109 protein-coding genes, 1 tRNA gene and 2 riboswitches (1 of these 112 cut by a window edge) are annotated in these 112,238 nt (G+C 65.0%); of the genes, 52 read left to right on the forward strand and 58 right to left on the reverse strand.

The window, feature by feature from the left end:
• Positions 1-17: 17 nt before the first annotated feature.
• From Q0L25_RS06300 to Q0L25_RS06330, 7 genes are all read right to left on the reverse strand, one after another.
• Positions 18-485: a dihydrofolate reductase gene (locus Q0L25_RS06300; protein WP_296612882.1), complete on the reverse strand. Its 468-nt coding sequence runs from the start codon at positions 483-485 to the stop codon at positions 18-20.
• Positions 482-1,276: a thymidylate synthase gene (locus Q0L25_RS06305; protein ID WP_296612576.1), complete on the reverse strand. Its 795-nt coding sequence runs from the start codon at positions 1,274-1,276 to the stop codon at positions 482-484. The genes Q0L25_RS06300 and Q0L25_RS06305 overlap by 4 nt, the downstream gene beginning before the upstream one ends.
• 68 nt (positions 1,277-1,344) lie before the next feature.
• Positions 1,345-2,091 (reverse strand): class I SAM-dependent methyltransferase, encoded by a 747-nt coding sequence (locus Q0L25_RS06310; RefSeq protein WP_296612884.1) that lies wholly within the window; start codon positions 2,089-2,091, stop codon positions 1,345-1,347.
• Entirely contained in the window at positions 2,091-3,218 is a 1,128-nt protein-coding gene (gene prfB, locus Q0L25_RS06315) for a peptide chain release factor 2 (protein WP_296612577.1), read from the reverse strand. The genes Q0L25_RS06310 and prfB overlap by 1 nt, the downstream gene beginning before the upstream one ends.
• Positions 3,219-3,336: 118 nt before the next feature.
• Complete coding sequence (locus tag Q0L25_RS06320) at positions 3,337-5,850, reverse strand: transglycosylase domain-containing protein (protein ID WP_296612579.1); 2,514 nt, start codon at positions 5,848-5,850, stop codon at positions 3,337-3,339.
• A gap of 51 nt (positions 5,851-5,901) precedes the next feature.
• Complete coding sequence (locus Q0L25_RS06325; protein ID WP_296612580.1) at positions 5,902-7,152, reverse strand: N-acetylmuramoyl-L-alanine amidase; 1,251 nt, start codon at positions 7,150-7,152, stop codon at positions 5,902-5,904.
• Between the two features lie 54 nt (positions 7,153-7,206).
• On the reverse strand, positions 7,207-7,419 hold the full coding sequence (locus Q0L25_RS06330) for a hypothetical protein (protein ID WP_296612582.1): 213 nt from the start codon (positions 7,417-7,419) through the stop codon (positions 7,207-7,209).
• Positions 7,420-7,630: 211 nt separating this feature from the next.
• Here Q0L25_RS06330 and Q0L25_RS06335 point away from each other — a divergent pair, with 211 nt between their 5' ends.
• The 6 genes from Q0L25_RS06335 to Q0L25_RS06360 all read left to right on the forward strand — a co-directional run bounded on the left by Q0L25_RS06335 (position 7,631) and on the right by Q0L25_RS06360 (position 15,282).
• A complete protein-coding gene (locus tag Q0L25_RS06335) occupies positions 7,631-10,330 on the forward strand; it encodes a ribonuclease E/G (protein WP_296612583.1) in 2,700 nt (899 codons plus the stop codon).
• A gap of 99 nt (positions 10,331-10,429) precedes the next feature.
• Positions 10,430-11,773, forward strand: a complete 1,344-nt coding sequence (locus Q0L25_RS06340; RefSeq protein ID WP_296612584.1) for a M48 family metalloprotease — start codon at positions 10,430-10,432, stop codon at positions 11,771-11,773.
• Positions 11,770-12,504, forward strand: a complete 735-nt coding sequence (locus Q0L25_RS06345) for a DsbA family protein (RefSeq protein ID WP_296612586.1) — start codon at positions 11,770-11,772, stop codon at positions 12,502-12,504. The genes Q0L25_RS06340 and Q0L25_RS06345 overlap by 4 nt, the downstream gene beginning before the upstream one ends.
• A 64-nt stretch (positions 12,505-12,568) precedes the next feature.
• Positions 12,569-13,501 carry an ABC transporter ATP-binding protein gene (locus tag Q0L25_RS06350; protein ID WP_296612587.1) on the forward strand — a complete coding sequence of 311 codons (933 nt, stop codon included), beginning with the start codon at positions 12,569-12,571 and terminating at the stop codon, positions 13,499-13,501.
• A 154-nt stretch (positions 13,502-13,655) separates the two neighbouring features.
• Complete coding sequence (locus Q0L25_RS06355) at positions 13,656-14,417, forward strand: ABC transporter permease (protein ID WP_066591881.1); 762 nt, start codon at positions 13,656-13,658, stop codon at positions 14,415-14,417.
• Positions 14,418-14,517: 100 nt separating this feature from the next.
• Positions 14,518-15,282 (forward strand): nuclear transport factor 2 family protein, encoded by a 765-nt coding sequence (locus Q0L25_RS06360; protein WP_296612590.1) that lies wholly within the window; start codon positions 14,518-14,520, stop codon positions 15,280-15,282.
• A 24-nt stretch (positions 15,283-15,306) separates the two neighbouring features.
• On the opposite strand, the gene Q0L25_RS06365 is transcribed toward Q0L25_RS06360, so the two are convergent.
• From Q0L25_RS06365 to Q0L25_RS06395, 7 genes are all read right to left on the reverse strand, one after another.
• Positions 15,307-17,463 carry a prolyl oligopeptidase family serine peptidase gene (locus Q0L25_RS06365; protein ID WP_296612592.1) on the reverse strand — a complete coding sequence of 719 codons (2,157 nt, stop codon included), beginning with the start codon at positions 17,461-17,463 and terminating at the stop codon, positions 15,307-15,309.
• 98 nt (positions 17,464-17,561) lie between these two features.
• Positions 17,562-19,433 (reverse strand): CocE/NonD family hydrolase, encoded by a 1,872-nt coding sequence (locus Q0L25_RS06370; RefSeq protein ID WP_296612595.1) that lies wholly within the window; start codon positions 19,431-19,433, stop codon positions 17,562-17,564.
• Between the two features lie 46 nt (positions 19,434-19,479).
• Positions 19,480-20,238, reverse strand: a complete 759-nt coding sequence (locus tag Q0L25_RS06375) for a CPBP family intramembrane glutamic endopeptidase (protein ID WP_296612598.1) — start codon at positions 20,236-20,238, stop codon at positions 19,480-19,482.
• Between the two features lie 112 nt (positions 20,239-20,350).
• On the reverse strand, positions 20,351-21,319 hold the full coding sequence (glpX, locus tag Q0L25_RS06380; protein WP_296612599.1) for a class II fructose-bisphosphatase: 969 nt from the start codon (positions 21,317-21,319) through the stop codon (positions 20,351-20,353).
• Positions 21,320-21,377: 58 nt separating this feature from the next.
• On the reverse strand, positions 21,378-22,181 hold the full coding sequence (locus tag Q0L25_RS06385; protein WP_296612601.1) for a glutaminyl-peptide cyclotransferase: 804 nt from the start codon (positions 22,179-22,181) through the stop codon (positions 21,378-21,380).
• Complete coding sequence (gene dapD / locus Q0L25_RS06390) at positions 22,181-23,002, reverse strand: 2,3,4,5-tetrahydropyridine-2,6-dicarboxylate N-succinyltransferase (RefSeq protein WP_296612603.1); 822 nt, start codon at positions 23,000-23,002, stop codon at positions 22,181-22,183. The genes Q0L25_RS06385 and dapD overlap by 1 nt, the downstream gene beginning before the upstream one ends.
• Positions 22,999-23,664, reverse strand: coding sequence for a pyrimidine 5'-nucleotidase (locus tag Q0L25_RS06395; protein ID WP_296612605.1), 666 nt, complete (start codon positions 23,662-23,664; stop codon positions 22,999-23,001). Before Q0L25_RS06395 ends, dapD begins: the two co-directional genes overlap by 4 nt.
• 78 nt (positions 23,665-23,742) lie before the next feature.
• Here Q0L25_RS06395 and Q0L25_RS06400 point away from each other — a divergent pair, with 78 nt between their 5' ends.
• Complete coding sequence (locus Q0L25_RS06400; RefSeq protein ID WP_296612607.1) at positions 23,743-24,741, forward strand: LLM class flavin-dependent oxidoreductase; 999 nt, start codon at positions 23,743-23,745, stop codon at positions 24,739-24,741.
• 202 nt (positions 24,742-24,943) lie between these two features.
• Here Q0L25_RS06400 and Q0L25_RS06405 read toward each other — a convergent pair whose 3' ends face one another.
• From Q0L25_RS06405 to Q0L25_RS06415, 3 genes are all read right to left on the reverse strand, one after another.
• Positions 24,944-26,314 carry a HAMP domain-containing sensor histidine kinase gene (locus Q0L25_RS06405; RefSeq protein ID WP_296612886.1) on the reverse strand — a complete coding sequence of 457 codons (1,371 nt, stop codon included), beginning with the start codon at positions 26,312-26,314 and terminating at the stop codon, positions 24,944-24,946.
• A 288-nt stretch (positions 26,315-26,602) separates the two neighbouring features.
• Positions 26,603-27,283, reverse strand: coding sequence for a response regulator transcription factor (locus Q0L25_RS06410; RefSeq protein WP_066590860.1), 681 nt, complete (start codon positions 27,281-27,283; stop codon positions 26,603-26,605).
• 40 nt (positions 27,284-27,323) lie between these two features.
• Positions 27,324-27,620 carry a hypothetical protein gene (locus Q0L25_RS06415; protein ID WP_296612610.1) on the reverse strand — a complete coding sequence of 99 codons (297 nt, stop codon included), beginning with the start codon at positions 27,618-27,620 and terminating at the stop codon, positions 27,324-27,326.
• 221 nt (positions 27,621-27,841) lie between these two features.
• On the opposite strand from Q0L25_RS06415, the gene Q0L25_RS06420 reads away from it, so the two are divergent.
• The 5 genes from Q0L25_RS06420 (at position 27,842) to Q0L25_RS06440 (ending at position 31,477) form a co-directional block, all read left to right on the forward strand.
• The gene (locus Q0L25_RS06420; RefSeq protein WP_296612612.1) at positions 27,842-28,051 is read left to right on the forward strand and encodes a DUF2945 domain-containing protein; all 210 of its coding nucleotides are present in this window, start codon (positions 27,842-27,844) and stop codon (positions 28,049-28,051) included.
• A 194-nt stretch (positions 28,052-28,245) separates the two neighbouring features.
• On the forward strand, positions 28,246-30,027 hold the full coding sequence (locus tag Q0L25_RS06425) for an ABC-F family ATP-binding cassette domain-containing protein (protein WP_296612613.1): 1,782 nt from the start codon (positions 28,246-28,248) through the stop codon (positions 30,025-30,027).
• Positions 30,028-30,184: 157 nt separating this feature from the next.
• Positions 30,185-30,258: transfer RNA gene (locus tag Q0L25_RS06430), tRNA-Gly, on the forward strand.
• A gap of 45 nt (positions 30,259-30,303) precedes the next feature.
• Positions 30,304-30,876, forward strand: coding sequence for a DUF488 family protein (locus Q0L25_RS06435; protein ID WP_296612615.1), 573 nt, complete (start codon positions 30,304-30,306; stop codon positions 30,874-30,876).
• Positions 30,857-31,477: a uracil-DNA glycosylase family protein gene (locus tag Q0L25_RS06440; protein ID WP_296612617.1), complete on the forward strand. Its 621-nt coding sequence runs from the start codon at positions 30,857-30,859 to the stop codon at positions 31,475-31,477. The genes Q0L25_RS06435 and Q0L25_RS06440 overlap by 20 nt, the downstream gene beginning before the upstream one ends.
• A 64-nt stretch (positions 31,478-31,541) precedes the next feature.
• On the opposite strand, the gene Q0L25_RS06445 is transcribed toward Q0L25_RS06440, so the two are convergent.
• From Q0L25_RS06445 to Q0L25_RS06455, 3 genes are all read right to left on the reverse strand, one after another.
• Positions 31,542-31,919 carry a hypothetical protein gene (locus tag Q0L25_RS06445; protein WP_296612618.1) on the reverse strand — a complete coding sequence of 126 codons (378 nt, stop codon included), beginning with the start codon at positions 31,917-31,919 and terminating at the stop codon, positions 31,542-31,544.
• Positions 31,916-32,383, reverse strand: a complete 468-nt coding sequence (locus Q0L25_RS06450; RefSeq protein ID WP_296612620.1) for a hypothetical protein — start codon at positions 32,381-32,383, stop codon at positions 31,916-31,918. The genes Q0L25_RS06445 and Q0L25_RS06450 overlap by 4 nt, the downstream gene beginning before the upstream one ends.
• A 68-nt stretch (positions 32,384-32,451) precedes the next feature.
• Positions 32,452-33,219, reverse strand: a complete 768-nt coding sequence (locus tag Q0L25_RS06455; protein ID WP_296612621.1) for a molybdopterin-binding protein — start codon at positions 33,217-33,219, stop codon at positions 32,452-32,454.
• Between the two features lie 52 nt (positions 33,220-33,271).
• On the opposite strand from Q0L25_RS06455, the gene map reads away from it, so the two are divergent.
• Positions 33,272-34,099 carry a type I methionyl aminopeptidase gene (gene map / locus Q0L25_RS06460; RefSeq protein WP_296612623.1) on the forward strand — a complete coding sequence of 276 codons (828 nt, stop codon included), beginning with the start codon at positions 33,272-33,274 and terminating at the stop codon, positions 34,097-34,099.
• A 15-nt stretch (positions 34,100-34,114) separates the two neighbouring features.
• Here map and Q0L25_RS06465 read toward each other — a convergent pair whose 3' ends face one another.
• Entirely contained in the window at positions 34,115-34,462 is a 348-nt protein-coding gene (locus Q0L25_RS06465; protein ID WP_296612624.1) for a DUF2200 domain-containing protein, read from the reverse strand.
• A gap of 5 nt (positions 34,463-34,467) precedes the next feature.
• Positions 34,468-35,631 carry a sterol desaturase family protein gene (locus Q0L25_RS06470; protein WP_296612626.1) on the reverse strand — a complete coding sequence of 388 codons (1,164 nt, stop codon included), beginning with the start codon at positions 35,629-35,631 and terminating at the stop codon, positions 34,468-34,470.
• Positions 35,632-35,742: 111 nt separating this feature from the next.
• On the opposite strand from Q0L25_RS06470, the gene Q0L25_RS06475 reads away from it, so the two are divergent.
• Positions 35,743-37,911, forward strand: a complete 2,169-nt coding sequence (locus Q0L25_RS06475) for a PQQ-dependent dehydrogenase, methanol/ethanol family (RefSeq protein WP_296612628.1) — start codon at positions 35,743-35,745, stop codon at positions 37,909-37,911.
• Positions 37,912-38,086: 175 nt separating this feature from the next.
• Here the strand turns inward: Q0L25_RS06475 and Q0L25_RS06480 are convergent, their stop codons facing one another.
• A complete protein-coding gene (locus Q0L25_RS06480; RefSeq protein WP_296612630.1) occupies positions 38,087-38,881 on the reverse strand; it encodes a helix-turn-helix transcriptional regulator in 795 nt (264 codons plus the stop codon).
• Between the two features lie 120 nt (positions 38,882-39,001).
• Between Q0L25_RS06480 and Q0L25_RS06485 the strand changes: the two genes are divergently transcribed.
• Entirely contained in the window at positions 39,002-39,847 is an 846-nt protein-coding gene (locus tag Q0L25_RS06485) for an alpha/beta hydrolase (protein ID WP_296612632.1), read from the forward strand.
• On the opposite strand, the gene Q0L25_RS06490 is transcribed toward Q0L25_RS06485, so the two are convergent.
• Positions 39,844-40,920, reverse strand: a complete 1,077-nt coding sequence (locus tag Q0L25_RS06490) for a S41 family peptidase (RefSeq protein WP_296612634.1) — start codon at positions 40,918-40,920, stop codon at positions 39,844-39,846. The genes Q0L25_RS06485 and Q0L25_RS06490 overlap by 4 nt on opposite strands.
• An 82-nt stretch (positions 40,921-41,002) precedes the next feature.
• Here Q0L25_RS06490 and Q0L25_RS06495 point away from each other — a divergent pair, with 82 nt between their 5' ends.
• From Q0L25_RS06495 to glnA, 3 genes are all read left to right on the forward strand, one after another.
• The gene (locus Q0L25_RS06495; protein WP_296612636.1) at positions 41,003-41,509 is read left to right on the forward strand and encodes a MarR family winged helix-turn-helix transcriptional regulator; all 507 of its coding nucleotides are present in this window, start codon (positions 41,003-41,005) and stop codon (positions 41,507-41,509) included.
• A 129-nt stretch (positions 41,510-41,638) separates the two neighbouring features.
• Positions 41,639-41,977, forward strand: coding sequence for a P-II family nitrogen regulator (locus tag Q0L25_RS06500; protein ID WP_296612637.1), 339 nt, complete (start codon positions 41,639-41,641; stop codon positions 41,975-41,977).
• Between the two features lie 152 nt (positions 41,978-42,129).
• The gene (gene glnA, locus Q0L25_RS06505) at positions 42,130-43,542 is read left to right on the forward strand and encodes a type I glutamate--ammonia ligase (protein ID WP_296612639.1); all 1,413 of its coding nucleotides are present in this window, start codon (positions 42,130-42,132) and stop codon (positions 43,540-43,542) included.
• Between the two features lie 171 nt (positions 43,543-43,713).
• Here the strand turns inward: glnA and Q0L25_RS06510 are convergent, their stop codons facing one another.
• The 3 genes from Q0L25_RS06510 to Q0L25_RS06520 form a co-directional block, all read right to left on the reverse strand.
• Positions 43,714-45,804 (reverse strand): TonB-dependent receptor plug domain-containing protein, encoded by a 2,091-nt coding sequence (locus tag Q0L25_RS06510; protein WP_296612640.1) that lies wholly within the window; start codon positions 45,802-45,804, stop codon positions 43,714-43,716.
• A 149-nt stretch (positions 45,805-45,953) separates the two neighbouring features.
• Positions 45,954-47,591 (reverse strand): M56 family metallopeptidase, encoded by a 1,638-nt coding sequence (locus Q0L25_RS06515; RefSeq protein ID WP_296612642.1) that lies wholly within the window; start codon positions 47,589-47,591, stop codon positions 45,954-45,956.
• Positions 47,588-47,971: a BlaI/MecI/CopY family transcriptional regulator gene (locus tag Q0L25_RS06520; protein WP_296612644.1), complete on the reverse strand. Its 384-nt coding sequence runs from the start codon at positions 47,969-47,971 to the stop codon at positions 47,588-47,590. Before Q0L25_RS06520 ends, Q0L25_RS06515 begins: the two co-directional genes overlap by 4 nt.
• A gap of 218 nt (positions 47,972-48,189) precedes the next feature.
• On the opposite strand from Q0L25_RS06520, the gene Q0L25_RS06525 reads away from it, so the two are divergent.
• Positions 48,190-48,972 carry a hypothetical protein gene (locus Q0L25_RS06525; RefSeq protein ID WP_296612645.1) on the forward strand — a complete coding sequence of 261 codons (783 nt, stop codon included), beginning with the start codon at positions 48,190-48,192 and terminating at the stop codon, positions 48,970-48,972.
• Between the two features lie 3 nt (positions 48,973-48,975).
• Here Q0L25_RS06525 and Q0L25_RS06530 read toward each other — a convergent pair whose 3' ends face one another.
• Entirely contained in the window at positions 48,976-49,950 is a 975-nt protein-coding gene (locus Q0L25_RS06530; RefSeq protein ID WP_296612647.1) for a quinone oxidoreductase, read from the reverse strand.
• A gap of 122 nt (positions 49,951-50,072) precedes the next feature.
• Between Q0L25_RS06530 and Q0L25_RS06535 the strand changes: the two genes are divergently transcribed.
• On the forward strand, positions 50,073-51,497 hold the full coding sequence (locus tag Q0L25_RS06535) for an aldehyde dehydrogenase family protein (protein WP_296612648.1): 1,425 nt from the start codon (positions 50,073-50,075) through the stop codon (positions 51,495-51,497).
• A gap of 190 nt (positions 51,498-51,687) precedes the next feature.
• On the opposite strand, the gene Q0L25_RS06540 is transcribed toward Q0L25_RS06535, so the two are convergent.
• Together Q0L25_RS06540 and Q0L25_RS06545 are read right to left on the reverse strand one after the other, a co-directional pair.
• Positions 51,688-53,463, reverse strand: coding sequence for an SLC13 family permease (locus Q0L25_RS06540; protein WP_296612651.1), 1,776 nt, complete (start codon positions 53,461-53,463; stop codon positions 51,688-51,690).
• Positions 53,464-53,542: 79 nt separating this feature from the next.
• Positions 53,543-53,749, reverse strand: a complete 207-nt coding sequence (locus tag Q0L25_RS06545) for a hypothetical protein (protein ID WP_066593321.1) — start codon at positions 53,747-53,749, stop codon at positions 53,543-53,545.
• A gap of 178 nt (positions 53,750-53,927) precedes the next feature.
• Between Q0L25_RS06545 and Q0L25_RS06550 the strand changes: the two genes are divergently transcribed.
• Both Q0L25_RS06550 and Q0L25_RS06555 read left to right on the forward strand, forming a co-directional pair.
• On the forward strand, positions 53,928-54,110 hold the full coding sequence (locus Q0L25_RS06550) for a hypothetical protein (RefSeq protein WP_296612654.1): 183 nt from the start codon (positions 53,928-53,930) through the stop codon (positions 54,108-54,110).
• 100 nt (positions 54,111-54,210) lie between these two features.
• The gene (locus tag Q0L25_RS06555) at positions 54,211-54,477 is read left to right on the forward strand and encodes a hypothetical protein (protein ID WP_296612656.1); all 267 of its coding nucleotides are present in this window, start codon (positions 54,211-54,213) and stop codon (positions 54,475-54,477) included.
• 79 nt (positions 54,478-54,556) lie between these two features.
• On the opposite strand, the gene Q0L25_RS06560 is transcribed toward Q0L25_RS06555, so the two are convergent.
• Complete coding sequence (locus tag Q0L25_RS06560) at positions 54,557-55,183, reverse strand: S24 family peptidase (protein ID WP_296612657.1); 627 nt, start codon at positions 55,181-55,183, stop codon at positions 54,557-54,559.
• Positions 55,184-55,283: 100 nt separating this feature from the next.
• On the opposite strand from Q0L25_RS06560, the gene Q0L25_RS06565 reads away from it, so the two are divergent.
• On the forward strand, positions 55,284-55,466 hold the full coding sequence (locus Q0L25_RS06565) for a hypothetical protein (RefSeq protein ID WP_296612659.1): 183 nt from the start codon (positions 55,284-55,286) through the stop codon (positions 55,464-55,466).
• Positions 55,463-55,756, forward strand: a complete 294-nt coding sequence (locus tag Q0L25_RS06570; protein ID WP_296612660.1) for a hypothetical protein — start codon at positions 55,463-55,465, stop codon at positions 55,754-55,756. Before Q0L25_RS06565 ends, Q0L25_RS06570 begins: the two co-directional genes overlap by 4 nt.
• Before the next feature lie 42 nt (positions 55,757-55,798).
• On the opposite strand, the gene Q0L25_RS06575 is transcribed toward Q0L25_RS06570, so the two are convergent.
• A complete protein-coding gene (locus Q0L25_RS06575; protein ID WP_296612662.1) occupies positions 55,799-56,818 on the reverse strand; it encodes a hypothetical protein in 1,020 nt (339 codons plus the stop codon).
• Positions 56,788-58,032: a TIGR04063 family PEP-CTERM/XrtA system glycosyltransferase gene (locus Q0L25_RS06580; RefSeq protein WP_296612887.1), complete on the reverse strand. Its 1,245-nt coding sequence runs from the start codon at positions 58,030-58,032 to the stop codon at positions 56,788-56,790. Before Q0L25_RS06580 ends, Q0L25_RS06575 begins: the two co-directional genes overlap by 31 nt.
• 127 nt (positions 58,033-58,159) lie before the next feature.
• Between Q0L25_RS06580 and Q0L25_RS06585 the strand changes: the two genes are divergently transcribed.
• From Q0L25_RS06585 to Q0L25_RS06595, 3 genes are read left to right on the forward strand one after another with little or no spacing between them, the layout of a single operon-like run.
• A complete protein-coding gene (locus tag Q0L25_RS06585) occupies positions 58,160-58,285 on the forward strand; it encodes a hypothetical protein (protein ID WP_296612664.1) in 126 nt (41 codons plus the stop codon).
• The gene (locus Q0L25_RS06590) at positions 58,285-59,658 is read left to right on the forward strand and encodes a putative O-glycosylation ligase, exosortase A system-associated (protein WP_296612889.1); all 1,374 of its coding nucleotides are present in this window, start codon (positions 58,285-58,287) and stop codon (positions 59,656-59,658) included. Before Q0L25_RS06585 ends, Q0L25_RS06590 begins: the two co-directional genes overlap by 1 nt.
• Positions 59,655-60,737, forward strand: a complete 1,083-nt coding sequence (locus tag Q0L25_RS06595) for an acyltransferase (protein WP_296612666.1) — start codon at positions 59,655-59,657, stop codon at positions 60,735-60,737. Before Q0L25_RS06590 ends, Q0L25_RS06595 begins: the two co-directional genes overlap by 4 nt.
• A gap of 115 nt (positions 60,738-60,852) precedes the next feature.
• On the opposite strand, the gene Q0L25_RS06600 is transcribed toward Q0L25_RS06595, so the two are convergent.
• Positions 60,853-61,404: a type 1 glutamine amidotransferase domain-containing protein gene (locus tag Q0L25_RS06600; RefSeq protein ID WP_296612668.1), complete on the reverse strand. Its 552-nt coding sequence runs from the start codon at positions 61,402-61,404 to the stop codon at positions 60,853-60,855.
• Positions 61,405-61,510: 106 nt separating this feature from the next.
• Here Q0L25_RS06600 and Q0L25_RS06605 point away from each other — a divergent pair, with 106 nt between their 5' ends.
• Positions 61,511-62,512, forward strand: coding sequence for a DNA topoisomerase IB (locus Q0L25_RS06605; protein WP_296612670.1), 1,002 nt, complete (start codon positions 61,511-61,513; stop codon positions 62,510-62,512).
• Between the two features lie 8 nt (positions 62,513-62,520).
• Positions 62,521-63,738 carry a mechanosensitive ion channel family protein gene (locus tag Q0L25_RS06610; RefSeq protein WP_296612672.1) on the forward strand — a complete coding sequence of 406 codons (1,218 nt, stop codon included), beginning with the start codon at positions 62,521-62,523 and terminating at the stop codon, positions 63,736-63,738.
• 58 nt (positions 63,739-63,796) lie between these two features.
• On the opposite strand, the gene Q0L25_RS06615 is transcribed toward Q0L25_RS06610, so the two are convergent.
• Positions 63,797-64,285 carry a hypothetical protein gene (locus Q0L25_RS06615; RefSeq protein WP_296612674.1) on the reverse strand — a complete coding sequence of 163 codons (489 nt, stop codon included), beginning with the start codon at positions 64,283-64,285 and terminating at the stop codon, positions 63,797-63,799.
• A gap of 99 nt (positions 64,286-64,384) precedes the next feature.
• Here Q0L25_RS06615 and Q0L25_RS06620 point away from each other — a divergent pair, with 99 nt between their 5' ends.
• A complete protein-coding gene (locus Q0L25_RS06620; RefSeq protein ID WP_296612676.1) occupies positions 64,385-64,999 on the forward strand; it encodes a TetR/AcrR family transcriptional regulator in 615 nt (204 codons plus the stop codon).
• A gap of 62 nt (positions 65,000-65,061) precedes the next feature.
• Here Q0L25_RS06620 and Q0L25_RS06625 read toward each other — a convergent pair whose 3' ends face one another.
• Entirely contained in the window at positions 65,062-68,022 is a 2,961-nt protein-coding gene (locus tag Q0L25_RS06625; protein WP_296612678.1) for an L-glutamate gamma-semialdehyde dehydrogenase, read from the reverse strand.
• 105 nt (positions 68,023-68,127) lie between these two features.
• Between Q0L25_RS06625 and Q0L25_RS06630 the strand changes: the two genes are divergently transcribed.
• The 4 genes from Q0L25_RS06630 to Q0L25_RS06645 all read left to right on the forward strand — a co-directional run bounded on the left by Q0L25_RS06630 (position 68,128) and on the right by Q0L25_RS06645 (position 71,133).
• Complete coding sequence (locus Q0L25_RS06630) at positions 68,128-68,592, forward strand: MaoC family dehydratase (RefSeq protein WP_296612679.1); 465 nt, start codon at positions 68,128-68,130, stop codon at positions 68,590-68,592.
• A 151-nt stretch (positions 68,593-68,743) separates the two neighbouring features.
• Positions 68,744-69,922, forward strand: a complete 1,179-nt coding sequence (locus Q0L25_RS06635; protein ID WP_296612681.1) for an acetyl-CoA C-acyltransferase — start codon at positions 68,744-68,746, stop codon at positions 69,920-69,922.
• Between the two features lie 130 nt (positions 69,923-70,052).
• A complete protein-coding gene (locus tag Q0L25_RS06640; RefSeq protein ID WP_296612682.1) occupies positions 70,053-70,598 on the forward strand; it encodes a DUF805 domain-containing protein in 546 nt (181 codons plus the stop codon).
• Between the two features lie 43 nt (positions 70,599-70,641).
• Positions 70,642-71,133: a pyridoxamine 5'-phosphate oxidase family protein gene (locus Q0L25_RS06645; RefSeq protein ID WP_296612684.1), complete on the forward strand. Its 492-nt coding sequence runs from the start codon at positions 70,642-70,644 to the stop codon at positions 71,131-71,133.
• A 159-nt stretch (positions 71,134-71,292) separates the two neighbouring features.
• Here the strand turns inward: Q0L25_RS06645 and Q0L25_RS06650 are convergent, their stop codons facing one another.
• Positions 71,293-72,510 carry a polyhydroxyalkanoate depolymerase gene (locus Q0L25_RS06650; RefSeq protein WP_296612891.1) on the reverse strand — a complete coding sequence of 406 codons (1,218 nt, stop codon included), beginning with the start codon at positions 72,508-72,510 and terminating at the stop codon, positions 71,293-71,295.
• 213 nt (positions 72,511-72,723) lie between these two features.
• Between Q0L25_RS06650 and Q0L25_RS06655 the strand changes: the two genes are divergently transcribed.
• A complete protein-coding gene (locus Q0L25_RS06655) occupies positions 72,724-74,505 on the forward strand; it encodes an ABC transporter transmembrane domain-containing protein (RefSeq protein ID WP_296612686.1) in 1,782 nt (593 codons plus the stop codon).
• A 204-nt stretch (positions 74,506-74,709) separates the two neighbouring features.
• Positions 74,710-75,870, forward strand: coding sequence for a saccharopine dehydrogenase NADP-binding domain-containing protein (locus Q0L25_RS06660; RefSeq protein WP_296612688.1), 1,161 nt, complete (start codon positions 74,710-74,712; stop codon positions 75,868-75,870).
• Positions 75,871-75,876: 6 nt separating this feature from the next.
• On the opposite strand, the gene Q0L25_RS06665 is transcribed toward Q0L25_RS06660, so the two are convergent.
• The 4 genes from Q0L25_RS06665 to Q0L25_RS06680 form a co-directional block, all read right to left on the reverse strand.
• Positions 75,877-76,230 (reverse strand): hypothetical protein, encoded by a 354-nt coding sequence (locus Q0L25_RS06665; RefSeq protein ID WP_296612690.1) that lies wholly within the window; start codon positions 76,228-76,230, stop codon positions 75,877-75,879.
• A complete protein-coding gene (locus tag Q0L25_RS06670) occupies positions 76,227-76,544 on the reverse strand; it encodes a hypothetical protein (RefSeq protein ID WP_296612692.1) in 318 nt (105 codons plus the stop codon). Before Q0L25_RS06670 ends, Q0L25_RS06665 begins: the two co-directional genes overlap by 4 nt.
• Positions 76,545-76,607: 63 nt before the next feature.
• Complete coding sequence (locus Q0L25_RS06675; protein ID WP_296612694.1) at positions 76,608-78,899, reverse strand: RNB domain-containing ribonuclease; 2,292 nt, start codon at positions 78,897-78,899, stop codon at positions 76,608-76,610.
• Positions 78,900-78,946: 47 nt separating this feature from the next.
• Complete coding sequence (locus Q0L25_RS06680) at positions 78,947-79,297, reverse strand: hypothetical protein (RefSeq protein WP_296612696.1); 351 nt, start codon at positions 79,295-79,297, stop codon at positions 78,947-78,949.
• 88 nt (positions 79,298-79,385) lie between these two features.
• Between Q0L25_RS06680 and glpD the strand changes: the two genes are divergently transcribed.
• Genes glpD through Q0L25_RS06695 form a run of 3 tightly spaced genes read left to right on the forward strand, consistent with a single transcriptional unit; the run spans position 79,386 to position 82,141 of the window.
• Complete coding sequence (gene glpD, locus Q0L25_RS06685) at positions 79,386-80,837, forward strand: glycerol-3-phosphate dehydrogenase (RefSeq protein WP_296612893.1); 1,452 nt, start codon at positions 79,386-79,388, stop codon at positions 80,835-80,837.
• Positions 80,834-81,772, forward strand: coding sequence for a rhodanese-related sulfurtransferase (locus Q0L25_RS06690; protein WP_296612698.1), 939 nt, complete (start codon positions 80,834-80,836; stop codon positions 81,770-81,772). Before glpD ends, Q0L25_RS06690 begins: the two co-directional genes overlap by 4 nt.
• Before the next feature lie 57 nt (positions 81,773-81,829).
• Positions 81,830-82,141: a PilZ domain-containing protein gene (locus Q0L25_RS06695; RefSeq protein WP_296612700.1), complete on the forward strand. Its 312-nt coding sequence runs from the start codon at positions 81,830-81,832 to the stop codon at positions 82,139-82,141.
• 13 nt (positions 82,142-82,154) lie between these two features.
• On the opposite strand, the gene Q0L25_RS06700 is transcribed toward Q0L25_RS06695, so the two are convergent.
• From Q0L25_RS06700 to Q0L25_RS06710, 3 genes are all read right to left on the reverse strand, one after another.
• Positions 82,155-83,054, reverse strand: coding sequence for a PHB depolymerase family esterase (locus Q0L25_RS06700; RefSeq protein WP_296612701.1), 900 nt, complete (start codon positions 83,052-83,054; stop codon positions 82,155-82,157).
• A 54-nt stretch (positions 83,055-83,108) separates the two neighbouring features.
• On the reverse strand, positions 83,109-83,537 hold the full coding sequence (locus tag Q0L25_RS06705; protein WP_296612703.1) for a hotdog fold thioesterase: 429 nt from the start codon (positions 83,535-83,537) through the stop codon (positions 83,109-83,111).
• A 116-nt stretch (positions 83,538-83,653) separates the two neighbouring features.
• Positions 83,654-85,189 (reverse strand): aminoacyl--tRNA ligase-related protein, encoded by a 1,536-nt coding sequence (locus tag Q0L25_RS06710; protein WP_296612704.1) that lies wholly within the window; start codon positions 85,187-85,189, stop codon positions 83,654-83,656.
• Positions 85,190-85,291: 102 nt separating this feature from the next.
• On the opposite strand from Q0L25_RS06710, the gene Q0L25_RS06715 reads away from it, so the two are divergent.
• The gene (locus Q0L25_RS06715; protein WP_296612707.1) at positions 85,292-86,080 is read left to right on the forward strand and encodes a hypothetical protein; all 789 of its coding nucleotides are present in this window, start codon (positions 85,292-85,294) and stop codon (positions 86,078-86,080) included.
• A gap of 80 nt (positions 86,081-86,160) precedes the next feature.
• Positions 86,161-87,045: a DMT family transporter gene (locus Q0L25_RS06720; RefSeq protein ID WP_296612895.1), complete on the forward strand. Its 885-nt coding sequence runs from the start codon at positions 86,161-86,163 to the stop codon at positions 87,043-87,045.
• Here the strand turns inward: Q0L25_RS06720 and Q0L25_RS06725 are convergent.
• The 6 genes from Q0L25_RS06725 to Q0L25_RS06750 form a co-directional block, all read right to left on the reverse strand.
• A complete protein-coding gene (locus Q0L25_RS06725; protein ID WP_296612709.1) occupies positions 87,042-87,566 on the reverse strand; it encodes a CcdC protein domain-containing protein in 525 nt (174 codons plus the stop codon). The genes Q0L25_RS06720 and Q0L25_RS06725 overlap by 4 nt on opposite strands.
• A 61-nt stretch (positions 87,567-87,627) precedes the next feature.
• Positions 87,628-89,202 (reverse strand): aminomethyl-transferring glycine dehydrogenase subunit GcvPB, encoded by a 1,575-nt coding sequence (gene gcvPB, locus Q0L25_RS06730; protein ID WP_296612711.1) that lies wholly within the window; start codon positions 89,200-89,202, stop codon positions 87,628-87,630.
• Positions 89,199-90,557 carry an aminomethyl-transferring glycine dehydrogenase subunit GcvPA gene (gcvPA, locus tag Q0L25_RS06735; RefSeq protein ID WP_296612712.1) on the reverse strand — a complete coding sequence of 453 codons (1,359 nt, stop codon included), beginning with the start codon at positions 90,555-90,557 and terminating at the stop codon, positions 89,199-89,201. Before gcvPA ends, gcvPB begins: the two co-directional genes overlap by 4 nt.
• 100 nt (positions 90,558-90,657) lie before the next feature.
• A complete protein-coding gene (gene gcvH / locus Q0L25_RS06740; protein WP_296612714.1) occupies positions 90,658-91,026 on the reverse strand; it encodes a glycine cleavage system protein GcvH in 369 nt (122 codons plus the stop codon).
• A complete protein-coding gene (gcvT, locus tag Q0L25_RS06745) occupies positions 91,026-92,153 on the reverse strand; it encodes a glycine cleavage system aminomethyltransferase GcvT (protein ID WP_296612716.1) in 1,128 nt (375 codons plus the stop codon). The genes gcvH and gcvT overlap by 1 nt, the downstream gene beginning before the upstream one ends.
• A 58-nt stretch (positions 92,154-92,211) precedes the next feature.
• Positions 92,212-92,315, reverse strand: a riboswitch (glycine riboswitch).
• Positions 92,316-92,403: riboswitch (glycine riboswitch) on the reverse strand.
• A gap of 129 nt (positions 92,404-92,532) precedes the next feature.
• A complete protein-coding gene (locus Q0L25_RS06750) occupies positions 92,533-93,189 on the reverse strand; it encodes a hypothetical protein (RefSeq protein WP_296612718.1) in 657 nt (218 codons plus the stop codon).
• 369 nt (positions 93,190-93,558) lie between these two features.
• Here Q0L25_RS06750 and ispH point away from each other — a divergent pair, with 369 nt between their 5' ends.
• From ispH to rnhA, 3 genes are all read left to right on the forward strand, one after another.
• Positions 93,559-94,515: a 4-hydroxy-3-methylbut-2-enyl diphosphate reductase gene (ispH, locus tag Q0L25_RS06755; RefSeq protein ID WP_296612719.1), complete on the forward strand. Its 957-nt coding sequence runs from the start codon at positions 93,559-93,561 to the stop codon at positions 94,513-94,515.
• A gap of 133 nt (positions 94,516-94,648) precedes the next feature.
• On the forward strand, positions 94,649-95,620 hold the full coding sequence (gene thrB, locus Q0L25_RS06760; RefSeq protein WP_296612721.1) for a homoserine kinase: 972 nt from the start codon (positions 94,649-94,651) through the stop codon (positions 95,618-95,620).
• Complete coding sequence (gene rnhA / locus Q0L25_RS06765) at positions 95,617-96,084, forward strand: ribonuclease HI (protein WP_296612723.1); 468 nt, start codon at positions 95,617-95,619, stop codon at positions 96,082-96,084. The genes thrB and rnhA overlap by 4 nt, the downstream gene beginning before the upstream one ends.
• Positions 96,085-96,092: 8 nt before the next feature.
• Here rnhA and Q0L25_RS06770 read toward each other — a convergent pair whose 3' ends face one another.
• From Q0L25_RS06770 to Q0L25_RS06780, 3 genes are read right to left on the reverse strand one after another with little or no spacing between them, the layout of a single operon-like run.
• Positions 96,093-96,263: a DUF1508 domain-containing protein gene (locus tag Q0L25_RS06770; protein WP_296612725.1), complete on the reverse strand. Its 171-nt coding sequence runs from the start codon at positions 96,261-96,263 to the stop codon at positions 96,093-96,095.
• A gap of 54 nt (positions 96,264-96,317) precedes the next feature.
• Complete coding sequence (locus Q0L25_RS06775) at positions 96,318-97,412, reverse strand: FAD-binding oxidoreductase (protein ID WP_296612727.1); 1,095 nt, start codon at positions 97,410-97,412, stop codon at positions 96,318-96,320.
• The gene (locus Q0L25_RS06780) at positions 97,409-98,353 is read right to left on the reverse strand and encodes an alpha/beta fold hydrolase (protein WP_296612729.1); all 945 of its coding nucleotides are present in this window, start codon (positions 98,351-98,353) and stop codon (positions 97,409-97,411) included. The genes Q0L25_RS06775 and Q0L25_RS06780 overlap by 4 nt, the downstream gene beginning before the upstream one ends.
• Before the next feature lie 49 nt (positions 98,354-98,402).
• On the opposite strand from Q0L25_RS06780, the gene Q0L25_RS06785 reads away from it, so the two are divergent.
• The 8 genes from Q0L25_RS06785 to Q0L25_RS06820 all read left to right on the forward strand — a co-directional run bounded on the left by Q0L25_RS06785 (position 98,403) and on the right by Q0L25_RS06820 (position 106,048).
• Entirely contained in the window at positions 98,403-98,873 is a 471-nt protein-coding gene (locus tag Q0L25_RS06785; protein ID WP_296612732.1) for a prepilin peptidase, read from the forward strand.
• Between the two features lie 50 nt (positions 98,874-98,923).
• Positions 98,924-99,952, forward strand: a complete 1,029-nt coding sequence (gene cpaB / locus Q0L25_RS06790; protein ID WP_296612734.1) for a Flp pilus assembly protein CpaB — start codon at positions 98,924-98,926, stop codon at positions 99,950-99,952.
• Complete coding sequence (locus tag Q0L25_RS06795; protein ID WP_296612735.1) at positions 99,952-101,661, forward strand: pilus assembly protein N-terminal domain-containing protein; 1,710 nt, start codon at positions 99,952-99,954, stop codon at positions 101,659-101,661. Before cpaB ends, Q0L25_RS06795 begins: the two co-directional genes overlap by 1 nt.
• Before the next feature lie 21 nt (positions 101,662-101,682).
• Complete coding sequence (locus Q0L25_RS06800; protein ID WP_296612736.1) at positions 101,683-102,315, forward strand: CpaD family pilus assembly lipoprotein; 633 nt, start codon at positions 101,683-101,685, stop codon at positions 102,313-102,315.
• A 1-nt stretch (position 102,316) separates the two neighbouring features.
• Entirely contained in the window at positions 102,317-103,621 is a 1,305-nt protein-coding gene (locus Q0L25_RS06805; RefSeq protein WP_296612738.1) for a pilus assembly protein CpaE, read from the forward strand.
• A gap of 49 nt (positions 103,622-103,670) precedes the next feature.
• The gene (locus Q0L25_RS06810) at positions 103,671-104,648 is read left to right on the forward strand and encodes a type II secretion system F family protein (protein ID WP_296612739.1); all 978 of its coding nucleotides are present in this window, start codon (positions 103,671-103,673) and stop codon (positions 104,646-104,648) included.
• A gap of 4 nt (positions 104,649-104,652) precedes the next feature.
• Positions 104,653-105,651: a type II secretion system F family protein gene (locus Q0L25_RS06815; RefSeq protein ID WP_296612741.1), complete on the forward strand. Its 999-nt coding sequence runs from the start codon at positions 104,653-104,655 to the stop codon at positions 105,649-105,651.
• Positions 105,652-105,751: 100 nt separating this feature from the next.
• Positions 105,752-106,048 carry a hypothetical protein gene (locus Q0L25_RS06820; protein WP_296612743.1) on the forward strand — a complete coding sequence of 99 codons (297 nt, stop codon included), beginning with the start codon at positions 105,752-105,754 and terminating at the stop codon, positions 106,046-106,048.
• A 37-nt stretch (positions 106,049-106,085) separates the two neighbouring features.
• Here Q0L25_RS06820 and Q0L25_RS06825 read toward each other — a convergent pair whose 3' ends face one another.
• From Q0L25_RS06825 to glyS, 5 genes are all read right to left on the reverse strand, one after another.
• Complete coding sequence (locus Q0L25_RS06825; RefSeq protein WP_296612745.1) at positions 106,086-106,607, reverse strand: DUF1254 domain-containing protein; 522 nt, start codon at positions 106,605-106,607, stop codon at positions 106,086-106,088.
• Positions 106,607-107,173, reverse strand: a complete 567-nt coding sequence (locus Q0L25_RS06830; protein WP_296612747.1) for a DUF1214 domain-containing protein — start codon at positions 107,171-107,173, stop codon at positions 106,607-106,609. Before Q0L25_RS06830 ends, Q0L25_RS06825 begins: the two co-directional genes overlap by 1 nt.
• 13 nt (positions 107,174-107,186) lie before the next feature.
• On the reverse strand, positions 107,187-108,002 hold the full coding sequence (locus tag Q0L25_RS06835; RefSeq protein WP_296612749.1) for a hypothetical protein: 816 nt from the start codon (positions 108,000-108,002) through the stop codon (positions 107,187-107,189).
• 43 nt (positions 108,003-108,045) lie between these two features.
• Positions 108,046-110,715: a pyruvate, phosphate dikinase gene (gene ppdK, locus Q0L25_RS06840; RefSeq protein ID WP_296612750.1), complete on the reverse strand. Its 2,670-nt coding sequence runs from the start codon at positions 110,713-110,715 to the stop codon at positions 108,046-108,048.
• Between the two features lie 72 nt (positions 110,716-110,787).
• On the reverse strand, positions 110,788-112,238 hold the 3' portion of the coding sequence (gene glyS, locus Q0L25_RS06845) for a glycine--tRNA ligase subunit beta (protein ID WP_296612752.1). It continues 691 nt past the right edge of the window; the window shows 1,451 of its 2,142 coding nt (coding positions 692-2,142); the start codon falls outside the window, past its right edge; its stop codon occupies positions 110,788-110,790.

Raw genomic sequence — 112,238 nt, forward strand, 5'->3', positions numbered from 1 at the left:
CGGCGTGACGATTGAGGCTATGGGCGAACCAAGGTCACAAAGCTGTAGGCAGGCCGGTCGCCTTCGGCCGGGTGATCCTCGCGCGCCGTTTCGCGCCAGCCGGCGAACGCCGGGACCGTCGCGTCACCTTCCGGCTCGGCATGGACCTCGGTCAGTTCGATCCGATCCGCGCGATCGAGCAACAGCGCGAACACTTCCGCCCCACCAATCACCGCGGCCTCGTTCCCGGCCAGCGCCAACGCCTCCTCGACCGAATGCGCGACTTCCGCCCCTTCGGCCCGCCAGTCGCGATCGCGCGTCAGCACGATGTGCCGCCGGCCGGGCAGCGGCGACGGAAAGCTCTCGAACGTCTTGCGGCCCATGATCATCGGGCGTCCGATCGTCTGCGCCTTGAACCGTTTGAGGTCAGCCGGCAGGTGCCACGGCAGTTTGCCGTCGCGACCGATCACGCCGTTATCGGCGCGCGCGAGATGGAAGCTGATCAGACCGCCACCGGCGCCTTGATGTGCGCCTGCGCCTCATAGCCGACGAGCTGGAAATCCTCATATTCATAGGCGTCGATCGACGGCGGTTTGCGGAGAATTTCGAGCCTGGGCAGCGGCCCCGGTTCGCGTCCGAGCTGCTCGCGAGCCTGATCGACATGGTTCGAATAGAGGTGGCAATCGCCGCCGGTCCAGACGAATTCGCCCACTTCCAGCCCCGCCTGCTGCGCGAGCATATGGGTAAGCAGCGCATAGCTCGCGATGTTGAACGGCACGCCGAGGAAGATGTCGGCCGAGCGCTGATAGAGCTGCAGGCTGAGCTTGCCGTTGGCGACATAGCATTGGAACAGGCAATGGCACGGCGCCAGCGCCATGGCGTGGAGCTCGCCGGGGTTCCAGGCGCTGACCACCATGCGGCGGCTGGCGGGATTGACCTTCAGCGTCTCGATCAGCTCGGCGATCTGGTCGACATGGCCGCCATCGGCCGTCGCCCAGTCGCGCCATTGCTTGCCGTAGACGGGGCCGAGATCGCCATTCTCGTCAGCCCATTCGTCCCAGATGCTGACCTTGCGATCCTGCAGCCATTTCACGTTGGTGTCGCCGCGGAGGAACCACAGCAATTCGACGATGATCGAGCGCAGATGCAATTTTTTGGTGGTCAGCACCGGAAAGCCTTGCGCCAGGTCGAAGCGCATCTGGTGCCCGAACACCGACCGCGTGCCGGTGCCGGTGCGATCCATCTGCTCGGCACCATGGTCGAGCGCGCGCCGCATCAGGTCGAGATATTGCCGCATGACGATGGCTTACCGCTTGCCGCCCGCGTCGCCAAGCGGTGCCTATTTCACCACTGTGGAAAACGCGATCAGGATGCGGTCGGCGTCTGTGCCGGGGGTGGGACCAGCCGACAGGCGCGGATGTCCTTGGGTTCCGGGCGCGGTCCCACCGCCTTGAACCGAGCGAGATAGCCGCCCGCCGACGGCATGTCGTCGAGCGAGACCAATTTGTAACCGACCGCGGCGAACTCGCATTCGAGCAATTTGGGCGGCGTGCCGTGATTTTGCGTGCGGCGATTGGCGTCGACCACGATCACTTCGCCATCGGGCTTGAGCGACGGACGCATCCGCCACAGGAATTCGTAGGGCTGCTCGATCTCATGGTACATGTGCACCATCAGGATGCGGTCGAAGCTGTTGTCGGGCAATTTGGGATTGGCCGGTTCGCCCAGACGCACGCTGACAGTGTCGAGCCGGTCGCGCGCGACGCGTTCGGCCAGCGCGTCGCGAACTTCCGGCACGATGTCCTCGGCCAGCACGCGGCCGTCCTTGCCGACGCGGCTCGCCAGGCGGATCGTGTAATAGCCCTCGCCCGCGCCGATATCGGCGACGGTCATGCCCTTGGCGATGCCCGCCTTGTTCATCACCGTTCCCGCCTCATTGAGTCGGTCGCGCGCTTCTTCGGTCGACCAGCGTGGCGAGATGATCCGCGCGACCGGGCGGTCGGCGGCGGGGAACGGACCGACATTGTCCTGTTCGTTATGAACGACCGGAGGCCCGCCATCGCAGGCGGCAAGCATCAGCAGGCCGACAATCAGCGTGCCTGCCCACCGCATCACTCGACGTCCTCTACCTCGACCGTCTCTCCGGTCACGCGCTGCGACAGCGCGGCCGCCATGAAGGGGTCGAGATCGCCATCGAGCACATCGGACGGGCTGGTCGAGGTGACCCCGGTGCGCAGGTCCTTCACCAACTGATAGGGTTGCAGGACGTAACTGCGAATCTGGTGGCCCCAACCGATATCGGTCTTGGTCGCATTGACCGCGTTGGCTTCTTCCTCGCGCTTCCGGAGCTCATGCTCGTAGAGGCGCGCGCGCAGCTGGTTATAGGCTTCGGCCTTGTTCTTGTGCTGGCTGCGCTGGTTCTGGCAGGCGACGACGATGCCGGTCGGCAAGTGGGTGATGCGCACCGCGGAATCGGTCGTGTTGATATGCTGGCCGCCCGCGCCGGACGAACGATAGGTGTCGATGCGCAGTTCGCTTTCGTTGATCTCGATCTCGATCGAATCGTCGATCACCGGATAGACCCACACGCTCGAAAAGCTGGTGTGGCGCCGGGCCGAGCTGTCGTACGGGCTGATGCGGACCAGGCGGTGGACGCCGCTCTCGGTCTTGGCATAGCCATAGGCGTTCTCGCCCTTGAGCAGCAGAGTCGCCGACTTGATCCCGGCCTGCTCGCCGGCATGATAGTCGACCAGTTCGACCTTCATGCCGTGGCGTTCGCCCCAGCGCGTGTACATCCGCTGCAGCATCTCGGCCCAGTCCTGGCTCTCGGTGCCGCCGGCGCCGGCATTGATCTCAATGTAGGTGTCGTTGGCGTCGGCTTCGCCGGCCAGCAACGCCTTGACCTTGTCGGCCTCGGCACGAGTGGCGAGCTCGGCCAGCGCCTCTACCGCTTGACCTTCCATCTCCGCATCGCCTTCGGCCTCGGCCATTTCGACGAGTTCGATATTGTCGTTCAATTCGCTTTCGATCGCGCGCGTCGCGGTGATCGCCTCATCGAGACGGCGGCGCTCGCGCATCACTTCCTGCGCCGCCTTGGGATTCTCCCACAGGCTCTGATCCTCGACGCGCGCGTTGAGCTCGTCGAGCCGCCGCAGCGCGCGGTCCCAATCGAGGAACCGGCGCAACAGGCTGAGCGCGTCATTGATCGTATCGACATGCGATTGCGCTTCGGCGCGCATCGGTAACTCCAAATTCCAGTTCGTCGCCCCGGCGGAGGCCGGGGCCGTCATGTAAGAAGGGCGAACTCCTGCCGCCAGCGGCCTCGGCCTTCGCCGGGGCGACGCCAACCGTGAGGCCCTAGTAGATACCGCCCTGCCGTTGCAAGAAATCGCGATCGCCGCTCGATTCCCTGGGCTTGGATTCCTGCGGCAGCGCCTTGGTCGCGGTCGGCGTCGGCAAATCGCGGCGGATCGGCGAGCGCCGCGTTTCGCTTTCGGGCTTGAATGCTTCCCAGATCACTTGCGCCTTGGGATCGCCACCGGGCGACGGCCACGCTCCGAAGACGGGTTTGCCGGAGAGGCGATCGACGCGGACCATCCGGATACCCGGCGGCGCGCGGAACGGGATTTTGGGCAGGCCTTCATAGGCCTTGACCGCCCATTCCTTGAAGATCGGCGCCGACACCGTGCCGCCCTGGGCATAGCCACCCAGCCCGCTCGGCTTGTCGTAACCCAGATAGACGCCAGCGATCATCTGCGGCGTACCGCCGATGAACCACACATCGGTCGGCCCCGAATTGGTGCCGGTCTTGCCGAACATCGGACGATCGAGGTCGCGCAGGATCGTCGCCGTGCCGCGCTGGATCACGCCCTCGGCGATATGCACCATCTGAAACGCGCTCAGCGGGTCGACCACCTGCTTCAACTTGACCACCGGGCGCGGCATCGGCTTGCCGTTCCAGTCGGGCGCGTTGCAGCGATCGCACGCACGCCAATTTTCCGGCCAGATCACGTTGCCGCGGCGGTCCTGGACGTAATCGACCAAGGTCGGCGCCCGGCCGCGGCCGTTATTCTCCAGGATCGAATAGGCATTGACCATGCGCTGCACGGTGGTTTCGCCGGCGCCGAGCGAGAAAGCGAGATAGGGCGGATATTTGCCGACGCCGATCTCGTCCATCAGCTTGACGACATTGGCCATCCCGGTCTGTGCGGCGACGCGCACCGTCATCAGGTTGCGCGATTGCTCCAGGCCCCAGCGCATCGTGTGCGATCCCGACCCGCCGGCGCCGCCAAAATTGCGGAAGCATTTCGAATATTGCGTGCCCTGGTTCACGCAATAGGGGCCGTCCTGGATGATCGAGGACGGGGTCAGTCCGTGTTCGAGGGCCGCGGTGTAGACGATCGGCTTGATCGTCGAGCCCGGCTGGCGCAGTGCCTGCGTCGCGCGGTTGAACGACTGCACGCGATTGTCGAAGCCGCCCTGCATCGCGAGCACCCGGCCGGTCGCCGGCTCTTCGACCACGAAGCCGCCCGACACCTTGGGCAGCGTCTTCAGGACGTACGAATTGCCCGACGGCGCCACCGCGATGATGTCGCCGACCTTGATCGCGCCCGACGCGGGTCCGCCCACGCCGCGCACGGGCATCGACGCGGCGCCGCGCGGCAGGGTGCCGGTCGCGCCGTTCGAGAAGCCGAGCGTGAAGTCGCCGTCGGCATCGATCACGACGGCCGCGCGCCAATCCTCGTAATCGAGCGCTATGTTGCTCGCGAGCAACGCATTGAGCCAGTTTTGCGACACGTCGACATGGCCGAGCGGCCCGGTCCAGCCGCGATTGCCGTCATAGCGCAGCAACCCGTCGCGCAGCGCCTTCTGCGCCAGCGCCTGCTGCTTGGGATCGAACGAGGTCCGCACCCACAATCCACCACCATAGACGCTATATGGGTTGCGGCCGCCGTCGGACGCCTCGCCGAACTTGTCCATCAGCTGGCGGCGGACTTCCTCGATGAAATAGCCGGAGGCCGATTCGAACTGCACGGTGCGCTTGTTGACGGTGCCCAGCGGTTGAGCGATCGCCCAATCGTGCTGCTGCTGGTTGATGTAGCCGTTCCGCAGCATTTCTCCCAGCACCCAGTCGCGGCGCGCCGTAGCGCGCGCGGTCTGGCGGTCGGGATCATAGCCCGACGGTGCCTTGGGCAGGATCGCCAGATAGGCGAATTGCGGGATGGTGAGCTGATCGAGGTCCTTGTCGAAATAGGCGCGCGACGCCGCCTGAACGCCGTACGCGTTGCGGCCAAGGAAGATAGTGTTGAGGTAAAGTTCGAGGATTTGCTGCTTGGTCAGCGAATCCTCGATACGATAAGCGAGGATCGCTTCCTTGAGCTTGCGCGTATAGCTGCGCTCGTTGCCGACCAGCAAGTTCTTGGCGACCTGTTGCGTGATCGTCGAGGCGCCGCGCGCGTGCTTGCTGCGCAGATTGTCGATCATCGCCGAGACGATGCCGGGATAATCGACGCCGTGATGCGAAAAGAAGGTGCGATCCTCTGCCGATAGATAGGCAGCGACCAACAGCTTGGGATATTCGTCGAATTTCAGCTGGACGCGGTGCTCACGCGCGAAACTGAACACCGGCATGCCATTGGTATCGCGCACGTTCGACGGCAGATCGGGTTCATAGGTCTTGAGCCGGTCGACCGACGGTAGATCGCGCGCGATGAACAGCCAGATGAGGAACCAGGCGATACCCCAAAGCGCGGCCAGCACGACCAACGCCTTGACCCACCGGCGCTTCCACGCGTCGCGCATGAAGCCGGCGACACCGCCGACCTCTCGCTTGATCCGAAAATTGACCGAGTCCGAACTGTCCGCCGCCATAATCGTCCGGGCCTTAGCAGGTCCGGCGGCTCTTGCCAGCAGTTCAGCGCATCAATTCGACGCAAGCTTTCGAGCGAAATTGACTTCTACCGCTCGCTCGACGCTTTGCGCGATGCGCTTGCGACCCTCCGGCGAGTCCAGGAAAGCGGCGTCCTTCGGGTTCGAGATATAGCCCGTCTCGAACAGGACCGACGGCATGTCGGGCGCCTTCAGCACCATCAGTGACGCGAATTTATGGAAGCCAGGCCGCAGCGGGATGTTCGGTTCGGCCTCGCGGCCGAGCAATCGCGCGAACGCGGCGGAGGCGTTCATGGTCTCTCGCTGCGTGAGGTCGATCAGGATCGACGAGACATCGGCATTCTCGCTTCCCAGGTCGACGCCGGCGATGACGTCGGCCTTGTTCTCGCGCGCGGCGAGCCGGGCGGCTTCCTTGTCCGACGCGACTTCGGACAGGGTATAGACCGAGGCGCCCGACGCGTCGCCCGCCCCAACGCTGTCGCAATGGATCGAGATGAACAGATCGGCCTTGAGCTTGCGTGCGACGCCATAGCGTTCCTGCAGCACCAGGAAGCGATCATCCTCGCGCGTCAGCGCTACCCGGACGCGGCCCGATTTAAGCAATTCGTCGCGGATCGCCTTGGCGATGCGCAGGGTCACATCCTTTTCCCTCAAGCCGCTGGTCGGCGAGATCGCGCCGGGATCGAACCCGCCATGGCCGGCATCGATCACCACCAGGGGTCGGCCTGCGTCGCCATCGATCCGCGGCAGCGCCAGCGTCTTGCTGGCAGCGGGGACCGGCACCGACACCGAATAGCGTGCGCTGGAGCCGGCGGTGTCGGGCAGATTGAACGGGGGCAGGAAGCTCATCCGTCCGGCGGCGGCCGCACGAGCGAAGCCAGCATCGTCGGTGGTGCGGAGCTGCAACGTCAGCACGCGGCCGCCGTCTCCAAACGCGCCTTCCGTGACCACGGCGGGACGCGTCAGATCGAACACGACGCGCGCGCCGCCGTCGCGCGCGCCTTCGCGCACCGCATCGACCGGGCCGCCGATCGCGACCTCGCCTCCCGGCGTGGCGTCGGCCACGTCGAGCGCGACGCGCTTCGGCGCGACCAACAAAAAGCTCGAGGCATCGGCGACCTTCTCGTCGAACGTCACCACGATAGCGTCGTTCCTGACGTCCACGCGCTGGATCGTCGCCGCCCAGGCGGGACTGCCGCCGAACCACAAAACCAACATGGCAAGAATGAACGACACACGCACGTAATGGCGCGCGGGCCGGTAACCGGTCCAGCGAAAAACCATCTGGAAGAACCCCTTTTACTCGCTCTTCTGAAACGGGGTTACCGCGCCGCTTACTCAGACTCGGTGAAACGAGACGGTTAATCCGCCGTTCGGCATAATTTTGCCGACACGATCGGCAGAAACCTGCCGGTTGAAGCGGACGATGGCAGGTGCTACCTGATCCGTAACCGGCACCGCGACAATGATTTGTCCGGACGTCGCCGGCCCCACGGCCGCCCCGGCGTTCATCGGCAGGCGGTCCATCAGGTTGACGTTCGCATGATGCATTTCCCTCGCTTAGTGCTCGATCCGGCCATCGCCGGCGGGCGCGTTGGCGCGGGTGCCCCGGCCGTGATGCCCGGGCGTGCGCGGCGAACAGACGCACATCCACCATCCCGCACCGGCCGGTCACGGAACGACAATCCGTCCACCGACGCCGCGCGACTTATTGGCGCGCCCCTACCCTTATCGAAGGTCCGGCGCGCCCGGAGAGAAAATAATGACCATGCGTATGTTGATCGACGCACGCCACCGGGAGGAAACCCGGGTGGCGGTCGTCAAGGGAAACCGCATCGAGGAGTTTGATTTCGAAAGTGCCGAGCGCAAGCAGCTCAAGGGCAATATCTATCTAGCCAAGGTCACTCGGGTCGAACCGTCGCTCCAGGCGGCGTTCGTCGATTACGGCGGCAATCGTCACGGCTTCCTGGCCTTTTCGGAAATCCACCCCGATTACTATCAAATCCCCAAGGAGGATCGTGACGCGCTGCTCCGCGAGGAAGCCGAGCATGCCGCGGAGGAAGCCGCGCTGCGCGCCGAGCTCGACGCCGAGGAGGACGAGCACGACGATCACGAGCCTTCGGAAGAAGAGATCGAACGTCTCGACGATGACGGCGCGCCCGACGAGGAGGTCGCCGCCGAGCAGGAAAGCAGCGGTGGCGGTCGCCGACGGGGCCGCAAGGACAATGGGTCGGAGGATCAGGTCGAGGCGCTGCGCCAGCGCCGCATGAACCTGCGCCGCCGCTACAAGATCCAGGACGTGATCCGGCGCCGTCAGGTGCTGCTGGTCCAGGTCGTCAAGGAAGAGCGCGGCAACAAGGGCGCGGCGCTGACCACCTATCTGTCGCTCGCCGGCCGGTATTGCGTGTTGATGCCCAACACGTCGCATGGCGGCGGCATCTCGCGGAAGATCTCCAACGCCGCCGACCGCAAGCGGCTCAAGACGATCATGGCGGAGCTCAAACTGCCGCCGTCGATGGGCTGCATCGTCCGCACCGCGGGCCTTCAGCGCACCAAGGTCGAGATCAAGCGCGACTTCGACTATCTCGCCCGGCTGTGGGACGGGATTCGCGAGACCACGCTCGCCTCTGCCGCGCCGGCGCTCGTCTATGGCGACAGCGACCTGATGAAGCGCGCGATCCGCGACATCTACAACAAGGACATCGACGAGGTGATCGTCGAGGGCGACGACGGCTATCGCCAGGCCAAGGAGTTCATGAAGCTCCTGATGCCGAGCCACGCCCGCCGCGTGAAGCATTACAGCGACCCCGTTCCGCTGTTCCAGCGCGCCGGTGTCGAGGACCAATTGTCGGCGATGTACCACCCCGTGGTGCAGCTGAAATCGGGCGGGTACCTGGTGATCAACCCGACCGAAGCGCTCGTCTCTATCGACATCAACTCGGGCCGTTCGACGCGCGAGCACAATATCGAGCAGACCGCTACCGCGACCAACCTTGAGGCCGCGCAGGAAATCGCCCGCCAGTTGCGCCTGCGCGACATGGCTGGCCTGGTCGTTATCGACTTCATCGACATGGACAACGGCTCCAATGTCCGGAAGGTCGAGAAGGCGATGAAGGAGGCGCTGAAGAACGATCGCGCCCGCATCCAGGTCGGCCGCATTTCGAGCTTCGGCCTGATGGAAATGAGCCGCCAGCGTTTGCGCACTGGCGTGCTTGAAGCCTCCACGCGCCAATGTCCGCATTGCGAAGGCACCGGGCTGGTCCGTACGGCCTCTTCGGCGGGACTGTCGGCGTTGCGCATGATCGAGGATGAGGCCGCGCGCGGCCGCGGGTCTCAGATCACCCTGCGCGCGTCGCAGGAAGCGGCGTTCTACGTGCTCAACAAGAAGCGCGCCGACATCGCGGAGATCGAGGATCGCTACGGCGTCCAGGTTGTCATTCTGTCCGACGGCGAGACCGAGGGCGCGCGGATGACGGTCGAGGCGTCGGGGCCGCCGCCGGTCCACGCTCCGCGCTTCGAAGCGCTGATCGAGGAAGAGGAAGACGATATCGTCGAGGAGGATCTCGACGAGGAAGAAGACGCCGAGGAAGAGCGGACGGAGCGTGGCGAACAGCGCGAGCGCTCGGACGATGAAGGCGATGCCGGGCGCAAGCGCCGCCGCCGTCGGCGTGGTCGCCGCGGTCGCGGCCGTGACGAAGCCGGTGACGACGTCGTCACGCAGCAACCGCGCGAAGAGGGCGACGGCGAGAGCGATGGCGAAGAGGCGGAAGCCGTCGATCATGCCGCTGCCGGCGAGACCGAAGGCGAAGGCGAAACGCGCGGCCGTCGCCGCCGCCGTGGCCGCCGCGGCGGACGTCGTACCGAAGGGGCGACCGACGTTGCCGTCGATGCTGGGGAAGCGGATGCCGGCGATGCCGGTGCGGTGATCGCGACGCACGCCAATCCCGACGTGCCGGTGGCGGTCGAGCCCGACGTCACGCCCGAAGCGGAAGTGGCGCCCAAGCGTACACGCCGTCGTCCCAAGGCGCGGATCGCGGAGGAAACCGCGGCTGCTCCCGTGATCGAAGCCGCCCCGGCGCCGGAACCCGAGCCCGTAGCGGCGGAGCCGGCGGCCAAGCCCAAGCGCAGCCGCAAGAAGGCTGCACCGGTCGAAGCGGATGCAGCCAATGCGGAACCGGTCCCGGCCGAAGTGACCGCGGCAGAAGCGACGGCCACGCCTCCGGCTATCGAGGCAGCGGAGCCTGCGGCCAAGCCGAAGCGCAGCCGCAAGAAAGCTGCCCCGGCCGACGCCGCGACCGGATCGGATACGCCGGCACCCTCGCCTGCGGCAGCCAACGATGCTGACGAGACGCCGGTGGCGGCCGATGCCGACGGCGCCGCGCCCGCCGACGACGCAGCAAGCGGCACCGATGGCGACGGCTCGCCGCGCCGCGGCTGGTGGCAGCGCACCTTCGGCGCATGACGCACAGGCCGGCCCCTCGGCGCTTCAGGACGGGTTCCCCCGCAGAGGCGCAGGGGCCGGCCGCATGCACCCGATGGGACCTGAACGGATGACCGGACGATGAAGCGATTGATCGCGTTTTTCGCGACGGCAATCCTTCTCTGGGCGCAGCCGGCCTATGCACAGGGCATCCTGCGCGACGCCGAGACCGAATCCCTGTTCAAGGACATGTCGCGGCCGATGATCGTCGCCGCCGGCCTGTCCCCGGCCAATGTCCAGGTGGTGCTGATCCAGGACGATTCGATCAACGCCTTCGTCGCCGGCGGGCAGACCGTCTATATCCATTCGGGCCTGATCCAGGCGGCGGACAATGCCAACGAAGTCCAGGGCGTCATCGCGCACGAACTCGGGCATATCGCCGATGGCCATGTCGTGCTGGCCGACGCCGGCGCCAAGCCCGCCATGGGCATTTCGCTGCTCAGCCTGGTGCTAGGCATCGCGGCGATGGCGGCGGGCGCGGGCGATGCCGGCGCGGGCATCCTGGCGGCAGGCCAGCAGGCCGCGATGGGCAAGTATCTCGCCTTCACCCGCGTCCAGGAAGCGACCGCCGACGCGACCGGCGCCAAGTTCCTGCGCGAGGGCAATGTCAGCGGCAAGGGAATGATCAGCTTCTTCAAGAAGCTGGCCAATGAGGAATATCGCTACGGCCTGCAGAATATCGATCCGTATGCGCAGACCCATCCGCTGTCGAACGAACGCATCAACACGCTTTATGCCGACGTGAAGGCGTCACCCGCCTGGAACAATCCGCCCGACACCGCGCTCGACGAGCGGTTCAAGCGGGTAAAGGCGAAGCTCTATGGCTATGTCGCGCCTTACGCCTCGACGCTCAACAAATATCCCGAGAGCGATCAGTCGATCTACGCGCATTACGCTCGCGCTTATGCCTGGCACAAAGCGGGCTATCCCGACAAAGCCGATGCGGAGACGCGCGCGCTGATCAAGGCGAAGCCCGACGACCCCTATTTCCTCGAAATCCGCGGCCAGATCCTGCTCGAGGCCGGTCAGCCCGCCGACGCGATCGCGCCGCTAAAGGAAGCGACCGAGCTGACCCGCTACAGCCCGCTGATCGCCACGACCTATGGCCATGCGCTGATCGCGACCGAGAACAAAGCCAATTATCCCGAGGCGATCCGCGTGCTCAAGATCGCGACCAACAAGGACGACGACAATCCGTTCGGTTGGTTTCAGCTCGGCACCGCCTATGAACTGTCGGGTGATAGCGCCCGCGCCTCGCTGGCCGCCGCCGAACAAGCAAGCCTGACCGGCGAAACCGCGCGTGCGGTGATGAGTGCGCGGACGGCAATGGCCAACCTTCCACCCAACAGCTCGGACTGGATCCGCGCCCAGGATATCGCAATGACCGGACAGAACGAACTCGACCAGAAGAAGCGCAAAAGATGAGCGCTTTCCTGTCGTCGCGCTTCGCCCTGCCGCTGGTCGCGGTCGCCGCCGCGTTGCTCGGCGCCGGCGCCACCTGGCTGGTGCAGCGGCCGACCGATGGCGGCGAAATCCGCGACTATCTTCTCGCCCATCCCGAAGTGCTGCCCGAAGCGATGCAGAAATTGCGGGAACGCGAAGAGGCCGAGCAGTCGAAACAGACCGGCTCCTTCATCGCCGCCAATCGCGATCGCATTTTTCCCGCTCTTGGCAGCGCTTGGGCAGGTAATCCCAATGGCGACGTCACGGTGGTCGAATACCTCGACTATAATTGCGGCTATTGCCGTGCCAGCCTGCCGATCCTCGACAAATTGGTCGCGTCCGATCCCAAGGTGAAGATTGTGTTTCGCGAGCTTCCCGTACTGAGCGAGGAAAGCAAGGTCGCGGCGCGCTACGCCGTGGTCGCCGCCAAACAGGGCAAGTACCGCCCGCTCCACGACGCGCTCTATGCCGGCGGGCCGCTGAGCGATGCGAGCATGGATGCGGCCTTACGCACTGCCGGGCTAGATCCGGCGGCGGTAAAGGAAGCGGCCAAAGCGCCGGACGTCACGCGGACGATCGAAAACAATCTGGCGATGGCGGCGCCGCTCGGCATGTCGGGCACGCCCACCTGGGTAATCGGCGACCGCGTGCTGTCGGGCTTGCAACCGCTCGAGACCATGCAAGCGGCGATTGCGGCGGCGCGAACGAAATAACCGCCCCGTAACCGTTGCGGTGGCGGCCCGTCGGCCCCATCTCCCCGACCTCTAGGGGAATTGCATGACCGAACCGATCCTTAGCGTCCGCGGCGTTTCAAAGACTTATGCCTCGGGCGTTCACGCGCTTCACGCCGTTGATCTCGATATCAAAAAGGGCGAAATCTTTGCGCTGCTCGGCCCCAACGGCGCCGGCAAGACGACTTTGATCAGTATCATCTGCGGTATCGTCACACCGTCGACAGGTACGATCACGGTCGGCGGGTTCGACGCCATCACCCAGCCCAAGCGTGCGCGGCGACAGATCGGCCTGGTGCCGCAGGAACTCGCCACCGACATGTTCGAGACGGTCGAATCGACCTGCCGGTTCAGCCGGGGTCTGTTCGGCCATCCGCAGAAATCGGATCATATCGACGAGGTGCTCAGGGACCTGTCGCTCTACGACAAGCGCAAGTCCAAGATCATGGAGCTGTCGGGCGGGATGAAGCGCCGCGTGCTGATCGCCAAGGCGCTCTCCCACGAACCCGACATCCTGTTCCTCGACGAGCCGACCGCCGGAGTCGATGTCGAGCTGCGCCGCGACATGTGGAAGCTGGTCCATCGCCTGCGCGAAAAGGGCACCACGATCATCCTGACCACCCATTATATCGAGGAAGCCGAGGAAATGGCCGATCGCGTCGGCGTGATCTCGGGCGGCAAGCTGTTGGTGGTCGACGAAAAGACCGCGCTGATGAAGAAGCTCGGCAAGCGCGAGCTCGACATCGCGCTCAACGAGCCGATGAGCGCGATCCCAAGCGGCCTGGGCGATTGGGAGCTCAGCCTCGAGAACGAGGGCAAGACGTTGCGTTATGTGTTCGACGCGCAGGCCGAGCGGACGGGTATTCCCTCGCTGCTGCGCAAACTCGCCGAGCTCAACATCGGCTTCAAGGATCTCGAGACGTCGAAGTCGAGCCTGGAAGATATCTTCGTAGATCTGGTCAAGGAGGGCGCAAAGTGAGCCGCGATCAAATCCTCCCCGTTTACGGGGAGGGGGGCCAAGTCGCGCAGCGGCTTGGTAGAGGGGATTCTCACGTCGCGATTCCGTCGTTGCCCGCCCCCTCCACCATGCCTTCGGCATGGTCCCCCTCCCCGCTAGCGGGGAGGAACGCACGATGAACGTCCATGGTATCCTGGCCATCTACAAGTTCGAGATGGCGCGTGCCTTGCGCACCTTGTGGCAAAGCCTGGTCACCCCGGTGATCACGACCAGCCTCTATTTCGTCGTCTTCGGCGGCGCGCTCGGATCGCAGATCAAGGAAGTCGATGGCATCGCCTATGGCAGCTTCATCGTCCCAGGCCTGATCATGATGTCGCTGCTCACGCAGAGCATCAGCAATGCGTCGATCGGTATCTATTTCCCCAAGTTCACCGGCACGATCTTCGAATTGTTGTCCGCGCCGATCAATTCGATGGAGATGGTGATCGGCTATGTCGGCGCTGCGGCGACCAAGTCGGTCGTGCTCGGGCTGATCATCCTCGCCACGGCGGCGCTGTTCGTGCCGATCCCGATCCATCACCCGTTCGCGATGGTCGCGTTCCTGTTGCTGACCAGCATCACGTTCAGCCTGTTCGGCTTCATCATCGGCGTGTGGGCAAAGGGGTTCGAGCAACTGAACTTCGTGCCCGCCTTGCTGATCACGCCGCTGACGTTCCTCGGAGGCGCTTTCTATTCGATCAGCAAGCTGCCCGATCCGTGGCGGACGTTCAGCCTGTTCAATCCGGTCGTCTATCTGGTCAGCGGGTTCCGCTGGAGCTTCTTCGACAAAGGCGACGTGCCGGTGGGGATCAGCCTGGCCGCGACCGGCGGGTTCATGCTGCTGTGCCTCGCGGTGATCGCGTGGATTTTCCGGACCGGGTACCGGCTGAAGAACTGAAGCGAATCGTTCGCTGTCGATGAACGGCATGGCGTAATCTTCCGAATTCCGGACGATTCACGGCGAGACTAGAATTAGCCGGTCAGTACCGGAGGCCGCCATGTCGATCATCGCCCTTGCTACAATGCTCGCCGCCATCAATGCGACGCCGCAGGCGGCGGTCGATGCCTATGGCGAGGCAGTCGCCCGCAACGATCCGGCGCTACTCGCACGCGCATTTGAGCCAAGCGCGATCATGTACTGCATCCAGGACGGCGCGATCCGGGCGACCTATCAGGCGCAATGGAAAACGCGGATGCGCGCCGGCACCGCACCGACGGGACCGATATCGACCAAGTTGCAATGGCTCGATCAGGGCACCAGCACCGCGCTGGCCCGTGCCACAGCAATACGCGGCAGCAAAACCTTCACCGACTATCTGTTGCTGGCGCGGATCGACGGCAGCTGGCGCGTGATCGGCAAGACATGCCAGGCGGACGCGCGGTACTTCCCCGCGTCGCAGGCCGCGGTCGGCGCGGTGGTCGACACCAAGCTCGCGTCGGACCGCGCCTGGGACGGAGACCTGCTCGCGAAAAGTATCCACCCACGCGCATTGGTCATGACGATCGAGGACGGTGAGCTGGTCGCCGCGACGCTGGCCGAATGGCAGGCGCGCTATGTCGACCGCCGAACGAGCTCATCCGGCAACGCCGTGATCGAGACCAGCCGCGTGGTCGATGCACGCGGCGATATCGGCGTCGCGCGCTGGTCGTTCCGGACGCCCGCCGGCGACATTTGGACCGACCGAGCACTCATGATTCGCACGCCCGCCGGATGGCGGATGATGGCGCTGGCCTTCGCGAAGGAGGTACCGACGGCGCGCTGACCCTCCAGGACGGAGTGCCTGCTGCTATTTAACGAAGCCCGCGGCACCGAACCTGTTCAGGAAGAACGCAAAGATGTCCGCTCGCTCCTCGAGCCCCTGGTCGCGTGTCGACCCCAGGCCGTGCCCCGCTTTGCCGTCCGAACGGATCAGCACGAGATGCTGGTCGCCCCATTTCGCGCGCATCATCGCCACCAGCTTGGCCGACATCCAGGGGTCGACGCGCTTGTCGTTCAGGCCGATCGTGAACAGGAAGTCCGGACCACCCTTCGCCTGTTGCAGGTAGAGCGTCGAATCCTGCGCGACGAGCGCCTTGAAACCAGCTTCCGTCGTCGGGTCGCCCATCTCGCCGAACTGATTGGGTCCGTTATTGGCGGCGGCAAGGCGCGTGCCGTTGACGATGCCGACCCGCGTTACCGCCGCGGCGAACAGGTCGGGCGCCTTCATCGCCGCCATGGGGATCAGCAAGCCGCCCGCGCTCGCCCCGAAGATACCGAGCGTCTTCGGCGTCGCATAACCAAGCTCGACGATCCGCTTGCCGCAGGCGATCAGGTCGGCATGGCTGTTGACCTTGTTGGCCTGCATGCCGGCGCGGTGCCACGCTTCGCCGAGTTCGCCGCCGCCACGGATATGGCAATAGGCATAGACATAACCGTGCTGGTTCCACGCATCCCAGCTCGGCGAATAGAAGGGCTGGCCGGAGACGCTGTAGCTGCCATAGGCATCGATCACGGTTGGAGCCGGTCCCTTGCGCGCGCCAGAATAGACGATCGTCAAAGGCACCTTGGTACCGTCGGCACTGGTCGCCCATTCCTCGACCACGGTGCGTGCCTTGCCCGACGGCGGCGTCGGATTGTCGAGCCCGAGCGCAACCGCCTTGCCCGCCGTCGCACGATAATAAGCGTCGCTGCGCGTATAGCCGCCCATGCCGAACAGGATCGATTTGCGATCGGGCGTGGTCGTCATGTCGTCGATCGACTGGCTGGCAGGCAGTGCGACCTTGACCGGCGCGCCGCCGCTTTTCGGCACGAACCACATCTCGCTCGCCGCCGACGGCAAGGTCGTCACCACGTACAGCCCGCTTTCGGTGCCGGCGACGTTGGTCAGCACGCGGCCGCCCGAAGTCATGACCGACCGGCTCTTGGCGAGGGACGGCGACGGCGCGTTCAGGTCGATCGCGCGCAATTCGCCATTCGGGTCGGACTTGCTGGTCAGATAATAGAGCGTGTTCCCGACGATATCCCCACCATTGATCCGGTCGTCATAGTCGGCGAGCTTGATCCATGCCGCTTTGCCGGACCGCACATCGGACAGCTTGCCGACGGCGATCGGAATCTCCGCCCGCGCATTGGCGGCGAAGGCCAGGGTCCAGGGGGAGGTCGGATCGGGAAACACGATCGGAAACTGGACCGGCTCGATCTTGAAGCCGTTCTCCGGCAGGCCGGCACCGAGCAATGGCCTATCCTGGCTGGTGGGCGTGCCCATGACATGGAGATAGGCGACCATTCCCTTCATCTGGTCGGCGCCGGGTGCGGTATTGGTCAGCCGAGTGTAGGTGACGGTCTTGTCGTCGATCCAACCGACGCGGAATTCGCCCCAGATCGGGCTCAGCACATCATCGCCCGCCTGGCCGGTCGCGACGTCATAGATCCGGATTGCCCCCGTCTCGCCCCCGCCCTCGCCGATATGCACGGCAACGTACTTGCCGTCTGGCGACGCCGAATAGCTGGATATCGCACGCGGCGTCTTGCCGTCCGTCCCCGCCATCGGGTCGAGCAACACCCGGTCCTTGCCGCCGTCGCGGACCATCAGCACCGGGATTTGCTGGTCGGGCGCCAGCTTTTCGAAGAACAACTTGCCGCCGGCTTCCTGCACGCTGAAGAAGCGATCGCCCGACCGGCTCAGCGCTTCCATTTCCGTGAACAGGCCTTCGCGACCCGGGAGCGCAGCGAGCTCGGTCGCCGTATGGAGGCTGGAGGCGTTGACCCAGGTCTCGAGTTCAGCGCGGCGATCGGCCTTTTCCATCCAGCGATAGGGGTCGTCGATCTTGATGCCGAACACCGTCTCGCTGAACGGCTCCGCCTTGGGGACCTCGTCGAAATTCGTCAGCCCGCCCGTGACGGCAGATTGCGCCAGCGCGACCGCCGGAACGACCGCCGCCGCCGCGAGAATCCATTTCCGCATCTCATTTCCCCCTGGCTACTTCCCCTTCTTCGTATTCGGGCTCGGCGCGCGGCTATTGGAGGAAAGCGTCAAACCAAGCCGAAATGGTTTGATCTGGATTAGCCCATCACCGGCAGCGTGATGCGCGACCCCGAACATACCTTTTGCGTCGCCTTGACGAAATCGCTCGCCTTGGCGCGATAGGGGTTGGCGACGAAGGTTTGCGGGTTGCGGTCGATTACCGGGAACCAGGTCGACTGGATCTGGACCATGATGCGGTGGCCCGCCTTGAACACATGGTCGTGATCGCGCAGTGGCACGTCCCAGGCGACAACCTTGCCCGGCACCAAGGGCTGCGGATTGGTGTCGCTCGTCAGGAAGCGCCCGCGGCGGACGTCCATCGCGATCGGCCACTGATAGCCGTTAAGCGTCTTGGCATAATCGCCGACCGCCCATTGCTTGCCTTCAATATTCTCGAAGTTGCTGGGCAGCACATCGATCAATTTGACCACGAAATCGCTGTCCGTGCCGCTGGTCGAGGCCATCAAAGTCGCGGCGATCTTGCCGGTGACGGTCAGGTCCTGCTTCAGCGGCTCGGAGACATAGCTCAACACGTCGGGGCGATGATCGACGAAGCGCTGGTCGTCGCTTTCCCACCAGGCCCAGTCCGGCGTCGCATAGGTCCGGCTCATCGGCCGCTTGCGAAACGGCACCGGGTTGGCCGGGTCGCTGACATAATCGCGGCAGGTTTCCCCTGCACTCGGCGCCGTGAACGATAACGAGCCATCGTCGTGGAGATAGAGTTCCGTCGCCTTGGCGCCCTTAGGCGGCCAGGACTCATAGGTCTTCCAAACGTTCGAGCCGGATTCGAACATCTTAGCGGTGAAGTCGGGACGCGCACCCTTGCCGTGCAGCCAATAAGCGAAGAACGGCGCCTGAATCTGCGTCTGGAATTGGGTACCGCTATCGGTGCCGAGCGGAATCGAGCCGAGGAAATCGCCTTTGCCTTGCCAGCCGCCATGGCGCCACGGGCCCGAGACGATCTGCGCGAGATGATCCGGGTCGTTCTGCTTTTGCTTGGCATAGATCTGCCACGACCCCCAGGGATCCTCCTGATCCCAGAAGCCAGCGACGTTGAGCGTCGGCACGGTCGTCTTGCCCAGCGCGTTCTGCCAATTCTGGTCGGTGTAGAAGCTGTCGTGATTGGGGTGATCGAGCAGCGCGGTGAACATCGGCACTGTGCCCTTGAACACCTGCTTGTCGATATTCTCGACCGGCCCCATCCGCAGATACCAGTCATAGGCGTCGGTTAGCCCATCCAGGCTGAGTTCCTTGTTCTGGGTCTTGTCGACCTGCAGGCTCGACACCCATTCGGTCGCGTAGCTGAGCCGGAGCGCGCCATTGCGGTGGAGGTCGTCCGACAACCAATAATCGATCCACGCCGCCTGCGGGCTAACTGCCTTCAATGCCGGGTGCGGCCTGGCCAGCGCAACGGCGGCCGCGAAGCCGGGATAAGACACGCCCCACATCCCGACCTTGCCCGAATTGTTGGGCACATGCTTCACCAGCCAGTCGATCGCGTCATAGGCGTCGCTCGCCTCGTCGGTCCTCTTGGGATCGTTGGGATGGACCGCGGTCGAGAGTGTAAAGACGCCATCCGAGCCGAAGCGGCCGCGCATCGACTGGAACACGAAGATATAGCCATCGGCGACCAGCGGCTTCCAACTTGCCGGAAGGGCCGGCGGCAGCGCCTGGGGAACGCCATAGGGCGTGCGCTGGAATAGGATCGGCAGCTTGCCGCTCACATTCTTCGGCGCGATGATCACGGTTTCCAGCTTGGCGCCATCGCGCACGGGCACCATCACCTTGGTATAGGTGAACTGGCTCGCGACCTCGCTTGCGGCGGGCGGCGGTGCAGCCTGCGGTCGGGCGAGCGCGATGCCGCTCGCACCCAGCAATAAAATGGCGGCGATCAACCCTTTGGCGCGCATGTGAGTCTCCCTTTGGCGCGCACCCTGTCGGGCGCGGCGCGCGCGGTCAATCGGTGGCAGTCGTCATAGGCCGGGGGCGCCATGCACCACGGATCACTGGGCGCACGACCAGCGACATCAAATCGATCACGACATGAAACAGCATCGCCGCCGCGAGGCTGCCGCTCATCAGGTACATCGCGGTGAGGAGGGCGCCGACCAGGGTCGTGACGGTAACGCCTCTCCATCCCTGATAGGCATGGGCCAGTCCGAACAGCAGGATGGCGAGGACCACCGCGGCGATGGCGTCGATGAAGGCAGCCAACAGGATCGGCAGCAGCAGGCGGAAGAACAATTCCTCGCCAATACCGGCCGCAAGCGAGATCGCTGCGGCCAGCAGCACTTCGGCGCGGTCGCGCGGCAACAACGCCGAGACGTGGCCGAGATAGGCCGGCGCCCCTTTGCCCTTGCGCTGGCGCCGCCATGTCAGGAACGCCCCAAGGGGAAGCGCTGCGATCGTCGCCACGACGAACAATCCGGCGAGGAACGAATCGACCGCGATCGCGGGTGCGTCGCCGCGCAGCACGAACGACGCGCCCCAGAGCTCGTGCGGCAATTCCGTCACTGCCCCCGTCCGACCGAGCACGATCAAGCCGACGATCGGCGGTAAGGTGAACTGCAGCAACTGCGCAGCCAGCATTCGGCGGTAGAAGGTCTTGCGTCCGACACCTCCCGCCTCTGCTAACAAGCGATACCCGCGCGGTCCCGCGACCATGTTGAGCGCGACGATCGCCAGCATGATGGCAAGGAGGATCGCGTTGGTCATTTCCTCTCCCGTCCCGCGAGCGGGAGGGGTCGGGGGAGGGCATGTCGAGGGGAGCGCATCGTTTTGAACACGCCCTCCCCTAACCCCTCCCGCAAGCGGGAGGGGAACAAGATCACCCGATCCTGTGCTCGCCCTTGACCCAGCGGACCGTCCCGGAGCTGGCGCGCATCACCACCGAGTTCGTCGTCATGCGGTCGCCGCGGCGCTTGACGCCGTCGAGCAACGAGCCGTCGGTGACCCCGGTCGCGGCGAAGATCGCGTCGCCCTTGACCAGCTCCGACAGGTCGTATTGCTTGTCGAGATCGGCGATGCCCCATTTGCGTGCCCGGCTGCGCTCGTCGTCGTTGCGGAACAACAGCCGGCCCTTGAACTGCCCGCCGACGCAACGCAGGGCGGCACAAGCCAGCACACCTTCCGGCGCGCCGCCCGAACCCATATAAACGTCTATCGTCGTTTCAGGATTGGTCGTCGCGATCACCCCGGCGACGTCGCCGTCGCCGATCAGCATCACGCCGCAACCGATTCCGCGCAATTCGGCGATCAATCCCTCATGGCGCGGGCGATCGAGCACGCAAGCGATGATGTCGCTGGGCTTGACGCCCTTGGCCGCGGCGATCGCCTCGACATTCTCGGTCGGCGACTTGTCGAGGTCGATCACGCCCTCGGGATAGCCCGGGCCGACCGCGATCTTGTCCATATAGACGTCGGGCGCGTTGAGCAGATTGCCCTCTTCGGAGATCGCCAACACGGCGAGCGCGTTCGGCCCTGCCTTGGCGGTGATCGTCGTTCCCTCGAGCGGATCGAGCGCGATATCGATCTTGGGGCCCCTGCCCGGCGCCGATCCGACCTTTTCGCCGATATAGAGCATCGGCGCCTCGTCGCGCTCGCCCTCGCCGATCACCACGGTGCCGTCCATGTACAGGCTGTTGAGCGCGGCACGCATCGCCTCGACGGCGGCGGCGTCCGCGGCCTTTTCGTCACCGCGCCCGACGAGCGTAGAGGCGGCAATCGCCGCGGCCTCGGTCACGCGCACCATTTCGAGCACGAGCACGCGGTCGAGAACGTCGCTGGCAGTCGTCATTGTTCGGGCAATCCTCTTGTCTATTTCTTCGATTGAGCGCGCGGATAGGCGCGGCGCGTTACGGAGTCGAGACGGCGGCGTCCGCGGGAGGCGCCGCGTCCTTGGGCGCCTTGATCTCGAATACGTACGGCCAGTCCTTACCGGTGACGAACAGCCGTCGCTTCTTGGCGTCCCAGGCGATGCCGTTGGGAACGTCGTTCACTTCGGTCGCGCCCGACTGGCGGTGAAGTTCGCTGACGTCGATCCAGCCGATGACGTGGCCGTCCCGCGGGTCGATCCTCGCGATCAGGTCGGTCAGCCAGATATTGGCCAGGATCTCGCCATCGACATATTCGAGCTCGTTGAGCATTTTTACCGGCCGACCGCCATCGGTCACGGTGAGGTGGCGCTTTACGGTGAAGTTGGCGGGATCGACGAAGCGCAGCACCGGCGACCCGTCGGACATGATCAGTCCGCCTTTGTCGTCGGCGGCGAGCGCCCAGCCCTCGCCCTGATATTTGAAGCTGCCTAGCCGTTTGAAATCCTTGGCCGACCAGCGGAAGCCGATCTGGTTCTTCCAGGTGAGGCTCAGGATGGTGCCGTTCCACGGAGCGATCCCCTCGCCATAGAAAGGCGGATCGACCGCGACACGCGCCATCACCTTGCCGTCGCTGAGCCGCACCTTGCGGATGCCCGAGCGATTGAGCTCGCCGGTGCTCTCGTAGAGATAGCCGTCCTGCCAGAACAGGCCTTCGGTGAAGGCGCGATTGTCGTGCGGAAAGGTCGCGACGATCTGCGCGGACTGAACGGGCACCGATTGCGGCGTCGAGCCGACCTGCGGCAGCAGGCCGAACAACCCCAGCAAAAGACCCGTGACCGGCATCAGTCCCTCAGCAATTCGTTGATGCTGGTCTTCGACCGCGTCTGTTCATCGACGCGCTTGACGATAACCGCGCAGTACAAGCCAGGCTTACCATCGCCGCCGCCGATCGAGCCGGGCACGACCACCGCATAAGGCGGCACTTCGCCCATCAGCACTTCGCCGGTCGCGCGATCGACCACCTTGGTCGACTTGCCGAGATAGACGCCCATCGACAACACCGCGCCGTCGCCAACGCGGACGCCCTCGGCGACTTCGGAGCGCGCGCCGATGAAGCAGCCGTCGCCGATGATCACCGGATCGGCCTGAAGCGGTTCGAGCACGCCGCCGATCCCGGCACCGCCGGATATATGGACGTTCTTGCCGATCTGGGCGCAGCTGCCGACCGTCGCCCAGGTGTCGACCATCGTGCCTTCGCCGACATAGGCGCCGATATTGACGAAGCTGGGCATCAGCACCGCATTCCTGCCGATGAACGATCCACGCCGCACCACGGCGCCGGGAACGACGCGAAAGCCGGCGTCGCGGAAGCGGTTCTCGCCCCAACCGGCGAACTTGGATGGCACCTTGTCATAGGCCGGTGCGCCCGCAGCACCACCGTCGATCACGACATTGTCGTTGAGCCGGAACGACAGCAGCACCGCTTTCTTGAGCCATTGGTTGACCGTCCAGCCGTCGGCACCGGGCTCGGCAACGCGCGCCTGGCCACTGTCGAGCAGTTCCAGCGCGGCCTCGACCGCGTCGCGGACCGCGCCTGTCGTGCCGGTGCTGATGTTCGCCCGGTCTTCCCATGCGGCGTCGATCGTCGCGGGCAGGTCGGTCATGCTTCCTCCAAGATATCGTGCAGCCAATGAGTAATGTCGCGCGTGGTGAAGTCGACGAAGTCGCGGTCGCCCTCCTCGCCTTGTTCGGACCCGTTGTCGACCCACAAGGTGGTCATGCCGATCTGCTTGGCCGGCTTCAGGTTGCGCGCCATGTCATCGGCGAACAGGCTTTGCGTGGGATCGAGACAATATGCGTCGCACAGATGCCGATAGGCCTCCGGCGCGGGCTTGGGGCGGTATTGCGCGGCGTGCACGTCGTGGATCGCCTCGAACGTCTCGCCCAGCCCCAGCTTCGCGAGGATCTTGCCGGCATAAAGCGCATCGGCATTGGTGAAGATGATCTTGCGCCCCGGCAGTCGCGCGATCGCAGCAGCGAGCGGGGCATTCTCGTCGAGCACGTCCATCTCGATATCATGGACGTCGGCGAGATATTCGTACGGGTCGACGCCATGTTCGGCCATCAGCCCCGACAAGGTCGTGCCGCGCGTGTGGAAATAGCCCTTCTGGATCTTGTACGCCTCGTCGCGATCGACCTGGAAGAAGCGCGCGATATAATCGGTGATGCGCCGATCGACTTGCTCGAACAGCCGCGCGCCGTGCGGATAGAGCGTATTGTCGAGATCGAAGATCCAGTTCCGGACATGATCGAGCCGCGCATGCATGGCGGGCGCTCTACGGCGCGCGCCCGGCAGCGGCAAGGCGCGCCTTGAGCAATCGCGACGACACACTATCTCCTCGCGATGATCCCCTATTCGCTGCTCGATCTGGTCCCTGTCGTCGAAGGCGGCTCGGTACGCCAGGCGCTGGCCAATGCCGCCGACATGGCGCATCACGCCGAGGCCAATGGCTATCATCGCTATTGGGTAGCCGAACACCATGGCATGGACGGCATCGCCAGCTCGGCGACCGCGGTGGTGATTGCGCATGTCGGCGCCGCGACATCCACGATCCGCATAGGTGCGGGCGGCATCATGCTCCCCAATCATGCGCCATTGGTCATCGCCGAGCAGTTCGGCACGCTCGACGCGCTGTTTCCCGGCCGCGTCGACCTGGGACTGGGCCGCGCGCCGGGCAGCGACCAGCGCGTCGCGCGCGCGATCCGCCGAACGCTGGAAAGCGATCCCCAGGCCTTCCCGCGCGACGTGCTCGAACTGCAGAGCTATTTCGCCGATGATGGCCAGACTGGCATCCGCGCCACACCCGGCGCGGGAGCAAAGCCTGAATTATGGATATTGGGGTCGAGCACGTTCGGCGCGCAGCTCGCGGCGATGCTCGGCCTGCCTTACGCCTTCGCCTCGCATTTCGCGCCCGATGCGGTCGACCAGGCGCTCGCCATCTACCGCCGCGATTTCCGCCCGTCGGCGCAGCTCGACCGGCCCTATGCGATGGCCGGATTCAACGTCTTCGCCGCCGATACCGACGAGGAAGCGGAATTTCTGGCGAGCTCGCAGCAACAGGCGTTCGTCGCCTTGCGCACCGGCAATCCGCGCCAATTGCCGCCGCCGGTCGCCGGCTATCGCGACAGTCTTCCGCCGCCGCAAGCAGCGATCCTCGACCACGTCCTGCAATGCTCGGCGGTCGGCAGTCCGGCGACGGTCGAGCGCGGGATCGCGGCATTCGTCGAACGGACCAAGGTCGACGAGTTGATGATCGTCAGTTCGATCTATGACGTCGAGGCGCGCAAGAAGAGCGTGGCGATCGCGGCGGAGGCGATGCGTGGGGTGACGGTTCCCGCATAAGCCAGCGGCTCGCTACACCTACTCCGTCATGCCGGGCTCGTTCCGGCATCCACCGGAGGCAAGGCCCGGTCCTTGAGCCTCTTGTCCTGCGCTGGCGGCACAGTGGACCCCGGCACAAGGCCGGGGTGACGGTGGGGGCAACGGCGCTGAAAGGACGCTGCTGCATACAGGCGGTCCCGCAATCCGGCCTCTGCGCCGCCAGTTAGCTCGCCGCTGGCAGCCTCAGCCGCACCAATAGGCCGCCCAGGTCTTCGCTTTCCTCCAGGCTGACCGTACCCTCGTAGATCTCCGCCACATCGCGCACGATCGCGAGGCCCAGCCCGGTGCCGGGCTTGCCGGTATCGAGGCGCGCTCCGCGGTCGAAGATCCGGACGCGCTCTTCCTCGGGAATGCCGACGCCGTCATCCTCGACCAGGATCTCGACGAAGCCGGCTTGCGCGCTGACCGTCACGAATACGCTACCGCCGCCATATTTGGCCGCGTTCTCGATCAGATTGCCGAGCATTTCGTCCAGGTCCTGGCGTTCGACATGGACCTGCAAATCGTGCGGACCGTCGGCATCGATGCGGACGTGCGGATAGAGCCGCGACACCGCGCGCTCGACCGAATCGAGGCTCGGCCACACTTCCGCCCGGCTGTGCGCCGAGCCGCGCCGTCCGACCGCGCGGGCGCGGGCGAGATGGTGGTCGACCTGGCGCCGCATCGTCCGCGCTTCGCGCACGACGGTGTCGCCGAGATCGTCGGCCTTGGCAGTGGCGGCGTTCATGATCACCGTCAGTGGCGTCTTGAGCGCGTGCGCCAGATTGCCGGCATGCCGCCGCGCTTCCTCGGCCTGTTTGTCGTTATGCTCGATCAGCGCGTTGAGTTCGTCGACCATCGGCGCGACCTCGGCGGGCATCGCGCCCTCGATCCGGCGCGCGCGTCCGCCGCGTAATCGCGCGATCTCGCCGCGCAACCGCCGCAACGGACGCAAGCCGTACCAAGTCTGCAGCCCGGCCAGCACGATGAGGCCAAGCGCGAGCAGCAGGAAGCTTCTGACCAGGGTGCGGCGCAATGCATTGATCTGCGCGTCGAGCCCGTCGCGGCTCTGCGCCACCTGGAACCGCCAGCGCACTTGCGAGCCGGGCAATTTGACGTCGCGCTCGAGCACGCGGAGCTTCTCACCCGCGAACTGGTCGCTGTCATAGACATGGACTTCGAGGTCGGTGTGGTTGTCGCCATAAGCGAGACGCCGGTCCCAGAGCGACCGAGACGGGAAGGGTTCGTTGCCGCGCGCCGTGACCTGCCAATAGAGGCCCGAATAAGGTTCGAGGAACCGTTGATCGGCCGGCTCGCGATTGAACATCACCTCACCGTCCGGGCCGATCTCGGCCGAGGTGAACAAGGAGGTCAGGACGTAATCGAGTTGGTCGTCGAAATTGCGGGTCACCGCGCTGGTCAGCACGCGATCGAGCGCATAGCCGCCGCCCGCGAGCAACAGGCCGATCCAGATCGCGGCGATGACGATCATGCGCCGGCCGAGCGATCCGGTAACGGTCACTCGGGGGGTGCTCGGTGTGCGCCGCCACAACACCCAGGCGAGCCGCAACAAGGCGATGACGGCGAGCGCCAGCAGACCGCGCTCTAGCCAGAGACGCTCCGGCCCCAGCAACAATGCGGCCGCGAGCGAGCCCGCGCCGAGAGCCGTCAATATGCCGATCTCTCCCGACCGGCGATATCTGCGGACGACCACGCGCCAGCGGGGAATGGCTCGCTCGGCCGGCACGTCGCCGGCAGGATCGACCGGCTGCGCCTCCACCCGTTCAGGCTCGTCCGCCGACGGCGCGGCGATCAGCTCGCGTCCCTCGGCCACGTGCTATCTCTACTCGGCGCGCGGAGGGCCGTCGGGATCGTCCAGGCTATAGCCCAGGCCGCGGATCGTGGTGATGACATCCTGCCCCAGTTTCTTGCGGATGCGCGTCACGAACACCTCGATCGTGTTCGAATCGCGGTCGAAATCCTGGTCGTAGATATGTTCGATCAGCTCGGTGCGGCTGACGATCTTACCCTTGTGGTGGAGCAGGTAGGACAGCAGCTTATATTCCTGCGCGGTGAGCTTCACCGGATCGCCGGCGAGCGTCACCTTGCCCGAACGCGTGTCGAGCCGGACGTCGCCCGCGATCAGCTCGGACGAGGCATTGCCCGAGGCGCGCCGGATCAGCGCGCGCAGGCGGGCAATCAATTCCTCGGTCTGGAACGGCTTGGCGACATAATCGTCGGCGCCGGCGTCGAGCCCCGCCACCTTGTCCGACCAGCTGTCGCGCGCGGTCAACACCAGCACGGGTGTGGTCTTGCCCTGTTTGCGCCAGCGGTCGAGCACGGTCAGCCCATCGATTTCCGGCAGGCCGAGATCGAGCACGATCGCGTCGTAATTCTCGGTTTCTCCGAGAAACAGGCCTTCCTCGCCGTCGCCTGCCGTGTCGACCGCGTAGCCCGCCCCTTCGAGCGTATTCTGCAGTTGCTGGCGGAGATTGGGTTCGTCCTCGACGATCAGAACGCGCATTGTGTTCCCCTTCGCGCGAGCCCCTTCACGGGAGCTCCAATTAGCCGGTGCGGCCGATAATCTGGCCCGAACGGCCGTCGACCTTCACCCAGATGACGGTTCCATTGCGCAGGAACTTGAGCGTGTAAATGCCGCTGTCCGGATCGAGCTCCGGCCCCAGATATTGCGCGCCGCGCATCGACGGCACCACCCGGCGCTCGATTTCGGGGAGCGGGAGGACGCGCCCCTCGCGCCGCGCTTCCCAGGCACGCTGCTGGTCGCGCTGCAGATACGAAGCGTCGGCCGCGGGAATCGCGGTCGGAATGAGGGCCAGGGCAAGCAACGCGGACATCGACATGGCTGGTTGCATAGTGGAGCGGGCTTGAACACCCTGTGAATGCGTTTGTCAGCGGGGGACAAGGTTGGGGCGACAGGTTCGGACGCAGTTTGCGATCGCGTGTGGCGAAGCGGGCGGTCGGCTATGCGCCCTTGATATGCAAAACCGCGCCAACTTTCACGGCAGTTGGCGGAACGCCGCGAGCTCTCGATCGCTTTCCAGCGAACGATTGGAGCAGGTCTATGGCGAACTCACCACCCAAGCGCGGCGACAAAGTAAGCTGGAAAAGCCACGGCGGCGAGGCGCACGGCAAGGTCATCAAGAAGATTACTCAGACTGCGAGGATAAAGGGACACAAAGCAGCCGCGTCCAAGGGCAATCCGCAATTCATCGTTGAGACCAATCAAGGCAAACGAGCGGCTCACAAAGCCGGCGCGCTTTCCAAGGAATAACCGGTGGTCGGACCCGGGCAGCTCAAAACCCTTGGCCGATAACGTCTATCGGCCCAATTCGCGTCTCAGCGACCTAGATCGCGAATATCCGCTTCCCGCGGCGCTACATATGGAAGCGGACTGTCGGCCACCGCTCACAAGCCGTCTGCCCCCCCATTGCCCGCCCCCCACGCTCCCCCTAAGTAGCCGCCCTCATGGCTGCCCCCATCCTATCCTATGAAGACCTCGGCCTCGTTCAGGGCGCCGGTTGGCTGTTCCGGCATCTCGATCTGCATATCGGCGAGCGCGATCGGCTCGCACTGATCGGGCGGAACGGCGCGGGCAAGACGACCCTGCTCAAGCTGATCGCCGGCGCGATCGATTCGGACGAGGGCCGCCGCACGATCGTGCCGGGGACGAAGGTCATCCTGCTCGAACAGGACCCGAAGGTCGACGGGTTCGCGACGCTCGCCGATTTCGTGATGGCCGGGGCCGACGCGCCCGCGCGGCACGAGGCGGATGCGATCGCTGATCAGCTGGGCATCGACCTGTCGCGCGAGGCGGCGTCGGCCTCGGGCGGCGAGCGGCGCCGCGCGGCGATCGTCCGCGCGCTGGCGCAGGATCCCGACGTGCTGTTGCTCGACGAGCCGACCAACCATCTCGACATCGCGGCGATCGAATGGCTCGAACAATGGCTGACGCGCTTCACCGGCGCGTTCGTCGTGATCAGCCACGACCGCACCTTCCTCACCCGGCTTACGCGCCAAACCTTGTGGCTCGACCGCGGGACGATCCGCCGCAGCGAGATCGGCTATGGCGGGTTCGAGGCATGGACCGAGCAGGTCTATGCCGAGGAACAGCGCGCGGCCGAGAAGCTCGACGCCAAGCTGAAGCTGGAGGAACATTGGCTGCAGCGCGGCGTCACCGGGCGCCGCCGCCGCAACATGGGGCGGCTGGCGAAGCTCAAGGAGATGCGCGCCGAACGCGCCGCAATGCTGGGGCCGCAAGGCGCGGCCGCGCTGGTAACCGGCAGCGACGACGTCAAGACCAAGGTGGTGATCGACGCCAAGCACGCGACCAAGGGGTTCGCGGGCCGCGTCATCATCCGCGACCTCAATCTGCGCATCACACGTGGCGACCGGATCGGCATCGTCGGGCCCAATGGCGCGGGCAAGACGACCCTGTTGCGGCTGCTGACCGGCGAGCTTCAGCCCGATAGCGGCGAGGTGAAGCTGGCCAAGACGCTCGACGGCGTGGTGATCGACCAGCAGCGCAAGCTGATGGCGCCCGACAAGCGCGTGCGCGACGTGCTGGCCGATGGCGGCGACTGGATCGACGTGCTCGGCACCAAGAAGCATATCCACGGCTATCTCAAGGACTTCCTGTTCGACCCCAATATGGTCGAGGCGCGGATCGCGACCCTGTCCGGCGGCGAGCGCTCGCGGCTGTTGCTGGCGCGGGAGTTCGCGCGGCGATCGAACCTGCTGGTGCTCGACGAGCCGACCAACGACCTCGATCTCGAGACGCTCGACCTGCTTCAGGAAGTGATCGCGGATTATGACGGCACGGTGCTGATCGTCAGCCACGACCGCGACTTTCTCGACCGCACGGTGACGCTGACCCTGGGACTGGACGGATCGGGCAGCGTCGATGTCGTCGCGGGCGGCTATGCCGATTGGGAAGCGAAGCGGAAACCGCGGGCCGAGGCCAAGAAGCCGGCGGCGAAATCTGCCGCGACGCCGGCCGTCGAGAAGCCCAAAGCAGCGAAGCTGAGTTACAAGGATCAGCGCGACTACGACCTGCTGCCCAAGCGGATCGAGGAGATAGAGGCGGCGATCGCGCGCGACGAAGCGGCGCTGGCCGACCCCGCGCTCTATGTCAGCGATCCGGCGAAGTTCGCCGCGCTGACCAAGGCAATCGAGACCGCGCGCGCCGAAAAAGACGCCGCCGAGGAACGCTGGCTGGAACTCGCCGAACAGGTCGAGGCGCTAGGCTGATCGCCATTTTATCCCGCAAATCCGGATTTTCCGGAAATTGCGGGATAATTGTCCGCGCGATCAGGTGATTGCGGATCCTCTCCCGTCCTCGTCGCCGGCCCGTCGATCCCGCTTGCACCGCCAGACGACTCTCTGTATCCGCGCTCGGCTACCCTGAGCGGGTATGGTGAAATGGTATCACAGTAGCTTCCCAAGCTTCTAGCACGGGTTCGATTCCCGTTACCCGCTCCACCTTCTCAATACAGCATCGCGGCCCCATGTTCGGGGTTAGCCGGCATGAGAGAAGACACGCTACAGGACAGGCAGTGGCCAATCGGGACGATCTTCACGGTCGGCCATTCGACGCTGCCTATCGACCGCTTCGTCGACCTGCTGCGGGCTTATGGCATCGAGCGGCTGGCCGATATCCGCACGGTGCCGCGATCGCGCCACAACCCGCAATTCGAAGCGACCGCGCTGGCGGTGAGCCTGCCCGAAGCGGGTATCGACTATGTCCCGATGCCGGACCTGGGCGGGCTACGCCCTGCGCACAAGGACTCGCCCAACGCCGGTTGGCGCAACAAGAGCTTTCGGAGCTACGCCGATTACATGCAGACCGATGCCTTTCGCGATGCCGTCGAGCGGCTGATCGCGATGGGCCGCGCGCAGTGCGTCGCGATCATGTGCGCCGAGGCGGTGCCGTGGCGTTGCCACCGGTCGCTGGTCGCGGACGGGCTGGTGACACGCGGCGTGCCGGTGGTCGAGATCTTCTCCGACGCCAAATATCGTGCGCATGAACTGACGCCGTTCGCCGAGGTGCACGGCACCGGCATCACCTATCCGCCCGAACATGCCTACACCAATCACTGACCTGTCTTTATCGTCGGACGAAACGCTCGACCGCTTGCTGCGTGACATCCGCGCCTGCACGCGCTGCACCGACGCCCTGTCCCATGGCCCGCGCCCCGTCGTCCAGGCCGGCCGCACGGCGCGGCTATGCATCATCGGCCATGCGCCGGGACGCAAGGTGCACGAGACCGGCATTCCGTGGAACGACCCGTCGGGCGTCCGGCTACGCGACTGGCTCGGCATCACCGCCGGGGAATTCTACGACCCCGCCAAGGTCGCGATCATGCCGATGGGCTTCTGCTATCCCGGCAAGGCGCCGTCGGGCGACAACCCGCCGCGTCCCGAATGCGCGCCGCTATGGCACGACCGGTTGTTCGCGGAGCTTCCCCGGGTCGGCCTGACGCTGCTGATCGGCCATCATGCCCAGGGCCGCTATCTCGGCGGGCGGCGCAAGGCGACGATGGGCGACACCATCCGATCATGGCGCGACTATCTGCCGCAAGGATATTTGCCGCTGCCGCATCCCTCGCCGCGCAATAGGCCATGGCTGACGAAGAACCCCTGGTTCGAGACGGAACTCGTCCCCGAGGTCCGCGCCGCCGTGAGATCGCTCGGCCTATGAGCGCCGCGCTCTTGGGCGCCCGCGCGCGGCGACGTGGCCAGTTCTGTCGCTCTCGTGTACGATCCTATTGCGGCGCAGCGGTCGGGCCCGCATGCCGGAAACCGCCCTTGGGTTGCGGAACGCCGCTCACCGCGAAGGTTCCGCCGGGGACCAAGGTGATCGTATATTCGCCCTGGTCGTCGCAGGTCACCAGCCAGACCGGCTTGCCCTCGTTACGCGGCTTTTCGACGATCGAAACGATCTTCTTGCAGGTATAATCGGCGTCGTAGATCGCGCGGAACAGCGCGACGCGCTGTTGCACCGGATTGAGCGCGCGGAACTTGACTTCGACCGGATCGGGCGTTGCCGGAGCGGCCGGCGCGGCGGCATTGCCGCCGGTCCCGCCGCCACTACAACCGGCAAGCAGGATTGCGGGCATCAGCATTATTGCTCCGACCTTCATCGCTCGTCTCCTTCTGCTCTCGTGACAACGCCTGGGACCGCCGTCGCGTGCCACCCCTCTATCGCTAGCGTCCCGCCGGCATAAGCAAGGTCCTCGGTGACTTCGACACCGCACCAGGGCGGCGCGACGATCGCGGCCAATTCGGCATCGTCATCCGCCGATACTTCCCCGAGCATCAGCCCGGCCAACGCGCCCTCGAATACGTCGATCACGAACCCGCCGCCGACGTCGCGCCGTCGCTTGACCAGCAAGGCTACCGGCAGCCCCGCCAGCACGCCATATTCGGCCGCGTCGAGATAGATATTGGTCATCGGCCGCGACGACAGGCCCGCACCGGGATATTTCTTGCCCAGCTTATACACCACCGATCCGTCGGGCGCGGTCACGCGGCGCAACCGCAAGGCGGTGCCGGGCACATAGCGATCCTCGATCAGCCGCGCCGTCGTGGGATCGAGCTCCGGCATCGTCTCCCGATCGACGAGGAAGCGCCGCTCGCGTTCGATAACGCTGTATTTCGGAGCAGAGGCCGCGGTCAGATGCCGTCCGCGACGACCTCTCGGCCCGCCGCCTCCAGTTTTGCCGTCAGGTCGACGATGGTCGCGTCGACCAAGGCCGGATCGGGGCTGCGCACGACGAAGTTTGCGCCCACCCGCCCTTCGCGAAAGAACGGATAGCTGCCGATCGCGACGCCTTCATGCGCCCTTTCCGCGTCGCGCAGGATATCGGCCACCTCGCTTTCGGCCACCCAGCAGCCGATCGTGCGGCTGATCACCGGACGACCGCCTTCGAGCGTGCCGGTCAGCGCGTCGAGCATCCCCGCGGTGATGTGCGGCACGCCGGCCATGATGAAGACATTGCCGATGCTGATGCCGGGAGCGCCCGAGACGCGATTCTCGATCAGCTCCGCGCCTTCCGGCACGCGCGCCATCCGCTTGCGCGCCTCGGTCAGGCCGCCACGGCTCTCGTAATAGCGCTCCAGCGTGGCGAGTGCCTTGGGATGATAGGTGACGCCCACGCCCAATGCCTCGGCGATCGCGTCGACGGTGATGTCGTCATGCGTCGGTCCGATCCCGCCGGTGGTGAACAGATAATCGTTGCGCGCGCGCAGTTGGTTGACCGCCTCGACGATCGCCGCGGTGACGTCGCCCACCACGCGCACCTCCGCCAGGCGGATGCCCTGGACGTTGAGCCAGGCGGCGATCTGCGCGACATTCTTGTCCTGGGTACGGCCCGACAGGATTTCGTCGCCGATCACGACGAGCGCCGCGGTCCAGATCCTCTCATTGGCTTGGCCGGTCATGCGATCAGCGATAGCCTCGCAAAATCGGCGCGTCATCGTTATATCGTCCGGCATGACCGAATATGTGACTGTCACCAGCGACATGAACCTCGCGCGCAACGGCGCGATCAAGCTTTACGGCCGCGACGCGTTCGAGGGCATGCACCGCGCCGGGCGCCTCGCCGCCGAAACGCTCGACATGTTGGTGCCGCACGTCGTGCCGGGCGTGACCACCGCCGAGCTCGACGATCTGGCCCGCGAGTTCATGGTCGCCGGGGGCGCTGCGCCCGCGACGCTCGGCTATCGCGGCTACACGCATTCGAGCTGCATCTCGATCAATCATGTCGTGTGCCACGGCATCCCGTCGGACCGGCAGCTCAAGGACGGCGACATCGTCAATATCGACGTGACGCCGCTGCTCGATGGGTGGCATGGCGACACCAGCCGGATGTTTCTGGTCGGCGACAATGTGCCGATCAAGGCGAAGCGGCTGGTCGACGTGACCTATGAATGCCTGATGCTCGGGATCGAGCAGGCCAAGCCCGGCAACACGATGGGCGACGTCGCCCATGCCATCCAGACGCATGCCGAGCGGCATCGCTTTGGCGTTGTGCGCGACTTCTGCGGCCACGGCGTCGGCAAGCTGTTCCACGATGCGCCCGAGGTCGTCCATGTCGGCCGTCCCGGCACCGGACCCGAGCTCAAGCCAGGCATGATCTTCACGATCGAGCCGATGATCAACATTGGCAAGCCCGACGTGAAATTGCTCGACGACGGCTGGACCGCGGTGACGCGCGACCGCTCGCTGTCGGCGCAGTTCGAGCATTCGATCGGCATCACCGAGGACGGCTGCGAGATCTTCACCGCCAGCCCCAAGGGATACGACCGACCGCCGTATTGAGGCACGCTGCCGGGGTTACTGCCGCAAGATCTTTTCCATCGGCCGCCCCTTGGCGAGTTCGTCGACCAGTTTGTCCAGATAGCGGATCTCGCGCATCAGCGGCTCGTCGATCTCCTCGATGCGCACGCCGCAGATCGTGCCGGTGATCGCGCATCGCGCCGGATTGAGGACGGGCGCACGGGCGAAGAAATCCTCGAAGCTCGTTCCGTTCCCCAGCTCTTCGGCCAATTGTGTGCGGGTGTAGCCCGTCAACCAGCAGACGATTTCGTCGACCTCGGCCCGCGTTCGGCCCTTGCGCTCCGCCTTGGCAACATAGTGGACGTACACGCTCGCGACGCTCGCCGCATAAATGCGGTGCGCCATAGTCTCTACTCCGCCTTCGCCGCATCGATCGCTTTCTGGCTGCGGACGAACGGGTAAGCGAGTTGCTTCAGATAACCGTTCGGCATTTTCTCCGGGATGCCGTAGCCTTGCGGCCAGCGGCCCGCCGGGAGATGAAACGTCCCGAACAATTTGTCCCAGAGCGGGAAGTGGATCGCGAAGTTCACGTCGATCGCCTCCTTCTCGATCCCATGGTGCCAATGGTGGAAGCGCGGCGTCACCATCACATGCCCGAAGCGATCGAAATCGCCCTTCAGATTGGCGTGGACCAGCCCCGAATAGATATACACCAACGCGACATAGGCCTGCATCACCGACGGCTCGAACCCGAAGGTCAGCAGCGGCAACGAGGTCACGCTACGCAGCAGGATGATCTCGATGAAATGCATCCGCGCGCCGGCCAGCCAGTCCATCGCTTTGGCCGAATGGTGGACCGCGTGGAATCCCCACAGGAACGGCACGCGGTGAAAGGCGCGGTGAAACCAATATTGGACGAAGTCGGTCAGCAGCATCGCCTCGACGAACTGCAAGATCCAGGGCTGCCCGCCGATCGCCGCGCGAATACCGGCGAGCGACACGGTGTTAGCGTTGATGATGCTTGACGGCGCCAAGGCGAGATAGGTGAAGATCTGAACCAGCATGGAGCTGATCAGGTAATAGAACAGGTCCTCGCGCCATTCGCTGCGGAACAGGCGCTGGTCGCGATTGTGCGGCCAGAACCGCTCGATCGGCGCGAACATCAGCCCCGCCGCGATCAGATTGACGACGAAGAAATCGACCCCGAAGAAAATGCCCCAATCATGCGTCTCGCGAGCGGAGACGTTGGCGCCGCCGAGCAAGGCCGCGGCGATGCCGATCGCCAGCGCGGTGAAGCCGATCGCCTTTTTCGTTCGCAGCATCAGGCTGAGCAATGCCAGTGCATAGCTGGAGATCAGCACGGCGTGAACGACGGGACGGAACCATAAGGTCTGCTCGACCGACTGCAGCTCGGGCGTCGCGAACCAGCCCGGCCAACGCAAGGCGACCACGAGGCCGAAGCCGGCGATCGCCAGCACCAGCGCGAAGAAACCCGAATACCAACCGCTGCCGAACTTGCGGATCGCGACGGGCGCTTCGAGATCGTCGCGCAAATGGTCGAGAGGATTGGCCATCGGACTCCCCTATTCCGATATTGGTTAAGCACACTCTATCACGCGCCCTCTAGTCGCGCTATCGAGCGTACCGACTCTTCGAAGAAAGAGTATGGCGGTGGGGATAGCGACATGCGCGGTTGGATAGCGTTGATTGGAATGGCCGTGCTGGCCGGGTGCGGATCGTCGAGCGATAATTCGCCTGCACCGCCAGGTGCGATCGGGGTGGCCAAGATAGATTCGGCGTATCTGAACAGCGGCGGCACCGGCGCCGATTGGTCGATGACCGGGTTCAACTATAACGAACAGCGCTACAGTCCGCTCACCCAGATCAACGCCGGAAATGTCGGGTCGCTCGGTCTCGCCTGGTATGCCGATATGCCCGATGCGCGCGGACAGGAATCGACTCCGGTGGTGATCGACGGAACGATCTACGTCACCGGACCCTGGTCGAAGCTGTTCGCCTATGACGCCCTGACCGGCAAGAAATTGTGGGACTATGATCCCGGCGTCGACAAGACGAAGGGCGTCCAGGCCTGCTGCGACGTCGTCAATCGCGGCGTCGCGGCGTGGAAGGGCAAGCTCTATCTCGGCACGCTCGACGGCCGGCTGATCGCGATCGACGCGCCGACCGGCAAGCCGCTCTGGACTGTCCAGACCACCGACAATTCCAAACCCTACACGATCACCGGCGTTCCGCGCGTGGTGAAGGGCATGGTGATCATTGGCAATGGCGGCGCCGAATTCGGCGTGCGCGGTTATGTCACCGCCTATGACGCCGATACCGGGGCCAAGCGCTGGCGCTTCTACACGGTGCCCAATCCGACGCTCGCCGCCGACGGCGAGGCGTCCGACGCCGTGCTGTCCAAGGCGGCCAACGCGACCTGGTCGGCAAACGGCCAGTGGAAGCAATCGGGTGGCGGTGGCACGGTGTGGGATTCGATCATCTACGATCCCGAACTCGATCAGCTCTATCTCGGCGTCGGCAATGGCAGCCCGTGGAACCATGGCCTGCGGTCCGAGGGCCAAGGCGACAATCTGTTCCTGTCGTCGATCGTCGCGCTCAAGCCCGATACCGGCGAATATCTGTGGCATTATCAGGAGACGCCGGCCGAAAGCTGGGATTTCACCGCGACCCAGCCGATCGTCCTCGCCGACCTGACCATGGGCGGTCAGAAACGCAAGGTGTTGATGCAGGCGCCGAAAAACGGCTTCTTTTTCGTCGTCGACCGTACCAATGGCAAGCTGATCAACGCCGGCAAGTTCATCAAATCGGTCAATTGGGCCGACAGCTACGACCTCAAGACCGGGCGGCCCAACGAAAATCCCGACGCGCGCTTCTACAAGACGGGCAAGCCATTCCTTGCGGTGCCGTCGGCGCTCGCCGCGCACAATTGGCAGCCGATGAGCTTCAACCCCAAGGCCGGGCTCGCCTACATCCCCGCGCAGGAACAGGTCGGGCTTGCCTATATTCCGCCCGACACCGCGACTGGTGCGCGCGAGCCGATCGGCTTCAACGTCGGCACCAACATGGCGGCGGGAATGTATCCACGCGACGCCAAGACGATCGGCGCGATCACTGCCGGCGCGACCGGCGCGCTCGTCGCCTGGGACCCGGTCGCCAACAAGGAGCGCTGGCGAGTCGATTATCCGACCCCGTGGAACGGCGGCACGATGACGACCGCGGGCAATCTGGTGTTTCAGGGCACCGCGCTTGGCGAGTTCCGCGCCTATGCCGCCGACACCGGCAAGCAGCTCTGGGCCTATCCGACGCAATCCGGCATCATGGCCGGATCGGTCACCTTCACCGTCAAGGGTCAGCAATATGTCGCGGTGCTGACCGGGCGGGGCGGCGCGCTGCCCCTGTCGATCGGCTATGCGATCGGTGCGGCGAAGAACGTGCCCAATCTGCCGCGCCTGCTGGTGTTCAAGCTAGGCGGGACGGCGCAATTGCCGACGCGCGTGGCGTTGCCTGCCGGCCCGTTCAATCCGCCGCCCTCCACCGCGCGGCCCGAGCAGATCGCCCAGGGCCAGCAATTGTTCGGCCGTTATTGCCAGGTCTGCCACGGCGCGAGCGCCGGCGGCGGCGGCGTCCTCCCCGACCTGCAGCGCTCGGCCGTACTGGCCGATGCGGATACGTGGAAGTCGATCCTGATCGATGGCGCGCTGGCGCAGAACGGCATGGTCAGCTTCGCCAAGGTGCTGAGCCCGGAACAGGCGCAATTGATCCGGCTCTATGTGATCGACGAGGCGAACTGGGCGAAGAAGAATTTGCCGGAGGGGACAGCGGGAAAGCCCTAGGACGGACTTTCGAGTCTCCCCTCCCTGCTTGCAAGGAGGGGATTAAGGGGTGGGTTTAGCGTCGGGCGGGGCTCGATGCCTCGTCCGGCGCTGTTTTAGCGATCGACCAATGAGTCTTTTGAGCGCGCAGACGCGCGCACCCACCCCCTATCCCCTCCCTTGCAGGGAGGGGAGCTTATGCCGGCGGACACAGTACCCGCATCGTCTGCGCGGTCTGCGCGTCGGCTGGCAGGAACGTCTCCAGCGCGAGGTCGTCGAGCGTCAGGTCGATCGGCGATCCGAACACGGTGCGTGCGCTGTAGAAAGACAGGACCCGGTCGCCGCGCTGCAAGCGAAACGGCACCGCGACGCCGGCGAAGTCCCGGGGCCGGACATCCGATGCCGGCCCCTTGGGATAAAGCTCCATTTCCTCGCGCAGCGCGATCAACGTGCCGTCACCGGTCTGGGCGATCTCGCGGTCGAGCTGCCGCAGCAGGAAGCCGCGCCACTCTGCGAGATTGACAATGCTCCGCGACACGCCGTCGGGATGGAGCGTCAGCCGCAACACGTTGACCGGCGGCTCGAGCAAGGCGGGATCGACGCCTTCGATCAACGGCGCCAGCGCACGATTGGCCGAAATCATCGTCAGGTGACGGTCGACGATCAGTGCCGGGAAAGGCTCGTGCGCGGTCAGCATCGTGTCGAGCGCCGCCCGCACCACGTCGAGCTCCGGATCTGCGAGATCGCGTTCCGGGAAGGCCGGCGCGAAGCCCGCCGCCAACAGCAAGGCATTCTGCTCCCGCCGCGGCACGTCGAGCTGTTCGGACAGGCGTAGCAGCAGATCGCGGCTCGGCCGCGCCCGGCCCGTCTCGACGAAGCTCAGATGACGCGGCGATACATCGGCATCGAGCGCTAGGTCGAGCTGGCTCACCCGCCGGCGCGCTCGCCAGTCGCGCAGCATCGCTCCCACCTCACTCGACATCCGCACCATTGAGCCATCCTTTCGCCGGCCATCCTAGCCGCCCGGCGACGACGCGCCATTACCTGGCAGGTAATTGGTTCGGCTGCTCCGATCCGCATCATGGGGCCACAGACCCCAAGGAGAACAGTCATGTACGCGATCGCCGATCCTGCTTCCCGCCAGACGCTCCGCCCGAGCCGCGGCCTGATCCCGACCCCCGATGGCGAGCAGCTTTACTATGAGGATATGGGCGACGGCCCGACCCTGGTGTTCGTCCACGGCTGGGCGATGAACACCGAGTTCTGGGAGCGCCAGACCGCCGACCTGGTTAGGCAGGGGCACCGCTGCGTGGCTTATGACCAGCGCGGATGCGGACGATCCTCGCCGGCCGCAGCCGGGTACGATCTCGACGGCCTGGCCCATGATCTCGCCACCGTGATGGAGCGGCTCGGGCTCGATCGCGTGACCCTGGTCGCCCATTCGATGGCCGCCTGCCAGGTTGCGCGCTATCTGTCCCGGCACGGCGCCGCCCGGGTGGCCGGGGCGATTCTGGTCGCCGGTACCGCGCCCGGTCTGTTTCCCGATCCGGCCAGCCGCACCGAGCCGCTCGCCGCTCAGGTGACCGCAATGATGGCCGACCGTCCCGCCTTCGTCGCGGCGATGGCCGAACCGTTCTTCGCGCCCGAACCGGTGTCCCCGCATCTGGTCGCCTGGGGTACCGGACTTGTGCTTCGTACGACGTTGCACGCGGCGATCGAGCATAGCCGCACCAACATCAATGCCGATGTCCGCGCCGACATGGCGGCGTTCACTTGCCCGACCTTGATCGTCCATGGCAGCGCCGATCAAAGTTGCCCGCTGGAGCGGAGCGCCGAGCTGGCGCATGCGATGATCCCGGGCAGCGAGTTGCTCGTGTACGAAGGCGCATCGCACGGCCTGCCGCTGACGCGCGGCGAGCGGCTCGTCGCCGACATCGCCCGCTTCGTTCGCGGCTAAGCCATCGCTCCGGCCCGCCTGAGCGCCTCTTGCAGCGCCAGCGTCGGTGCGACCGCAACGTCGGGGGCGATCCCCGCCCCTTCCCAATCCTTGCCGGTCGCCGGATCGATCGTCCGGCCGACCGGCAAGAACACTACCAGCCCTCCGCCGATCGGCTCGAACCCGCCGAAATGATTGGCGCCCGCGGTCGTCTCGCCGATCAACGTCGCGCGACCGGTATGTTTGAAGGCGAGCGCGAGGTGCTCGGCGGCCGACGCCGTGCGTCCAGAGACAAGGTAAAAGACCTTGGCGCCGAACAGCCGCGTCTCGTCGGTCCTGGGCACGACATAATGTTCGGTGCGGACGATCCCGGGCGCCGCGCCGCTCGCCGGGCGCATGAAAGCATCCTCGGCGAAGGGGTTGCCCCGCGCCTTGGCGATCGACTCGACCATCTCCATCTGCACCAGCACCGTCGGCTTGGCGAAGATATAGGGCAGCATCGCGTTCATCGGCGCGACACCGCCGCCGCCATTGTAGAGGCAGTCCACGATCACTGCCTTGGCCGAGGCATGCTCTCGCATGAAGCGGTCGCTCGCCGCGGCAATGTCGGGATCGTCGGGAAATTCGGTGAAGCGGATATAGGCGACCTGATTGGCGATCCAGCCGGCATCCTCCAACGGCGCGCGGCGGGGCGGCCGCGGCGCCGATGGCGCGCGCGACGGTGGCGCGGAAGGTAGCGGCTTGGCTCCGTCCACCGGTCGCGGCTGCGGGCGATCGTTGGAACCGAGCATCGCCGCAGGCATGACGCGCAGATGGCGATCGGGCGACAGCGCCAGCAAATCGGCGGTCAGCCGCTGGCCGAGCTCGGCCGGATCGGCGATGTCCTTGTACGCACCGGCCGCCGCTTTCTGCCGCAGCATCGCGGCGTAGCGCTTGCCGATCTCGGGTATGACATATCCCGTCTCGAGGAGGTCGGCGAGCGTCAAGGCGGGATCGCCGCCTGGCGCGGCCGGTCCATCCAGGGCAATCGCGCTGCCGCCGCCAATCATGGCGATCGCGGCCGCCGACAGTCCCAGGAATATGCGCCGATCCACCACCAACTCCTTTGACTACATTTGTAAGCGTAAGCGCTTATACATTTTGCTGCAGGAGTGTAAAGCGGCTAGGGAATTACCCATGACCACGCACACCGCCGCCAGTTTCGGCACCGCGCTTCGCCGTCTGATCGAGCATCTCGACGGCGCGCTGGAACAGGCATATCGCGACGACGGCCTCGATTTCCGCCCACGCTACACGCCGATCGTGCGGGCGCTGGTCGCGGACGGGCCGCAAGGTATCCGCGCACTCGCCGATCGGCTCGGCGTCTCGCATTCGGCGGCCAGCCAGACCGTGTCGCAAATGGTTGCCGCCGGTCTGGTCGCGGTGACACGCGGCGAGGAGGATGGACGCCAGCGGATCGTCGCGCTGACCCCAACCGGCACCGCCCTGCTTCCCCGCCTCGAGGATCATTGGCGTGCAGCGCACACCGCCACCGCAACCCTCGATACCGAAACCGGGGGCGTACTGGTCGAGGTGATCAATCGTGCCAATGCCGCGCTCGAGGCCAGGCCGTTCGCCAATCGGCTGGCCTCGGTACGCGGCCGCCGTGCCGCGCCAACGGGCAGTCGAAACGGGGCTGCCTAATTTCGAGGCATTTGCTAGAGTCGATATCGGCTCCGCACGGCCCATGCCCTTCGCGCGCGAGTTCTGGCACACTTCATGTAAGGCTGGCGTGCAAACAACCCATAGGGCGAGAACCGGGGGCAATTCCGCGTGAAGAAGATCGAGGCGATCATCAAGCCGTTCAAGCTGGACGAAGTGAAGGAGGCGTTGCACGAAGTCGGCGTCAGCGGCATCACGGTGACCGAGGCCAAGGGCTTTGGTCGCCAGAAGGGCCATACCGAACTCTATCGCGGCGCCGAATATGTCGTCGACTTCCTGCCCAAGGTGAAGCTTGAAGTGGTGGTCGAGGACGCGCTGGCCGAACGCGTCGTCGAGGCGATCGCGCAAGCCGCGCAAACCGGCCGCATCGGCGACGGCAAGATCTTCGTGATACCCGTGGAGACCGTGTTGCGCATCCGCACCGGCGAGCGCGACGAAGCAGCAATCTAGGACGGCAATCCGAGGAAACACAGCCGACGCCCAACTTGAGCAACTATGGCATTTGACGCACTGCAACATAATGTGACAGCAGGGCGCACACACGAGCAACATGATTCTCCGGTTCGCCGGATTTACGACCGAAAGAGAAAGGGTCTGGGGTTATGGCGACGACAGCCAGTGACGTTCTGAAGAAGATCAAGGACGAGGAGATCGAATGGGTCGACCTCCGCTTCACCGACCCGAAGGGCAAGTGGCAGCATTTGACCATGGTGTCGTCGGTGGTCGGCGAGGACGAGTTGACCGACGGCTTCATGTTCGACGGATCGTCGATCGAAGGCTGGAAGGCGATCAACGAGTCGGACATGATCCTGAAGCCGGATCTCGACGCCATCTATGTCGATCCGTTCTCGGCGACGCCGATGCTGATCCTGGTCTGCGACATCGTCGAACCGTCGACCGGCGAGCTTTATGCTCGCGACCCGCGCTCGACCGCCAAGCGCGCCGAGGCCTATCTCAAGACCACGGGCATCGGCGACACCGTCTATGTCGGCCCCGAGGCCGAGTTCTTCATGTTCGACAACGTGCAGTTCGAAACGAGTTATTCGACGTCTTACTACAAGATCGACGATATCGAGCTGCCGACCAATACCGGCCGCGAATATGAAGGCGGCAATCTCGGCCACCGTCCGCGCGCCAAGGGCGGCTACTTCCCCGTCGCGCCGGTCGATTCCGCGGTCGATATCCGCGGCGAGATGGTCTCGACCATGCTGGAAATGGGCCTGCCGTGCGACAAGCATCACCACGAAGTGGCGGCGTCGCAGCACGAATTGGGCCTCACCTTCGGCACGCTGACCCAGACCGCCGACCGCATGCAGATCTACAAGTACGTCGTGCATCAGGTCGCCAATGCCTATGGCAAGTCGGCGACCTTCATGCCCAAGCCGATCAAGGAAGATAACGGTTCGGGCATGCACACGCACTTGTCGATCTGGAACGGCAAGGAGCCGCTGTTCGCTGGCAACGGCTATGCAGGCCTGAGCGACATGTGCCTCTATTTCATCGGCGGCATCATCAAGCATGCCAAGGCGCTGAACGCCTTCACCAACCCGACCACCAACAGCTACAAGCGGCTGGTGCCGGGCTATGAAGCGCCGGTGCTGCTGGCCTATTCGTCGCGCAACCGCTCGGCGTCGTGCCGCATCCCGTACGGCACGGGCGCCAAGGCCAAGCGCGTCGAAGTTCGTTTCCCCGACGCGATGGCCAATCCGTACCTCGCTTATGCGGCTTTGTTCATGGCCGGCCTCGACGGCATCCAGAACAAGCTCCACCCGGGCGATGCGATGGACAAGAACCTGTACGATCTGCCGCCGGCCGAACTCGCCGAAGTGCCGACCGTATGCGGATCGCTGCGCGAAGCGCTCGACAGCCTGGAAGCCGATATGGACTTCCTGCTCAAGGGCGACGTGTTCTCGAAGGACCAGATCGAGGCCTATATCGAGATCAAGCGCGCCGACGTCGCGCGGTTCGAGATGACCCCGAGCCCGGTCGAGTTCGATATGTACTACAGCGCGTAAAGCGCGGCCACGACCGCGCTGGTGCGAGCGCAGCTCGCATACGCGCTGTCGGTCGGCCTCGCACCGCGAGGACCGACGACGCGGCTTTGCCGCGGCGGGACCAGGAAAGAAGGGCGCCAGGGGCAATCCCGGCGCCCTTTTTTTATGATCGAGATCGATCCACGGCCAATCTCAAAACGTCCCGCTGATCGTCAACGTGAAGATCGGCCCGACCCGCTGATGCTGGCGCTCCAAAAACGCGAGCGGCGCGGCGTTGCGCCGGCCGGAATAGACGTCGCGCCAATAGCGGACATGGCCGTCATTGAGGTTGAAGACCTGGAAATTGACCTTCATCCCGCGCACGTTCTTCACTTCGACAAAGGCGCTGACATAGGGGCCTTCCCATTGCTGGTTGACCTCGTCGAGATAATAGACCGGGCTGTAATGGTCGAACGACAGCTCACCGCCCCAGGCGAATTGCGTACCGGGCACGTCGTGTCGCAAGGTCAGCTGCGCCCAGCGATCATGCGTGTTGCTGATCACGCGCGGCGATCCACTCAGCGGGTCGCGGACGCGGGCACGTTCGATACCGATATCGGCGTCGAGCTTCGCGCCCTTCCAGCCGATCGGATCGAACTGGATCGTGCTGATGCTCTCGATCCCGGTGCGGGTCGCCCGAGGTAGGTTGCCGACCGCATCGCCGTCGATCCCGACCGGAATATGGTCGACAATGTCCTCGATCCGATAATGGTAGAATTTCAGCCGCGTCTTGCCCCAGCGGCCGAAGTTGCGCGCGATTTCCGCGGTCGCTTCCCAGCTTTGCGGCGGGACGAGATTGGGGTTGGCGTCGTTGCCGCGATCGTTGGTGACGTCCTGGTTGGCAAGGAAATCCGAAAAGCTGATCTGGCCGACCCTGCGTTCGAGCTTGAGGCTGGCGTCCCAGCCGCGTGCCGGCCGCCACGCCAGCAACAGGCTGCCCTTTGGGCGGAAGAAACGCCGCGGCTTTTCGCCGGTACCGCGTTCGCCCAGCTCGGAATATTCGGCGCCCCCGGCAACCTGCAGATCGAGCTTGGGCGATAGCGAGCGGCTCAGCGTGGCCAGCCCTTCATAGCGCGTTTCGGCGACGATGCCGCTGCCTTGCGGATAGGGAATGGAGACATAGCTGCCATCGGGTTGAAGGTTTGCCAGCGTGCTGAGTTGTTCGTAGCGATTGTCGGCGCGCTCTAACGAAATCGTCCAGTCGTTCGGCCCGCCTTTCCAATGATATTCGACCCGGCCGATCGTCTCGCCGATTCTAGCGTCCTGGCCGTAGCGCAGGCCCTCACTCGGCGCGCCGCTGTCATAATCGATGCGTTGATCGGTGAAGGCGGGAGCGTGCTCGAAATGCCGCAGGCCGATGATCTTGAGCCGCCCCCCGCCCAGCGGCAGCGATAGGTCGCCGTTCACGTCGTAGCGATAGCCCCAGGTGTGATTGAGGCTGATCCACATGGCGTCATTGCCGTCGGTTCGGATGCGGCGCTGATCGTTGGCGCCGCGCTGCCAATAGGGATCGTAGCTCAAGGTGAGGTTGGCCAGGATCCCGTCCTTGGCGGTATATTTCAGGATCGCGGACAGCTTGGCGTCGTCGTTGCTCGACCAATTTACCTGGTCGCGGTGCTCGAGCAGCGCGCCGGTCGGCGACAGGATGCGATAGTCGTTGCCGCCGAGCGCGCCGCGAGAGGGCTTGTTCTCCAGTGACAGCGTATAGTCCAGGCCGCCGGCCGAACCGTTATAGCTGATCGACCCCGCGAACCAGCGCGGCTCGGCATAGTGCGCGCGGACCTGCGGACTCCAGCTGAAATTGCCGCTGCCCTTGCGATTGGTGTTGAGGACCACATTGGCGACCTGGCCGGTCAAGCCGGCGATGCCGAACGAGGCGGCTTCCCTGATCTCGATACGCAGAACCTCGCTGGCCGATATCCGCTTCAATTGCGCCGCCGCGCCGCCCGATTTGTCGGTCACGCGCTGGCCGTTGATCAGCACGTTCTCTGACGCCTGGCCCAGGCCGCGCGTATCGTCGGCGGCGCGGATCGTGAAGCCGGGGACCTGCGACAGCATGTCATAGGCGGTCTGTGGTGCAAACCGGGCGAAGAAGTCAGGGGTGAAAACGTTGGCATCCTTGGCGGCGGTATCGGCTCCCGCCGACGCGGCCGGCGCGTCCTGGCCGGCCAAGGCGGCGGTCGGGGCGCACAGGCCGGTCGCCAGCGCTAGTAGGCCAGCGGTGCGCTGCAGGTGGACGGACATGATCTACTCCTTCATGTGTCGGGGACGCGCGCCGTCGGTCCGCGCCGCGGGGTTGCGGGCGAGAGCGTAGGAAGTCGGCGCGCGGTATCGGTCACCCCTCAGGGGGCGTTACGAATTCTCTGCTGGTAGTAGGTGCTGGCCGCTAGAGCTCAGGGATCGGGATCAGAGTCCGGATTGCCGTTCACTGCTCTCAGCGACGTCAACTCATCCGGATCGGTGGTCTTGTTGCCCCGCGCTCTCAGCTTGCGAACGAAGTTGGCGGTGACGCCGACCGAGCGCATACCCTGGTAGTCGCCCAGATCGCCCTTGATCCCGAACCCGCGCATCGCCGCGATATAGGCGGCGCTCAGGCCCATGTTGCGCGCCTCGACCAGGTCGTCGAGGCTGAGCGACATGCCGGTCGCGCGCATGTCGCGTGCATATTGCGGAGATACGCCGCCGGCGCGCGCTTCCGCCAGTTGGTCGTTCGACAGATTGGGAAAACCGGCCTCGGCCATGCCGCGGCGATATTCGCCGCTGATGCCCAGCGCGCGCTGAACGTCGCCCTCATCGCCATCGTCCGAGCGGTCCAAGGTTCCGGCAGACTGATCCTGTCCCGCCGCGATCGTCGAGGATGTCGGCGCAAAGCTTGCGCCCGCGGCATTCGGAACAGCCGCAGCAACCGTCGGCCGCGACGCCGTACCGCCGGTCATAGTCGACAAACCGCCCGTCGATGCGTCCGCGGCCGAATGCAGTCCGGCCTGCGGTGCTTGGATGGTGGCGAGCGCATTATGGCTGGGCACGAACGTCACCGCCGCCAGCGGCACCGCCATGCTGGCCATGCCGGTCGCGAAGCCGGCGACCCACGACCGTCCGGAAGGGCCGCGTGCCGGGCTCTGATCGAGCACGCGGCGGACGCGGCGACCGAGCGAGCTCTTCGACGGCGCGACGCCGTGCGCGCCGAGCAAGGCACCGCGGCATTGATGGCGCGCGACGCCGATCAGCAACTCGGCATAATCTGGGCCGGCAATGTTCGCCGCGAGCACCGCGTCGTCGGCAGACTCCTCGCGCAACTGGTGCGCCTCGCGCGCCAACACCCAGGCCAGGGGGTTGAACCAGAAGGTCGCGGTGGCGACCCGGGCCAGGATCAGCTTCGCCCAATCGAGATGGACGACATGGGCGAGTTCATGCGCGATGATCGCCTCGGCCTGTTCCGGCGCGGCCACCGCAGCGTTGTTGAGCAGGATGACCGGGCGCATCAGGCCCCAGCTGACCGGCGAACCGAGCTCGTCGCTCCAGAGCAAGGCGGTGCCGTTCTTGAAGCCCATGCGCCGTTGCGCGCGGGCCAGCGCGCTCAGCCAGTCGGGGTCGACCAGTACGTCGGCGCGGGCGCGCAACCCGATCAGGCGCAGCAAGGCGGCGAGCGTCAGCGCCAGCAGGACGAGCGTGGGAAGGAGGAAGGCGTATCGCGCCGCGCCGGACAACGCGCCAGCCCAAACGGGCTCGGCGGTCTCTGCCGGCGATGCGACAGTGGCTGTCGGCGCCACCTCGTCGCTTGCGGGCAACGGCGTTGCAGATCGTTCGACGCGATCGACCGTTGCCATCCGAGCGATCGGCGCGGGCAGCGGCACATCCAGCGCTGGCAGCGCGAGGCTGGCGAGCGGCAAGGCGACGAGCGCGAACAGTCCGAGATGCGCGATGGTCGAGCGTTCAGCCGCCGATCGCGTTCGGGTTAGCCGCAGCAAGCCGAGCGTTACCGCGGCCACGAGCAACGACTTGAGCGCCAGGAGTAGCAGGATCATCGTCATTTCCCGCCCTCCCGTGCCTTGCGAGCGCGCGCGATCGCCGCTTCGAGCTCGTCGAGCTCTTTCGTGTCGAGTTCTTCCGCCATGCCAACCAGGGCGCTGGCCGCGCTGACAGGCGATCCCTTGAAGAAGGTCCGCACGATCTGGCTAAGCGCGGTTCGGCGCGCCTGATTGTCGGGGACGGTCGGCGAATAGACATAGCCGCGGTCGCTGTCTTCGCGACAGACGAAACCCTTGTCCTCGAGCCGTTTGAGCATGGCGCGAACCGCCGAACCGGTCAGGGGATCCGGCAGCGCAGCACAGATGTCGGACACGGTGCGTGCGCCGCCTTGATAGAGCAGATCGACGATCTGACGTTCGCGTGGCGGTAATTGCGGAAGCATGACTCACCTCTTGGCTACATTTGTAGCGTGCTACATTTGTAGCGCAACTGCAAGCGGGAAAATCGTAGAAAATCCGATCGCTGGCGGGGGGCGCCTGTATTTCACCTGTCAGTGAGCACCCAAAGCTGGTTCCCATTACCCGATCTGCACCTGGGAATGCGACGAACCGAGCGATCAGCCGTTGCCGCGGAAGATTTGCGCTCCTAGGCGGCTCGCCAATGCGGCTGTCCCTGCCCTTCGCTTTGCCCGACCGCCGCCGCACCGTCTCGTTCGTGCTCGCGCTCGTCGTCGAAGCGCTGTTGATCCTGGTACTGGTGCTCTTCGGCCCGCACTTCATTCCGGGCTCCAAACCCGAACCGCGGCGCGCGACGAGTTTCAGCTTCGCGCCATCGGAGAAGGAAGCGGCGACCGCGCCCGAGCATCGCGCCAAGGCGCATGCCGCGGCCAAGCAGGCGTCCGGCAAGACCACGCCGATACCGCCGATGCCGCCCGTTATTACGCCGCCCAAGGTTCCGACCCCGCCCTCGACGCTCCCCGGCGTGCTGCCGATCCAGCTCGGTGCCAGCGACATCAGCAAGTTGAAATCGAGCGCCAGCAACGACGATGGCGCGGAGGCGGGAGCCGACAGCAAGCTGGCTTACGGTCCAGGCGAAGGGCCGGGCGGCCAGCCGCTGTACAATGCCGAATGGTATCGCGAGCCGAGCAACGCCGAGCTCAACGGCTATCTGTCGAAGGGCGCGCCACCCAATAGCTGGGCGTTGATCGCCTGCCAGACGGTGCCCAAATTCCATGTCGAGAATTGCCGCTCGCTGGGCGAATCGCCGGCCGGCTCGGGTCTCGCACGCGCGATGCGCGAGGCGGCGTGGCAGTTCCTCGTTCGCCCGCCGCGCCGCGGGGGCAAGGTACTGGTCGGGGCCTGGGTGAAAATCCGGATCGACTTCACACTCAAGCCGGGAAAGGGCGATAAAAGCGAAAGCGGACCGCCGCAGCCCGACCAGTGACGCTCAGGGCAGTAGCACCGATGCACCTTCGGTCTTGCCGGCCTCCAGCTGGCGATGCGCTTCGGCGGCATCCTCCAGCGCGAAGGTCTGGCCGATCTCCGGGCTGATCGCACCCTTGGCCAGCATCTCGAAGACGCGGGCAAAACCGGCCTCGCGCTCTTCTTTCGTCGCGTAATAGTGAAACATCGTCGGCCGCGTGACGAACAGCGAGCCGCTGGTGCTGAGTTGACCGAGCGCGACGCCGGTCACCGGGCCGCTGGCGTTGCCGTAGCTGACGATGAGCCCGCGCCTTTTGACGGATTTGAGCGAGGCGTCCCATGTCGCGGCGCCGACGCCGTCGAGCGAGACGTCCACGCCGCGGCCCTGCGTTATCTCGCGCACGCGCTCGGCAATGTCGTGCTCGCGATACTGGATGACATGGTCGGCGCCGGCGCGCCGCGCGCGTTCGGCCTTGTCGGGCGACCCGACGGTGCCGATCACGGTCGCACCGATTGCCTTGAGCCAGCCGACCGCCAGATGACCGACGCCGCCCGCCGCGGCATGGACCAGCACGGTCCAACCGGGCTGCACTTTGGCACAGCGCTCGATCAGGAATTCGGTCGTCCCGCCCTTGAGCAGGATCGCCGCCGCGGTGCGATCATCCACGCTGTCGGGCAGTTTGACCAGAGATTCGGCCGGCAGGTTACGATGCGTGGCGTAACTGCCGATCGTCGGGCCGGTCGTCCCGACCCGGTCGCCGACCGCAAAATCGGTCACGCCCTCACCCAGCGCTTCGACGACGCCGACGCTCTCGGTACCCAGGCCGCTCGGCAGCTTGAGCGGGTAGAGACCGGTGCGCTGATAGATTTCGATGAAGTTGAGGCCGACCGCCGTCGAACGGATTCGCACCTCGCCGGCGGCGGGATCGGGCAGGTCGACATCGACCCATTGGATCACCTCTGGGCCGCCATGCTGCTCGATTTGTGCGACGCGTGCCATATCCCGTTCTCCCGTTGCGACGAGGCTTCAACTGGGGAGTCTCGTTTCGGGTTGCAACCTACCTTGCGGCGCGCCATTTAAGCGGCCACCATACCCGATATTTGAAAAGCGCGGAGGCGAGGATGAAGAGCTACCTGAAGCATTATATCGACGGCCAGTGGGTCGATAGCGAGGGCGGCACCCGCCACGAGGTGATCGATCCGTCGACGGAACAGCCGGTCAGCGAGATCATGCTGGGCTCGCAGGCCGATGTCGACAAGGCGGTCGCTGCCGCGAAGAAGGCGTTCAAGACCTATTCCCAGACTTCGGTCGACGAGCGGGTCGCGCTGCTCGAGCGGATCATCGAGGAATATAAGGCGCGTATTCCCGATCTTGCCGCGGCGACCAGCGAGGAGATGGGCGCACCGATCGGCTTCGCACAAATGGCGCAGGCGCCAGCCGGGCTCGGCTATTTCATGGGCACGCTCGCCGCGCTCAAGGAGTTCGAGTTCGAGGAGCGCGTCGGCAAGAACCGCGTCGTCCACGAGCCGATCGGCGTAGTGGCGATGATCACGCCATGGAACTGGCCGCTCAACCAGATCTGCGCCAAGGTCGCCCCCGCGCTCGCCGCCGGCGACACGATGGTGCTCAAGCCTTCGGAAGAGGCGCCGGGCAACGCGATCATCCTGGCAGAAATCCTCGACAAGGCCGGCGTGCCGGCGGGCGTATTCAATCTGGTCAACGGCAATGGCCCGGGGGTCGGTGCGGCGCTGTCGAGCCACAAGGACGTCGACATGGTGAGCTTCACCGGATCGACCCGCGCGGGCATCGCGGTGGCGCAAGCGGCCGCCCCCACGGTCAAGCGCGTCCATCAGGAACTGGGCGGCAAGGCCCCGAACCTGGTACTGAAGGGCGCCAATCTGCCGGAAGTACTGCCGCCGACCATCGCGGGCGTGCTGGCGAACAGCGGCCAGAGCTGCATCGCGCCGACCCGTTTGCTGGTCCATGACAGCCAGGTCGCCGACGCCACCAACGTGGTGAAGGGAATCATGGAAGCGACCAAGGTCGACGCGGCGTCCGTGATGGGCGCGCACATCGGCCCGGTGGTCAACAAGGCGCAATATGAGAAGATCCAGGGGCTGATCCAGTCGGCGATCGACGAGGGCGCGACGCTGGTTACGGGCGGTACCGGCCGTCCCGACGGCCGCAACGCCGGCTTCTTCGTCAAGCCGACCCTGCTCGCCGACGTCACGCCGGACATGCGCATCTATCGCGAAGAGACGTTCGGTCCGGTCGCGACGATCACGAAGTACACCGATGCGGACGACCCGATCGAGATGGCCAACGACACCGTTTACGGCCTATCGGCGACCATTTCCGGCGACCCCGCCGAGGCGGCCAAGGTCGCGCCGAAACTGCGCGCGGGCCTTGTCACGATCAACGCGTGGTCAGGCGGCGGCGGCACGCCGTTCGGGGGCTACAAGCAATCGGGCAATGGCCGCGAGGGCGGCAAATACGGCATCGCCGACTTCATGGAATTGAAGACGATCGTCGGCGAACCTGCCTGAGAAATAGGACGAACCTCCTAAAATTTCCCCTCCCTGCAAGGGAGGGGATTAAGGGGTGGGTGTAGCGTCGGACGAGGCTCGATGCCTCGTCCGACGCTATTTTGCGAAACCGTAAATGAGTCTTTTTGAGCGCGCGGACGCGCGCACCCACCCCCTAACCCCTCCCTTGCAGGGAGGGGCTTTCTCCCACTCAATGCAGCGGCCAGACCATCAGGATCAGCGGCGTGCCGACCAGCACGACGAGCAGCGACAACGGCGCGCCCAGCCGGGCATAATCGCCGAACTTGTAGCCGCCGGGTCCGAACACCAACGTGTTGCACTGGTGCCCGATCGGGGTGAGGAAATCGCACCCCGCGCCCATCGCGGTGGCGATCAGGAACGCTTCCGGCCGATAGCCGAGATCGTGAGCGAACACCGCGGCGATCGGCGCCATCACCAGCACCGTCGCGGCGTTGTTGAGAAACGGCGTCACCGCCATCGCCGCGACCAGGATCAGCGCGACCGCGCCCCAAGGCGGCAGGCTGGCGGCGACGTGCGCCAGCCATGTCGCCAGGATCTGCGACGCCCCGGTGGTGCGCAGCGTGTCGCTGACCGGGATCAGCGCGCCGAGCATGACCAGGATCGGCCACTCGACGCTGTCATAGGCCTCCGCCAGCGGCAGCGCCCCGATCGCCAGGATCAGCGCCGCCGCGGCGAAGAAGGCCACCGCCACCGGGACATAGCCTGTCGCGGTAGCGATCATCGCCACGGCCAGGATGATCACCGGCAGCAGGCCCCTGCCCGAATTACCGAGCCGCAACGCCCGTTCGGCGAGCGGCAACGCGCCCAGTTCCGGCAACCGCTCGGGCAGCAAGCTCAACGGTCCCTGAAGCACGATCACGTCGCCGGCCCGCAACACCGTCCCGCCCAAGCGATGCGTCAGCCGCTCGCCTCCGCGCGACACCGCGATCAGGTTGATGCCGAGCCGCCGCTGCAACTGCATCCGGCTCGCGGTGCGGCCAATCAACGGCGAGTTGGTCGAGATCACTGCCTCGATCACGCCGATCTCGTCGTCCTTGCGATCCTCGGGCACATCGCGGTCTGAGCCCGCCAGCGCGAATTTGTTGGTGGCGATGACGCGTTCGAGCACGTCGGGCTCGCCGCCCAGAATCAGCGTGTCTCCTTGGCGTAGGGTCATCCACGGCCGCGGCTCGCTGCGCATGCCGGCCCGCATCACGCTGGTGACGGTGACGTCGCCGTCATGCCGGTCGGTGAACTGGTCGACCGTTTCGTCGATCGCCGGCGAACCCTCGCCGATCGTGACTTCGGTGACGTAGTCCTTGATGTCGAGCGCTTCGCCCATGGTCGGTACACCACGCCGGTCGCGCGGCAGCAAACGATAGCCGAAGCGAAGGAAGATGAGACCGATCACCAGCAAGCCGAAGCCGGTCGGGAAATAGTCGAACATGCGAAACGGCTGGCCGACCATATCCTGCCGCACCCGGCTGACGATGATGTTGGGCGAGGTGCCGACCAACGTCATCAGCCCGCCGAGCAGCGAGGCGAACGACATCGGCATCAGGAAGACCGACGGCGACGCCTTGTTCTTCTTCGCCATCTGGAACGCCGCGGGCATCAGCATCGCCAGCGCGCCAACATTCTTGACCAGCGCCGACGTGACGCCGACCGAGGCGGTCAGCACGAACAATTGGGTGCGAATCCGGGTGACGCGACCGGCAATTAGGCTCAGCGCGCGCTCCACCATACCCGATCGCTGCACCGCCGCCGAGATCACCAGTGCCGAGCCGACGATGATGACGATGTCGTCGGAAAAGCCGGTGAACGCCTCTTTCGGTTTGACGATGCCGAGCGCGAGGCCTCCGAGCAGCGCCAGCATCGCGGTAACATCGTAGCGGAAACGGCCCCAGACGAACATCGCCATCATCGCAACGAGAAGGGCGAGCGACAGATATTGGGGCGTGGTCATTCGGCCTCGTTTGCTGGTTTCCTGAGAGCAGAAACAAACGAACCCGAAACAATCTCCCGCAGAAACGCTCTGATATGGATTAGTGGACGGTACCCACTGCGCGGCCTTGCGACATCAGCACGATCAGCCGCTCGATCTGGCGCCAGCGGCAGAAGTTGACGTGATTGCCGAGATCGCGGCTCTTGTCCGCGCGCGCCGCCGCCTCGAACCCGGCATCGTCCCCGAACGTCGCCATCAGTTCCTGCGCGGCGTCGACCGACGAACGATCAGCGAGATAGACGTGCATGCGATACTCCGAACTGGCCAGCGCCCCAAGCTTACAAGGCGCATGCCACCACCCGATAATCGACGGAAACCGGCGCGACGCGGTGGTAAATCGCTGTGCACCATGATGGTGCAACCTGCCCCACGCATCCCATGCCGGGACACTGGCGTCCGATCCTGGAACATGGCAGGCAGCGCGCATGAGACCGAATCCGCCGCAATCGACCGCCCCCGCCGCCGGCGGATGCCTGCTCGCACTCGGGGTGATCGGCGGGGCCGTCGCCGGCGTGCTTTATGGGCAGACGACATTGGGCGTGCTGATCGGCGGTGCCGGCGGCGCGATCGCCGCGACCATCGTCTTCCTGATCGACCGGCGTAGGTAATTGATTTTCGGCTGGGTCGTAGACTCACAAAGCGCCCTCTCGGCAAGCGACCCAATTGCGAACGTGAGACACCAGTGCTCTATCTGCTAAAGGAGGGCGCATGCGAAGCGAACAGGTCGAGATTTTTTCGGATCAGACAAATGCCGCCGTAATGCGCCATCCGGGTCGTCGCTTTCCCGGCCTGCTTATTCAGGGAGATACGCTCGCCGGCCTCTGTCGCATCGCAGATGAGGCGTGCCGCGAGGTGGGTCGCGGTGCGCCGGGCTTTGCCGAAGTGAACGAGATCAGGAATGCTCTTCGCGGATTGCTCGACCACTACAAACGAACGCTCGACGAGCATGGTATGCCATTGCCATTCTCCGAATAGCTTGCGGCTGACGCCAGCTTTCCACCAGTTATGGCCGTTCAACCCTCGTGCCGATACCGGTCGTTTACGGACTCCCCATCTAACGTAACGACCGCGCCAGCCGCACGACGCGGCCGATGACGGCCACGCGATCGGCGCGGACCGGCGCAATGGCCGGCGTGTCGGGATTGTCGCTGGTCACCTGGACCTCAAGCCCGATCCGGGCGACGCGTTTCACCAGCAACGCACCGTCCAGCCGCAGCACGAAAATGCCTGGGCGCGAGGACAAACGGCGATCGGCCATGTCGACGAACAGAGCATCGCCGTCATGGATCAGCGGCTCCATCGAATCGCCATGCGCGGTGATCATCGTCAGCGTAGCCGGTGACACGCCCAGCCGCGCCGCCACCCGCGGATCGATCCGTTCCTCTCCCCCGTTACGGTCATCCTCGACCAGGCCGCCTGCCCCGGCATGCGCCTCCGCGTCAATCCGCCGCACCGCCACCATGGTCGCGTCGCCGCTGGCGGTTCCGCCCAAGGCGCGCTCGTCGACGTTGAAATAGGCGGCGAGCCAGCGGCGGTCCTCCTCATCCAGCCGACGCGGCGTTCCGCGCTTCACGAACTGCTGTAGATAGGCATCGTTGCGGCCGAGCGCGCGCGACAGCCAGGCCAGGCTGGTGCCCGCCTCGTCAGCCAATCCCGCCAGCGTCGATCGCACATCAACCATGATTGTCACCATAGTCGTAGGAAATTTCCTAGACAAGTTGGAATTTGGAACAGATCATGAACTTCTATCGACTCGGCAGCAGAAAATAGAGGCCAGACAAATGCATATCGGACGCGAGGTGGAGAAGTTTTTGCGGCGGTCGAACATGCCGCCGACGCGGTTCGGCCGTCTGGCCTGCAACGATCCGCGTCTGGTCGGCGACCTGCGCAACGGCCGCGAGCCGGGGCGCCGCCTTGCCAGCCGTATCGTCGATTTCATCGCTGCGCAGGATGCCGCGCAATGAGTCGGGTCGAGCGCGACCTGATCAAGGCAGTGACCGATTCGGCTACAGAAAACGTATCCGGCGCTGCGGTGTCGTTGGTGCGCAGCCGGGATTGGTCCTCGTCGCTGTTCAGCGGCGTCCGCCTGACGATCGAGATCAAGGCCGCGGAGGACGAGGCGTTCGAAACGTGGCTGACGGGCCTCCCCGAAGCGGCTTTCGACGTGCGCGGCTATTTCGTGGCGAGTGCCGATTTGGTCGAACGGAGCAGCGGGATAGCGGTTGTCGAATTCCTGCTCGTCGAAGAGAGCTAGCGCCTCGCGCCCGCATCACGCTTCCGCGAAGGCGTCGATAATTCAGCCGACCCGAGACGCGAGCTGGCGCAGCACGCCGAGCGTTTCTTCGAGCGAACCCGCGGCGGGAACCTCCGCTTCGGGCGCCGCGGGCTCGGGCGCGGCGACTTCCTTGCGCTTGGCCACACCGCGCTCGAGGCGATCGAGCAGATCGTGGATCGTCGCCGGCGGCAACGGCGCCGACGTCTCGGACGAGCGCACCATCGGCGTCAGTTCGAACGTCTCGATCCGCTCGTGCGAAGCGAAGCGCGGCGCCGGATGGTCGGCGGGCGGAACGGCCGGCGGTTCTTCCGCAACGATACGGATCGGGCGTGGCTCGACCGCGGGCTCGGGTGCAGCAACAGGCATCGGCCCGCGAATCGGCGTCGGTTCGGGAGCGGGCGCTTCGGGGGCGGGCGCTTCGCTACGGCCGATAGGAAGAGGATTGAAGGCGGGCAGCGGCGGATCGAGCGGCCCGCGATAGGTGGCGAGCGGAGTATCGAGGTCGGCCGGAATCGGACGCTCTTCGACCGCCGGAGGCACATAGGCCATGGCGTCGGCCGCCGACATTGGCGGCGGCGTGTCGGCGGTCACCTCTAGGAACGGCGTGCCGAGGTCGCGATTGGCGAAGACCGGTCGGCGCGGCGGCGCATCGGGATGCGCATCGGCGCGGCGCAAAACCGGAACACCATCTTCGCGAGCATCGCGACCGATCGCGACCGATCGCGTCCCGATCAACAGAAACAGTCCAAACCAGCTGACGCCGCCGACGACGAGCGCGACGATGAAGGCAATGGCGAAATGAGCGGTGACGCCGAGCGGCGGTTCCGCAGCGGTGATCAGCGAGGCGATACCGCTATCGATCACCAGATCCTCGAGCACCGCTGCCGGCATCAGTAGGAACATCAGGGCGCCGAGCGCGGCCAGCACCATTGCGATGGCCGGCGCCAGCGGCACGGCGAACCGCATCGCCCCGCTTTCACCCAGAATCGCGGCGAATGGCGAGGGGAAATTCAGGCGCTGGCGACCGCGGGTGGCGTCCATTTGAGGTCCGTTTTCCGAGCTTCGATAATATTTTGGTAAACGGGGGCGTAACGCGAAATGTTTGACGACCAGTTACGATCGCGCTCCACAAAAGTCCGGGCCCTGGCGCGCCGCGCCTCCCAGCCGCTGCGATCGGCCAACAATCCGGCCAGTGCATCGGCAATCGCCACCGGGCTGTCGGGCGCGAACAAGGTGCCGGTATCGCCATCGCGAATCAGTTCGCGGTGCCCGCCAACGTCGGACGCCGCGACCAGGCGACGCTGCGCCATCGCCTCGAGCGGCTTGAGCGGCGTGACCAGGTCGGTCAGCCGCATCTTCTTGCGCGGATAAGCGAGTACATCCACCAGGCTATAATAGCGCTCCACGTCGGTATGGGAAACGCGGCCGACGAAGCGGATCGCGCCGGAGACCGGCGAGGCCGCGGCCTGCGCGCGCAACGCCTGTTCCATCGGTCCGCCGCCGACCAGCAACAGCTTTGCCGCCGGGCGCTTCGCCACCAGCGCCGGCATCGCTGCGATCAGATCATCGAGCCCCTCATAATCGTAGAAGCTGCCGATGAAGCCGACCACGTCGTCATCCGCCGCCAGGCCTAGTTCCGCCGCAAGCGCCGCGTCGCGCGGCAGCGGTTCGCCGAACAGGGTCAGGTCGACGCCGTTAGGCGATACCATGATCTTGGCCGGGTCGATGCCGCGGTCGATCAAATCGCCTTTCAATCCTTCGCAGATCACCGCGACGGCGTCAGCCTGGCGCACCGCCCGCGTCTCTAGCCTGCGCGTCGCGCGATAGCGTAGCGACCCCCCGCTACCCGTTCCGTTGCCGACCGCCGCGTCCTCCCAGAAGGCGCGGATTTCGTATAGCACCGGCACGCCGAGCCTTTTGCCCGCCCGCAAAGCCGCCATCGCATCGAGCACCGGCGAATGGGCATGGATCACGTCGGGGTGGAACGTCTGGGCGACCTCCGTCACGCGGTCGGCGAGCGCGGCGATTTCGCGCCATTCGCGGATCGGGCTCCGTGCCGGCGCGGGCGGATCGGTGCGATAGAAATCGAGCCGGTCCACCGTCTCGGCAGCGACCTTGGTTTCGCCATGGCGTGGCCCCGTGACCGCCGCGACGTCCCAGCCGCGCGCGATCTGCGCCTTCAGGATGGCGCGGGTGCGAAAGGTATAGCCGCTCTGCAGCGGCAGGCCGTGGTCGAGGACGTGGAGGATGCGCATGATCATTTTCCATGCCACGCGACTGTTTAACGGCGCGTCAACCCGGCGGCGGTAGGACCAATCCTACACCCGTTCGCCCTGAGCTTGTCGCAGGGCGTGCGCTTCGGATGGGCTGGAAGACGGTAGCATGATCGACAATTTCGCGATCGCGATCACGCATGGCCTGATGATGCTCGCCATCTTCCTCCTGCTGCGCCGTCGCGATCTCGACGACGAGCGGCCCGAGCCGCCGAGCAAGATCAATCGGCGATGATCCACGATCTCGCCTTTGTCGGATTCCTGGGGATGTTCTTCGCGCTGGCGTTCCGCCGGCCGTTCCTGTTCATCCTGAGCTATTGCTATATCGACATCGTCTCGCCGCAGCGGCTGACCTATCTGCTGCTCAATTCGGTGCCGATCTCGCTGATCGCGGTGGCGCTGGCGGTCGGTTCCTGGGCGCTGATCGACGACAAGAAGGACAGCCGGGTCGCGCCGCGCCAGGTCGTGATCGTGCTGCTTCTCGCCTGGTGCGCAATCACCACGATGCGTGCCGATTTTCCGGTCGAGGCGCTGGATAAATGGGATTGGGTCTGGAAGTGCCTGGCCTTCGCCGCCTTCCTGCCGCTGACCCTGCGCACGCGGCTGAGGATCGAGGCGTTGCTGACCTTCATGATCCTGTCGGCGGCGTCGATCATCATCGTCGGCGGGATCAAGACGCTGGCGGGCGGCGGCGGCTATGGATCGCTCAACCTGATGGTGGAGAACAATTCCGGGCTGTACGAGGGGTCGACCATCTCTACCGTCGCGATCGCGATCATCCCGGCGATATTGTGGCTGGAGAAATACGGGACGATCTTTCCCAACGACTGGAAGCGGAAGCTGTTCTGCTACGCTTTGGTGTTCGCCTGCCTGTTGATGCCGATCGGTACATCGACGCGCACGGGACTGCTCTGCATCGGCCTGCTCGGCGTGCTGATGCTGCGCGATTCGAAGCGCAAGTTCCTCTATCTCGGCGTGGTCGCCACGCTTGCGCTGGTCGCGGTGCCGTTCCTGCCCAAGTCGTTCACCGACCGCATGAGCACGATCAAGTCGTATCAGCAGGACGAGTCCGCCGCGACGCGCGTCGCGGTCTGGAAATGGACCTGGGAATACGTCAAGCAGCACCCGCTGGGCGGCGGCTTCGAAATGTACCGCCAGAACCAGATCCGCTATGACATCGTGAAGGCTGACGGGACTGCTGATAACGCCAAGCTCGACACCACGCTGACCGTCGACCGGGCGCGCGCCTATCACTCCGCCTATTTCGAGATGCTGGGCGAACAGGGCTGGCCCGGCCTCATAATGTGGCTGTTCATCAGCCTAAGCGGGCTGATCCGGATGGAGGTGATCCGCCAGCGCTACAAGAAAACCGGCCCGGACTATGCCTGGGTCGCGCCGCTCGCCGGCGCCCTTCAGTCCGGCCAGCTGCTCTACATGCTCGGCGCCTGCTTCGTCGCGATCGCGTTTCAGCCGTTCATCTTCATGCTGATCGGCGCGCAGATCGGGCTCGACACCTATCTCAAGCGCCGCCGCGCCGAAGAGAGCTTCCGCCCGATAAAGCGGGCCAAGCCGGCAGCCGACACGCCGCCCAACCCCGTGCTGGCATGACCCGGCCCGAGCTCCGCGCGCTGACCAGTGTGCGCGGCGTGGCCGCGTGGATGGTCGTGCTCTACCACATCCGCCTGACGATCGACGGCCTGCCGTCCTTCTGGCTGCATGTCTTCGCCAAGGGTTATCTAGCGGTCGACTTCTTCTTCCTGCTGTCCGGGTTCGTGATCTGGCTGAGCTGGGGCGACCGCCTCCGCAGCGAGGGTTTGCGCGCGGTTCCGGTGTTCCTTCACAAGCGCGTTGCACGGATCTGGCCGCTGCATCTTTTCGTGCTGGCCGGGGCAGTCATGCTCGCACTGGCGCTGGCCCTCGCGGGACGCCACGATCCGACGGAATTCCCTTTCCGCGAACTGCCGCTGCACATTTTCCTGCTGCAGAATTGGGGCTTCACCTACGCCTTGACCTGGAACGATCCGGCCTGGTCGATCAGTTGCGAGCTTGCCGCCTATCTGCTGTTCCCGCTGCTGGTCCGCGCGGTCGACTGGCGCACTTTGCCGACGTGGCTGGTCGTAGCGGCGACGGCGGCGTTCCTGCTCGTCTTGGCGGCGGCGACCGCGCATCTGCCGACGCTGGGGCACAATATCGTGCATTTCGGCATCGTTCGCTGCCTGACCGAATTCGCCGCGGGCAGTGCGCTTTGCGCTCTGTGGCTGCGCTGGCGGGCGGCACCTCGCGTGCCAGCTGTCCTCGCTTTCACCCTTGCCGGCGCAATGCTGACCGGTTGGGCCGCGGGTCTGCCCGAACAACTCGCCATCCCGTTCGCCTTCGCCGCCCTGCTGCTCGGCCTTGCGCTGACGTCAGGTATGCGCGCCAATCCGCTCGACTGGGCGCCGCTCCATTATCTCGGCGAGATCAGTTACGCGACCTATCTCTCGCACTTCATGCTGTTCGTCGTGTTCAAGCTGGCCTTTGTCAGTGACGCACACGCCGTGCCCCCGATGCTGATCGCGCTTTACCTAGCGATGGTGCTGGCGAGCTCGATCGCGCTGTACCACCTGGTCGAACGGCCGGCGCAGAAATGGGTGAACGCCCTGCGAGTGCCGTCAGCCAAGCGCGATGACGAGGCCCTTACCGCCTAATTCGTCACCCCGGACTTGTTCCGGGGTCCAACCCTCCACAACGGAGTCCTTCTGTCGTCGCACGTTGGATGCCGGAACAAGTCCGGCATGACGGCCATGACTTGGTTGCCGCGACTTACGCCTCCGCCAGCTCTTCGGTCAGCGCCTCGATGATCGCCTGGTTGAATGCCGGAATGTCATCCGGCTTGCGGCTGGTGATCAGCTTGCCGTCGACCACCACTTGCTCATCGACGACGTCCGCCCCGGCATTTTCCAGATCGGTGCGGACCGATGGCCAGCTCGTCACCCGTCGTCCGTCGACCACGTCGGCCTCGACCAGCAACCACGGCCCGTGACAGATCGCCGCGACGATCTTGTCGTCGTCCATGAACTCCTCGACGATCTGCACCGCCCTTCCCTGCATCCGCATCTTGTCGGGATTGGCGACGCCGCCGGGGATGACGAGCGCGTCGAATTCCTCGGTATCGACATCGCCCAGGATGATGTCGGGCACGATCGTGTCCGCCTTCTCGCCGGCCTTCTCGCCCTGGATCGGGTCGGTCGCGATCGAGGCGAGCGTCACCGTGGCACCGGCGTCGATCAATGCCTGGCGCGGCTTGAACAATTCGTCATTCTCGAAACCGTCGGTGGCGATCATCAGCACGCGAGCGTTGGTCAGGTCGGCCATGGTAAATCTCCTTGCAAAATCGCTCGTCCAACACCCCGCCCGGCGGCAACGTTCCGGAACGAAGCGATGACCCGCGCATTTCGAAAGGCGTCCGGAAGGAGGGAAAATGCCCCGTATCGTCTATTGCGATGACAGCATGCCAGGAATCACCCGGCGCAAGGTCCGGCATGGCTGGGGTTATTGGGACGCCGAAGGCAATCGCATCACCGACCGCGAGGAGATCGACCGGCTGAACGCCGTCGGCCTGCCGCCGGCCTATCGCGACGCCTGGTTCTGCCCCAAGCCCAACGGGCACATCCAGGCGATCGGCTGGGACGAACGCGGCCGCAAGCAATATCGCTACCACCCCGATTTCCGCGCCGCACAGGAGAGCGCCAAGTACGATCGCTGCGCTGCGTTCGGCCTGGCGCTGCCGAAATTGCGGGCACGGGTGGAGGCCGACCTGAACACGCGCAGCCACAGTAAGGAGCGCACGGTCGCCGCGATCGTGAAGCTGCTCGATATCGGCTATCTGCGCGTCGGCAACGAAGGCTATGCCAAAGCGAACAAGAGCTTCGGGGCGACGACGCTGCGCGATCGCCATGCCGAGATCCGCGGCCAGACGCTGAAGCTGTGCTATCGGGCCAAATCGGGCAAGATGCGGACTCTGGTCATCACCGACCGTAGCCTCGCGCGCTTCGTCAAGAAGTGCCAGGACCTGCCTGGGCAGCAGCTGTTCCAATATATCAACGGCGACGGCCAGCCGCATGGCGTCACCTCGACCGACGTCAACGACTATATCCGCGAGGCGACTGGCGACGACTTCACCGCCAAGCATTTCCGCACCTGGGGCGCGAGCGTCATCGCGTTCGAGGCTTTGGCCAGCGCCGGACAGGATATCGGGCTCAAGACCATGCTCGAACCGGTGACCGAGGCGCTCGGCAACACGCCGGCGATCGCGCGTAAATCCTATGTGCATCCGGCGCTGATCGAGCTCGCCAAGGGCGGTCAGACGAGCTTTCGGGAAAATCTCGATCTGCCGCGCGCGACCCGCTATCTCGATCGTTACGAACGCGGTCTGATCGCCTTTCTGACGGGCGAGACGACATCACGCCGCAAGGCAGCCTGAGAGAATCGATGAACAATACCGCCATGCCCAAGGCAGCGAACCTGACTGCCCACGATCTGCAGCATCAAGCGCAGGCGATATGGGACACCAGCGTCGCCTGGCTGTCGTCGCATTGGCTCCAGGTGATGATTGCGGTCGCCGTTGGCGTAGTGATCTTCTTCGGCCTGCACTTCGTCAAATCGCTCGGTCATCGCCTGTGCAACCGCGACAAGAGCGGCACGGGTTGGTACACGGTATTCGGCCGTGCGATCGCCAAGACGGGCAATTTCTTTATCGTCATGACCTCTGCGGAGTTGGTGGCGGGCATCGGCGATGCGCCCTACCCGATCGTGACGATCGTCCGCTTCCTGTTCACCGTCGCTGCGGTGTTCCAAGGCGCGGTCTGGGCGCGGGAAATCATTCTCGGCGCGATCGAGCATCGCACTGCGGCGAGCGACTATCACGGCGAGACGCTGACCAACGCGATGGGTCTCATTCGCCTGTTCGTCACCTTTGCGCTATTCGCGATCGCGCTGGTTATGGTGCTCGGCAATCTGGGCGTGAACGTCACTGGCCTCGTTGCCGGCCTCGGCGTCGGCGGCATCGCCATCGGTCTCGCGGCACAAAGCATCTTCGCCGATTTGTTCGCGGCGATCGCGATCATCTTCGACCGGCCGTTCCGGCGCGGTGACGCGATCACCTACGACAAGTCCGCCGGCACCGTGGAATATATCGGCATGCGGTCGACGCGCATTCGCGGCGCCAATGGCGAAGAGCGCGTGATCGGGAACAAGAAGCTGCTCGATTTCGAGATCATCAACAATTCGCGGCGCGAATATCGCCGCGTCGTCTTCACATTGGGGATCGTGCAGACCACGCCGATCGACGTGCTGGAAGGTCTCCCTCACCTCTTGAAGCAGATCGTCGAGGATCACGGACAGAAATTCGTCCGCGCCGGCTTCACCGCCTTCGCCGCGCAGAGCTATGAATTCGATGTCGAATTCGATTCTCCCACCGCAGTTTTCCAGGACATGTATGATGCCCGCCATTCGATCGGCCTGGCGATCATCAAGCGTTTCCAGGAAGAAGGAATCGCATTGGTCTATCCGGCGCAGGTCGGAATCCCGGCCGACCAAACCAGCGTGACCTGGCCGCGGCGCAAGAAAGCGAAGAGCAGCGACGACACTATCGCACGTCCCCCTTCCTCTGGAGACCGATCGGTCGCCGACCAGGGCGGCGCCGACTAAAGCCGTTTTTAGCTTCGCTGGGACGGTGCCGGCCCGCATCTGCTTGCTGAAACGGACTCTAGTCTCGCGCGACGGCGGCCGGCGGGCCCTTGGCGAGCATCGCCTGCCAGGCCGGGATGGTGAGACCGTCGAGATATTCGCGCTGCATTTCGGGCGTCAGCACTTCGATCATCGATCTGCCCTCGACCCACATTTCGAGCACGCCGAATATTCCGCCGCGCTTGCGGTACTTGATCGGCCATCCCTCGCGGGCCGCGATCGCCATCACGGCGTCGACATCGAGTGCCGTCGCCATCGCGAAATGGGTCGCGGTGCGGCGGTCCTTGTCGCCGATACGTCCGACCGCGTCGGCATCCCCCGGCGCTTCGTGCAACTCGGCCCCGCGCGGATAGACCTCCACCGTGGTGCCGCGGTCGTCGCCAGCCATCGCAACCCAACTGCCCATGAGGACGGGCGGGAACGGAAAAGCCTGGCCGCCCCATAATTCGGCAATGACATTGGCGACGTTGCGCGGGTCATCGGCATCGATCGACAGATGGAACAGCATATGGGTTTCCCTGATTCGTGTATTGCGCGCTCAATACGCATGGCACAAAATGTGTCAAGATGCGTTTGACACTTTTTGTGTCACGCTTATGGGGGAAACATGTCCGGCCCAGCAAAGTCCCGCGAGTCCGTTTCCAGCAACAACCATACGCGCACCTTGATCGAAGACGCGATGATCGGATTGATGGCCGACGGCGACCGCCTCAACCACGATGCAGTTGCCGAGCGCGCCGGGGTGTCCCGCCGCACGGTCTATCGCTATTTCCCCGATCAGGACGCGCTGCGCCACGCGGCCTGGGCGCGGATGAGCCCGGGCGGACGCGTACCCGATACGCTGGACGACCTGCTCGGCGGACTGGAAGAGCGATTCGCAAAATTCGACCGCAACGCGGCCGCGATGACGGTGGCGCTCGCCAGCGCCGATGGCCGCGCGATGCGCAACCAAATGAAGGCGGAACGCGAGCGAGCCTATCGCGGCATGTTCGGCCCGGCTGTGCACGAACTGCCCGAACCTGACCGCACCTGGGCGATCGCCGCCATCCAGTTGATGTCGAGCGGGTTCGTCTGGCGCGAGATGCGCGACCAATGGGACATGGACGCGCACGGCATGGCGACCGCCGCCAATTGGGCGATCGACGTGCTGCTGGCGGACCTTCGCCGGCGAGGCGGCAAGCCGCTCGCCGAGGGCGCCGCCGATCCGGAGGAAGTCTCCTGACCAGCCCCGTCGGCCAAGCCCCCTCCGCGGCGAGATTCGCGGAGGTTGGCCGTCAGACTTCCTCAGATACCGCCTTCGTCGAGGCTGAGCAGCGTCGCATTGCCGCCGGCCGAGGTCGTGTCTGTCGAGACTGAGCGTTCCGCCACGAACCGGTAGAGATAATGAGGGCCGCCCGCCTTCGGCCCCGTGCCCGAAAGGCCTTCACCCCCGAACGGCTGCGAGCCGACGATCGCTCCGATCATCGAGCGGTTGACGTAAAGATTGCCGACCCGCGCCTCGGCTTCCATCACCTCGCCGGCCCGCGCGATGCGGCTGTGCAGGCCCATGGTGAGGCCATAGCCCTTGGCATTCACTCTGCGGATCGTGTCGGCGAGCTTGCCCGCCGGCCAAGTCGCGACATGCAGGATCGGGCCGAACCATTCGGCCTGCAAATCCTCGATAGCGTCCAGCCGGATGAGCGTCGGCGGTACGAACAGGCCGCGCGCCGGGGCATCGACCGTCTTGACGATGCGTGCCTTCATGCTTTCGCGATACGCCATCAACTTGTCATATGCGGCCTGGTCGATCACCGGACCGATATCGGTCCTGGGATCGGCCGGATCGCCGAGCACGAGCAGGTCCATCGCGCCGTCGAGCATCTTGATGATGCTATCTGCCACGTCCTCCTGCACCAGCAGCAGCCGCAGCGCCGAGCAGCGCTGGCCGGCCGAGCGGAAGGACGAAGTGACCACATCCATTACGACCTGTTCGGGCAAAGCGGTCGAATCGACGATCATCGCGTTGATCCCGCCGGTCTCGGCGATCAGCGGGACGATCGGACGGGCATCGTCCTCGAGCAGGGTGCGGGCGATCTTCTTGGCGGTCGCGGTCGAACCGGTGAAGGCCACGCCCATGATCCGCGGATCGGCGGTGAGCACTGCGCCGACTTCGGGACCGCCCGGCGCCAGGATCAGCACATCCTCGGGCACGCCCGCTTGGTGCGCGAGCCTGACCGCGGTCGCGGCGATCTTCGGCGTTTGCGGCGCCGGCTTGGCGACCACGCTATTGCCCGCGACCAGCGCGGCCGCGGTCTGGCCGAGGAAGATCGCCAACGGGAAATTCCACGGCGCGACCGTCGCCCACACGCCGCGTCCGTCGAGGTGCAGCGTGTTGCGTTCACCGGTCGGTCCGGGGAGTTCGATCGACTGGAGGCCCGAGCGCGCCTGTTGCGCATAATAGCGGCAGAAGTCGGCCGCCTCGCGCACCTCGCCGATCGCGTCGGGGATGGTCTTGAACGCTTCCTGCACGCAGATCGCCATCAGTTCGTCGCGATTGGCCTCGAGCAGGTCGGCGAGACGTTCGAGGATCGCGGCCCGCTCGTCGACCGGCATGGCCGACCAGCCCGGGAAGGCTGCCTGGGCGCGGGTGATTGCCGCGGCCACGTCGACCTTCTCGACCGTCACCGATGGCATTGCAGCAACACTCGCCGCCGTCTTCGCCAGCACCTGGCGATCGCTGAGATCGATTCCGCTCGAATTCTTGCGGTCGCCAAACAAGTCGATGGGCAGCGGTATGCTCGGATGCCTGGCGCCACCGACGGCGGCGATCTTTTCAACCGGATCGGCCAGGATCTCGGCCTCGGTCAGCCGCTCGTCGGCCAGTTGGTGGACGAAGCTCGAATTCGCCCCGTTCTCGAGCAAGCGACGCACCAGATAGGCAAGCAGATCGCGATGCCCACCGACCGGCGCATAGATGCGGCAATGATAGCCTTGCTCGCGGACCAACCGCTCGTACAGCCCCTCGCCCATGCCGTGGAGCCGCTGGAATTCGAAATCGCGATTGTCGCCCGCCCATTCGAGCAAGGTCGCCACCGTCAAAGCATTGTGGCTAGCGAAGGCGGGACGAATATTCTTTGCCGCCAACATGTCGCGCGCCACCGCTAGGTACGACACGTCGGTCGCCGCCTTGCGCGTGAACAAGGGATAGTCCGACAGCCCCTCGACCTGGGTGCGCTTGATCTCGCTGTCCCAATAGGCGCCTTTGACCAGCCGCACATTCATCAGGCGGCCGAGATTGTTGGCCCAGTCGACCACCACCCGCGCGCGCTTGCCATAAGACTGCACCGCCATCCCGAAGCCGTCCCATCCCTTCAGGCTGGGCAAGGCCGCCACGGCGCCGATGATATCGAGGCTCATCTCGAGTCGCTCGCTCTCTTCGGCATCGACGGTCAACGCGATCCCCTTGCCCGCCGCCTGCACGGCAAGCGCTTCGAGCATCGCGGTCAGTTCGGGCACGCAGCGATCATATTGCGTCACTTCGTAGCGCGGGTGGAGCGCCGACAGCTTGACCGAGATCGAGTGGCCGGCGGCAGGATCGCGGCCGACCGCGTCGATCGCATCGGTATAAGCGTTGAAATAACGCGCCGCGTCCTCGACGGTCCGCGCCGCTTCGCCGAGCATGTCGAAGCTCGCGGTAAAGCCCCGGTTCTCGGGCTTCTTCATCCGATCCATCGCCTCGGCGATGGTGCGGCCCATGACGAAGATTTCGCCCATCATCCGCATCGCGGCGCCGACCGCCTGACGGACGAACGGTTCTCCGGCACGGCTGATCAGCCGGCGGAGCGGACCGCCTTCACCCTCGCCGACCAGCGCGCGGCCGACCACCAGCCCCCAGGTGGCGATGTTGACCAGGGACGAATTGGACTCGCCCGTATGCGCGCGCCAATCGGCGTCGCCCAGTTTGTCGGCGATCAGCAGATCGGCGGTCTCGGGGTCGGGCACGCGCAGGAACGCCTCGGCCAGCGATAGTAGCGCCACGCCTTCGGATGAATTCAGCCGATATTCCTGTAGAAACTGGTTCACCCAGCCCCGTGTCTGCGCAGCACGCAGGTCCGCCAGCAGTCCGCTGGCATGCCCCAATACCCGTCCGCGCGAGTCGGGCGAGAGCGCGGCGCTGTCCAAAAGCGGTTTTAGAACTTCGGGTTCGGGCGCGCGGTAGAGCTTTGCCATGGAAGCGCGGGCGGAGGACGTAGCGTCAGCGGTCATTTTCCAGTTTCCGGTCGGGTCGGACTTGCCTCGCGGGTCGAGGCGAGCCTAGAGGATGCGCGATGGCCTTAGCGCCAAAACACGCTCAAAGGGAATGTTCTGGCGATGAGCAATGATACAATTTCTATCAACGAGCTGGCGACGCAGATCGGACAGGAGCGCGTTTCCGACTGGGTCGAGGTCAGCCAGGAAATGATCGACAAATTCGCCGACGCCACCGGCGACCACCAGTTCATCCACGTCAACCCGCAGATGGCGGCGATGACTCCTTTCGGCGGCACCATCGCCCACGGCTTTCTGACGCTGTCGCTGATGCCGTTGCTCTCGTCCAAGGTTCCCGACCAGCCCAAGATCGAGGGCGTGAAGATGGGCGTCAATTACGGCGGCAACAAAGTCCGGTTCATCACGCCGGTCCGTTCAGGCAAGCGCGTGCGCGGCCGGTTCAAGCTGATGGAGCTGATCGAAAAACGCCCCGGCCAGTGGCAGCAGACCAACGAATTCACCGTCGAGATCGAGGGCGAGGACAAGCCCGCCTTGATCGCCGAGTGGATCAGCCAGATTTTCGTTTGAGTTACCCCCCTCCCTTCCAGGGAGGGGTCGGGGGTGGGTCGCGAGCGCAGCGAGCGTCCTGAACAAGCCCCAAGCGTAGTCGCCGGCGCTGAAGCACCGGCACCCACCCCCAGCCCCTCCCTAAAAGGGAGGGGAGATTAAGAGGCCAGCCATGCGTTCCGCCGTCATTGTCTCTACCGCCCGCACCCCGATCGGCCGCGCCTATCGCGGCGGGTTCAACAACCTGCCCTCGCCGACGCTCGCCAGCCACTCGATCAAGGCCGCGGTCGAGCGCGCCAAGATCGATCCCGCCGAAGTGCAGGACGTGGTGTTCGGCGCCGCGCTCCAACAGGGCGTCCAGGCGGGCAATATCGCCCGTCTTGCACTCCTCCGCGCGGGGCTGCCGGTAAGCGTCGCCGGCATGTCGGTCGACCGCCAGTGTGCCTCCGGCCTGATGGCGATCGCCACCGCCGCGAAAGAGATCGTGCTCGACAATATGGACATTGCGGTCGGCGGCGGCGTCGAATCGATCTCGATGGTGCAGACCCCGCAGATGCGCGTCGGGCGCGACGACGAGCTGATCGCGATGCACAAGGACGTGTACATGCCGATGCTTCAGACCGCCGAGGTGGTGGCGAAGCGCTACAACATCTCACGCGAGGCGATGGACGAATATTCGCTCCAGTCGCAGCAGCGCACCGCCGCCGCGCAGCAGGCCGGCTATTTCGACGCCGAGATCGTGCCGGTCACCGCGACGATGGCGATGACCAACAAGGAAACCAAGGAAGTCACCCATCACGAGGTGACCGTGACCAAGGACGAGGGCAATCGGCCCGAGACCTCGATCGAGGGCCTGCGCGGCCTGCAGCCGGTGCTCGGCCCCGATTTCACCATCACCGCCGGCAACGCCTCGCAGCTGTCGGACGGTTCGTCGGCCAGCGTGCTGATGGAAGAGAAATTGGCCGAGAAGCGCGGCCTGACCCCGCTCGGCCGCTATGTCGGCATGGCGGTCGCCGGCACCGAGCCTGACGAAATGGGCATCGGTCCGGTCTTCGCGATCCCGAAGCTCCTCGAGCGCAACGGCCTCAAGATGGACGATATCGGCCTGTGGGAGCTCAACGAGGCGTTCGCGGTGCAGGTGCTGTACTGCCGCGACAAGCTCGGCATCCCCAACGAACTGCTCAACGTCAATGGCGGTTCGATCTCGATCGGCCACCCCTATGGCATGACCGGCGCGCGCTGCACCGGCCACGCCCTGATCGAAGGCAAGCGCCGCGGCGCGAAATATGTCGTCGTCACGATGTGCATCGGCGGCGGCCAGGGCGCGGCGGGGTTGTTCGAGGTTCTCTGATCGCCTCCCGCTAACGACATAAGGGGCCGGCGGAGCGAACCGCCGGCCCTTTTGAATCTTGGCGTATCCAATCAGATAGATTTCCGCGGGTTCGCTTGACCGCGGCAGGAACCCGGCGCAGCCTTTGGTAATGCGCAGCACCCATGGCGCCAATAGAGTGTCGATCAGGCTGGCATGCCGGCCGTTCGTCGACGCATTCGTGTTCCAGGGCCGATCGACGCGCTCGGAAGTCGCATCCTTCTGGCTGCTGGGCGTGATTGTGACCGCATTCCGCTTGAGCGTCGACAATCCGTCGCTCGCGGTGAGAATAGCAGGCTTGATCTGGACGCTGGTCTGGAGCTGGCCGTGGATCCCGCTATTCGTTCGTCGGCTGCATGATCAAGACCGCGCCGGTCGATGGGCATGGCTGATCGGCGTGCTGGTGCTGGTCGCAGTCGCCGGATTGTCGAGCGCGCCCGCGGGCGACGGGCCCAGTGTATCGGTCGATCTGACATTTTTCCGCGCGAGCCGACAGATTGCCTGGAGGCCAGTCACAATCGCCATGACGATCGCAACAGCGGCGGTCATATTCGCCACCTGGGTGTTGTTCATCTTCCGCGGCACGTCGGGCGCAAACCGCTACGGTCCCGATCCGCGGTTGGATCAGGATCGACCCTTGGTACCGGCGGAAACCTGAGCGGGAACAAGCGTTCTCCCTTCACAACGTAGAGGAGAGACTCATGGCCGACACTGCCGAGATCAAGCAGCATTTCTGGAAGAAACTGTCCGACAGCCCGTTCGTGATGATCGGGCTCGACGGCGACGGCCAGCATAGCGAGCCGCTCACCGCGCAACTCGACAAGGATCAGGTCGACACGATCTACTTCTTCATCGGCAAGGACAACCGCCTGGCCAAGGGCGGCACGGCGATGGCGCAGTTCGTGTCCAAAGGGCACGACTTTTTCGCCTGCCTCGCGGGCAGCGTCCGGATCGATAACGACTTCGGCATGATCGACAAACTCTGGAACAATCAGGTCGAGGCCTGGTTTCCGGGCGGCAAGGACGATCCCAACCTCGCGCTGCTGCGTTTCGACGTCGACGATGCCGAGATGTGGGAAACCGACATGTCGATCGCCGGAAAGGTCAAGATGCTGTTCGGTGGCAAGATCGACGCCGGCGACGAAGGCAGCCATGCGAAGGTCGACACGACGGCTGAGTCGAGCGGGGCGTAGCCTAAAATACTCCGTCACCCCGGCCTTGTGCCGGGGTCCACCGGGCAGCAGGCGCTTGTCCAGAGATTCTGGCTGAAATGCTCAGCGGTCGGCCAGCGGCACGGTGGATGCCGGCACAAGGCCGGCATGACGGTAATAAGGTAGCGCGATAATTGCGCATCACCCGCCGTGCGCGGTGATCCACTCTTCCAGCACCGGCGCAATCTGGGTACGCCATTTGCTGCCGTTGAAGATGCCGTAATGCCCGGCATCGGCGACCACATGCTTCTTTTCCGACGCCGGCAAGTTGGTGGCGATAGTCAGTGCTGCCTTGGTCTGGCCGAGCCCTGAAATATCGTCGCGCTTGCCCTCGATCGCCAGCAACGCAATGTCGGTGATGGCGCCCGGATCGACCCTGCGCCCGCGATGCATCATCTCGCCCTTGGGCAGGGCATGCCGCTGGAACACTACCTCGATCGTCTGGAGGTAGAATTCGGCGGTCATGTCGCAGACCGAGCGATATTCCTCGTAGAAATCCTTGGTCGCCTCGGCGCTCTCGTCGTCGCCCTGGACGAGATGCTTGAACATCTCCCAATGCGAAATCATGTGATTGCCCAGGTTCATCGTCATGAACCCGGCGAGCTGCAGGAAGCCCGGATAGACGCGGCGCCCGGCGCCCGGATAATTGAGCGGCACGGTCGTGATGACATTCTGTTCGAACCAGGCGAACGGGCGTTCGGTCGCCAGCGTGTTGACCGCGGTCGGCGCCTCACGCGTGTCGATCGGTCCGCCCATCATCGTCAGCGTCTTCGGCCGGCACGGATTCTTGTCGGCGCTCATCACGCAGGCGGCGGCGTAACAGGGAACCGAGGGCTGGCAGACCGCGAGCATATGTGCGCCGGGACCGATCGTCTCGAGGAACTCGACGATGTAATCGACATAATCGTCGAGGTCGAAACGTCCTTCCGCCACGGGCACCTGCCGGGCATCGCGCCAGTCGGTGATATGCACTTCGGCGAATGGCAGCATCCGCTCGACCGTGCCACGCAGCAAAGTCGCATAATGGCCCGACATCGGCGCGACGATGAGCAATTTCGGTCCGCCCGTGACGCCCTTGCGCACGAAGCGCTTAAGCTGGCCGAACGGCTTGCGGAGCACGATTTCCTCGACGACGTCGACTTCCTTGCCGGCGACCGTGGTCCGATCCAGCCCGAACTCTGGCTTGCCGCGCGGCGCAGAGGCGTGCGCGAATACTTCGAGCGCGGACGCGACCACCGGGCCGCCGCCGAAATAGGCAAAGGGATTGGAAGGATTGCTGAGCAGTTCTGCGCTGAAATTGGCCCAGGCACTGGCGCCTGCCAACATCGACCGCTGCATCTCGTAGGCGTTGTAGAGCATCTGCCCCCGATACATGAGAAACCGTTTCCCCGGTATGAACCCTTAGGCCTGTGTTGCACCGCACACAACGCAATAAGCGACGGATCGTTGCGGCTTTGGGTATGTCGACGATGGCCATGGACGCAATCCTGTCACAATGCGGCACGCGGCGGCGCCCCGATAATGGGTACAAACCATTGCCCGTAACGATCGCGCGGCCTAGGGCGTCGAACCATGACGGACTCCTCTGCCGACGCGTCTAAGCCGGGCCGCAAGCTGGGCAGCCTGGCAATGGTGTGGCGCTTTGCCAGCCGCTACCCGTTGCAGGTCGCGATCGCCTTGCTCGCGTTGATGGTGTCTTCCGGGGCGACTCTCTATTTTCCTGCCGCGCTCAAGTCGGTGATCAACGGCGGCTTCTCGCGCGGCGGCGACATGACGCACGTCAATCGCGTCTTCTATCAATTGTTCGCGGTGGTCGGCGTGTTGGGCATTGCCACCGCCACGCGCTTCTACTTCGTGTCGTGGTTGGGCGAGCGCACCGTCGCGGATGTACGGATAGCCGTGCAGAACAACCTTCTCCGCTTGGCGCCGCGCTATTTCGAAGAGAACCGCCCGTCGGAAATCGCGTCTCGAATGACATCCGACACGACGCAGATCGAGACGGCCGTCGGCACCACGGTCTCGGTCGTCTTGCGCAATGCGATTACCGGCTTCGGCGGCATCGTCCTGATGTTCGTTTGGGCGCCGAAGCTCGCTGGCATGATCCTGCTCGGAATCCCGCTGGTGCTCGGGCCGATCATGTTGCTTGGCCGCCGGCTGCGCACGTATTCCCGCACCAGCCAGGATCGCATCGCCGATATCGGCGCGATGGTGGTCGAAGTGTTGTCGGCTATGAAAGTCGTCCAGGCCTTTGGACAGGAACGCCGCGAAGGCGAACGGTTCGCCGGCGCGGTCGAGCGCAGCTTCGCGACCGCCAAGCGACGGATTGTCCTGCGCGCGTTGCTGACCGCCCTCTTCATTACCCTGGTTTTCGGCGCGGTGACCCTGTTGCTCTGGAGTACGGCCGCCGACGTCGCGGCCGGCCGGCTGTCGCCCGGCGCGCTGGGCGGCTTCGTCGTCGCGGCCATCCTCACGACCGGCGCGTTTGCCGCCTTGAGCGATGTCTATAGCGACCTGCTGCGCGCGGCCGGAGCCGCCGAGCGGCTCGCCGAACTCCTGGCGGAGCAGTCGGAGATCGCGGCGCCGGTCGATCCCGTGCCGCTGCCGCAGCCGGCACGCGGCGCCATTACCTTCGACCATGTCGCGTTTCGCTATCCGACCCGTCCCGACGTCTCGGCCTTGTCGGATTTCTCGCTCGACATAACCCCTGGAGAGACCGTCGCGGTGGTTGGCCCATCCGGGGCGGGCAAGACCACTTTGTTCCAGCTGATCCAGCGCTTCTACGACCCGCAATCGGGTGAAGTGCGGATTGATGGCGTCCCCCTTCCCCAGGCGGACCCTGCCGATATTCGCCGTCGCATCGCCATGGTGCCGCAGGAAACGGTGATCTTCGGCGCCTCCGCGCGCGACAATATGCGTTATGGCGAATGGGATGCGAGCGACGACGCCATCTGGGCGGCGGCAGAGGCCGCCAATGCCGCCGAATTCCTCCGCAAGCTGCCCGAAGGGCTCGACACCTTCCTGGGCGAAGGCGGAGCGCGGCTCTCGGGCGGCCAGCGCCAGCGCGTCGCGATCGCCCGCGCGCTGCTGCGTGATGCGCCGATCCTGCTGCTCGACGAAGCGACCAGCGCACTCGATGCCGAAAGCGAGCAACTGGTCCAGCAGGCGCTCGAACGGCTGATGGACGGACGCACCACGCTGGTGATCGCCCATCGTCTCGCCACGGTACGCGCCGCCGGCCGGATCATCGTGATGGATAACGGTCGCATCGTCGAGGAAGGCACGCACGCCACACTCAACGCCAAGGGCGGCCTTTATGCCCGGCTGGCCGCGCTGCAGTTCAGCGAAGCGGCCTAGCTTTTCTTACCCTCTCCCCTTGCGGGAGAGGGATACGGAGACTTAGGCTCGCAAGAGCCTTAGTCGGAGTTGGGAGAGGGGTGCGGTCCGCAGGACCGCGCGGAGCTGCGCTCCGCATCACCCTCTCCAAGCTTCGCTAGCGAGCAAGCTCACAAGCTACGCTATCCTCCCCCGTCAAGGGGGAGGATAAGTTAGGAGATACATATGGCCCGCGAGTTCGATGTCATCGTCTATGGCGCCACCGGATTCACCGGCCGGCTGGTCGCCGAATATCTCTCCGAAACCTATCCCAGTGGGGTCAAATGGGCGATGGCCGGGCGCTCGCTCAGCAAGCTCCAGGAAGTCCGCGACCTGATCGGAGCGCCCGCCGACGTCACGCTGATCGCGGCCAATTCCGACGATCCCGCCAGCCTGAAGGCGATGTGCGAACGCGCCACCGCAGTCATCACCACGGTTGGTCCCTATCAACTTTATGGCAGCGATCTGGTCGCCGCCTGCGCCGAGACCGGCACAGCCTATCTCGATCTGTGCGGCGAGCCTGCGTGGATGCGCCACATGATCGACGCGCATCAGGAGACCGCCAAGCGGAGCGGCGCGCGGATCGTCTTTTCCTGCGGGTTCGACTCGATCCCCTTCGACCTCGGCGTACTGACCCTGCAGCAATGCGCGATCGCCAAGCACGGCGGTCCGGCGCCGCGCGTGAAATGTCGGGTGCGCGTGATGAAGGGCGGGTTTTCCGGCGGCACCGCTGCCAGCCTGAAGGCGACGCTGGCTGCGGCCGCCAGGGATCCGCGGATCGTCGCGTTGCTGACCAATCCGTTCGCCCTGACCCCTGGCTTTTCGGGTCCGCACCAGCCGACCGGGCTGCTCCCCGAATATGACAAATCGGTCGGCGCGTGGGTCGCGCCGTTCATCATGGCGCCGATCAACACCAAGAACGTCCACCGCACCAACTTCCTGCTCGGGGAGAAATACGGCGCCAATTTCGTCTATGACGAAATGATGGTCGCCGGGCTCGGCGATCTCGGCAAAGCGGCGGCCGAGGCGATCGCCAAGGTCAATCCGCTCGCCGGCGACAAGGGACCCAAGCCCGGCGAAGGCCCCTCCAAGGAAGAGCGCGACAGCGGGCATTACGACATCCTGTTCATCGGCGAATTCCCCGACGACAGCCGGGTCGAATGCGTTGTTACCGGCGACAAGGACCCGGGTTACGGGTCGACCAGCAAGATGATCGCCGAGGCCGCGTTATGCCTGGTGCAGGATGTGCAGGGCGAGGGCGGTATCTGGACCCCCGGCGCGCTGATGGGCGATGCGCTGCGGGAGCGGCTGACCGCGAAGGCGGGGCTGACGTTCCGCAGCGGCTGAGATCATTCACCCGCGGTAGAACAGCACCGCCACCCCCACGATCACCAGCGAGATACCGACCGCCCACATCGCACGCACGCGCCCCGCCTGCTGCTCGCGATAATGGTTGGCGACCAAGTCGAGCCAATAATGGCCCGGCAGCGTCTCGCGCACGACGCCGGCTTTCCGGAGCTTCATCAGTTCGGCGACGTCGCTCGGCCGAGGACTGAAGGCGATTGCCTGTTCGGGCGCCAGTGCGTGCGCCTGGATCATCGCGCGCACTATGCGCGAACGCGTGCGCAGCATCGCCGGGTGGATCGGCGGCGGCGCCGCCGGTCCCGGTTGCGGCACGATGCCGATCAGGTCGAGCTTGCCGCTCATCCGCCGCCGGCCAGGAACCCAAGCGCGGCGCCGATCGCGACCGCGGCCCCCACCGCCATTCCGGCGCGGCGACGGCGCGACTTGTTCCACGCGTCATAGGCCGGAAGGTCGAGCCAATATTTGCCCGCCTTGCCGACATGCAGCACGCCCTTTTCGATCAGCTTCTCGAGCAGGCGCCGCTCGATACCGCGCCCCGGGGCATAGTCGATCGCGCTGTCGGCGGAGACGGCATTGTGCGTCATGAAATGCGATACCAGTCGCCGCCGGGCTCGCGCCACCGCTCCTGCTGCCGCACCTGCCGCTGCTCCACCCATAAGCCTTACTCCCCCGTTCGTGGCGGTTCAGCAATGCTGAACCGGGCCGGCACCGTGACAATTCTAACGTCGCCGTCCTTGATGGCGAATGTTGGGCGGACGGCCGCGGCGTTTCAAGACGCGTTGGGGCTTCTTGCCCGGCGGCGGAGCGTATCGACCCTCCGGCAGCTCGAATCGCAACGCGCCGGATACCGGATTGGCTTCCGCCAGCCGCAATTGCAGCACCTGGCCGATCGCATATTCGTCGCCCGACGTTTCGCCGACCAGTTTCCTCGCTGCTTCGTCGAACCGAAAATATTCGCCGCCCAGGTCGCGCACCGGCAGCAAGCCGTCCCCGCCGATCCCTGCGACCGTCGCGAAGATGCCGAAGTTCTGCACGCCGGTAATCCGGGTCTCGACGATCTCGCCGACCTTTTCCGCCAGGAAGGCGGCGACGTAGCGATCGATCGTGTCGCGCTCAGCCTCCATCGCGCGGCGTTCGAGCCGGCTGATCGATTCGCCGATCCGCTCCATCCCCGCTGCCTCGTCGTCGGTAAGGCCGCCCGGGCCGAGACCATAAGCGGTGACCAGCGAACGGTGGACGATCAGGTCGGCATAGCGCCGGATCGGCGAGGTGAAATGCGCATAGCTGCCGAGCGCGAGGCCGAAATGGCCGTGATTGTCGGGCGCGTAATAAGCCTGCGTCTGCGTGCGCAGCACTTGCTCCATCACCTGCGGCCGGAAATCCACCTCGCCGATCTTCTCGAGGATATTGTTGAAGGTCTTCGGCTGGATCACTTGCCCGAGCGCGAACTTGACGCCCCAGGTTTCGAGATAATCCTTGAGCGCGACCAGTTTCTCCCGCGCCGGCGGTTCGTGGACGCGGTACATGACCGGCGCCTTTTTCGCCTCGAGCGCCCTGGCCGCCGCGACGTTGGCGGCGATCATGTAATCCTCGATCAGGCGATGCGCATCGAGCCGCTCGCGCGGGGCGACCGACAGGATGCGGCCCAGTTCGTCGAGCATCACGCGGCGCTCGGGCAGATCGAGATCGAGCGGCTCGCGTTTGTCGCGCGCCTTGGCGAGTGCTTGCCAGCAGGACCAGAGGGGCACGAGCGCACCCTCAACTAACGCGTCATCCCAGCGAAAGCTGGGATCTCGCGCCTCACCGGCAGGACTCTCCTCCCGAGACCCCAGCTTTCGCTGGGGTGACGACCGCGCATCGATCGCCGCCTGCGCGTCTTCATAGGCGATATTCGCTGCGATCCGCACGACGGCGCGGGTGAAGCGCCACGACTTGAGCGTCCCGTCCTTGGCGATCTGCAAGTGACATGCGAGCGCGGCACGATCCTCGCCGGTCTTGAGCGAACACACCTCCGCCGACAGGATCTCGGGCAGCATCGGCACGACGCGATCGGGGAAATAGACCGAATTGCCGCGCCGCCGCGCCTCGCGATCGAGTGCGGAGCCCGGGCGGACGTAGAAGGACACGTCGGCGATCGCGACCACGGCTTTCCACCCGCCGGCATTCTTGGGATCGTCGTCGGGCGCCGCCCACACCGCGTCGTCATGGTCGCGCGCGTCGGCGGGATCGATCGCGACGATCGGCAATCCGGTCAGGTCCTCTCGGCCGTCACCCAACGGCTGCTTCGCGACGCGCTCGGCTTCCGCCAGCGCCTCTTCGGCGAAGCGGTCGGGAATGTCGTGCTCGTGGATCGCGATCAGCGAGAAGCTGCGTGGCGCGAACGGATCGCCGAGCCGCTGCGTGACACGCGCAGTGATGCGCGGCGGGCGTCCGGCCTTCTCGGCCAGCACCAGATCGCCGGGCTCGGCGTCGCCCGCGTCGGACACCTGATATTGCCGCCGCTCGCGCTTCTCGACGCCTTCGAGCCACAGGCGATCGCCTTCGCGCCTGAGCACGCCGAGTATCAATTCCTCGCCCTTGGCGAGTTGCTTCATCGGATGCGCGATCCAGCCCTTGCCGGCCTCTTCGGTGCGCGCGAGGATACGATCGCCTGGGCCGAGCGCCGGTCGCTTGCTTCGCTCTCGGACGCGCAGCCGCGGCACCGGTACGCCTTCAGCGTCCCAGCGTTCTGGTACCGCCCAGATATTGCCGCCATCGTCGACATCGACGACGCGCAGCACGGTCACCTTCGGCAGTCCGCCCATCTCGTGGAACGCGCGGCCGGGTGCGCTGTCGATCAGGCCTTCGTCGGCCATGTCCTTGAGCAGCGCCTTTAGCGCGATCTTTTCCTGGGCGGTCAGGCCGAACGCGCGCGCGATCTCGCGCTTGCCCGCTGGCTGGCCGGACGAGCTGATAAAATCGAGGATCTGCTGACGGGTGGGAAGGCCGTGTTTATGTTTTGGTTTCGCCATGTCGGCACAAGATAGGCGCAACCGGCCTTCCCGTCACCCCGCTCGCGTCAGCGCGCGAGCAGATCGATAATGTCTCGCACCAGCCGCGTCTGCGGATCGACGATATAGACATAATCGTCGCGATAGACGTAGCGATAGCGCGCGTTGTACGGAACGCGCATGCGATAGGCGCGCGGGATCGCGTCATACCGCGTCCAGCCGCGATAGCCGATCGGCAGGCGCGCGCCGCGGTCCCAATAATATTTGCGCGCCTGGCCCGGTGGCATGCAACCATTGCCCTTCTTGGCCAAGCCGGGCGGACATCCTCCCCAGCGGCCTTGCCCGGGATCGGCGCTGGCCGGAGCCGCGAGCATGGCAGTCGCGGCCATCGCGCTTGCCGCCAAAAGGAACTTTCGCATCTTGACCGCATCCTGCAATTGACGATGGCGGGAAGAACCGGCGAGATCGTCAACTGTTCCGCCCCCGTGCCAAACGAGGATTCGACTGCTGACTTACGACCTCCTCATCGCCGGCGGCGGAATCAACGGATGCGCGATCGCCCGCGAAGCGTCGCTGCTCGGGCTGAAGGTCCTGCTCGTCGAACGCGACGACCTCGCCAGTCACACCTCATCGGCCTCGACCAAGCTGATCCATGGCGGGCTGCGCTATCTCGAATATTACGACTTCCGGCTGGTTGCCGAGGCGTTGCGCGAGCGCGAATTGCTGGTGCACGCGGCGCCGCACATCATCCGCCCGCTGCGCTTCGTCCTGCCGCAGGAGAATGCCGTGCGGCCGTGGTGGATGGTTCGGATCGGGCTCTATCTCTACGACATGCTCGGCGGGAAGATGAGCCTGCCGCGCTCGCGCGGACTGCGCGCGTCGGACAAGGACTATATCTCGCCGCTCAAGGGCGGCACGAGCGGGTTCGTCTATTCCGACGCGCAGGTCGATGATTCCCGGCTCACGCTTCTCAACGCAGTCGACGCGCACGCCAATGGCGCCGAGATTTGCACGCGCGTCTCGCTCGACAGTGCGCGGCGCGAGGGCGATCACTGGACCGCGACCCTGTCCGACGGCCGCACGGTCCAGGCGCGCGCGCTGGTCAATGCGGCGGGGCCCTGGGTCCATCTGATGCTCAATCGCCTGGGGCTGAACGGCAAGGCAAATGTTCGGCTGGTCAAGGGCAGCCATATCGTGGTGCCCAAGCTCTATGAGGGCGACCACGCCTACATCCTGCAACTGCCCGACCGCCGCATCATCTTCGCCATTCCCTGGCAAGGTGGGACCGAAATCGGCACCACCGACATTCCGGTCGATGCGCCCGAGGATGCGAAGATCACCGACGACGAGATCGCGTATCTGTGCGAGGGCGCGAACCATCATTTCGTCAGGCAGATCACCCCCGCGGACGTGACCTATAAATGGTCGGGCGTGCGCCCGCTCTATGACGATGGCGCGAGCGAGGCGAAGGCGGTGACGCGCGATTATGTGCTCGAGCTCGACACCAACGGGCCGCCACTGTTGAGCGTGTTCGGCGGCAAGATCACTACCGGACGCCATCTGGCAGAGGATGCAATGGGCAAGCTCGGTCCCGAGCTGGGGCTGAAGCGCCGTCCGGTGTCGCGCGCGCGCGTCTTTCCCGGTGGCGCGATCGCCGACTTCGACCAGTTCCTCGCTCAGGTCCGCGCGACCTGGCCATTCCTTGGCGATGATCGTTCGCTGCGCATGGCGCATGCCTACGGCACGATGCTCGGCGACATGCTCGACAGCGTGACCGACGAGGCAAGCATGGGCGCTGATTTGGGCGGCGGGCTGACCGAGATCGAGGCGCGGTGGATGCGCGATAGGGAATGGGCGCGGACCGCCGAGGACGCGCTGATGCGGCGGAGCAAGATCGGCCTGCATCTCAGCGACAAGCAACGCAGCGCGTTCGAAAAGGGGTGGAACGCGCTGACATGATCCGCGTCGCCGCTTTGTATCATTTTGTCCGCTTCCCCGATCCCAGCGCGATACGGGAACCCCTGCTGGCCTTGTGCGAGGCGCAAGGGATCAGAGGCACGTTGCTGCTCGCACAAGAGGGGATAAACGGCACGATCGCAGGCCCGCCCGATGGAATCGACGCGGTGGTCGCCCATATCCGCGCGCTACCCGGTTGCAGCGGCCTGCAAGTCAAGACCGCGACTGCGGAGACGATGCCGTTCCATCGACTGAAGGTCCGATTGAAGCGCGAGATCGTGACCATGGGCATGCCCGACATCGACCCGCTGACCGGCGTCGGCCATTACGTGTCCCCGGCCGACTGGAACGCGCTGATCGAACAGCCCGGCACAATGGTGATCGACACGCGCAACGATTACGAGGTCAAGATCGGCACCTTCGCCGGTGCGATCGATCCGGAGACCGAAAGCTTTCGCGACTTTCCCGCCTGGGTCGCCGCGCATCGCGAGGAAATCGCGGCAGCGCCGCGCGTCGCGATGTTCTGCACCGGGGGCATACGCTGCGAGAAGGCGACCGCTCTGCTCAAGGCGGAGGGGATCGATCAAGTCTTTCACTTGCAGGGTGGCATCCTGAAATATCTGGAAGAGGTGCCCGCATCCGAGAGCCGCTGGCAGGGCGAATGTTTCGTATTCGACGAGCGCGTCGCAGTCGGGCACGGGCTTTCGCCCGGCACGCACGGTCTGTGCCGCGCCTGCCGCATGCCGGTCAGTACTGAGGACCGAGCGTCACCATTGTTCGAGGAAGGGGTGAGTTGCCCCGCCTGCCACGGCACGCGCGATGCCGTCCAGCGCGCAGGCTATGCCGAACGCCACCGCCAGGCCCGGCTGGCCGAAGCGCGTGGCGAAGCACATGTCGGCGCGCGGCTGCCCGCCAAGACGCCGAAAAATCCAGTTTAGCCAGTCATTAACCGGCCTCGTTGCATAGCCGTTCCAAGGGCAGACGGGGGCCGGACGATGGCTACGACATTTTCGCACTTTCGCCGCCGGGCAACCGACGTCAAATATGACCGGGAGCCGGTCCTGTCGGTCGCGCATGCCAGTGTGAAGCGCCACCGAAAGGCGGCGCTCCATCAGCTGTCGATCTACGGCTGCCACCTCGCCAGCCGCATCGAAGCCGAACAGGGCGAACCCTTGACGCTCCGGTTCGATCGCAGCGCGCCGATCGCCGCTACGGTGATCTGGTGCGCCAATGGGCTGATCGGGGCGCGCTTCGACCAACCGATCGAACGCGAGATGATGCGCTCGCTGACGCTCCGCATCGCCTGACCTTATACGACCCTCAGCGGTGATGTGCGGCGAAAAAGTCCCACATCAGCGCCGTGCCGTCGATCTTGCCGGTGTTGCGCGTCACGCCCGGCCTTCCCAGACCACGTCCCGGCCAGCCATGCTCGGCGCCTTTCATGATGTAGAAGTCGACGTCGGCGCCGCTCGCGCAACCGGTCCATCGTTCGCGGACATAATCGGCGGTTTCGGTCTTCGTCGGGCTCGTCGTGCAACGATTGGCCGCAGCCCAGAAGGTCGCTGCGTAGCGTGACGGCTTGTACGGCATGCCCTGAGCACGGCGGACGATGCCCGTAGTGCTCGTTCCACCGGCGACCGGTACCTGCTCGTCCTTCTCGGCGTTGACGATGAGCATCGGGACAGAGGTAACCGGTTTGGGCTCGTTGCCGAACAGCGCGCCGACGAACACCGCCGCGCCGGCGATGCGATCACCGAGCTCGATCGCCACGCGCTCGGTCATCATGCCGCCATTGGACATGCCGACGACATAGACACGCTTGGGATCGATGGGCTGGGTCCGTTCGAGCTCGTCGATCATCGACCGGATGAAGCCGATATCGTCGATCTTCTCGCGCATCGCATAGGCGCAGCAGCCGCCCGCATTCCATGTCTGGAGCTTGCGGAACCGCGACGACCCCTCGGGCAGGGCGAGGATGAAACCTTCCTCTGCCGCCTTGTCGATCAGCCCGGCCGATTTGGCGAGTTGCGCACCATTTCCGCCGCCGCCGTGGAGCGCGATGACCAGCGGCCGGCGCGCGCTGCCTCCCGGCGGGACATACAATTGATAGTCGCGATTGCCGATACGATGCGGCGCCAGCGGTCCATCGGCCGCCGGCGCCGAGGTCGGCAATTGCAATGCGATGCCGACAATCCCCATCACCACCAAGATCCAGCGCATACGGCCTCCCTTGCCTTCTGCGCTGTCCAACGGACGAAGCGGCGCCGCCCTTCGCTAGGCGACCGCGATCACCGCCAGCGTGATACGCGACAGGCAGATCAGCTTGCCGGCATCGTCGGTGATACGGATCGTCCAGATTTGCGTGGTGCGGCCGAGCGACTCCGCCTTGGCGGTCGCCGTGACATGGCCCGACATCACTGGACGGATATGGTTGGCGTTGATCTCCATACCGACGGTGACCTGCTTCGACGGGTCGAGCGTCATCGCGCCGCCGACCGACGCGACCGTCTCTGCCAGCGCTACCGATGCGCCGCCGTGCAGTCGCCCGAACGGCTGGTGCGTGCGGTGGTCGACCGGCATGCGCGCCGACAGCCAGTCGTCCCCAGCGTCGACGAACTCGATCCCGAGCAGCCCGGGCATCGACTTGGCGCCCATCGCGGTCATCGCCGCTAGGTCGGGTTTGGTGCCACCGAACCAGATCATTGCTTCTCCTCAATTGGTCACCCCGGCTTGTGCCGGGGTCTGCCGTGCCGCCAACTATGCCTTGGAGCTTCTCGCCTGCCGCCACGCGCATCCCGGCACAAGGCCGGGATGAGGTTTTAGTAAGCCCGGGCGATCAGCACGCGCTCGACCGCGGGCTCGCCGGTGAAGATGCAGGTGCCGTCGGCCGGCTTTGCGTCCCGCGGCGTGTTTCGCAGCGTCAGCTTGAGTGCTTTCAACTGCGCCTCGACCTGATCGAGCGCAGCTCCGGTCGGCTTCGACCATTGCGCGAGTACCCAGCCGGGCTTTTCCACGCCCTCGGCGAAAAACGCCTTGAGGCCCTCCATATCGGTGACATCGGTCGCGATGTTGCCGTCAAGCCGCAGCTTCGCCTGGGTATAGAGGCCGCGCTGGATTTCGGTCAGCAAGGCCGCCGCCTGCGCCACGCAATCGTTCCTCGCCACCACCGCGCTGTCAAGCTTGCCGTCCTCGCGATACAGTGCATCGCGACGGATCAGCGAGACATTGCCGCCCGCCATGTCGCGCCCGCCGACCTCGATCACGATCGGCGCGCCCTTCTTGATCCAGCTCCAGCGCTTGGTGGTCGACTTGGTCGCCTTGAGGTCGAGCAACACGCGCAGCGGCTCGCCGAACGCGATTTCCTTGACCAAAGCATCGCGGATCCCCTGGCAATAGTCGATCAGCGCGGCATCCTCGTCAGTGTCGCGCAGCATCGGCACGATCACGATCTGCCAAGGCGCGACCTGTGGCGGCACGCGCAGCCCGTCATCGTCGCCATGCGTCATGATCAGCCCGCCGACCATGCGCGTCGACATGCCCCAACTGATCGTATTGGCGGGCTCGAACTGACCCTCCGCGTTCTGGAAGCGTATGTTCTGCGCCTCGGCGAAATGGGTGCCGAGGAAGTGGCTGGTGCCCGCCTGGAGCGCCTTGCCGTCCTGCATCATCGCCTCGATCGACCAAGTCTCGACCGCCCCGGGGAAGCGCTCATTCTCCGGTTTCTCCCCGGCGATTACCGGCATCGCGACGCACTCCTCGGCGAACGAGCGATAGAGTTCGAGCGCCTTGGCCGTTTCCGCCTTGGCCTGATCGGCCGAGGCGTAGGCGGCATGACCTTCCTGCCACAGGAATTCCGACGTGCGCAGGAACATGCGCGTGCGCATTTCCCAGCGGACGACATTGGCCCATTGGTTGATCTGCACCGGCAGATCGCGCCACGATTGGATCCAGCGCGCAAACGCGGCGCCGATCACCGTTTCCGAAGTCGGACGGACGATCAGCGGCTCTTCGAGCTTGGCGGCGGGGTCGGGCACCAGCCCGCCCTTGCCGTCGGGGATCAGGCGGTGATGCGTGACCACCGCCATTTCCTTGGCGAAGCCTTCGACATGCTCCGCTTCCTTCTCGAAATAGGAGAGCGGGATGAACAGCGGGAAATAGGTGTTGTCATAGCCGAGCGCGCGAATGCGGTCGTCGATCAGCCGCTGCATGCGCTCCCAGATACCGTAACCCCATGGCCGCATGACCATGCATCCGCGAACTCCGCTTTCCTCGGCCATATCGGCCTCGGCAATGACGGTCTGGTACCATTCCGCGAAGTTCTGGGCGCGGGTGACGGAGAGGGCGTGCTTGATCATGATGGCGGGCCGATAGCCGGAAAGTTTGCCCGGTCCAAGCGCTCGCTCTTGCCGAAAGGTGGATCGGTCCCTTACCCTGTTGCAGGGGCAAGGGGGGATTTCATGAGCTATAACGAGCGGCCTGACGGCTATAAGGGCGTCAAATACGGCGCTGTGGCGATGACGCTCCTCGGCGCCGCGTTCCTCTTGAAGATGTCCGGTGGGCTGGCTGGCATCATGGGCGGCCTGCCGCCGATGACGCCATTGGCGGCACAGGCACAGCTGTTGAAGGATCCGCAGAGTGGTTCGTTGTTCAAGACGCTACAAAAAACCTATCCGAGCGAATTCAGCGGCCTGACCAATGAGCTCGCGCGACGCGGCGCCGAATTCCAAAGCAAACAAGATATCGTAAATGGCGGGCGCGCCTATCTGCTCGCAGCAATGAAACGGCACCTGGGTGAGATCGGACAGGCACCGCACGCGCCCCTTGCCGACTATCGCAAAGCAGAGATTGCGACATTGCAGGCGTTGCAGAGCGACGATGTCGCCTCGTGCGCCGCCTATTTCGAGACCGGTGTCATCAACCTGCCCAAAGCCACATCGGCTGTCAGGACGGCAATGACGGAGTTCCAAATCAAGACCTGGACAACCGCCGCGGCCGGCCGGGACCAATCGGTGAAGCGGGCCATCGCCAAGCCTAGCCTGGAGGATGTCAAAGCAAGCGCGTCGATAGCGACGCAGGTTGGTTCGAATCGCGAAGACGTGAATAAGCTGCTGGCGGGAACGTCGCTGCCCGACAGGGCCGAATGTGGCGCTGGCCTCGCGTTGCTGCAGGGCATCGACGCATTGCCCGATGCCCGAGCGGACAACTTCACCGCGTTCATGCTCCAAACCGTCGCAGCCAAGCCCTGACCGGCGCCTTGTGCTGCGCGACTGTGCGGCGCATGGGCCAGGATATGGGGGCAGTGCCGCAGAATCATAGCGATCGCGTGATGCTCGGCATCGCGATGCGGCTGCTCGCGGTGCTGCTGCTGTCCACCTTGTCGGCGCTGATCAAGGTCGCCGAGACACGTGGCGCAAATCTCGCCGAGATCATGTTCTTCCGGCAGGGTGCCGCCGTGCCGGTCGTGCTTGCCTATATGATGATCGCCGGTCCCGGCCTGAGCGCGGTTAAGTCGCGCGCCTTTCGCGGCCAGGTGATCCGCGCCGCGGTGGGATTGACCGGCATGGCGTTCAATTTCGGCGCGGTGCTGTTGCTGCCGCTGGCCGAGGCGACCACCCTCGCCTTCACCGTACCGATCTTCGCCACCATCCTGGGCGCGCTGGTGCTCAAGGAACCGACCGGCTGGCACCGCTGGGCGGCGGTCGCGGCGGGGTTCCTTGGTGTGCTGATCGTCACCCAGCCGGGAAGCGGCCATTTTCCGATCGGCGGCGCGCTGGTCGGGCTTACCTCGGCGGTGTTCGTCGCGCTGGTCGCGATCCAACTGCGTCAGATCGGCAAGGTCGACGCGCCGGTGACGACGGTGTTCTGGTTCTCGTCGCTGTCGATGGTGCCGTTGGTGCTGATCTATCCGTTCTACGCGCACAGCCATGATGCCACGACCTTCGCGGTGCTGATCGGCATGGGCCTGGTCGGCGGTCTGGGACAGATCGCCTTTACCGCCGCGCTCAAATACGCGCCAGTGTCTGCGGTCATGCCGATGGACTATTCGAGCCTGATCTGGGCGACGCTCTACGGCTGGGTACTGTTCGACATGCTGCCGACGCCCTGGACCTGGGTCGGCGCGCCGATGATCGTCGCCAGCGGGCTCTACATCGTCTGGCGCGAGCACCGCGTCGCGCGGCACCCCCAGGTCAGCGAGGCGATCCCGGACTAGCTACGAAGCGGCGACGTGGCGCGCACCTCGTCGAGCATCCGCCGGGCGCGCAGGAACATCTCCAGCCGGGTGGTCGCGAACAGACCGAGCGCGAGCGCGATCAAGACATCGGTCACCATCATCGTGCTGACATGAAAACCGGTGCCGCCACCAGTTGCGAGGACCGACTTGGCCGCCATCCGCACCGCGATCAGGACGACGATGAAGATCATCGCGGCAGGCGATGCCTTCTGGTTGAGCATATGCGTGTCGGGATCGACGTGAATCTGCATCATCTTGCCGCGCTGCCAGCCGATCGCTGCCCCGGCCAGCAACGCAGCGGCGCTGATCGCCCAGCCGATCGTCGTCGGCGGAAATTGATAGAACATCACACCGGCGAAGATCAGATAGATGGCCGGGACGACCCAAAGCGTTTCCAGCCGCAATCGGCGCAACTGGCTCATCCGCCGCAAGCGGAACGCCAGCAGCGCGACAACAACGACCGTGGTGACGGCGTAACCGACAAGCTGCTGCTGTTGCATGATAGTCCCCGAGAAACCCCGGAGACTGTCATAGCAAACTAACTCACTCTCGCAATAGGCGTTATTCGGCCGCCTGTGCCAGCTCCGGATCCTTCCACACCAGCACCGGCTTCCTCGCCGCGAGCGTCTCGTCGAGGCGGCGGCGCGGCGCAAAATGCGGGGCGGAACGAAGCGATTCATCGCCGGCCTTGGCGCGTTCGGCAACCGAGCGCAGCGCGCCGATGAACTGATCGAGCGCCGCCTTGGATTCGGTTTCGGTCGGTTCGACCAGCATCGCGCCATGCACGACGAGCGGGAAATACATCGTCATCGGATGATAGCCCTCGTCGATCAGCCCCTTGGCAATGTCGATCGTCGAGAAGCCTTCGGGCAGGCCGTCATCGGAGAAGATCGCCTCGTGCATGCACGGCCCCGAGCCCGCGAACGGCGCGTCGAGCGTGTCCTCCAGGCTGCGAAGGATGTAATTGGCGTTGAGCACCGAATCCTCCGCAACCTGGCGCAGGCCGTCGGCGCCGTGGCTGAGGATATAAGTCAGCGCGCGCGTGAACATCCCCATCTGACCGTTGAAGGCGCACATCCGCCCGAAGCTGTGCGGATGGCGGTCGCCGACCGTTTCCTCCTCGACCAAGGTGATGTGGCCATCGGCGTGGCGCTCGGTGAACGGCAACGGGCCGTAAGGCGACAAGGCCTTCGACAGCACCACCGGTCCGGAGCCCGGCCCGCCGCCGCCATGCGGCGTCGAGAAGGTCTTGTGCAGGTTGATATGCATCGCGTCGATGCCGAGATCGCCCGGCCGCACGCGTCCGACGATCGCGTTGAAATTGGCTCCGTCGCAGTAGACGAACCCGCCGGCCGCATGAACCGCGTCCGAGATCGTCCTCATCTCGCGCTCGAACAGGCCACAGGTATTGGGGTTGGTGATCATCACGCCCGCGACATCCGGTCCGAGCCGCGCCTTGAGGGCCTCGACATCGACGCGGCCTTCCGCGGTCGCGGGAATATCCTCGACTGTGTAGCCGGCAAAGGCGGCGGTCGCCGGATTGGTGCCATGCGCCGATTCGGGAACCAGGATGACCTTGCGGTGGCCCTCGCCCTTCGCTTCGAGCGCGGCCTTGATGCACAGGATGCCGCACAATTCGCCATGCGCGCCCGCCTTGGGCGTCATCGCCACGCCGTGCATGCCGGTAAGCTCGATCAGCCACACCGCCAGCTCGTTGATGACGCCCAAGGCGCCCTGCACGGTATCGACCGGCTGGAGCGGATGGACGTCGGCGAAGCCGGGCAGCCGCGCCATCTTCTCGTTCAGGCGCGGATTGTGCTTCATCGTGCACGATCCGAGCGGAAACAGGCCGAGATCGATCGCGTAATTCTGACGGCTGAGGCGGGTATAATGCCGCACCGTTTCCGGCTCGGACAGGCCCGGCAAGCCGATCGGCGTATTCCGGGCGAGACCGCCCAGGCGCGTTTCGACTTTTGCGGGCTCCGCGACTTCGACGCCGGACGTCTCGGTCGAGCCGATCTCGAAGATCAGCGGTTCTTCAAGCATCAGCGCGCGGTTGCCAGTGAAGGTGCCGGTCGATCCCTCGCCGGCTTCGGGGGCGGTCGGGCGCCAGCCGCTCTGATTGATATTGCTCATGCCAGCGCCTCCTCGAGCGCGGAGGCAAGCGTCTCGACGTCCTCCGACGTAGTGGTTTCGGTGACAGCGACGACCAGCCCGTTGGCGAGTCCGTCGGCACCGGGATAGAGCCGTCCGAGCGATACGCCGGCCAGAATGCCCTTGTCGGCCAGGGCACGAACGACCGGTCTGGCTTCCTTCGACAGCTTCAGCGTGAATTCGTTGAAGAAGCTGTCATTGACCAATTCGACCCCCGGGACCTTGGCCAGCCGCGCCGCGGCAGCGACCGCGCCGGCATGGTTGGTGGCGGCGAGCGCACGCAGCCCCGCCTCGCCCAGCAAGGTCATGTGGATCGAGAAAGCCAAGGCGCAAAGCCCGCTATTGGTGCAGATGTTCGAGGTAGCCTTCTCTCGGCGGATATGCTGCTCGCGGGTCGACAAGGTGAGCACGAAGCCGCGCTTGCCCTCGGCATCGACCGTCTCGCCGCAAAAACGGCCCGGCATCTGACGGATATACTTTTCCTTACAGGCCATCAGCCCGACATAGGGGCCGCCGAATTGCAGCCCGACGCCGATCGACTGACCCTCGCCGACTACGATATCGGCATCCATCTCGCCCGGCGACTTGAGCGCGCCCAACGCGACCGGCTCGGTCACCACCGCGATCAGCAGCGCCTTCCTAGCGTGGGCGGCATCGGCCAGCGGCCGGAGGTCGGCGACGCGGCCGAGAATGTCCGGATATTGCACGACGACGCACGACGTATCGTCGTCGATCGCCGCGATCAGGCCGTCGATATCGGTTTCGGCAGACAGCGTCGGAAGCGACGTCTCGAGCTGATCGCCGGTATATTTGGCCATCGTCTTGGCGACCGATACGTAATGCGGGTGGAGGCCGCCCGACAGGAGCGCCTTGCCGCGCTTGGTGATGCGCCGCGCCATGCCGATCGCTTCCCAGCAGGCGGTCGAGCCGTCGTACATCGACGCATTGGCGACGTCAGTCCCGAGCAGGCGCGCGACCTGCGTCTGGAACTCGAACAGCATCTGCAGCGTGCCCTGCGCGATCTCGGGCTGATACGGCGTATAGGCGGTCAGGAACTCGCCGCGCTGGATCAGATGATCGACCGAGGCCGGTACGTGATGGCGATAAGCCCCGCAACCGAGGAAGAACGGCGCCTCGCCCGCGGTCAGGTTCTTGCGCGCGAGCGCCGTCATGTGCCGTTCGACCGCCAATTCGCTGGCATGCATCGGCAGATCGCGGATCGGCCCGTCGAGTCGAGCGATGGCGGGCACATCGACGAACAGATCGTCGATCGTCTTGGCGCCGATCGTGGCGAGCATCGCTTCGCGATCGGGCTGGGTCAGCGGAAGATAGCGCAATTCAGTTTCCCGTCGCCCCGGCGGAGGCCGGGGCCGCTAGGTTGGGTCGGCTCGCTCCATCACGAAGCGGCCCCGGCCTCCGCCGGGGCGACGCCCGAAATCACAGCTTCGCGACGAACGCGTCGTATTTGGCTTCGTCCATCAAGCCTTCGAGCTCGCTCGGATCGCTCAGCGTCAGTTTGAAGAACCAGCCCTCGCCATCAGCGTCCTCATTGACCAGCCCGGGATTGTCGGCGAGCTCGGCATTGCCCTCGATCACCGTACCCGACACCGGCGAATAGACGTCCGACGCAGCCTTGACCGACTCGACCACCGCGGCTTCGTCGCCCTTGGTCACGGCCTTGCCTTCTTCCGGCACGTCTACGAACACGATGTCGCCGAGCTGGCCCTGGGCGTAATCGGTGATGCCGACGGTGCCGATATCGCCGTCGACATCGACCCATTCATGATCTTCGGTGAAGTAGCGCATTACTTGCTTCCTCTGACGTAACGGTGGGGAACGAAGGGCATTACCGCGACGGTCGCTTCATGGACCTTGCCGCGCTGATTGAGCTGAATCTTGGTGCCGACCTCGGCCATCGCGGCGGGAACGTACGCCATCGCGATCGGCGCGCCGAGCGTGGGCGCGAAGCCACCCGACGTGACCTTGCCCACTTCCGAGCCGTCGGCGTCCAGCACCGCGGCGCCTTCACGGACCGGCTGGCGACCCTCGACGAGCAGGCCGACGCGCTTGACCACCGGGCCCTGCTCGCGTTCGAGCAAGACGCGCTCGGCGCCGGGGAAATTGGCTTCCTCGCGCCGGCGCTTGCTGGCGACCGCGAAACCAAGCGCCGCCATCAGCGGCGTCGTCTCGGGATCGAGATCGTGGCCGTAGAGCGGCAGATCGGCTTCGAGCCTGAGCGAATCGCGGGCACCGAGACCGATGGGCTTCACTTCCGGTTGGGCGCAGAGCGCGTCGGCAAGCGCCTCGGCCTTGTCGCCGGGCACCGAAATCTCGAACCCGTCCTCGCCGGTATAGCCCGAGCGACTGATCCACAGCGGCACGTCATTCCAGTCGAAACGACCGCCGGTCATGAAGACGAGGTCGGCGACATCCGGCACCAGCCGGCTGAGCGCTTCGACCGCCTTCGGCCCTTGCAGCGCCAGCAATGCCTGGTCGTCCATGTGATTGAGCGTGATTTCGTCGGGCAGGTGATCGCGCAAATGCGCGATGTCGTCATATTTCACCGCGCCGTTGACGACCATGTAGATGCCGTCTTCCCACCGCGTGAACATGAGGTCGTCGAGGATCCCGCCATTGTCGGCAAGCAGTAGCGAATATTTCTGGCCGTGAAGCTTCACACCCTTCACGTCCGCGGGGATCAGCTTCTCGAGTTCGGCGTCGAGATCGGGGCCGCTGAGCAACAGTTGGCCCATATGGCTGACATCGAACAATCCGGCCGATTCGCGCGTCCAGAGATGCTCGGCCATGATGCCTTCATACTGGACCGGCATATGATAGCCGGCGAACGGCACCATTCGCCCGCCGCGGGCGCGATGCCAGGCATCGAGCGGAAGCGTCTGCAGTTCGATCTCGGTTTCGGCTTCGTCGCTCACACCCGGTCTCCCGATAACAGATGACGGCGCGACAACGGCCCATCAGGACCGAATATCCGCCGCCCCCTCTGTCACGGAACCTGAGAGCTTTCACCTGCCTGACGGCCCGGCTTACCCCTTCGGTGGCACGGGCGAACCCGCACGCTTTCCAGAGCGTCGCTGTCGACAAACGCGGTCCGTTTGCCTGAGAGATTCCGGGGCGGTTGCTCCTTCGGCGGCAGGTCTCCCTGCGCTCTCCCGCGTCGTCAGCGACTGGACATGCTGTGACGCGGTGCAGCAAGCGAGTCAATCGACCAAAACCGTCATCCCAGCGAAAGCTGGGATCTCAAGCAATAGAATGCTGCACGAGACCGCAGCTTTCGCTGGGGTGACGACCTTGTTAGCGCGTCGCGTTGTACTTCAGCTGGTCGTCGGTGAGCTGGAAACCGACCAGCGCCTCGAACGTCGCGCGCAACACGGCGTTGCGCACGTCGGGCGCACTCAGCGGGTCGACCGCAGCGGATTCGCGGCCCGCCTTGCGCTTCTCGGTGATGCGGCGCTTGACCTCGTCCGACAATGTCGCTGCAGAGCGGTCGACGCTGGCGGTGGCCGATCCGTTGGTGCTCGCCCGCGTCTGGCCGGCATCGAAATGAACGACCACCCGTCCGACACGCTTGGCGACGACGGCGTTGCCGCCCTGAACCACGGTGACGAAATAGGGCAAGGTCACGTCGCGCGCGCCATCGGCACGAGTCCGCCGCGCAAGCACGGTGAAGGTGATGTTGGTGACGACCTGCGGGCTGGCGCCGTCATTGTTGCAGGTCGAACGCACGTCGGTCATCGCCGCGACCACATCGATCGCGGTGGCTTCGCGGCTGGTCGCGGGGTCGAACGTGGTAAGATCGCCGGTCCCCGCCGGCACGCCGACCGTCGGGCACGGCGTGCGCACCGCGGTTACGCCCGCACCCGATTCGGAAATGTCGAGCTCGCCACGGCTGGCGCAGCCGCCAAGGACCAGCGCGAGAGCGATCGGAGCGGCAAGAAAGCGGGGTGACACGAACGGCAGACCTTTTCGACACGGGAAGGGGCCGCGGCACGCGCCATGGCCCCTGACCCCTACATAAAGCGGGCGTCACCATAGGGTCGCAACCCGAGCGCGGCAACAGGCGCGCGCGCGTTTCGTCGACGGGCCGCGACCGGCCGAAACGCCACCCCTCTTTGCGGGCGATATCGCTGGCCTCGACACGAATTGGACCTCGCGCATGGCGCTCTGCGTCTTGAAGGCGTTCTCTGATGTATCGAGCAAGACGAGCGGACAGAGTTGGACCGCAATAGTCGTGCCCGATCATCCGCTTGACGATCGCGACGACAACTCGCTCCGCAAACCGCCTTTGCCTCAGCCGAGCAATCGCGTAGAGCGCCCGCCATGGCTTCCACCCCGAAAAAAGCTCTCGAGCTGCTGATCGCGGCGCCGCGCGGTTTCTGCGCCGGCGTCGATCGCGCGATTCGCATCGTCGAGCTGGCCATCGAGAAATACGGGGCGCCCGTCTATGTCCGGCACGAAATCGTGCACAACAAATTCGTCGTCGACACCCTCAGGGCCAAGGGCGCGATCTTCGTCGAAGAACTCGACGAAGTGCCTGATGGCGTGCCTGTGGTGTTCAGCGCGCACGGCGTGCCCAAGGCCGTCCCGACCAAGGCCGCGGAGCGCGGCCTGTCCTATCTCGACGCGACCTGCCCGCTCGTCAGCAAGGTGCACCGCCAGGCCGAACGGCTGGTCGCGTCGGGCCGGCATATCGTGTTCATCGGTCACGCCGGCCATCCCGAAGTGATCGGCACGTTCGGCCAGGTGCCTGAAGGGTCGATGACGTTGATCGAGACGGTCGCCGACGTGGCCGCCTTTTCCCCACGCGATCCCGAGATCCTGTCGTTCCTGACCCAGACGACCTTGTCGGTCGACGACACTGCAGAAGTCGTCGCCGCGCTCCATGCGAAATTTCCCGCCATCCAGGCGCCCCGCGGGGAGGATATCTGTTACGCGACCTCTAATCGCCAGGCCGCGATCAAGGCGATTGCCGGTGCATGCGATGCCGTACTGGTGATCGGGGCGCCCAATTCGTCCAACTCGTTGCGGCTGGTCGAGGTAGCGGAACGCCAGGGCATTCCGGCGCGGCTGATCCAACGCGCGAGCGAACTCGATTGGGGATTCCTCGACGGCGTAAATACTCTGGGCATCACCGCCGGCGCATCGGCGCCCGAGCAATTGGTGCGCGAACTGATCGACAGGCTTTCCGAACGCTTCGAGGTGACCGAACGCGAAGTCGAGACGACGCAGGAAACGATCACGTTCAAGCTCCCGCGCGGGCTAGAGGCGGCGGCGTGATGCCTCCTCGTCATCCCCGCGAAAGCGGGGACCCATCTCTCGAACGCGCGCGCATAACCGCAACCGTGTTGCTTGCCGTTCGGGCACGAGGTGGGTCCCCGCTTTCGCGGGGATGACGGATAGGGAACAGGGTTTGGCAGTCTACACGCATGTTTCGGCCGAAGCGCTGGAGGAATTCCTGCTGCGCTACGATGTCGGCGAGCTGGTCTCGGCCAAGGGCATCGCCGAGGGGGTCGAGAATTCGAACTATCTGATCGACACGACCAAGGGCCGCTTCATCCTGACGCTGTACGAAAAGCGCGTCGAGGCAGATGATCTGCCTTTCTTTCTGGCGATGCTCGACCACCTTGCCGATCGCGGCCAGCCGGTACCGCCGGCCATAAAAGACCGAAATGGCGTTGAGATCCAGACGCTGGCGGGGCGTCCTGCCTGCCTGATCAAGTTCCTGCCTGGCGTATCGCTGTCGAGCCCGACGCCTGCGCAAGCAAGCGCGGCCGGCAGAGCGATGGCGGACATGCACCGCGCGCTCGCCGATTTCGCGCCGACGAGAACGAATTCGATGGGCGTAGATACGTGGCGCCCTTTGTTCGAAAAGTGCGAGCACGCTCTGGACGATATCAGGCCGGACTTTGCGCGCGATCTGAATTGGGCGCTTGATGAGGTTCTCGCATTCTGGCCTCCTGAAGGTCATTTGCCAAAAGCCGCCATTCATGCGGATCTTTTTCCGGACAATGTGTTGATGTCCGGCGACACTGTGACGGGACTGATCGACTTCTACTTCGCATGCACCGACATTCGCGCCTACGACCTCGCCGTCATGCATACAGCCTGGGCATTCGACGCCGCTGGCGAACCGCTCGATCAGGGTGTCGGTCGATCGCTATTACGCGGGTATCATTCTGGACATCCGCTGAGCGATGCTGAACGGGCCTGTCTGCCGGTCCTGTGCAAGGGAGCCTGCGTCCGCTTCATGCTGTCGCGCGCATGGGATTGGCTCAATACACCCGCCGACGCCCTCGTGACACGCAAGGATCCGCTCGCCTATTGGCGGCGCTACGAGTGGTACGCCGACCATTCTAAGGTGTTGGCCGAACTGAACGTATGACCGAATTGAGCCATGTCGAAATCGCGACCGACGGTGCGTGCAAGGGCAATCCCGGGCCGGGTGGCTGGGGCGTGCTGATCCGCATGGGCGCCCGTGAGAAGGAATTGTCGGGCGGCGAGGCGCTGACCACCAACAACCGCATGGAGCTTACGGCAGCGATCGAGGGGCTCAACGCGCTCAAACGCCCGTGCCGCGTGACGCTGTCGACCGACAGCCGCTACGTGATGGACGGGCTGACCAAATGGATCCACGGCTGGCGCAGGAACGGCTGGAAGACATCCGACAAGAAGCCGGTCAAGAACGCCGACCTGTGGCAAAAGCTGATCGAGGCGGCGGCACCGCATCGCGTCGAATGGGTGTGGGTGAAGGGTCATGCCGGACATCCCGACAATGAGCGCGCCGACAAGCTGGCCAGCGACGCGGCGCTGGCAACGGGGCGCGTTGGCACACGTCCCGCCGCGTAGACCGGGATTCAGCCTTCGACGGGAGCGTCGGGGCCATTCTTCTTGATCGAGTCGATCGCATTCTGCGCGCTCGCCTTCGACGAATAGCCCTCGGTCCAGAAGATGATCTCGTTATTGTACTTGAACTTGGCGACGTACTCGCCGGCCTTGTTCTGCTCGATCACGAACTTGTGCGCCACGAGGCCCTCCGCGTTTGACGATTAACACAGGTTAGCGGCAGCGTGCCCCTTTCGCTAGCGGAACCGGGCGGGGCTGTAACGATGCCGGTCAATTTTAGCGACGAGCGGATCCGGCGCGACACCGAGCAGCAAGGATGCCGCGACCAAAGATGCCGCCGGCGCGGTCTGGATGCCGAAACCGCCCTGCCCCGCGCACCAGAAGAAGCCGGGGACATGATTGTCGAAGCCATAGACCGGCAGGCGATCTGGCGCGAAGCTGCGCAAGCCGGCCCAACTGCGTTCGACGCGCTCGATTTTCCAGTCGACGACCTGTTCGAGCCGATCGATCGCGATCGCGATATCGATTTCCTCGGGCTGTACGTCGCCGGGCTCGCTTGGCACCTCGTCATGCGGGCTCAGCCAAATTCGCCCACCCGATTCCGGCTTGAAATAGAACTCCCCGCCGATGTGCGCGACATGCGGCGCGTCGTCCGGGACCGGCGGATCCACGCGGAGCTGCGCGAGCGCGCGGCGCAGCGGCTGGATGCCGATCGGCGCGGCGCCGGCCATTGCCGCGACTTGATCGGCCCAGGCGCCGGCCGCGTTGACCAATATCCTTGCAGCGAAATTCCCGGCCTTGGTTTCGAGTTGCCAGCCATCACCGCTTTGGCTCGCAGCAGTCAGCGCCGCGTCCAGCACCAGCTCCGCACCAGCCTTTTTGGCGCGCGATAAAGCCGCGGCGTGAAGACCCGCGACGTCGATATAGGCGCAGCTAGGCTCCCACACCGCCAGATTCCATTCCGAACGCAGGCCGGGAATACGCTCGCGCGGATCGACCAGCGAAAGATCGACGCCGCTGCCGGCGAACTGCGCCAGCATCGCTTCGATCTGAGCACGTTCGTGCTCGCGCCCGATATGCAGCGAGCCCAGCGGCTGGAGAAAGCCGCCGTCCTCCAGGCGCGAGCGCGAGGCGGCAGTCAGTGGTTGGACCGCAGGTCCGCCATAGGTCTCTTCCCAGAAGGCCGCGGATCGTCCGGTGGCGTGATAGCCGGCGACGTCCTCCGCCTCGAGAATCAGGACGCTGGTATGGGGCGCGACCTCGGCCGCGAGCGCGGCGCCGGCGATCCCGGCGCCGATGATGGCGATGTCCCAAATCTTATCACCGCTCATTGCTGCGCCCGTGCCGAAAGGAAAATGTCGATTTCCCCCAAGGCGCGATTGCGGACCGGGTCAACCTCGCGCAGGATTTCGTGCGCGCTTTCATTGCCGAACCGGACGACGCGGGCATCGGGCAGCATTCCCGCGACCTTGATCGCGTCGGCGGCGCGAACCAGCTTGTCGGCTTCGGCGACGAGCACGAGCACCGGCGTCCGGACCAGCTTTACACGTCGGCTGACCCGCAGCCGCCGCGTCGATTCGAACGCACGCACCACCCAGCGCCAGCTCGGTGGGCCCAATTTGATCTCCGGCTTCTGCTCCCACCACCACGGTTCGTCCGAATATCGGTCGGGATCGTGGGTGAGCAGCGACAGCCGCGAATCGGTGGTGCCGGGCTTTTCGTTCGACTTCCACGCGCGACGCTGCGGATTGCCGAGCTTCATTGCGATCTCTGCGACGCGCTCGCCGAATCCGGCGCTGATCGGCGCATGCAAGCCCATCATCGGTGCGATGAGGACCGCCGCGTCGGGTTCGGCGATCACCTTGGCCAGCGCGCGACAGACCAGGTGGCCGCCCATCGAATGCCCCATGGCGACATGCGGCCCCGGCGTCGCGGCCGCCCATTCCCGCCAGAACGCGCCGTAATCGGCGAGGTACGTGCCGAAACGATCGATGTCGCCGACATGCGGATCGTCGGTCAACCGCCCCGATCCACCCTGGCCGCGCCAGTCGAACGAGGTGATCGTCCAGCCCTGATCGTGCCAGTGGTGAAAGGTTTCGAGATATTTCTCGAATATGTCGCCGCGGCCGCCCTGGAAAAGGATCGATCCGCGCGGCTTGGCCGCGGCGGATGGCCAGTCGAAGCGGCGCAATTGCCAGCCGTCAGGGGCGGTCCAGAAGGATAACGAGCTGCCGTCGGGATAGGTTCGGCGCGCTGTTTCGGAAGATACCATCCACTCTGGTTACTTTTTAGAAAGCCATGCCGTCTAGGTCTGTGATCCGATGGGCTGGGGAATTCTGTCTTACGTGCTCGGGGGAGCACTCGTTCTGATCCTGCTTGCCGCGGGCATCGAGGACGCTCGCACGAGAGAGATCGCCAATTGGAAGAACGCAGCGATTGCGCTGATGGCGCCTGTCTGGTGGTGGGCGCAAGGCTATGGCTGGGCCGACGTCGCATGGCAGGTCGGGATCGCGGTCGGCGTGTTCGCGCTGTTTGTCGGCGCCTTTCACTTCGGCTGGATGGGCGGCGGCGACGTCAAGATGATCGGCGCGCTCGCGCTATGGCTTCCCGGTCAAACCCTTTTGTTCATGCTGATGGTCATGTCGATCATCGGCGGCGTGCTGACGCTGATCATGATGTTCGACCATTGGCGCCGCAAAGCGCCTGGGGCTGTCGAGACGCCGTACGGCGTGGCGATCGCCATGGCATCGATGCTCGCGCTCGGTGAACCGATCTTTAACCACTTTGCGTAGATTAACGGCGATCAAACCGGGGTCATCGCCACAACGGGGCACGAAGCGTCATGGATAGTCGGAAAATCATTTTGCTGGTTGGCGCGCTTTTCGTCGCAGCCATCACCGCGTTCATGGCGCGTAGCCTGATCGTCGGATCGAGTGCGCCCGTAGCGGTGGCCCAGGCCCCAATCGCACCGGTCCAGACCGGCACTGAAGTGCTCGTCGCGACCAAGGCGCTGCCGATCGGCACCATCCTGGACGCGACCAGCTTCAAGTTCCAGCCTTGGCCGAAGGAGCTGGTCGAGAACGCCTATTATGTTCGCAAGGACGGGTTCGATCCGAAGAGCCTCCAGGGCACGGTCGTGCGCTCGGTGATCACCGCTGGGCAGCCGCTGACTCAGGGGTCGTTGGTCAAGCCGGGCGATCGCGGCTTCCTTGCCGCGGCGCTGACACCGGGCATGCGCGCGGTCACCTTTCCGGTCCGCAACGAGAATTCGGTCGCAGGCTTCGTCTTTCCGGGCGACCGCGTCGACCTCACGCTGTCCCAGACTGTCCCTGGCGGCGGCGATGGCCCGCCGCTGAAGGTGGCCGAGACGATCATGAAGAATCTCCGCGTGCTGGCGACCGACCAGCGCACGACCAGCGATGTCGACGACCAAGGCAAGACCGTCGTCCGCAACTTTTCGATGGTGACGATCGAGGCAACGCCGGCAATCGCCGAAAAGATTTCGGTTGCACGCACTTTGGGCGACCTGTCGCTGGTGCTGCGCCCGCTCGCCGATTCGGCGTCAGAGCTTGATCAGGCAATCGCCGAGGGGTCGGTGAAGGTGCCGGACGGCAAAGATCCTAAGGCCGAAAAGGCAATGCTCGCAACTGCCGATACGCAGCCGATCGCCGGCAAGACCACTTTCGCCACAGGCGCCGACGTCTCGCGCTTCCAGCGTCGCACCGTGCCCGGCAAGGCCACAGACGGAACGACCGCCGGCGGAACAGCGGGCATTCCCGGCGGAGCGCCGGCCGTAACGGGACCCTCGGTGCGTATCGTCCGCGGGAACAACGTGACCGAGGTACCGATCGGTCGTGGGGGGAAGAAGTGATGCAAGCGACAATCGTTTTGAACCGGATCGTTGCGGCTACCGTCGCGACCGCGCTGGTAGCGACCATGCCGGTCGAGGCCGCGGGCGGCGCTCGGCAGACAGCGAGCCGCGCTCCGGCCAAGCCCGCTCGTGTCCGCGGCCTGCCGCAAGGCACGCAACGCCCGACGACGGAAGTGATGCTTTCGGTCGGCCAGGGTGAGGTCATCACCCTCCCCGCCGAGGCGGCAGACGTGTGGGTCGCCAATCCGAACGTCGCTGACGTCGACGTGAGCAATCCACGCCAGATTCGCCTGTTCGGCAAGGATTACGGGGAAACCACGGTATTCGTCACCGCGGCAAACGGGCGGGTCATCTATTCAACCAATGTCCGCGTCGCACAGAATCTGACTTCGATCGACCGCATGATGAAGGCGGCCATGCCGGACGCCGACATCAAGGTCATCACGGTCGGCCAACTCGCGATCCTCACGGGCACCGTGGCGGCGCCGGCCGATGTCGCGCAGGCGCAACAGATCGTGACCGCATTGCTCAATCCGGGGATCGACGTCACGAACGCGACGACACCTTTGAAGATCGGGGTGGTCAATCGACTCCGCACCGCGACGCCACTGCAGGTCAATCTGCAAGTCAAGATCGCTGAGGTCAGCAAGTCGTTCGCCAAGAATATCGGCAGCAATCTCAGCACGATCGACGGCACGGGCGGGTTCAAGTTCGGCATTTCGAACGGCCGCTCAATCGCGACGACCGCGACCAACGATCCCAACCTGCCGCTCAGCGTCGGATTGGGCACGGTAACAGGCTATACGATCGACCCGATCACCGGGAAGATCGTGCAGGCCCCGGGCACCGCTATTCAGCCGGGTCCGCAGACAACTACGATCGGCGGACTGGGCAAGCTTTTCGGCATGGATATCCTGGGCGCGCTCGACCTCGGCGAAACCGATGGTCAGGTAACCACGCTCGCCAACCCGAACCTGACCGCCTTGTCGGGTGAGACCGGATCGTTCCTTGCCGGCGGGGAGATCCCGATCCCGGTCAGCCAAGGCCTGGGCGCGGTATCGGTCGAATACAAGCAATATGGCGTCAGCCTCGCTTATACGCCGACCGTATTGGCGGATGGCCGCATCTCGATGCGCGTGCGCCCGGAAGTGTCGCAATTATCCGCGGCCGGCGCGGTTCAGATCGGCGGCGTCACCATTCCGGCGCTGACGACCCGGCGCGCGGAAACCACGATCGAACTCGGCTCGGGCCAATCGATGGTGATCGGCGGTCTGCTACAGAATTCGACCGACAATCAGATCACCAAGACGCCCGGAATCGGTGACGTCCCCGTGCTCGGCGCGCTGTTCCGCTCCAACGGTTGGAAGCGCAACGAAACCGAATTGATGATCGTCATCACTCCGTATCTGGTGAAGCCGGTCAATGCCGACCAGATCGTCCTGCCGACCGACGGCTACAAGGCGCCAACCGATCTCGGCCGCGTCTTCCTTGGCCGCCTGGGTGAAGGCACGAACGGTGGTGAGCGGCCGAAGCCGACTATGGCCGTACCCAACGTCGCCGGCCCCGCCATCGGTGCCAGCGCGCCAGTGCCGGTAACGCCGACTACGCCGCAGCCGAGTTCCGATGCGGCGACCGCTGACAAGAAGGCACTTCCGCCCAAGAAGTCGAAAAAGGGCGATCAGCCCGCCACTCCCGGCTTCAGCCTGTAACGCGCGAGGAACAGTCAGATCATGCGTACGATCCTCATCGCCGCTTTTGCCGCTCCCGCGCTGATGCTGGGCGGCTGCGGCACGCTCAATCGGGGCGTCGACTCGATCAAACAGCCGGTGGTCAGCCGCACCGATTACGTATTCGACGCGCAGTCGACCACCGCTGGCCTGGCGCCAGGCGAAACCGAACGGGTCGCCGGCTGGCTTTCCGCGATGCGGTTACACTACGGCGACCAGATTTCCGTCGACGATCCCAACCCGTACGACTCTCGCGCCCGCGCCCAGATTGCGGCGATCGTCTCAAGCTACGGCATGCGTCTAGCCGATCGCGCACCGATCACCAACGCGCCGCTGGCGGCTGGCATGGTGCGGGTCGTCGTCAGTCGCGCGGTCGCCACCGTGCCCGGCTGTCCCGACTTCACGCGCAGCGGATCCAGTGAGTTCGAAGGCAGCACGACGTCCAATTTCGGCTGCGCGAGCAACGCCAGCCTGGCCGCGATGGTCGCCGATCCCAGGGATCTGGTCCGCGGCCAGACGGACGACGGCACGACCGACCCGATCACGTCGAACCGCGCTATCGGCACGTATCGCAGGGCCGCCCCGACCGGGGCCGGTGGAACGACAGTCAAATCCGAATCGACGGGAGGCAAATGAGATGAACGCGCCGTGGAAGCCCGCTGGTGTCGCACATCGCGAGCCGTTCGTCGCTTATGTCTGCGACGAGACGACCGCCGAAGCGCTGCGCCCGATCGTCAGCGAAATGGGCTGGTCGGCCGAGAAAGTGAACAAGGGTGGGCTGCGCAACGCGGTCCAGTCGCTGTCCGTCTCGGCCAGTCCGCAAGTGCTGTTCGTCGATCTGAGCGAGTCGGGCGATCCGCTCAATGACATCAACGCACTGGCGGAGGTCTGCGAGCCTGGCACCGTCGTGATCGCGGCAGGCCAGGTCAACGATGTCCGGCTCTATCGCGACCTTACCGCGAGCGGTATCCAGGATTATCTGCTCAAGCCGCTCAATCCGGATCTGCTGCGCGAAGCCTTTGGCAGCGCGCAAGCGGTGTTGAACGCACCGCGGCTGAACGAGGTTTCGCCGGACCGTCCGCACTCCGCGACCGCGGTGATCGGTACGCGCGGTGGCACTGGCGCTTCGACCATCGCTACCTCGGTCGCGTGGTTGATGAGCGAGAAGGGCGGCCGCACCACGGCATTGCTCGATCTCGACGTGCATTTCGGCACCGGCGCTCTGGCGCTCGACCTCGAGCCCGGCCGCGGCCTGACCGACGCGATCGAGAATCCCAGCCGCATCGACGGGCTGTTTATCGAACGTGCGATGGTCAAGGCCAGCGAGCGTCTTGCCGTGCTGTCAGCCGAAGCACCGATCAACTCGCCGATGATGACCGACGGCTCCGCTTTCTACCAATTGCAGGAAGAAATGCGCGCCGCGTTCGAATGCACGGTGGTCGACTTGCCGCGCGCGCAGTTGATCGCCCACCCGCATCTGATCAGCGACATCCAGACCACCGTGGTCGTGACCGAACTGACGCTGGCCGCGGCACGCGACACGATTCGTATCCTGTCGTGGTTGAAGTCGAACGCGCCGGGAACCCAGGTCCTGGTGGTCGCCAATCGGGTGCCGGCTGGCGGTCAGCTGGAAATCAGCCGCAAGGATTTCGAAGGTTCGATCGAGCGCCGTATCGATTTCGTCGTGCCTTATGACCAGAAACTGGCGGCGCAGGCTGCCAAGCTGGGCAAGCCGCTGGCCGAGGCCGGCAAGGGATCCAAGACGGTCGCGCCGATCGCCGAGCTCGCCAACCGGCTGTTGGCGGTGAGCGATTCGGCCGAGCCGGCAGGCAAGGCGACAGGCAAGAATGGCGCCGGGAAATCGGCGGGTCAGTCCCTGATCGGCAAGTTCGCCGACCTCAAGTCGCTGATGCCGAGCAAGAAAGCCGCGAAGTCGAGTTGATCATCGCCGGCCCATCCGGGCCGGCACCAACAAGTGGAGCGTTCGAGCGATGCCATTGGTGCCGCTGATCTCGGTGATTGCAGGAGCGGCAACCATGCTGTTGCTGCTAGCGTTCGCCTTTTCCGGTCCGTCGGTGGCGAAGGCTCAGACGCGCCGGCTGAACTCGCTCCGCGAACGCCATAGCGGCGCCGCCAGCGACGCGGCAATGGCAGCGCAAATGCGCCGCATCACCGGCAAGCGCGACAGCAACATGGACACCGCGATGATGCGGTTCCTGCCGCGTCCGGCCTTGCTCAAGAAGCGCCTCGCCATGACCGGCAAGACCTGGACCGTCGGTCAATACGGCCTGGCGACGTTCGGCATCATGCTGGTCGTCGCGACGCTGCTGATGATCCGCGGCGCTCCGGTCGCAATCTCCGTCCTGATCGCCGTGTTCGTCGGCGCCGGACTGCCGCATTTCGTGGTCGGCTATTTCATCAGGCGCCGGGTCAATAAGTTTACCGCCAAATTCCCCGACGCGATCGAATTGCTCGTGCGCGGGCTGCGCTCTGGTCTGCCGATCAGCGAAACCATGGGTGTGGTCGGCGCCGAAGTGCCTGGCCCGGTCGGCGAGGAATTCCGCGCGGTATCGGACAAGATGAAGATCGGCCGTACGATGGACGCAGCGTTGCAGGAAACCGCCGATCGCCTCGGCACGCCGGAATTCCAGTTCTTCGTTATTTCGATCGCGATCCAGCGCGAAACCGGCGGCAACCTCGCCGAGACTCTGGCCAACCTCGCCACCGTGCTGCGCCAGCGCGGACAGATGAAGCTGAAGATCAAGGCGATGTCGTCCGAATCCAAGGCGTCGGCCTATATCGTCGGCTCGCTGCCGTTCATCGTGTTCGGCCTGATCATGTGGATCAGCCCGGCCTATATGGGCAATTTCTTCGTCGATCAGCGCCTGATCGTCGCCGGCATCGGCGGCTTCATCTGGATGTCCCTGGGCGGCTTGATCATGGCCAAAATGGTCAATTTCGAGATCTGAGGCCATGGAACCGCACCACACAACCCTGCTCGGCGTCGACGTCCTCTGGGTAGGCACCCTGCTCGCCGGCGTCGCCGCGTTCGCCGTCATGCTCGCCATTTACGCGGCGACCACCGTCCGCGATCCGATGGCGCGCCGTGTCAAGGCGCTCAATGATCGCCGCGAACAGTTGAAGGCCGGTATCACCGCTTCGACCAGCAAGCGCCGCGCGAAACTGGTCCAGAAAAACGAGACCACCGACCGCATCCGTTCGATCCTTCAGAACCTCAAGGTCCTGCAGGACAGCCAGCTCAAGGTCGCGCAGACCAAGCTGCTCCAGGCCGGCATCCGTCAGAAGGAATATGCCGTCGCGGTCATTTTTGGCCGGTTGATCCTGCCGATCCTGTTCGGCCTGCCGATGCTGTATTTCGTCTACGGCACTGATGCGTTCGCGACCTGGTCGCCGCTCAAGCAATATGGACTGGTCGCCGGGGCCTTCATCCTGGGCTACAAGGGTCCCGACATCTATCTCAAGAACAAGATCCAGAAGCGTTCTGCGGCGATCCGCAAGGGCTTGCCCGACGCGCTCGATCTGCTGGTGATCTGCGCCGAGGCCGGCCTGACCGTCGACGTCGCCTTCCATCGCGTGTCGAAGGAACTGGGCCGGGCCTATCCCGAACTGGGCGACGAATTCGCGCTGACCGCGATCGAACTCGGCTTCCTGTCCGACCGCCGTCAGGCGTTCGAGAACCTGGCGATGCGTGTCGACCTCGACGCGATCAAGGGTGTGGTCACGACCATGATCCAGACCGAGAAATACGGCACGCCGCTCGCCTCCGCACTGCGCGTGCTGTCGGCCGAATTCCGCAACGAGCGCATGATGCGCGCCGAGGAAAAGGCCGCGCGGCTGCCGGCGATCATGACCGTGCCGCTGATTCTGTTCATCCTGCCGACCCTGTTCATCGTCATCCTGGGCCCGGCGGCGTGCAGCATCAACGACGCCTTCCTGCACGGCGGCCATTGATCCGGTCACTCCCCTCCCGCACGCGGGAGGGGGTCGACTTGCGCCGCTCCGCAACCGAGCGCAGCATGACGCGTTGAGATCCCCAACAGGGAGAGACGCCATGCTGTTCACCGACCCGAACCAGATCGCCGTAGTCGTCCTCGTCCTGATCGTCGGTCTGGTGCTCGGACTGCTCATCGCGCCGCGGGGTACCAAATGGCGCAAGCGCTACGAGGAAGAGCGCGACGCCCACGCGGCCTATCGCACGGACACCGATGCCAAGATCCGCGAGCGTGAGGCGTTGACGACCAATCGGGACGCCTATGTGCGCGATCTCGAAAAGGCGAAGATCGATTTGACCGCGGCGAACGAGAAGCTGGCGGCGGAGAACGCGGAATTGCGGGCGCGGGCGGTTTGATCTCTCTTCCCTCTCCCACTGGGAGAGGGAGCCCACGTCAACTCAACGCCTTACAGCTCGACTTCTTGCGCGCAGCATCGATCGCCGCGAACTGGGTGCGGTCGGGCACCAGGATACGGATCAGCGCGATGCCCGTCGTGCCGTCGACGCGAACCGCCGTCATGCCGTCGGGTACGGGTTGCCCGGGACGCGCGATGGCGACGCGGATCGGCTGGTTGCCGGCATCGATATTGTTGCGGACATACGCGACGTCGGTACGCGAATTGAAGATCGACAGCGACCAATAGGGGGCGGGCACCGGCGCAACATCGACCAGCACAGGTCCGTTCGACAGGTCGAACGGACAGGATGAATAAGCGAGGTCCGGGCTCGGCCGGACGATGGCACGCGCCTTGTCGGTAGCGAGCGGTGCCGCGAGCATCGCATTGTATCCCGTGCCCTTGGCGATACGGTGCGTGGCGAGGCCCATCAGGACACGCGGAAACTGCACGAGCGCGACCTGGTAGCCGACGAAGGCCAGGACGACGCCGAGCAACAGCGGAAAGAGCCAGCGGCGCATCAGCAGCCCTCCTTCACGATCGAGGGAAGCTGATCGCGGGTCATGTTGCCGATCCCTCCGTCATCGGGGAGATAGGCGCGCAAGGTGAGTTCGAAACGGTCGATCCGCCCAGTCGGCAGCCACAAACCGGCCTGTTCGGCCGGCGCGACGATCACTTCCCACTTGGCCGGGTTGGGCAACGCGGCGCTGGCGATCGAGTACCGCCCCGCCTGATTGGCAACGAGGTAGCCGGGATGATCGTAGAGCGTCAGGCTCCACCATTTTGCCGGGATCGAACGTCCCGATACACGATAGCGGCAGCGCCCATCGAGTGGCTCTCCCGCGCTGTCGACCGCGGCGTTGTAATAGCGTGCTTCATGGGCGGGGAGCGCGAGCAGTCCGCGCAGCGACACCACGGCGCGGGTGAATGCGCCGGCGCGGGCGGTGCCGAAATCGCCGCCGGTTGTCCATGGCCCGATCGCCCGATTGGCGCCCAGAACGCCTGTCCGGACATGCTGGACCGCCGCCCCCGCACCCAGGGCCCATCCGAGCACACCGCAGATCGCATATCGGATCCAGGGCTTCATATTCCTCCCCCCGTCAGTTCGGGCAGCGGTGGTAGCGCTTGCCCTCCATTACCAGCGCATCGTCGCCGATGCGCTCGACCTTGAGGACCTGATCGAACGGCTTGTTGTCCTCGCTGTAATTGCCGGTGACCTTGACCGTCTTTCCGTCGAGCGACCAGCGACCCATGCCCCTCTTGCCATAAAAACCGCCGCCGGGACCGAAATTCACTGCGCGTCGCGCCGTGCAATCGCCATTCTCCGCGCCCCAGCGCCCGGAGAGCCACGTCCGATTGACACCACCCGGGGTGGGTTTTGGTGACGGTTTCGCGGTTGGCGTAGGTTTGGCCGTTGGACTCGGCTTCGGTGTCGGACTTGCTTTGGGCGTCGGGCTGGCGGTCGGCGTCGGCTTGGGCGACGGTGACGATGCGGGTATCGGCTCCGGCGTCGGGCTGGCGGTCGGGCTCGGCGTCGGGACAGGCGACGGTTCGATCATCGCCGGACTTTGCGTCGGAACCGGGATGGGCGTCGCGTATCGATTGGGATCGGCGACATCGTCGCGGAACATCCAATTGTCGCCATAGCGGACGAAGCGGCCGGTGCGCGTCGCAGACTTGTCGCACTTTCCGGTGAATGGGCTGCACGTCGTCGCGCGATAATCGCAGACATAGCCAGGGCGGTCGGGCGCAGTCTTGCACGCGATGCGCTCGGCCGACTGCACTTTCGCCCCCGATCGGGCGAGCGCGTCCGAAATGTCCTTTTCGGACGGGCCATCATTGCTGGCAAACGGATTGCAGGCGGCCAGTGACGCCACCAACACGAAAACCAGCCAGCGCGTCTTGCCGAGATCCATCGCCGGTGAGTGCGGTCGCCGCCCCCGCGAAGTCAAGCCCGTCTCAACCCGCTTTGCCGCCCAGCGCCGCCTGCGCAGCGGCCAGTCGGGCGATTGGCACGCGATAAGGCGAGGCCGAGACGTAATCGAGCCCGACCTCCTCGCAGAACGCGATCGAGGCCGGATCGCCGCCATGTTCGCCACAAATGCCCAGCTTGATGTCGGGTCGCGTTGCCCGACCCCGCTCGGCGGCGAGGCGGATCAGTTCGCCGACGCCCTCGACGTCCAAGCTGACGAACGGGTCCTTGGGATAAATGCCCTTATCGACATAGACGCCCAGGAAGCGCGCCGCGTCGTCGCGGCTGACGCCAAGCGCGGTCTGGGTCAGATCGTTGGTGCCGAACGAGAAGAATTGCCCGGCCTCGGCGATCTCCCCGGCCTTCAGCGCGGCGCGTGGCAGCTCGATCATCGTGCCGACCAGATAACTGATCACGCGGCCCTTTTCGGCGAACACCGCCTTGGCTGCCTTGTCTACGACATCCTTCATCAGCTCGAGTTCGCGGCGCGTCGCGACCAGGGGAATCATCACTTCTGGGATCGGCGCTTCCCCCGATTTCTCGGCGACGGCGACCGCCGCCTCGAAGATCGCGCGCGCCTGCATCTCGTAGATTTCGGGATAGGTCACGCCCAGGCGGCAGCCGCGATGGCCGAGCATCGGGTTGAACTCATGCAGCTCGGCGGCGCGACGCTTGAGATAATCGACCTCGACGCCGGCTGCCGCCGCCACCTCGGCGAATTCCGCTTCCTCATGCGGCAGGAATTCGTGGAGCGGCGGATCGAGCAGACGGATCGTGACCGGCAGGCCCGCCATCACCTCGAAAATTTCGATGAAATCGGCGCGTTGCTCGGGCAGCAGTTTTTCGAGCGCGGCCCGCCTGCCCTTCTCGTCCTCGGCCAGGATCATCTGGCGCACGGCGGTAATGCGGTTGGCATCGAAGAACATATGCTCGGTGCGGCACAGCCCGATCCCTTCGGCGCCGAATTCGCGTGCGGTCTTGGCGTCGAGCGGGGTTTCGGCATTGGCACGGACCTTGAGCCGGCGAACGCCGTCGGCCCATTCCATCAGCGTGCCGAAATCGCCGGCCAGTTCGGGCTGCACGGTCGGCACTTCGCCGATCATCACTTCGCCGGACGCGCCATCGATCGTGATGACGTCGCCCTCGGTCACTTCGCGCCCGGCGCAACGCATGATCTTCGCCTTGGCGTCGATCGACAGGGCGCCGGCGCCGGAGACGCAGGGCCGCCCCATGCCCCGCGCGACCACCGCGGCGTGACTGGTCATGCCGCCGCGCGCGGTCAGGATGCCACGAGCGGCATGCATGCCGTGAATGTCCTCAGGACTGGTTTCGGTGCGGACCAGGATCACCGCGTCGCCTGCCGCCGCGCGCTTTTCCGCGGCATCGGCATCGAACACGACCTTGCCCGAGGCCGCACCCGGCGAGGCGGGCAAGCCCTTGGTCAGCACGTCGCGCGGCGCCTTGGGATCGAGCGTCGGATGGAGCAACTGGTCGAGCGCCGCCGGATCGACCCGCGCGATCGCTTCGTCGCGGGTGATCAAGCCCTCGTTGGCCATGTCGACCGCAATCTTGAGAGCCGCCTTGGCAGTACGCTTGCCCGAGCGCGTCTGGAGCATCCAGAGCTTGCCCTGCTGCACCGTAAACTCGATGTCCTGCATGTCGCGATAATGCTTTTCGAGCGTATCGAACACTTGCGCGAGTTGTTGATAAACTTCGGGCAGCGCCTCTTCCATCGACAGCGGCTTGGCATTGGCATCTTCGCGCGCGGCCTTGGTCAGATATTGCGGCGTGCGGATGCCGGCGACGACGTCCTCACCCTGGGCGTTGATCAGGAACTCGCCATAATAGGCATTGTCGCCCTTGGCCGGATCGCGCGTGAAGGCCACCCCGGTTGCCGAGGTCTCGCCCATATTGCCGAACACCATCGCCTGGACGTTGACCGCGGTACCCCATTCCGCCGGAATGTCGTTGAGCCGGCGATAGACCTTGGCGCGTTCCGACTGCCACGACCCGAACACCGCGCCGACCGCGCCCCACAATTGGTCGTGGACGTCCTGCGGGAACGGCTTGTTCCACTGCTCGACGACGAGCTTCTTGTAAGTGTCGACCAGCGCCTTCCAGTCGGCGGCGCTCATCTCGGTGTCGAGATAATAGCCTTTGTCTTCCTTGGCGATCTCGAGCGCTTCCTCGAAGGCGCCATGGTCGAGTTCGAGCACGACGTCCGAATACATCTGGATGAAGCGGCGATAGCTGTCCCAGGCGAAACGCTCGTCGCCGGAGGCATTGGCCAGGCCGACCACGGTCTGATCGTTGAGGCCGAGGTTGAGGACGGTATCCATCATGCCAGGCATAGAAGCGCGCGCGCCCGATCGGACCGAGACGAGCAGCGGATCAGCGGCGTCGCCGAATTTCTTGCCGGTAACCTGCTCGATATGCGCGATGCCGTTGGCGACTTCGCCCCTCAGGCTGTCCGGGAAGACGGCGCCTTCGTCATAATAACGCGTGCACATTTCGGTCGAGATGGTGAAGCCGGGCGGCACCGGCAGGCCGATCGAGGCCATCTCCGCCAGGTTCGCGCCCTTGCCGCCCAGGAGATTCTTGTCCCCTTTCCCCCCATCGGAAACGCCACCACCGAACCGGTACACGTACTGCGTCATTCGTCAGTCCCTTTGATGCCTGGTTTCGCTGGGGAGGCGGAAAGGATCAGGCGGAATATGTATGTCGAGGTTTCATCCCTCGATCTTGGAGAAGTCGGCGACGCCGTGGACCGCGTCGCGCACCCGCGCGAGCAGCGCGAGGCGCGCGGCGCGTTTGGCGGGGTCGGCGTCGTTGACCGTGACCGCGTCGAAGAACGCATCGATCGGCGCGCGGAGTGTCGCGAGCGCGGCCATTGCCGCCTCGAAATCCTCGTTGGCGACCGCGTCCGCCGCGGCAGGTCCGGCAGCGTCGAGCGCGGCGATGAGATCGGCCTCGGCGGGTTCGGGAGTGTAGGAAAGCGTCGCCCCGGCGGAGGCCGGGGCGACGTATTCTTCCTTCTTCAGGATATTCGCCGCGCGCTTGTAGCCGGCGAGGAGATTGGCGCCGTCTTCGGTACGAAGAAACGCCGCCAGTGCGCGGGCACGGGCTTCGACGCGATCCACTCGTCCGTCGATCTCGTTGCCGTTCCAATCTCGCGACGCCTGAATGAAATCATGCCGAATGCCGTCATCGCGCAGTTGCACGCCGAGACGGTCGAATAAGAAATCGGCGAGGATCAATCCCAACCCGCTCGATGACTTCGCGCCGCTCCAATCCGATGAAGCGTTGGACAGTTCGATTCTCAAACCATTAGCTTGAACCAATTGCAGATAACCTAGCCCAGCCCGGCGCAGCGCGAACGGATCCTTTGATCCCGTCGGGAGCATCTCTTCGCCGAAGAATGAGAGTAGTGTATCCAGCTTATCCGCCAGCGACACCGCCACCGTCACCGGCGCGGTCGGCACGTCATCGCCCTGCCCGACCGGCTTGTAATGATCGCGGATCGCCTCGGCGACCGCCGGAGGTTCGCCCTGCGCGGCGGCGTAATAGCCGCCCATCAGGCCCTGGAGTTCGGGGAACTCGCCGACCATGCCGGTGACGAGATCGGCTTTGGCGAGACGCGCGGCACGTTCGGCTTGGTCGGCCAATTCCGTCGCCCCGGCGGAGGCCGGGGCCGTTACGTTTGAGCTACCACCTTCGACAGACAACCCGGCGGCCCCGGCCTTCGCCGGGGCGACGATTCCCTCTTCAACCAGCCACCGCGCGAGCTTCGCCACCCGCTCGACCTTGTCGGCAACCGTGCCCAATTTCTCGTGGAACACGATCTTCTCGAGCTTCTTCGCCTGCTCTTCCAACGGCACCTTGAGGTCCGTCTCGTAGAAGAACCGCGCATCGCTCAGCCGCGCGGCGAGCACCTTGCGGTTACCCTCCACAATCTTCGCGCCGCCATCGACCGCCTCGATATTCGCCGTGCAGACGAACGCATTGGCCAGCTTGCCCGCCTTGTCCCGGCAGACGAAATATTTCTGGTTCACCCGCGCCGTCAGCTGGATCACCTCGGGCGGCACGTCGAGATAGGCCTCGTCGAAGCGGCCCAGTAGGGGCACCGGCCATTCGGTCAGCCCGGCATTCTCGGCGACCAGCCCTTCGTCCTCGATCAACT

The sequence above is a fragment of the Sphingomonas sp. genome, assembly GCF_024508665.1.
In the GTDB taxonomy this organism is placed as follows: Bacteria; Pseudomonadota; Alphaproteobacteria; order Sphingomonadales; family Sphingomonadaceae; genus Sphingomonas.

Coding starts and splice junctions, on each gene's coding strand:
- Q0L25_RS06725 (WP_296612709.1), bottom strand. CDS start 87,566: ATGCAACAGCAGCAGCTTGTCGGTTACGCCGTCACCACGGTCGTTGTT.
- Q0L25_RS06395 (WP_296612605.1), bottom strand. CDS start 23,664: ATGCATGCGCGGCTCGATCATGTCCGGAACTGGATCTTCGATCTCGAC.
- rnhA (WP_296612723.1), top strand. CDS start 95,617: ATGACCGAATTGAGCCATGTCGAAATCGCGACCGACGGTGCGTGCAAG.
- Q0L25_RS06480 (WP_296612630.1), bottom strand. CDS start 38,881: ATGGTGCGGATGTCGAGTGAGGTGGGAGCGATGCTGCGCGACTGGCGA.
- Q0L25_RS06565 (WP_296612659.1), top strand. CDS start 55,284: ATGCATATCGGACGCGAGGTGGAGAAGTTTTTGCGGCGGTCGAACATG.
- Q0L25_RS06515 (WP_296612642.1), bottom strand. CDS start 47,591: ATGACGATGATCCTGCTACTCCTGGCGCTCAAGTCGTTGCTCGTGGCC.
- Q0L25_RS06600 (WP_296612668.1), bottom strand. CDS start 61,404: ATGGCCGACCTGACCAACGCTCGCGTGCTGATGATCGCCACCGACGGT.
- Q0L25_RS06320 (WP_296612579.1), bottom strand. CDS start 5,850: ATGGCGGCGGACAGTTCGGACTCGGTCAATTTTCGGATCAAGCGAGAG.
- Q0L25_RS06550 (WP_296612654.1), top strand. CDS start 53,928: ATGAGACCGAATCCGCCGCAATCGACCGCCCCCGCCGCCGGCGGATGC.
- Q0L25_RS06525 (WP_296612645.1), top strand. CDS start 48,190: ATGCGGCTGTCCCTGCCCTTCGCTTTGCCCGACCGCCGCCGCACCGTC.
- Q0L25_RS06335 (WP_296612583.1), top strand. CDS start 7,631: ATGACCATGCGTATGTTGATCGACGCACGCCACCGGGAGGAAACCCGG.
- Q0L25_RS06810 (WP_296612739.1), top strand. CDS start 103,671: ATGCCATTGGTGCCGCTGATCTCGGTGATTGCAGGAGCGGCAACCATG.
- Q0L25_RS06345 (WP_296612586.1), top strand. CDS start 11,770: ATGAGCGCTTTCCTGTCGTCGCGCTTCGCCCTGCCGCTGGTCGCGGTC.
- Q0L25_RS06775 (WP_296612727.1), bottom strand. CDS start 97,412: ATGAGCGGTGATAAGATTTGGGACATCGCCATCATCGGCGCCGGGATC.
- Q0L25_RS06485 (WP_296612632.1), top strand. CDS start 39,002: ATGTACGCGATCGCCGATCCTGCTTCCCGCCAGACGCTCCGCCCGAGC.
- Q0L25_RS06410 (WP_066590860.1), bottom strand. CDS start 27,283: ATGCGCGTTCTGATCGTCGAGGACGAACCCAATCTCCGCCAGCAACTG.
- Q0L25_RS06610 (WP_296612672.1), top strand. CDS start 62,521: ATGAACAATACCGCCATGCCCAAGGCAGCGAACCTGACTGCCCACGAT.
- Q0L25_RS06805 (WP_296612738.1), top strand. CDS start 102,317: ATGAACGCGCCGTGGAAGCCCGCTGGTGTCGCACATCGCGAGCCGTTC.
- Q0L25_RS06330 (WP_296612582.1), bottom strand. CDS start 7,419: ATGCATCATGCGAACGTCAACCTGATGGACCGCCTGCCGATGAACGCC.
- Q0L25_RS06650 (WP_296612891.1), bottom strand. CDS start 72,510: ATGCTCTACAACGCCTACGAGATGCAGCGGTCGATGTTGGCAGGCGCC.
- ppdK (WP_296612750.1), bottom strand. CDS start 110,715: ATGACGCAGTACGTGTACCGGTTCGGTGGTGGCGTTTCCGATGGGGGG.
- Q0L25_RS06545 (WP_066593321.1), bottom strand. CDS start 53,749: ATGCACGTCTATCTCGCTGATCGTTCGTCGGTCGACGCCGCGCAGGAA.
- Q0L25_RS06615 (WP_296612674.1), bottom strand. CDS start 64,285: ATGCTGTTCCATCTGTCGATCGATGCCGATGACCCGCGCAACGTCGCC.
- Q0L25_RS06385 (WP_296612601.1), bottom strand. CDS start 22,181: ATGCCGGTCACGGGTCTTTTGCTGGGGTTGTTCGGCCTGCTGCCGCAG.
- Q0L25_RS06445 (WP_296612618.1), bottom strand. CDS start 31,919: ATGAAGGTCGGAGCAATAATGCTGATGCCCGCAATCCTGCTTGCCGGT.
- Q0L25_RS06465 (WP_296612624.1), bottom strand. CDS start 34,462: ATGGCGCACCGCATTTATGCGGCGAGCGTCGCGAGCGTGTACGTCCAC.
- Q0L25_RS06670 (WP_296612692.1), bottom strand. CDS start 76,544: ATGGGTGGAGCAGCGGCAGGTGCGGCAGCAGGAGCGGTGGCGCGAGCC.
- Q0L25_RS06695 (WP_296612700.1), top strand. CDS start 81,830: ATGGCTACGACATTTTCGCACTTTCGCCGCCGGGCAACCGACGTCAAA.
- Q0L25_RS06400 (WP_296612607.1), top strand. CDS start 23,743: ATGATCCCCTATTCGCTGCTCGATCTGGTCCCTGTCGTCGAAGGCGGC.
- Q0L25_RS06605 (WP_296612670.1), top strand. CDS start 61,511: ATGCCCCGTATCGTCTATTGCGATGACAGCATGCCAGGAATCACCCGG.
- glnA (WP_296612639.1), top strand. CDS start 42,130: ATGGCGACGACAGCCAGTGACGTTCTGAAGAAGATCAAGGACGAGGAG.
- Q0L25_RS06435 (WP_296612615.1), top strand. CDS start 30,304: ATGAGAGAAGACACGCTACAGGACAGGCAGTGGCCAATCGGGACGATC.
- Q0L25_RS06455 (WP_296612621.1), bottom strand. CDS start 33,219: ATGACCGGCCAAGCCAATGAGAGGATCTGGACCGCGGCGCTCGTCGTG.
- Q0L25_RS06835 (WP_296612749.1), bottom strand. CDS start 108,002: ATGGATCTCGGCAAGACGCGCTGGCTGGTTTTCGTGTTGGTGGCGTCA.
- Q0L25_RS06620 (WP_296612676.1), top strand. CDS start 64,385: ATGTCCGGCCCAGCAAAGTCCCGCGAGTCCGTTTCCAGCAACAACCAT.
- Q0L25_RS06535 (WP_296612648.1), top strand. CDS start 50,073: ATGAAGAGCTACCTGAAGCATTATATCGACGGCCAGTGGGTCGATAGC.
- Q0L25_RS06720 (WP_296612895.1), top strand. CDS start 86,161: ATGCTCGGCATCGCGATGCGGCTGCTCGCGGTGCTGCTGCTGTCCACC.
- Q0L25_RS06665 (WP_296612690.1), bottom strand. CDS start 76,230: ATGAGCGGCAAGCTCGACCTGATCGGCATCGTGCCGCAACCGGGACCG.
- Q0L25_RS06680 (WP_296612696.1), bottom strand. CDS start 79,297: ATGCGAAAGTTCCTTTTGGCGGCAAGCGCGATGGCCGCGACTGCCATG.
- map (WP_296612623.1), top strand. CDS start 33,272: ATGACCGAATATGTGACTGTCACCAGCGACATGAACCTCGCGCGCAAC.
- gcvPB (WP_296612711.1), bottom strand. CDS start 89,202: ATGAGCAATATCAATCAGAGCGGCTGGCGCCCGACCGCCCCCGAAGCC.
- Q0L25_RS06795 (WP_296612735.1), top strand. CDS start 99,952: ATGCAAGCGACAATCGTTTTGAACCGGATCGTTGCGGCTACCGTCGCG.
- Q0L25_RS06360 (WP_296612590.1), top strand. CDS start 14,518: ATGTCGATCATCGCCCTTGCTACAATGCTCGCCGCCATCAATGCGACG.
- Q0L25_RS06675 (WP_296612694.1), bottom strand. CDS start 78,899: ATGGCGAAACCAAAACATAAACACGGCCTTCCCACCCGTCAGCAGATC.
- Q0L25_RS06645 (WP_296612684.1), top strand. CDS start 70,642: ATGGCCGACACTGCCGAGATCAAGCAGCATTTCTGGAAGAAACTGTCC.
- Q0L25_RS06710 (WP_296612704.1), bottom strand. CDS start 85,189: ATGATCAAGCACGCCCTCTCCGTCACCCGCGCCCAGAACTTCGCGGAA.
- Q0L25_RS06370 (WP_296612595.1), bottom strand. CDS start 19,433: ATGCGCGCCAAAGGGTTGATCGCCGCCATTTTATTGCTGGGTGCGAGC.
- Q0L25_RS06375 (WP_296612598.1), bottom strand. CDS start 20,238: ATGACCAACGCGATCCTCCTTGCCATCATGCTGGCGATCGTCGCGCTC.
- Q0L25_RS06310 (WP_296612884.1), bottom strand. CDS start 2,091: ATGCGGTGGGCAGGCACGCTGATTGTCGGCCTGCTGATGCTTGCCGCC.
- ispH (WP_296612719.1), top strand. CDS start 93,559: ATGGCTTCCACCCCGAAAAAAGCTCTCGAGCTGCTGATCGCGGCGCCG.
- Q0L25_RS06785 (WP_296612732.1), top strand. CDS start 98,403: ATGGGCTGGGGAATTCTGTCTTACGTGCTCGGGGGAGCACTCGTTCTG.
- Q0L25_RS06555 (WP_296612656.1), top strand. CDS start 54,211: ATGCGAAGCGAACAGGTCGAGATTTTTTCGGATCAGACAAATGCCGCC.
- Q0L25_RS06575 (WP_296612662.1), bottom strand. CDS start 56,818: ATGGACGCCACCCGCGGTCGCCAGCGCCTGAATTTCCCCTCGCCATTC.
- Q0L25_RS06700 (WP_296612701.1), bottom strand. CDS start 83,054: ATGCGCTGGATCTTGGTGGTGATGGGGATTGTCGGCATCGCATTGCAA.
- Q0L25_RS06825 (WP_296612745.1), bottom strand. CDS start 106,607: ATGCGCCGCTGGCTCTTTCCGCTGTTGCTCGGCGTCGTCCTGGCCTTC.
- Q0L25_RS06340 (WP_296612584.1), top strand. CDS start 10,430: ATGAAGCGATTGATCGCGTTTTTCGCGACGGCAATCCTTCTCTGGGCG.
- Q0L25_RS06705 (WP_296612703.1), bottom strand. CDS start 83,537: ATGATCTGGTTCGGTGGCACCAAACCCGACCTAGCGGCGATGACCGCG.
- Q0L25_RS06560 (WP_296612657.1), bottom strand. CDS start 55,183: ATGGTTGATGTGCGATCGACGCTGGCGGGATTGGCTGACGAGGCGGGC.
- Q0L25_RS06450 (WP_296612620.1), bottom strand. CDS start 32,383: ATGCCGGAGCTCGATCCCACGACGGCGCGGCTGATCGAGGATCGCTAT.
- Q0L25_RS06820 (WP_296612743.1), top strand. CDS start 105,752: ATGCTGTTCACCGACCCGAACCAGATCGCCGTAGTCGTCCTCGTCCTG.
- Q0L25_RS06690 (WP_296612698.1), top strand. CDS start 80,834: ATGATCCGCGTCGCCGCTTTGTATCATTTTGTCCGCTTCCCCGATCCC.
- Q0L25_RS06425 (WP_296612613.1), top strand. CDS start 28,246: ATGGCTGCCCCCATCCTATCCTATGAAGACCTCGGCCTCGTTCAGGGC.
- Q0L25_RS06325 (WP_296612580.1), bottom strand. CDS start 7,152: ATGGTTTTTCGCTGGACCGGTTACCGGCCCGCGCGCCATTACGTGCGT.
- Q0L25_RS06585 (WP_296612664.1), top strand. CDS start 58,160: ATGATCGACAATTTCGCGATCGCGATCACGCATGGCCTGATGATGCTC.
- Q0L25_RS06495 (WP_296612636.1), top strand. CDS start 41,003: ATGACCACGCACACCGCCGCCAGTTTCGGCACCGCGCTTCGCCGTCTG.
- Q0L25_RS06420 (WP_296612612.1), top strand. CDS start 27,842: ATGGCGAACTCACCACCCAAGCGCGGCGACAAAGTAAGCTGGAAAAGC.
- Q0L25_RS06475 (WP_296612628.1), top strand. CDS start 35,743: ATGCGCGGTTGGATAGCGTTGATTGGAATGGCCGTGCTGGCCGGGTGC.
- Q0L25_RS06630 (WP_296612679.1), top strand. CDS start 68,128: ATGAGCAATGATACAATTTCTATCAACGAGCTGGCGACGCAGATCGGA.
- Q0L25_RS06715 (WP_296612707.1), top strand. CDS start 85,292: ATGAGCTATAACGAGCGGCCTGACGGCTATAAGGGCGTCAAATACGGC.
- Q0L25_RS06815 (WP_296612741.1), top strand. CDS start 104,653: ATGGAACCGCACCACACAACCCTGCTCGGCGTCGACGTCCTCTGGGTA.
- Q0L25_RS06355 (WP_066591881.1), top strand. CDS start 13,656: ATGAACGTCCATGGTATCCTGGCCATCTACAAGTTCGAGATGGCGCGT.
- Q0L25_RS06655 (WP_296612686.1), top strand. CDS start 72,724: ATGACGGACTCCTCTGCCGACGCGTCTAAGCCGGGCCGCAAGCTGGGC.
- dapD (WP_296612603.1), bottom strand. CDS start 23,002: ATGACCGACCTGCCCGCGACGATCGACGCCGCATGGGAAGACCGGGCG.
- Q0L25_RS06830 (WP_296612747.1), bottom strand. CDS start 107,173: ATGAAGCCCTGGATCCGATATGCGATCTGCGGTGTGCTCGGATGGGCC.
- Q0L25_RS06640 (WP_296612682.1), top strand. CDS start 70,053: ATGCGCAGCACCCATGGCGCCAATAGAGTGTCGATCAGGCTGGCATGC.
- Q0L25_RS06635 (WP_296612681.1), top strand. CDS start 68,744: ATGCGTTCCGCCGTCATTGTCTCTACCGCCCGCACCCCGATCGGCCGC.
- Q0L25_RS06350 (WP_296612587.1), top strand. CDS start 12,569: ATGACCGAACCGATCCTTAGCGTCCGCGGCGTTTCAAAGACTTATGCC.
- Q0L25_RS06470 (WP_296612626.1), bottom strand. CDS start 35,631: ATGGCCAATCCTCTCGACCATTTGCGCGACGATCTCGAAGCGCCCGTC.
- Q0L25_RS06305 (WP_296612576.1), bottom strand. CDS start 1,276: ATGCGGCAATATCTCGACCTGATGCGGCGCGCGCTCGACCATGGTGCC.
- Q0L25_RS06510 (WP_296612640.1), bottom strand. CDS start 45,804: ATGTCCGTCCACCTGCAGCGCACCGCTGGCCTACTAGCGCTGGCGACC.
- Q0L25_RS06780 (WP_296612729.1), bottom strand. CDS start 98,353: ATGGTATCTTCCGAAACAGCGCGCCGAACCTATCCCGACGGCAGCTCG.
- Q0L25_RS06800 (WP_296612736.1), top strand. CDS start 101,683: ATGCGTACGATCCTCATCGCCGCTTTTGCCGCTCCCGCGCTGATGCTG.
- Q0L25_RS06440 (WP_296612617.1), top strand. CDS start 30,857: ATGCCTACACCAATCACTGACCTGTCTTTATCGTCGGACGAAACGCTC.
- Q0L25_RS06580 (WP_296612887.1), bottom strand. CDS start 58,032: ATGCGCATCCTCCACGTCCTCGACCACGGCCTGCCGCTGCAGAGCGGC.
- prfB (WP_296612577.1), bottom strand. CDS start 3,218: ATGCGCGCCGAAGCGCAATCGCATGTCGATACGATCAATGACGCGCTC.
- glpX (WP_296612599.1), bottom strand. CDS start 21,319: ATGACGACTGCCAGCGACGTTCTCGACCGCGTGCTCGTGCTCGAAATG.
- Q0L25_RS06530 (WP_296612647.1), bottom strand. CDS start 49,950: ATGGCACGCGTCGCACAAATCGAGCAGCATGGCGGCCCAGAGGTGATC.
- gcvH (WP_296612714.1), bottom strand. CDS start 91,026: ATGCGCTACTTCACCGAAGATCATGAATGGGTCGATGTCGACGGCGAT.
- Q0L25_RS06660 (WP_296612688.1), top strand. CDS start 74,710: ATGGCCCGCGAGTTCGATGTCATCGTCTATGGCGCCACCGGATTCACC.
- Q0L25_RS06625 (WP_296612678.1), bottom strand. CDS start 68,022: ATGACCGCTGACGCTACGTCCTCCGCCCGCGCTTCCATGGCAAAGCTC.
- Q0L25_RS06520 (WP_296612644.1), bottom strand. CDS start 47,971: ATGCTTCCGCAATTACCGCCACGCGAACGTCAGATCGTCGATCTGCTC.
- Q0L25_RS06540 (WP_296612651.1), bottom strand. CDS start 53,463: ATGACCACGCCCCAATATCTGTCGCTCGCCCTTCTCGTTGCGATGATG.
- Q0L25_RS06595 (WP_296612666.1), top strand. CDS start 59,655: ATGACCCGGCCCGAGCTCCGCGCGCTGACCAGTGTGCGCGGCGTGGCC.
- Q0L25_RS06570 (WP_296612660.1), top strand. CDS start 55,463: ATGAGTCGGGTCGAGCGCGACCTGATCAAGGCAGTGACCGATTCGGCT.
- Q0L25_RS06415 (WP_296612610.1), bottom strand. CDS start 27,620: ATGTCGATGTCCGCGTTGCTTGCCCTGGCCCTCATTCCGACCGCGATT.
- cpaB (WP_296612734.1), top strand. CDS start 98,924: ATGGATAGTCGGAAAATCATTTTGCTGGTTGGCGCGCTTTTCGTCGCA.
- Q0L25_RS06365 (WP_296612592.1), bottom strand. CDS start 17,463: ATGCGGAAATGGATTCTCGCGGCGGCGGCGGTCGTTCCGGCGGTCGCG.